The following is a 115,343-nucleotide window of genomic DNA, read 5'->3' as shown; positions in this document are numbered from 1 at the left end:
ACCGCTCAGCCGGTATTCGCATCCCGATCACCGGCGCCAACCCGAAGGCTAAGCGCCTGGAGTTCCGTGCGCCTGACCCCTCGTGCAACCCTTATTTCGCGTTCTCGGCACAGCTGATGGCCGGTCTTGACGGTATCCGCAACCGTATCGAGCCGCCAGCGCCGATCGATAAGGACCTGTACGAGCTTCCCGCCGAAGAGGCCAAGGACATTAAGAAGGCTCCCGCTAACCTTGAGGAGGCGCTGGCTGCACTTGAGGCAGACCACGACTTCCTGCTCGAAGGCGGCGTGTTCACTGAGGACCTGATTCAGGCATGGATTGATTACAAACGCACGAACGAGCTTGAACCGCTCTCGCTAATTCCTCACCCGCTGGAGTACCAGCTGTACTACGGCGTCTAATCGGTAAGAACCCAAACTTAGTGTGCCCCGTTCCTCCAAACACCAGGTAAAGGAACGGGGCATCTTTTGTTTTAAAATCTCAAACAGCACGGGTATCTGCTGAACCCGAAGTTTATAAAAACAGGATAAGCTAGAGTGAGCTTATAGTCGCTATAGACGTTTCAAAAAATGGTAGTTTAACGTTCCTTCCAAGGAACAGCTGTATATTCTGTGTTCTCTCATAGTGCCTAAGGAAATATTTCCATGAATATCCTTATCGGTCTTATACCCGCGCTATTCTGGGGCATTCTGCCGCTGTGCGTCTCTAAGATTGGCGGCAAACCGACTCAGCAAATTATGGGCACCACGATGGGTGTGCTTCTCACGGGTATTGTGGCTTCTCTGCTTTTCTTCCCGATGCGCCTTGACGCTTGGGCGTTCTTCTTATGTTTCCTCTCCGGGGCAAGCTGGGCGTTCGGGCAAATAAACCAGTACCGCGCGTTTACCCAGATCGGTGTTTCTCAAACCATGCCTTTATCAACTGGGATGCAGCTGGTAGGCACCTCGTTAATGGGTGTGGTGGCATTCGGCGACTGGGGTACCGTGCAGGCTAAAGTGATCGGTGCCGTGGCTCTGACGCTTATTATTATCGGTATTTGGATGACCACGAAACAGGAACATCCCGAGCCGCACTCGGGCGGAAATATGCGGGCCGGTGTTATCACACTCTTAATTTCTACCATCGGATATGTCGGATATTCATTCTTCCCCAATTATGTGAGTGTAGACGGGTGGTATAAATTCATGCCGCAGTCAGTAGGTATGGTGGTAGCGGCTATCACGATGTCTATGCTGACCCGCGATGGCACCCGCCCTTGGGATAAGAAGTCTTTGCAGAACATGATCTGCGGCGTGATTTTCTCGGGTGCTGCGTTAGCCTACCTGGTGTCTATTGAACCGCATCGCAATGGCGTTGCCAGTGGGTTTACGCTCTCACAGATGAACGTTATTATCTCGACTTTAGGCAGTATCCTGCTATTGGGCGAGAAGAAAACAAGGCTGGAACTGCTGTACGTCTTAGGCGGGCTTGCTCTTGTAGTTATTGGCGGCGTTCTCATTGGTACGCTTTAGCCGTACACTCCGCCACGTTCTTGCCGCGTGTTCTCTATATTTCGTGCGATACGCACACATCACGTTAGAATAGTGGAACTGTCTTTTTCACCGATATACCTAAGACCAGGAGAGCCCGTGTCCGAATTCATCGCCAAGCATTTTGACGAGCTGACCGCTCACGAGTTGCAACAAATCCACATTATCCGTTCACTGGTGTTTACGGTGGGTCAGCAATCGACTGATCAAGAGCCTGACGATGCTGATTTCGAGTGCATCCATATGGTGAATGAAGACGAATCGGGAAAGGTTCTAGCGTATCTGCGTCTATTCGATCTTGAGAAAGTTCAGGATGCACGCCACCGCTATATTCCGGGCGCATGGACGTTCGGCCGTGTGGCAGTTCACCCAGATGCTCGCGGCACCGGCCTGGGACGTAAACTTTTGCACGCCGCCCTGGAGTGGATTCGGGACAACACAGACGCGAAGGAAATCGTGATCGCCGCGCAGGCATACCTAAAAGACACCTACTACAGCCCCGAAGGGTTTGTGGAACGCGGTGAGCATTATATGGAGTCCGGGATTGAGCATGTTGAGATGGTGCTCAAACTCTGATCAAAAGAAGAAGCTCCCTCACCCGGTACGGTGAGGGAGTCACCTTCTTAGTATTTAGCCGCCGTACAGCAGCACCATGTCGCTGATAATACGGTCAAGCCTTCTAATATCAGCGCCGCGCGAGAGCTTAATTTTAATACGGCCCACCTTCGTCCACAGCTCGAGCTCAGAGTTTATGTCGATGGTGCCAGCGTTTTCGGAAGACCACATGAGGATATGCTTGTACGGCAGCGAGTAAATCTCGACCTTTTTACCGGTAATGCCCTGGGCGTCCCTGACGATGAGGCGTTTATTAGTGAAGATAGCGCTGTCACGGAAGGTTTTGTAGGCAAGGAACGGCTGTTCCCCTTGCACCATAAGGTCGGCAGCGTCCGGTGGGATGGGGCATTCGCTGACGAAGGTCCATGATAGTGCGGCGATTCCGTTCACGTTGTTGTCTCCTTTGTTACTGCCGTCGTTTGCCATGTTGCCTGCTTTGGCGAGCATACCTAAAACGTCGAGATCCATTTTTCTCCTCAGTGAGAGCACAGTCGCTTCTTTAGAGTAGCTGTGGTTTCTGCCAGTTACCCTTAAGTACCCTGGGAGGTTGCTGGGGACGGGCGTAGAATGGTGGTGGAGTCAAAACATAGGCGATGGAAGGTGAAAAGGATGGCATACCAGCCGACTCGGCTTAACGGTGAAACTGTGTTCCGTAACGAGGTGTTCCAGACCGGTCTGATGTCACAGCTGCTGGATGGCGTGTACGACGGCGAGATGACCATTGGTGAACTTCTCAGTCACGGTAATTTTGGGGTGGGCACGTTCAACGGGCTAGATGGTGAGATGGTAGTGCTGGACGGGGCGTGTTACCAGGTGCGTCACGATGGTTCGGTGTCAGTCCCGGATTTGACCGATCAGACCCCGTACGCTGTGGTTACGAATTTTGTCCCCATGATTAAACGGGAACTGCCGCAGAATATGCTCCGTAAGTCCACGGCTCAGGTGCTTGATAATTTCACGGTGTCAAAGAACTACATGTACGCCATTAAAATTTATGGCGAGTTCGAGTGGGTGCGTACCCGCACCGTGGTGAAGCAGGAGAAACCCTACCCTAAGATGGTGGCGGCTACCGAGAACGAGGACATTGTTCAATTCGATAACCTCTCAGGCACGATTGTTGGGTTCCGCACCCCCATCTACGAGCAGGGTATTTCAGTTCCCGGTTGCCACGCCCACTTCATTGACGACGACCGCACGCACGGCGGGCATGTGGTGGACTTTAAACTGAAATCGGCACAGGTAGAAATCTGCCCCGGCACCGGTTTACAGCTGCATTTGCCCCTTACGGCGGAGTTCTCATCAGCGAACCTCTCCCCCGAGGATTTGGCGGACCAGATCTCGAAGGCAGAGAAACATTAGCGTCTCTTTGGCGCCACAGCATATTGTCGGCCCCCGCACAGTACCTCAGTTAGGTGCCGTACGGGGGCCGAACCAGTATGCGCTGATGGTTTTAGGCTTCGGGCACGAACTCGTCGTGCCCCAGAGAACGCAGGGCAGCACGTACCGTTGCGGCGTCCGCATCAAGCTCTTCGGTACTCAGATTCTTTAACGCGTTCGCCGGGTCATACTCAGCCATGCTATCGGCTGGGAACAGGTGAATGTGCGTGTGCGGTACATCAAACCCTGCAATCATTAACGCCACGCGGTCCTTATCGAAGGCCTGATCCAGAGCCTGAGAAATCTTATGCGCCACAGCAAACAGGTGGGCTGCCAGCTCCGGCGGAAGATCTGGCCACCGGTCAATCTCCTCGCGAGGCACCACCAGCAGGTGCCCGTGCGAGGCAGGCATAATGTCCATAAACGCCACGCACTTCTCATCTTTCCACACAAACCGCCCGGGAATCTCCCCCGCAATGATCTTGCTAAAAATGCTGCTCATCATATGCTCCTGTTACCTTCAGAAAATCTCAAATACCCACAACCGGTGAGGGCTACAGCTCGACCGTATCACCGGGGTTTAGGTGCGTGAACTCGGTGCCGTATTTACCGCCAAGGGTAGTAATCAGCCCCTCAATAATCCCCGTGCCGTTCTCATTAATCATGCCATTATGGATTGGGTAGGCCCGCCGGGCCCCCACCGCAATCACAAAATCGATAACCTCCTGGACCTTTCCCCACGGGGCATGCACCGGCACCAGTACATTGGGAGCTTTAACCCTGTGCGGCACCACCAGAGAATCACCAGGATGGTACACAGTACCGTTCACCAAATACCCAATATTGGCGATGACCGGGATTAACGGGTGGATCAGTGCGTGCTGCCCGCCAAAAGTCTGTACCTGAAAACCGGGAACCGTAAACTCGCTGTCAGCGGTTACGGCATTCACTTTCGCGTCCGGCACTGTTTCAAGAATCGTCTCCGTAACGGCCTGCGGCGCCCAGATACGTAGCTCGGGGTGCTCAGAAAGTAGCGGCAACAGACGGGCAGTATCGAAATGGTCGGGGTGGGCGTGTGTTATCACCAGATAATCGGCGCCATCCAGCAGCCGGGCGTGCTCTCCCTCAGGTGCAAAATTACCGGGGTCAAAAACCAGTGCATGCCCCTCATTCTCAAGGCGCACGCTCGAATGAGTGTACTTCGTCAGCTTCATACCATCCAGTCTACTGTCTTCAGCCCTAGCAGGCGACGCCTATCACACATTTTCTAAGCTATCCACTGCAGCGCACACCATTTCAAAGAGCTCACAACAATCTCCTAGGATTTACTTTCTTTCATCGCCACCAGCTGAGAAAACCATAAAATACGCACCAGCAGGGCAAGAATTAGTGTAAAGTCGTTGAGAAAGGAATCCACTCTCAAATTATCCGAGGTGCTCCATCACACCGGAAGGCAATACATTGGATACCCACATCCCCGTTCGTAAAATCGTCAAACACGCCGAAGCCCGCAACACCCGGCAGCGCCGCGTTATCAAAGCAACCATGGCTGAGTTGGGAGATTTTATCTCAGCTCAAGATCTTCACCTCATCCTCGCTAACCGCAAGGAACAAGTTTCTTTAGCTACCACCTACAGGGTGCTGCAGTCCCTCGCCAACACAGGCGAGCTCGACGTCATTAAAGGAGTCGAAGGCGAATCCCTATACCGGCATTGTCAAGCAGACACCCACCACCACCACCTGCTGTGCCGCAGGTGTGGGAAAGCCGTTGAGCTAGAAGCACCAGCCATTGAAGAATGGGCGCTTTCTATGGGTAAAAAATACGGGTTCTCAGAGCTTGAGCACGTGGTTGAAGTAACCGGCTACTGCCCCGACTGCACGATTGAACGCCGCAAAAATGAGTCCCTGGTAACCATCGAAATACAGTAACCGAAAAGAAAAGCTTTTAAAAATGTGGGCCTCACCCCGGTACGGGGTGAGGCCCACATCTTTTCTTTCTTTTATAGGTGCGCGGGATGGTGGTGCGCATCCGTGTCTTCGGCAACCGACCGGCCTGATGCGCTGTGCCTGCGCATAATAGCGCCAATCACACGGCACACAATATAGATGAAGAACGAAACACTGGTAACGTACGGGCTAATCGGCAAAGAACCAGCCAGCGCCAGCAGAATACCGCCCACGATCGCGGCCTCAGCAAACAGCACTGACAGAAGCAGTGTGCGCAGCGGAGAAGCCGTCACCTGCATTGCCGCCGCTGCCGGAGTAATCAGAAGCGCCAGCACCAAAAGAGAACCAACCACCTGCACCGACAGCGCCACTGCAATCCCCAGCACCACCATAAACACCAGCGACAGGGCGCGCATCGGCACCCCTTTCGCGTGGGCGACCTCTGGGTCTAAAGAAGCGAAGCTCAACGGCCGCCATACCAGCACCAGAATAGTAATAATAACGATGGCGCCGCCAATCATGTTACCCAGCTGGTCAGCGTCTACCGAAACGATCTGCCCCGTCAAAAGCGAGAATTTATTTGCGCTGCGCCCCTGGTAAAGAGACAGAAACAGAATGCCCAGCCCCAAACCGAACGGCATAAGCGCACCAATCACCGAGTTTGAGTCATGTTTTTTCACGCCCAATATGCCGATAAGAAGCGCCGAAACAATGGAGCCCACCATTGAGCCAGTCACCACATCATAACCGAGCAGTAACGCTAAAGCAGCCCCGGCAAACGACATCTCAGAGATACCGTGCACCGCAAAAGCGTGGTCGCGCATCATCACAAATACGCCCACAAATCCGCCAATGATGCCCAGAACAGCACCAGCCAGAATAGAATTTTGCAATAGCTGAACCAGCTCGCCGTAGCGTTCAAACACAAAAATGCGGGAGAGCAAATCCCCCTGCTGGGTGGAGGATGCGGCCGCCAGTACGTGCATCATGCCTGACCTCCCGGATGGATACTCTTGGTGTTTATTGTTTGGTTGCTGCTATGGGCTGGGTTGGTGGGAGCGTTGGTAGTCTCCCCCTCATGCGTATCCCGTGCAGTTAGGCCCGCGGTTTCTTCCTCGACAAGGTGGGTTCCGCCGCTATGTCCCTGCCCTACTATGACGTACCGTCCATTAGATTTAAGGACGTTTACCGGAGTCCCGTACAGCTCGCTGAGGGTCTGTGTCTGCATTACCTCGTCAACGGCTCCCACCGTAAACCTGCCATTTGCCAGGTACAGCACTCGATCCACGTGCTCAATAATCGGGTTAATCTCATGAGTGACAAACACTACCGAGAGTCCGTGGTCCCGGTTGAAACGGTGAATCAGCTCCGCAACGGCATACTGGTGGTTCAGGTCAAGAGACAGTAACGCCTCATCAGCTAACAGGATTTTAGGGTCATTCGCCAGAGCCTGCGCGACCCGCAGCCGCTGCTGCTCACCACCGGAGAGCAGCCCCACAGGAACATTAGCGTACTCGGTGGCGCCCACAGCTTCCAGCAGCTCATCAACCTTCGCACGGTATTTACGGCCTGAGATCCGAATACCCCAACGATGCCCGTCCACGCCCAAGCCCACAAGGTCACGGGCACGCATGGGGGTGGAAGTAGCGATCGCTTTCTGCTGCGGAATATACCCTACACCGGGGTTACCCGCGCGGGCGGGACGGCCCAGGACCGAGACCTCACCAGCCGACATACGCATGAGGCCCAGTACCACTTTTAGGAAAGTGGATTTACCCGAACCATTCGGGCCGAGTACCGCAAAATATTCACCCCGGCCAATATCAAGGGTGAGATTGTCCCAGAGGGAACGGGTGCCAAACGATAGGCTACCCCCGCGAATTGAAATCGCGGGGGTGCCGGAGGTAGGTGAATTATTCACTTAGGAGAGTGCCTTTTCAAGGTTGCTGACGTTGCTCTTCATCCAGTCCACATATTTCGTGTTTTCAGGCAGAGTCTCAGTAAACGATACGTTAGCCACGCCCGAATCCTTTGCAGACTGGAGTACCTCCTTAGTCTGCGAGGTTTCGGTCTGCGAGTTATAGGCAACCAGGTTTACCTTCTTTTCGGTCACCAGGTCTTTGGTCTCCTGCAGAGTAATCGCGGGGACGTCCTTCCCCTCTTCAACGGCTTCAGCGAACTCTGCGGGGGTGGAGTTCTCAGCACCGGTTGAAGAAATCAGATAATCGGGCACAGGCTCAGTGGCGATGTATTTCTTGCCCTTGCCGCTAATCTTCTTAGCAGATTCTTCAAGGGAGTCAATTTCGCCGGTGAGTTTCTTCGCGTTCTCACGGTACTGGTCGGCGTGGGAACTGTCGATCTCGGCAAGATCATCAGCGATCTTATTGGTCACCTTCTTCACCGTGTCGAAGTCGTACCACAGGTGCTCGTTAAACTCGTGGGCGTGCTCGTGACCGCCACCCTCCTCAGCCTCACTGCCGTGGTTATGGCCGTGGCCTTCTCCCCCGCTGTGATGCTCAATCAGGTGATCATAGTCGGCGTCGGAGAGCTTACCGCTGGTCTTTACGGCGTTCACAACCTTCTGGTTGTTCTGCCCCGCGTCTTTTTCCAGGAAGTAGTCGTAGCCGCCGCCGTTTACAACTGCCAGCTTAGCGTCCTTAATCTGGAGCTTATCGGAGGCGGATGCCTCGTAGGAGTGGGGGTCGGTAGCGGTAGAGCTCACGAATGCATGGACATCCACGTTATCGCCACCTACCTGCTTAACAAGGTCAGCGTACACGTCAGTGGAAGTGACAACCTTAACCTTCGCGGTGTTACTGCCGCCACCTGAACCACCCGACGAGTTATTGGAGGTAGCGCACCCGGTCAGTAGCGCGGAGGTCATCAAAAGCGCGGATGCCGCACCAAGGATCTTCTTCATATTTAGACTCTTTCATGTATGTGGCTGGTTCGGGTATACACCAGGCTACAGTTAGTGATAACTGTTTTCAATTATGGCGCGCCGAGAAAGGATTTTTAACAACACTAAAGCACGCCATTACCCGTATAAACAACTCTTTATTTGTCGTTTGATGCGCGGCTTGCTGCCTGCAGCCTCCGCACCCTATCCTGCGTGGTGTCCTTGATTTCACCCACCAGTTCCTCAAGCACATCCTCCATAAAGACCACGCCCAGCGACCGGCCATTGCTCCCCACCACATGCGCCAAATGCGAATTATTACCCTGCATTATAGCGAGCGCATCATCAATATCGGTTTCGGGAGCAACCACCGACATAGAACGCACCAGCCGCCACCCGAACGGAATATGTTCACGCGCAGGCGGCACCGCAAGAGCATCCTTCAGATGCAGGTACCCCATATATGAGCCCTCGGGGTCGGTCACAATAAACCGGGAGTACCCGGTGCGGGCCACGGCGTGCTCCAGCTCAGCCGGGGTGCACCCGAGGGTGAGGGTCTGCACCTGCTCACGCGGGACCATAATCTCGGACACGCTCTTCTCGGTAAATTCCAGGGCCCCGCCGATCACGCCCGCATCGTCTTCAACGGTTCCTTCAGCCGTGGATTGAGCCACAATAGACTGCAGCTCACCCAAGGTAAAGGTTGAGGCAACTTCGTCTTTGGGTTCTACACGCACCCATGCAAGCACCCGGTTTGACATGCCGTTCAGCAGAGCTACCACGGGTGCAAAAATGCGGGCTACTCGCATAAGAGAGGGCACAATCCACAGGGCAATACCACGTGCCGCCAAGGTGACAGCAGCGTTTTTGGGAACCATTTCCCCAAAGATAACGTGCAGGTAGGTGACCAGTATGAGGGTGAGAGAGAAAGCCGCCACATCCACAGCCACAGGTGGGATGCCTGTGGCAGCTAGGGGGTGCTCCAACAGGTGGTGCAGGGCTGGTTCTGAGACGTTCAAAATGAGCAAGGAGCAGATAGTGATACCCAGCTGGCAGGTGGCCAGCATGAGGGAAACGTTCTCAAGGGCGTACAGTACTTTTTTGGCTCGCAGGCTACCATTCTCGGCAAGGGGTTCGATCTGGGCCCGGCGGGTAGACATAATGGCGAATTCCGCAGCCACGAAAAAAGCGTTTCCCGCGAGAAGGAAAATGAGCAGGCCAATAGCTATCCAGTCGTTCATGTGCGCTTCTCCCCTGCTGCTGTACGGTTCCTGCGGGCGGGTACTGTTCGCAGGTACATTGTTTGGGCGGTGTCGGGAATAAAACGGATGCGGTCAACTCGGCGCCCGTCAATAGCGTCTACCCGTAACGTACCGCCAGGTACCGGCACGGTGTCTCCTTCATCGGGGATACGTCCTAGGCGCTCCATCATGAACCCTCCCACCGTCTCATACTCGGGGTTCTCTTCAACCGTTAGTTCGGGTATATAGTTGTTGATTTCGCCGGGTCTGCGCAGCCCGGAGAAAACCCAGTCACCGTTCCCGTATTGCAGAGGCCGGTCGGTACTGTCACCTACGTCATGCTCGTCAGATACTTCTCCAACAATCTCTTCAACAAGGTCTTCGAGGGTGGTAATCCCGGCGGTGCCCCCGTATTCGTCGAGTACCACCGCAAGCTGCAGGGCGCCTTCTCGCAGCTGCGTCAGGAGGGCATCCACATGCAGGGTCTCAGGCACCTGAAGCACGTCTTCAGCGAGGGTTCCAGCTTCAAGGGTTTCTCGCACCTCAGCGGGCACACCCACAGCTTTTTTGACATGTACTACGCCCACAATATTGTCCCGGTCTTCCCGGTACAGAGGAAAGCGGGAATGCCCGGTGGAACGTGCCAGCTCAATAACCTCAGCCACGGGGGCGGTATCTTCTAACATGGTGACTTTCCCGCGCGGGGTCATGACTTCCGAGGCAGTCAGCTCCGAAAAGCTCAGTGTGCGATCCACAAACCGGGCGGCGGATGAATCAAGAGTGCCGCGTTCGGCGGAACGGCGCACCATAGCGGAGAGTTCTTCGGGGCTGCGGGCGGCAGACAACTCCTCCTGGGCTTCCATCCCAAAGAGGTTCAGAATTTTATTAGCTGAACCGTTCATAAAAAGCACCACGGGTTTCATGAGGCTGGTAAATGCCAGCTGCACCGGTGCTATGCGGCGTGCTACCTGGTATGGCTGGGCAATGGCGAGCCCTTTAGGCACGAGCTCCCCCAAAAGCATTGATAACAGGGTGGCGATACCCATCGCAAGAATAAGGGTGAGCGCATGCGCCACGACCTCGGGCAGCCCCAAGGAGGTAATGGCCCCGGAGGCGAGGGAGTTAATAGAAGCATCCAGCGTGTAACCGGTGAGTAGGGTGGTGATGGTAATCCCCACCTGGCAGCTTGAGAGCTGGGTTGAGAGGGTTTTTAGGCATTTAAGAACCGCATCTGCCTTACGGTCACCGGCGGCACGGGCCGCCTGTACTGCGGAGCTTTCCAACGCCACCAGAGAAAACTCGACAGCAACAAAAAAACCGGTCCCGAGTATGAGCACTAGACCGATAATAAGTAGCACGATGTTCACGCGCGCACCACCCGCACGAGAGCACCGCTGGCTGAGGTAATGATTATCACAGGGTAACTAGAAGGGTCATCCATAGGCTATATTCTAGCGAAGTTTTCTCCCTCATCCGAGGGTAAGGGAGGATTTAGCTCTCAGTGTTCGGCCGGGCTGCTGGGGCTTTTACAGATTTCTGATGGAGATTCTTGAGGGCACCTTCTCATGAGATGACGTCCTGCCTATGCACCCGGTGCATATTTCTCAAATTTCTTTACAGAGTTAGTCGCGTCCAGGTGGAAAGTTAGGCACCCTTCTCTCTACACTATTAAGCAGAAACACCGGCGTGCCGCCGGTGGCAAAGATGCCGTGACAACGGCACCCTTAGTCTCAGCGGCGCGCGGGCTGTAGCGTGATGATTCGCCCCTCAATGATGCGGGTCTTCAGTGCCGGGGACTCCCCCGGACGCGACGGATAAATTCACAGTAAGGAAGAGGCGTCAAAGTGCCAAATCTGCCAGATCACCTGGTACCTGAGGAATTTGCCGGTAACGAATGGTTCGTAGAAGAGCAGTATGAGCGTTACCAGCAGAATAAAAATCAAGTGGCTCCCTCCTGGTGGCCTATTTTTGAGTCTATTGATAAGGCTATTTCGGGTGCCCCAGCGGGCGCGAATACTACTGAGGCTGTAGCGAGCGCATCCACCACCGCAACCGTTGAGAAGGATACTCCCAACACGGCACCAGCCGCGGCAGAAGCCCCGAAGAAGAGCGCCGCTGCACCGGCTAAGGACGCACCCCTGACCGCCCCCAAGGCAGACACCCCCTCACCAAAGGCGAAAAACGTGGAAGAAGTAGAAGATAAGATCGTTCCCCTCCGTGGTCCTGCAAAAGCTGTGGCTACCAATATGGAGGATTCCCTTACCGTCCCCACCGCGACTACTGTGCGCGCAGTCCCGGCAAAGTTGCTGATTGAGAACCGTGCTGCGATCAATAAGTATTTGGCGCGTACCCGTGGCGGCAAGATTTCCTTCACGCATATTATTGGTTACGCCGTAATTCGTGCGCTGGCTGCTATGCCGTCTATGAACGTCACGTACGGGCATGATGAAAAGGGCAAGCCGATTGCTATTCACAACGGGCATGTGAACTTTGGTTTGGCGATTGATCTGCCCCGCCCTGACGGTACCCGCAGCCTGGTGGTGCCGAACGTTAAGGGTGCCGAGACTTTGAGTTTCTTGGAGTTCTGGGAGGCGTACGACGATATTGTGAAGCGCGGGCGTGCCGGGCAGCTGGGTCTTGAAGATTTTACGGGCACCACCGTTTCGCTCACCAACCCCGGTGGTATTGGTACGGTTCATTCGGTACCGCGCCTCTCTAAAGGGCAGGCCGCGATTATTGGTGTGGGTGCTTTGGAGTACCCGGCAGAGTTCCGCGGAGTTTCTGACAAGATCATCTCTCAAAACGCTATTTCGAAAGTAATTACCCTCACCAGCACCTATGATCACCGTGTGATTCAGGGTGCCGGTTCGGGCGAGTTCCTGAAGATCGTAGAAAGCTACCTGCTGGGTGCTGAAGGCTTCTACGACGAGATTTTTGAGGCTATCCGTATTCCCTTTAAACCGCTGCATTGGTCGCGCGATAACCAGGTTGACCCCGACATTGAGGTGTCAAAGGTTGCCCGTATCCAGCAGCTCATCCACGCTTACCGGGTGCACGGGCACCTTGTGGCGCAGACCAACCCGCTCGGCTACCATGTGCTTTCCCACCCCGATCTGGAGCTTGAGAAGTACGGGTTGAGCCTGTGGGATTTGGACCGCGTGTGGCCCACCGGCGGGTTCGGGGACAAAGACGCGCTGCCGCTACGCACCATTTTGGAACGCCTGAACGAGGCGTACGCGGGCACCCTAGCCGTGGAATACATGTACAACGAAAGCCCCGAGGTGCGCCAGTGGTTCCAGGACCAGCTGGAGCACGGTTATACCAAGCCCTGCCGTGAAGAGCTGCTGCGTGTGCTGAATAAGCTGGTTGAGGCTGAGGCGTTTGAGAACTTCCTGCAGACCAAGTACCTGGGCCAGAAACGTTTCTCCCTTGAGGGCGGTGAGTCGCTCATCCCGCTGCTTGATGCGATTATTGACAAGGCCGCCAGCAAAGACATGAACGGTGTGGCTATTGGTATGGCGCACCGTGGCCGCCTTAACGTGCTGACTAATATCGCTGGGAAGTCGTACGCACAGATTTTCCGTGAATTCAGCGGCACCGCAGAGCCTGCGCATGGGAACAGCTCTGGTGATGTCAAGTACCATCTGGGCACAGAAGGTACGTACACCTCTGACTCTGGCAAGCAGACCCAGGTGTACTTGGCGGCTAACCCCTCCCACCTTGAGGCGGTCAACACTGTGCTTGAGGGTATCGTGCGGGCCAAGCAGGACGTGCTCAATGAGCAGGGTGTTGAAGGCCGCCCGATTCTGCCGATCCTTATCCACGGTGATGCAGCATTCGCCGGGCAGGGCATCGTTATGGAGACCTTGCAGATGGCGAACCTGCGTGGCTACACTACCGGCGGCACCGTGCACATTGTGGTCAACAACCAGATCGGTTTCACCACCACCCCCGAGGACGGACGCACCGCAACCCACGCCACCGACATTGCGCGTATGACCAAGGCTCCGGTGTTCCACGTGAACGCCGACGACCCCGAGGCTGTGGTGCGCGCCGGGCGTATGGCATTCGAGTACCGTGAGCGCTTTGGCCAGGACGTGGTCATTAACCTGTTGTGCTACCGCCGTCGCGGCCATAACGAGGCGGATGACCCGTCAATGACTCAGCCGAAGATGTACCAGATCATTAATGAGATGCCCTCAACCCGCACCCTGTACGCTAGGGCCCTTGTTGGCCGTGGCGATGTCACCCAGGAAGAAGCGGATGAGGCTCTGAACGCCTACCATTCGAAGCTGGATGCTATTTTCGCGGAGACTCAGACGGCTGTTCCGCTGGTTCACAGTGCGAATGTTGAAGGTATTGAGCTGCCCTCGTCGCAGCAGGGTACCGAGGTGGTTCACGGCGGTGTCACCGCGATTTCGCGTGATACTTTCGAGCTTATCGCCAACTCATTTGGTAACGTACCCGAAGGCTTTACTGTGCACAAGAAGCTGCAGAAGCTTCTGCAGCAGCGTGTCGAAATGGGTAAGAGCGGTAAGGTGAACTGGGGTATGGGTGAGCTGCTTGCGCTTGGTTCTGTCCTGCTGGAAGGCACCAATGTGCGCATGAGCGGGCAGGATGTGCAGCGCGGCACCTTCGTGCAGCGTCACGCGGTTCTGCATGATCACCTCACTGATCAGGAGTGGTCGCCGCTGCAGAACCTCGCAGCCGAACAGGGCACGCTGCGTATCTATAACTCACTGCTGTCGGAGTACGGTGTGATGGGCTTTGAGTACGGGTACTCTGTTGAACGCCCGGATTCGCTCGTGGTGTGGGAGGCACAGTTCGGCGACTTCGCGAACGGTGCACAGACCATTATTGACGAATTTGTTTCCTCTTCGGAGCAGAAGTGGGGGCAGCGTTCCTCGCTTGTGCTGCTGCTGCCGCACGGCTATGAGGGGCAGGGCCCGGATCACTCTTCGGCCCGTATTGAGCGGTACCTGCAGTTGTGCGCGGAGAACAATATGACCGTCGCGGTTCCCTCTACCCCGGCCTCGTATTTCCACCTGCTGCGCCGCCACAGCCAGCACCGTCCGTACAAGCCGCTGGTGGTTATTAGCCCCAAGCAGCTGCTGCGGCTCAAGAGCGCAACCTCATCAATTGAGGACTTCACCGAGGGCTCGTTCCAGCCGGTAATTGGTGACCGTTCGGGTGTGAACCCGGCCGAGGTTGAGCGCCTGGTGCTCGTCTCAGGCCGCCTGTACTACGATCTTGAGGCTGAGCGTGCTAAGCGCGGCGACACTAAGACCGCGATTGTCACGGTTGAGCAGCTGTATCCGCTGCCCGAGGCCGAAATTAAGGCGCAGCTGGCCCTGTACTCAAACGCCCAGGATGTGGTGTGGGCCCAAGACGAACCCGCGAACCAGGGCCAGTGGCCTTTCATGGCCATGAATCTGCTGCCGGTTATAGACCGCCCGGTACGTCTGGCTGCCCGCCCCGCCTCGGCCTCTCCCGCTGCGGGCACCGGCAAACGCCACACCGCCGAACATGAGGTTCTGCTGCAGCAGATTTTTGAAGGCTAAACCGGTTCAATAGGTAGTGAGTCTCATGTGAGGGCCCTGTCTTCTTCATTTGTCAAGAAGGCGGGGCCTTTGCCCTTACATTGGACGCGTCTGAGGATACGTGCTGTGCCCTGCACTGGCGCGGATGCGCGCCCCGGTTATCTAAAACATGCCACAAAGTTAGATAAACAGCCCGTGTACCGCTTATGCTTGTAGTTAGAGAATTTTGCACATAAGGGTGAAGCGCCGGGCGCTACCACCGATAAAAGAAGAAAGATTCCCGTGGAGCAACGCAATATTCGACTCGTAGCCGTCGGCGACGACCTGCTCGCGGGTGTGGGTGACCCCCGCACCTTAGGCTGGTTCGGTCGTGTCATGGCCCGCACCCCCCACAATAATGCATCTATCACGGCCTATAACCTGGCCGCCCCCAACGAAGGCAGTGATCTGCTCAATGAACGCTGGTTTGAAGAGGCACGCCGCCGCTTCGCACCCGGTGCCGATAACCGTCTCGTGATAGCCCCCTCCACGTTCGACATTGATCTAGGGCTCACGAGCGCCCGTTCACGTCTTAACCTGGCGAACATGGTGGATATGGCCTCGCAGAATAACATCAGGGTGCTGGTGGTAGGCCCGCCTCCCACGCTCGACGCTGAGCGGAACAGGCGCATTGCCGACTTGTCGGCTGCCTACGCAGATGTGGTAACCCGCCGTAACCAGGTGTATGTTGATACCTTTAACCCGCTGCTGCACCATGAGCAGTGGCGTAACGATTTGGCGACCAATAACGGGCTGCCTGGGCAGTCCGGGTATGGCCTGATCGCTTGGCTGGTGCTGCACCGCGGCTGGTACTCTTGGCTGAGTATCCCGGAGCAGCCCTAGACCTTTTCTGCGACGCGGATTCTGCGTGTTTTTTCGCTCACTGGCGGCGGATAAGATGCATTCGCGTCATTTTTATGAAAAAATAAACGGCGTTGCCCTAGTGCTCAGCCCCGTGTCCTGTACCCGGAGCGTGTACCTGAACAGGGCGGTCAGCGGGGTGTGCCTCTTCAGTAGTGGCGCACCCACCCAAGAATGAAGGAGGCTCGCATGAGCAAGCGCGGTCGCAAGCGTAAGGATCGTCGTAAGAGCGGCGCAAACCACGGTAAGCGCCCCAACTCTTAAGGTCGCTTTGCATACGTTATGAACCCCGGTGTTTCTCAGCGCCGGGGTTTTGCTTTACCAGCAAGCTCACGGGGAATAAAACCCACCGCAGTTTTGTTGGAGCCAGCAGGAACACCCGGTGCAGGTATGCTGGAGGAAGACCCTGAACGCAGATGTGCCGTCCTGGTGGCGGCAGGAAAGAGAGCAGATGAGCGAGATTAACGCCGCTGAGGCGACGAAGACTCTCGACAGCCGTGAGCTCCGCACCCGTTTCACCACAGATGCGATGCAGTACGTGGATCAGCTGTACGCTGCTGCACTGCGGATGAGCCGCAACCCCGCCGACGCTGAAGACCTCGTGCAGGAAACCTACACGAAGGCGTTCGCCTCATTCCACCAATTCAAGCAGGGCACGAACCTGAAGGCCTGGCTGTACCGCATCCTCACGAACACTTACATTAACCTGTACCGCAAACGCCAGCGTGAACCGCAGACCGCTAACGCTGAGGCCGTCAATGATTGGCAGCTGGCCCGGGCTGGTGAACATGACGCTGTGGGGTTACGTTCAGCTGAGGCCGATGCGCTTGCCGCTTTACCGGATACCGAGGTGCGTGAGGCGTTCTCGGCCTTAGCGGAGGATTTTCGGATGGTTGTTTACTATTCCGATGTTGAGGGGTTCAGCTATAAGGAGATCGCCGAGATTATGGATATCCCGCTGGGGACGGTCATGTCTCGGCTGCACCGCGGCAGGCGTATTCTGCGTGAAAAACTGGTTGATTATGCCCGTGAGAACGGTGTGCGCCCCTCAACGATTGAGAAGGCGCTGAGCAAAAAGTAGTTTTTATTCCAACTGTTAGTGATAAGGAAATCCCGTGGAAAAAACAGAGGATTGCGGGGGAAACCCCTGCTCTGAACAGCTCAAAAGCATCTACGAGTATTTGGATGGTGCCTTAAGCGCCGAGGAGATAGCTCAGTTACAGGAACATCTTGATAATTGTGCGCACTGTGCGGAGGCCAAGAATCTTGAGGAGCTGGTGCGTGCCAAGATTAAAAGCTCGTGTGCACAGCAGGCTCCGGAGGCGTTGAAGACTAAACTGATGGGGTATATTGACGAGTTTTGTGCTACTGCGTAGTACCGTGTCGTACTGTTTCACGGTGGGACCCACAGGCGGGTGCCCGGTAGAATAGTAGGCGGGGTGGCTGTTGCCCACCCGTTATGGCTGATGCCGCGCCGCCTATTAATAAGATTGTGGGGATACATATGAGTGATACGGCACCCGTTCACCCCGGGGCGACACCGGGTGACTGGCCGGCCCCCCTATTCACTGGTGAACCTGGCGCACGGGCGACGGTACGTATCCCCGGGTCTAAATCACTCACTAACAGGTATCTTCTGCTGGCGGCCATGGCGGACTCCCCATCTGTTGTGCACGCCCCGTTACATTCGCGTGACTCTCTGCTGATGATAAAGGCGTTGGAGGCCCTTGGGGCACGTTTTGAGTCTTTAGAGACAGACTCACCTTTTGGCCCTGACCTGCGGGTCATCCCCATTGATTTCTCTTCCGCCATCCCGCGTTACAGCACTATTGATTGCGGGCTGGCGGGAACCGTTATGCGTTTTGTGCCTGCTCTGGCGGCGTTATTACCTGGCGAGTTCGGCTTCGATGGGGACGCGCACGCTCGCAAGCGCCCTATGGCTCCCCTGCTAGATGGCTTGCGCCAGCTGGGGGTGGATGTGCCCTGTGAGGGCGATCAGGCCGATGCGTTACCTTTTACGGTGCAGTCTTCGGGTTTGGCGCAGCACCCTGTTGAGGGCTCCGCAATCCCAGAGGTGCGTATTGATGCCAGCGCGTCTTCCCAGTTCGTTTCGGCTTTTCTGTTGGTGGCCCCGCGTCTGCCGCAGGGGCTGGTGATTCGGCACGTTGGGGAAGCGGTACCCTCAGTGCCGCATATTGAGATGACTGTTGAGACTCTGCGTGAGTTGGGCGTTCGGGTGGAGAGCTCTCCTGAGCAGTACACATGGGTGGTGCGCCCCGGAGCTATCCGCGGGTTTGAGAAGACGATCGAGCCGGACCTATCAAACGCTGGCCCGTTTCTTGCGGCGGCAACGGTGACAGGTACCTCTGTGACGATTCCCGACTGGCCCGCCCCGGCGGGTGACGGTCAGCCTGGCACCACTCAGGGGGGCGATATGTGGCGCGAGCTGCTGCCAGCAGTTGGTGCGACAGTCTCTTACAGTGATAAGGGGCTGACGGTCACGGGTTCCCCCGCAGTGGGGGGCGAGAGAGAGTACGTTTTTGACTTGGCACGATGCGGGGAGCTGGCACCCACGCTAGCCGCCATTTGCGCTTTACTTCCGGCACGTACCGAGCTGCGTGGTATCGCGCATCTGCGTGGGCATGAGACAGACAGGCTGAAGGCCCTAAGGGCCGAGATTAACCGGTTGGGCGGCTCTGCCCATGAGCTTGATGACGGGCTTGTTATTGATGCTCCTGTTCAGCGGGCAGCCACCAATGCGGCGGTGACGGTTCGCACCTACGAGGACCACCGTATGGCCACATTCGCGGCGGTATTGGGGCTGCGTGTGCCCGGTGTGGTGGTTGAGAATATTGCTACCACCGCCAAAACCCTCCCCGATTTTGTCGGCCTGTGGAATAACATGTTGGGCCAGCTGGAAGGGAGCCGCTAGTGGGTTCGTCGCGGCTGAATTCCCGTGATGTGCTGGACTGGGACGAGTCAGATGTGCGGGTGCGCCCCAATAAGCGCGGGTCACGGCCGCGTACGAAAGACCGCCCCGCCCACAAGAGCGCGATTCGTGGCCGTGTCATTACGGTGGATCGGGGACGCTGGTCCGTTGTTGTCGCCGAAGGCACCGTTAATGAGCGCACCCTAGTCGCAACCCGGGCCCGTGAGCTCCGCCGTACCGCAATTGTCACCGGCGATTTCGTGGATGTGGTGGGTGATACCTCCGGCAAGAAAGATACTCTCGCCCGCATCGTGAGGCTAGGTGAGCGCTCCTGCGTGCTGCGGCGTAGCGCGGATGATACTGACCCGACCGAGCGTGTGGTGGTGGCGAACGCAAACCAGCTGGTGATTGTGGTGGCTGCAGCAAACCCTCAGCCCCGCACCGGTTTTATTGACCGTGCCGTTGTAGCTGCGTACGATGCGGGAATTGAGCCCATCCTGTGCGTCACCAAAACCGATATACGCCACCCTCAGGATCTGCTGGACTACTATCAGCGCTCGGGATTACGGATTGTGCTCTCCGCGGCATCTGATGGGCGTGCCCCGAGCGAGGAGGGCGCTGAGGGCCTCACTACCGGCCCTGTGCGTGAGCTGCTGGGCGATCTGCTGGGGAACGTGTCGGTTCTGTTGGGCCATTCGGGAGTGGGAAAATCCACTCTTGTTAATGCCCTCACGGGTGCTGATCGCGCTACCGGGCACGTGAATTCAGTGACTGGGCGGGGGCGGCACACGTCTTCGTCAGCGTTAGCGCTTCAGCCCGCCTCGGATGCAGGTGTTGAGGTTCCGCCAGGCACCTGGATTATCGACACTCCGGGCATCCGCTCTTTCGGGTTAGCCCACGTTTCGATGCAGAAGGTTGTGGAGGCATTTCCTGACCTTGCCCCCGGTGCGGTAGAGTGCCCTAGGGGGTGCACCCACACTGGTGACTCCTCCGGGTGCGGTATAACCGCATATGTTGCTCGCGGTGAGGCTGGGCCCAGTGGCGCCGACCGGTTGGCGTCTATGCGTAAACTGCTGGCGGCCCCAGACCAAGCGGGCGACGATGAGAAGGAGTTAGGCTCACTCACCTAAAGTTTCCTTCATTATGGGCGCTAAGGGCGTACCATAAATACTATGACCACCGATACGAGAACCGAATAAGGACTATGAACACGACCCCTTACACCGATGACGTGCGCCTAGCGCACACCTTAGCTGATAGCGTTGATCGAGTTGCGATGGCGCGTTTTACCGACCACAGCATGAGCGTTCACATGAAGGATGACGGCACCCCCGTCACCGATGCGGACCGTGAGATTGAGCAGCTGATCCGCGCCCAGCTGCAGAGGGCTCGTATCCGTGATGGTGTTGCTGGTGAGGAGTCGGGAACCATGGGTACCACCTCACGGCAGTGGGTTATCGACCCGATTGATGGCACCAGCAACTTTGTGCGTGGTGTGCCGGTGTGGGCTACCCTCATTGCTCTTCTGGATGAGGGCGAGCCGGTGGTTGGTCTAGTGTCTGCACCCGCGTTACAGCGCCGCTGGTGGGCCGCCAAAGGCTCAGGGTCCTATGCTGGTAAATCTTTGGCTCGCGCCACCCGCTTAGAGGTATCAAAAGTCGCTAATATTGCGAATTCTTCACTATCGTACTCAGATTTTGCGGGGTGGGCTGAGAACGGTATGGAACAGCGGTTCTTCTCCTTAGCACAGTCCGTGAAACGTACCCGCGCTTACGGCGATTTCTGGTCGTACTGCTTAGTGGCAGAAGGCGCCGTCGATATCGCGGCTGACCCGCAGCTGAACATGCACAATGTGGCTGCTCTGGTGCCGATTGTGAGGGAAGCTGGCGGTAAAATCACCACATTTAACGGGAATAATGCGACATCAACCACGTACAGCCAGCGCACGAGCGTGCTGGCCACAAATGGTGCACTGCACTCAAAAGCGCAGGGGCTGCTGAGCGATATCGGGATTAGCGAGGACTAGCTCTCTCGCTCTTCTCTGACATATGTATGCAGGGAGGGGACGCACGTTCTGTGCGTCCCCTCCCTGCATCTTATGTTTCCTGTTGTATTAGAAGAAAGCAAGCACATAGAGCACCGCAGATCCTATCAATCCCAGAATGCTCAGGCCTCCCAGAACTATAGCTAGTGAGCCGAAAGTGGTTGTACGGGAGGATGCGGAGGTTTTAGTTTTAGTCTTTCCGCTGACCTTAAACGCGTAGATCCCTAGGATGAATGCCATAAGTGCCGGAAGCAACCCACCCATGAGTACGTTAGTGACTTGCACGATCTCGTAGGGCCGGTACAGTGACGCAGCGCGCGCGAGAGTAGTGAGACTCTGAACCCCAGAGTATACAAGCGAGAAAAGGGCTAGAGCAAAACCACCCACTGCGTAGAAATAACCGGGTCCGCGGATATCGCCGGGCGCTCGCCCGTAGGGGCGCCGGTACTCGTCGGGCACCTCGTACTCGGCAGGCATACGGTTGTAGCTGAAATCGTAGTCTAGAGCGCTTATACCAGCTACCGTGGGCGCGGCTTGGGGGTGCACTGTTTGGGGGCTCAGCTGGGCAAGCGGCGGCACAGGTTGCATGGGTGAGGAAGGCTGGGCGTAGGGGTGCTGTGTATTAGGTGTGGGCTCCATATGCCGTCTCCTGCAAAAAATCTTTACTGGTATCACCCCGCATATGTTCGCCTTCCTGCCGGTGGGGCGGTTTTTAGCGGGCGTGCTCTCTTTACGATACTACGGCATCCTGGGGAACGATGCACGGCATAAGCGGTCTATTAAAATAGTAAGCCGCCTGGCATCTCCACTAGTGTGGAGGCGGCCAGGCGGTACTGTAGCAGGTTCGTCCCGTGGAGCGGAACCCTGGGGATTTCTGTGGAGATGCGGGGAATCGAACCCCGGTCCGTTGTGGCTTCGACGGGGCTTCTCCGTGCGCAGTTTGTGAAAACGCTACTTTTCGGCTCCGGTGCTTGCACAAACACTTACACCGACGAACCTATTCGTATAAAAAGTTCCGCTAGCCCCTACGACAAGGGCCAGCAGCAGTGGCCTTTTAAAACGATGCCGGTCCCTGAGCCAAAGGCATGCTCAGGCCGACAGACTGCAACTCGCGCTTAGGCAGCGAGTGCGAAGTCAGTGCGCTTAGATTCTGCACTTATTTGTTTGCAGAGGGCGTTAACGAGATAACCCTGCGTCCTCGGCACGCTTCACCCATCTCGACTCACATCGTCGAAACCGATCATCCCCCTATGCTTTTATCAAAAAGCGCCGTCCTGAACGTTTTCCGTATCCATACCTAGACGGCACGGCACCGCTCAGTAACGGTTAGAGAATCAGTATAGCCGTAGCGCTCATGTATTGCAAACCTTGTGTGGGGTTACCGTGACGCTTCTGCTGGGAGAGACAGTAAAAGGGTGATGTCTTCTACTCAGAAGCATCCCCTTTGAAGGACGGTACCTATTTGGCGGGAACAGTCATGGAGCTTCCATCGTCAAGTTCACATGTGACGTGCCCGTTGCCGTCGGGAGTGCCAGCTTCACGACAGTCATTCTCCAGCTGTATATGCAAGAAAACAGTGATTGTAATGGTAACTGCTGCTACCAGAAGGGCCAGTCCCCCTGTGACCATACCACCTATAGCGAATCCTTTACCGGTGGCAGTTTTCTTACCGATCTTATTAAGCGCAACAATCCCTACAACTATGGCAAAGATACCTAACGGTATTCCCACATAGTAGAAGATCCCCAGAAACAAACTCAATAGGCCAACAATGAGCGAGGTAATCGCAAGAACCGCATTGGGGACGGTATCCTGCCCAGGGTAGGCACCATAGTTGTCGTAAAGGTCATAGTAATCGTAGTCATATCCTGGTGCGTTTATACCCTCGTACCCAGGATGTTGTTGATACTGCCCTGGGTGGGTACCGTAGCCGGGTGCCTGCTGCCCAGCATAGTACCCCTGCTGCTGCGGGTAGCCCGGTGCCGGGGCTGGGTAGGAGGCCGGGTAGTCCCCCTGTCCTTGCGGCGGAGTACCAGGGTAACCGGGGTATTGCTGGTACGGATTATGTGACATCTATACCCTTCCTTGGGGCTCGGCGATTACCGCACGATTTTAAAACATGCGTGAGTCCATTTTACGCGAATCAGATGTAAACGCACGGTACCCTGCGGTTAGCCGCGTCTAACCGCGCAAAAGAAGGCTAAAACGCGCCATCAGCAGAGATGTGCGCCCTCCCCAGTGAGCCGCCCCAAGCTTACAGAATCTCGTGAACTACTATTCCACCCCTAGTGTTTACAGAGAAGTTCTGCCCGTCAATATGACAGATCACCGTACCGTTGGAGTCCTTCTCACTGGTATCAACGCAGTGCTGTATTTTGCCGTACCAGGTAATCAGGACAATACTAGCTTGTTTTACCTCAGAGCCTGCTTTGCTCCCGCGCTGTGTCTCCGATATAAATACCACTAACTAGGGTGCCCCAACCACAGCGGCTGAGACACCCTAGTTTCCCATATTCTATGTACATATAATTCGTTAATACATATTTTTAAAAAATGGTGGTATTAATAATCCTGTACTTATTGTGACTGGTGGAGTGTACAAGTTTTACGGGCCGCCCATATCATCTACATATTAGCGACGATACGTGGTGGTAGTTTTTGAGTACCCAGTGAATTTCATCCCCATAACTTCACAGGTATATTCACAATTAGAATTGTGTTGGGCTTTCTTTGCGCACTCCTGCATCTGCACAAAAACCATAATGTTGAAAATCAGCACACCAACAGCCAGGATGATAGACAGGGTACCCAGAATGGTACTGGTAATAGCCATCCCTTTACCACTTGCGTTACCCTTCTTAATTTTTGCAAGAGCAACTATAGCGGGGATCAGGCCGACCATGCCCAGCAGGCCACCGACCATGAAAATAGCGGTTAGCAGGCCGAGGATGGTCAATACAAGGGCAGTAATCGCCAGTGCAGAGCTTGGCTTCGGTTGGTAGCCCTGCATGGGCGGTGGTACCGGCACACCTTGCGGAGGCAAAGCCGAAGCAGCTTTTGGCGTCTCACCGGGCCCATTCCCAGGGTCAAAGTTGTCAGATCCTTTGTCGGTTGATAGCCTCACAAAGTTACGAGGCTACACACCATTATACGGAAACACCTATCTATTCCTCAGGCTTTCTGCGGTGACGTCCCATATCAGATTAGGTTTTTGAATAATTCGCTAGCCGTTTCTCGCGCTGACAAATGGAATATTGGTTAAACAAAGTGTGGGACATGCCGTCTCCGGGAACGTCCCACACTCTACACTTTAAAAGTAGCTACTTTTAGTGAGCACCTGCTGCATAGGCAATAAGGCCAAAAATGAACCATCCGCATGCGGCAACAAACCCTATAGAGCCCAGCACGATACCAGTAATTGCCATACCTTTACCGCTAGCCAGTTGCTTTTTAATCTTCGACAAGCCAATCGCACCGCAAACAACGGCACCGATACCAAGCAACCACCCAAGGATTGGGATAAAGCTAATCAGGAACGCAAGAATACCGAGAACCAAAGCTGTAATAGCCAGAGCAGCGCTAGGATTCGGCTGGTAGCCCTGCATGGGCGGCGGTACTGGCGCACCCTGCGGAGGCGGAGCCGGGGTAAACTTAGGCGCATCAGCAGACCCATTGTTAGAGCTAAAATTTTCAGACATGCAGTCAGTCTCCTTTGGTTGATTGTTCTCTCCACTTATGGGGTGAAGGTACCCTCCATTATACGGTACAACGCATCTTTCGCACTGGTATCCTCTGAGCTATACCGTGGACCCTTTATAGCTTCGCTCTCCCTTTACCAACGAGTTAGCCACCAAGGTTGCGGTAGCGCATGGCGCGCGCCGCTTCCAACGTATCTTGCCTCTCCCGAAGGGCCTGGCGTTTATCATACTCGCGTTTACCGGTGGCAAGGGCAATCTCAACTTTTGCCCGACCATTACTGAAATACAGTTTAAGCGGAACCACAGTATAGCCGGTCTCCTTCAGCTTCTGTCCCAACCGGTTAATCTCGGTACGATGCAGCAGCAGTTTACGGCGGCGGCGAGCAGCATGATTCGTCCATGTACCATACCCGTATTCGGCAATGTGAATACCTTCAAGCCACATTTCATTACCGTTCACTTGGCAGAAGCCATCAGTAATGGAGGCGCCACCGTCACGCAACGACTTCACCTCAGTGCCCATTAGCACAAGGCCTGCCTCATATGTCTCAACAATATTGTAGTTATGCCGTGCTTTTTTATTCTGGGCAATAATTGAATTATTTGGGTCTTTAACGCCCTTCTTTTTCTTCTGAGCCATCATATCCTCTAGCTGTATGTTCCTCATGCGACGCGCCTGAGCGCCGCTACTATTCCTTACCCGCAGAACGGGATGATGCACGCCACCGGATACCCGCATCAATAAACGCGTTCAGCCCACCATCGAGCACGTTCGCAGTATTTCCCTCTTCATAACCGGTACGCAAGTCCTTCACCATCTGGTACGGATGCAGTACATAAGAACGCATCTGATCCCCCCAACTCGCTTTAATATCCCCAGCGAGTTCCTTCTTTTTCGCGTCCTCTTCTTCCTTACGCAATAGAAGCAGTCGTGACTGCAGCACACGTAGAGCGGCAGCGCGGTTCTGCAGCTGCGATTTCTCGTTCTGCATCGACACCACGATACCCGTAGGGAGGTGAGTCATGCGAACCGCAGAATCGGTGGTATTCACCGACTGCCCGCCAGGGCCAGACGAGCGGAACACATCCACCTTAATCTCTGCCTCAGGAATCTCAATAGCGTCAGTCTGCTCAATGAGTGGCACCACCTCCACCGCCGCGAAGGAAGTCTGGCGTCGCCCTTGATTATCGAACGGGGAGATACGAACCAGCCGGTGCGTCCCAGCTTCAACCGATAGGCGTCCAAAAGCGAACGGGGCATTCACCTCAAACGTCGCCGACTTCAGCCCGGCTTCCTCAGCGTAAGAGGTGTCAAGCAATTTCGTCGGGTAACCGTTCTTTTCGGCCCAGCGCAGGTACATACGCAGAAGCATCTCAGCAAAATCAGCAGCATCTACCCCGCCAGCCCCCGAGCGGATCGTTACCACAGCCTCACGCTGATCGTATTCGCCTGATAGCAGCACGAGTACCTCTAGCTCTTCAAGCTTGCGGCGGATGCTCACACATTCAGTACGCGCCTCGCTCAGAAGCTCCTGCGCACTTTGCGGGTCCTCCGCTTCGGCGAGCTCAACCATGACTTCAACATCGTCAATACGCGATCCCAACGATGTTAGGCGGTTCAGCTCAGCTTGCTTATGCGACAGGGCGCTTGTTACCTGTTGCGCAACCTGCGGATCGTCCCATAGCTGCGGGTCGGCGGCACGTTCCGATAATTCCGCAATGGCACGTTCAATACCCTCAAGGTCGCTCACAGTGGCGATTGAGGCGTAAACAGCGCGCAGTTCCCTAATTTCAGCAGAAAAATCGAAAGATGCCATAGCCCTTAACAGTAGCGCGAAAATCCCTGAAAGTCTCACCAGAACAGTATTATCACTGCGAAACGCACAACGCGTATTGCTAGGCAAAACAATAAGATAACGCTCCCCTAGCCTCACTCTGAATAATTCGTGGGCCGTATTCCTCAAAAACTAAGGACTCATATGTACAATCTAGTTTTTGGGCGTGTTACATCCACTGAGCTTTGATTTGTTGAGTCTCAGCCCGTAGTCTAAGGGTACGTATTCACATTGAACCAATAAGATTGAGGCGCTTCCGGGCCTGACCATGTGGGTGTATTTTCTGCCGCCTGTTGTGCACGGGGCCTTCTGATGCTAATGAAGGGGAGAACTCTCGTGATGGTAGAACTGAACGCTGACCGTATTGTTCCGCGTCGTCGTGCGCTGCTGCTCGCTGGTGTGGGGTTAGGGTCACTGGGCCTTGCGGCCTGTGGTGGTGGGAATAAGGCGGCTGAGCAGGAATCCAGCAGCTCCAGTTCTGCTTCAGAGACACCTCAGGACAGTGGTAGTGCTAGTCCCTCTGTCTCCGGTGAGGCTTCTAATACCCCTGACCCTAGTTTTTCGAAGGGGTATTCCGGTGGTGAGAAAGCCCCTGAGGGGAAGTATGTGATGGCGGATTATCGGGGTCCTGCGCAGAATGTTCGTGTGCCTGCCCGTCCTGATGAGAGTTATAAGGTGAATTCTTTGGAGGGCTTGAAGAAGTCAGTCTTTGCTTGGGTTGAGTGGAGTAACTATGGGATTCAGACTGGGGATTTTGATGTTGCTCGTCAGTTTGTGTCGAATGAATTCACCGAAGAAATAGAACGCTATGATTACTATACTAAGCTCTATCAAGAAGGGGGCTGGATTATAGATGGTATAGATGTTTTTGAGTTTCATGGGGATGATCCCGTAATGAAAGATGATGGTACATACCTGTGGGAATTTTACCTGAAGTGGATTAAACAGATTGAAGTTCAAGGCAACGGACAATGGGATGTTCAGGAGAATGATCGTCATGATGATGATACCTTCTATCTGCATATTCGCCATACAGACACTGGGTGGAAAATTCTCGGGCTGTCCCCATTAACCGGGCAGAAGGATACGAGCCAAGAGAAAGAGTAATAGGGAAGAGCCTGTTTCTCTAGCACTCTTTAGACTGGGTTTATATTAACCCGAGAAAGACAGATAATCATGAACTATATGCCCATGCCTGATCCGAGTATGTTCACTCGCCGTCGTGCACTGTTGCTCGCTGGTACGGGGCTAGGAGCTGTGGCTTTTACCGCCTGTGGTGGTGCTGGTAATACTGAAGGGCAGGCGGGTTCTTCGTCTGAGGCTGGTTCGTCGACACCGCAGACTTCGTCGCCTGAAGCTTCTGCCTCTGGCGGCAGTGATACATCAGCAACCCCTACCCCTGTAGGGGAAACATTTAGTAAAGGGTTCTCAGGTGGTTCGCAGGCACCGGAGGGTGAGTACCGTCCTGCTGATGATAAGGGCCCGGCACAGAATGTTCCCAAGCCTCAAGAGCCTGAGGGTATGAACCTTGAAACCCCGGAAGCGTTTTTTAAGTTTATTGAGTATTGGAATGAGCAGCGTAATTATGCTCTTCAAACAGGGGACGTGAAGGGGTACGCGCATATTACCTCGGGTGCTTATACCAAGGAACTTCAAGCTATCGCTTATATGAAATCTGTGTATGAGAAAGGAGGGTGGATAATCGGAGGTATTCGAAAAATCTTTTATGAGAAAGATAGTTTTGAAAAAGTGTCGGGGAAAGATTATGAATATTCTCTCCTGGGTCGTACTGTTATTCCTCCTACACTAATATTTGATAATGAGAGGCGCACTATTCGCACGGAGGATTTCACTGAACAAAATAAATATAGTGTGGAGTTTAAGATTGTCTACACTGGAACCGATTGGTTGATGCGCGAGGTGCAAAGTATTGTCAAATTCGATAAATAAAAGTGTTAAATTGAGGGTTACTCATTAGGTGTTACTGTATTCAGAAACCTCAAATGAATGAATAACCTTCTCGCTATACTGACACTACCAGATTTCGTTCCCTCAGATTGAGTATGTCCAATCTAGAGTCACACCTACTGCGCGCCCCAAATGCCCTGCCTCAGCTGCTGCTGGCCGATACAAAAGCGTTATATCGGTTCTAGCCAGCAGAGGCACTACGCTTTTAGCTCCCCCAGCTCATCGAATACGAGCTCACCGGGACCACCCCATTACCGATAGGGACCAAAGGAAGCCGCGCATTAACGGATACATCAACCCGGATCGTATCGTTCGACCCACACGAAGAGCTGCATGATAACGCCACCGAAATATCCGACGCAGCCACCCCATAATCCTGAGCCACCAGGGTCGCCAGCTCATTCGCCTGGGCCTGCGAGAGGCTCTGCTCCTTAGGCAGCTCCCGAACATACTGCGCCACCTGGGCGCTTGCCGAATGGGCAGCCATCACCGAGGCCTGCAGGCTAAAAACCGTCAAAACCCCATACATAATGGGGATAAGCAAGGTAATGCCCAACCCCAGGAACTCCACGATTGCGCTTCCCTCATCGGGGCTTTGAGAAGAAGCCGCCCTCTTGCGGCGTCCCCAGCGGGTACGCGCACACACTGCCTTAAGGGAGAGGATCTTCACGGCACCACGCACTCGCGCACTACTCTTCTGTTTGGACTGGGTATACCGCATGAGCCTTCACCGATAATGAATTAGGTAACCCGAAAGGGCCGAGCACCGGAAGCGGCGCCGAAACGTTCACCTCAAGCACTCGAGCCCCCGCAGAGTTAAAACTTTCGCTGTACGAAACATTCTGTGCATAGTTACCGGGGAGCGAACCGCGAATAATCTCAGAGGTACGGTCAACACTCTCAGAAGGGTTACGGTCGTGCAGAGTGCCGTACCGTGCCCCAGCACTGGCCGCATCCAGGAGCAGGTTACGCACATAAAAAGCATACGAAACCTGCAAAATAGCCACAGTAATCAGTGCTAACAGGGCCGAGACCATCACAAAATCGGTGCTCGCATCCCCACGGTCTGCATCTGCTCCGGTGCCCTCTTTGCCCCTTCTACAGGTCACACACTTGCCACAGGCACGCATGACCAGTTAGCGACCGACCTTTGCGATAGCGTCATTAAACATAGTGGTCAGAGCAGGCTGAGCGACTGCCAAGATAGCAGCAACCAGAACGGCGCTCATCATGGTGATCATCACCCAGCCGGGGACGTCGCCCCGCTCAGGATCATCAGAGCCTGAACGGGAACCGAAAACACGACCCGCCACCAGAGCGGTCATCGCTAGTGCAGTCAGCAAAGCCAACGAAGTACGAATACGGCGGAACATTGTCCTCTCCTTTACTGCTAGAGAACCCCGTGCGGGGCCAAATGGTACAGGTTATTGCCTCTAAATAGTTAGATGCAACAGCGATAGTCCGGGGAATATCGCAAAAACTACGGTCAACGGAAGGATGAAAAACACCACGGGTGCGAGCATCGCGATCTCTTTCTTACCGGCGGTTTCCATCAGTTCACGTTTAGCGTTATCGCGGGCATCCTGGGCCTGTGCGCGAAGCACATCAGCCAGCGGGGTACCGCGTTCAATAGCCACTGCCACGCCGTCCACAAAACGGTTCAGTGCAGGCACCTGGGTGCGCCTCGCAAAATCATAGAGGGCAGGCAGTAACCCCGACCCGGTGCGGGTCTGCGCCAGAATATCCGAGAATTCACGGGACAGCTCTCCGTTAGAGGTGCGGCAGATACGTTCCAAAGCGCCCAAAGCCGACTCACCAGCTGTCACCGACAAAGCCATAAGCTCAGCCAGCGCGGGGAACTCGGTAATCAGCATCTTCTCGCGCTTTTTGATCCTCTCCCCCAGCCACCAGTCACGGGCCATAAACCCACTCACACCGCACACTGCGATGAGAACAATACCAGCGGGTACAGAAATACGCTCTTGAATGACGCCGATAACAGTCAACGCACTCATCATTCCCACGCCAGCAAGAGCCCACAGAAGCTGCTCCGCCCTGAATTTACTCACGTTCTCGTCCTCGCCCGCACGGCGCAAACGCTCCCGCAATGACTCATCGGTCATCGACGAATTCCGCATCCGCGAGGTAATGCGGTCAAGCATCGGGCCAAAGAAAACCAGCAGAACCGCCCCCAAAGAGGTGGGGGTTTCCTCGGTCTCCCGCGAGAGGCTTTCGCGCACAGTCACTGACCGCATCTGCGGGGCAATACGCTCAGCAAACCCTGAGCGCCGTGACCGCACGAACGTGCTAATCACAAGCCACAGGCCCGACCCGAGAAGTAACCCCAGGAGGATGTACAGGCTTCTCATACAAACACCCTCTTTTCACTCGGCAAAGTACCGATACGAAGCATCAGGCGATAAGCAATCCACGAAAGCACAACGCCGGAAAGCATAAGAATAAAGCCAGCCCACGAATTATAGACGGTACGCACAGCAGGCTGAGTGGCCATCAGCATGAGCACCACCCACGGTGCAACACACGCGAGCTTCGCGCCGTTCACCGTCCACGACTGCCGCGCCTGAAGCTCCGCCCGGGTACGGGAGCTCTCACGCAAAAAATCACTAAGAGTGCCCAGCAGACGTCCCAAATCGCTACCGCCCACTTCACGAGCAATCTTCAACGACTCAATAATGGTGTCTGCAACAGGATCCGCTAAGTACTCTTTCAAACGGTTCAGCGACGGGATAAACTCGCCACTTGCCCGATAGTCTGAACCAAACCGCGCAAATGCATCACGCAGCTCCTCAGGGCCACGGTACGACAGCTGCACCAGCGCTTCAGGAAGAGACAGGCCCGCACGGATAGCCGAACGCAAGTGATCCACCGCATCAGGCCACTGCTCCCACACCTTAGCTTCACGCGCCTGCGCGCGGCGAGACACAACAATGCGAGGAAGATAGAAACCAGCCACCGAACTTAATAACGCCAAATTCAGCAGGGAGGTGACCGCAAAAATCACGAGTGCCGTAATAGCTGCAGAACCAACACTAAGCCACATAAACGTCCGAAGACTCAGTGAATGCATACCAGCTTTACGCAGCATGATTACCATCTTTGGTTCACGATTCGGGCGTTCCTCACCGGCAGGAACAGGCCAACACGACCACCACAGCAGAAACGCGCCAGCCCCCAACAGCAACCCTAAAAGGACGTTCACAACTACCCCGCCTTCGCCATAGCCAGTATCCGTTCCGGAGCATGCCCGGCACGAGCCCACCGCTCAGGGTGAGGCAGTTCAAGGGCGGTGCACACCATACGGCCTTCCTGGCGCACAAACAGCGGTGACATCTCAATCACACCGTTCTCAACGCGACCGCCAAGCATGTAAATCTCCTCGACCCGGCGGTACCCGCGTGCATCACGTTCACAGTGCACAATCAAATCGAAGCAGCTGGCAACCGTGGGAACCACGAATGCCGAGGAAATATTCTCCCCCGCCAGCAAAGGCAGGGTACAGATCTTCGTCACGGCGTCCCGTGCCGAGTTTGCGTGGATAGTGCACATCCCCGGAAGACCAGCGTTAAGAGCGATGAGCATATCTAAAGACTCCGCCTCACGAACCTCACCAATGATGATGCGGTCTGGGCGCATACGAAGTGCTTCTTTCACCAGCCGACGCAGCGAAATAGAGCCGGTTCCTTCAAGGTTGGCTTGACGGCACTGCATACCCACAACATCGCGCAGGGGAACCTGTAATTCAAAAATTTCTTCGCAGGTAATAACCCGCTCACGCGGCGGGATCGATGCGGACAGGCAGTTCAACATGGTAGTTTTACCAGCCTGAGTAGCGCCAGAGACTAAAATATTCATGCCGCTTTCAACAGCCGCATGTAACAAACCCGCAGCACCAGCACTCATAGATCCAAGCTTCACGAGGTCGGGCAGCCTGCGGGCACGCACAATAAATTTACGGATGTTAATACTGGGGTGGCTACGGGTCACGTCAGGAATAACAGCATGCAAACGTGACCCATCAGGTAAGGATGCATCCACGAACGGAGACGAAAGGTCTAAGCGTCGACCGGAAGGTTTCAGCATGCGCTCCAGCAGATGGTTAATATTGTCAATATCTAGACGTAGACCCGTCAGCTCACTCTCCCCCGACCGAGCCACAAAAATCTCATCAGGGGCGTTAATCCAGATTTCCTCAATACTGTCATCATCCAGGAAACGCTGCAGCGGGCCAAAACCACAAATATCATCCGTTAAATAGCGGATAGCATCTGCAGCATCATGAAGTACCGGTAAGGATGCGCGCAGCATCCGGCGATCATAGTCTGCAACTGACGCCTCAATAATCGACACAACTTCATCGCGCGACGTGTACGGGTCTAGTTCACGCGCGCGAATCTGCTCACGCACATGCTGCGCGATCAGTAAGTAGCTCTCGTATGATGTGCCGGAAGCTGAGCGGTTATCATACGGAAGAGTAGCTCTGGAGCTCTCCATGGTTGGTCTCCCGCTTACGATGAGGTTGATGTACGGTGATGTGATTACTGTACATAGACTACCCCTAACGGCGAAGATTTATCAAACCAAAACCATTCATTAGCTCACAAATTTAGGGAACTGAAATATCTGAGGACATACGTAAAGGCCCGCTCCCCCATAGGAAGCAGGCCTCTACATATGGCATGAGACACGGCGTAGAGCTATCCGCGGATGATCTTCACAGCCTTATCAATAGTTCCATCGAAACGCAGGTTACCCTGCTCCAGTACCACACCGCGTTCGCAGATTTTCGATACCAGGTCCAAGTCGTGGCTCACTACAACGAGGGTCTTACCGTCAAGGCACAGTTCTTTGATCTTCTGGATGCATTTCTTCTGGAACGGTTCATCACCGACCGCCAGAATCTCATCCACCAGGAAAATATCCGGGTTCGTGTGAATAGCGACTGAGAAAGCTAGACGCAGATACATACCTGACGAATAGAATTTCACCTCGGTGTCGATAAACTCGCCGATCTCGGAGAATGCGACAATATCATCGAATGCCGCATCAATCTTGGATTTCGACATGCCCAGAATGGCACCGTTGAGGTACACATTATCGCGCCCCGTGAGGTCCGGGTGAAAACCGGCGCCAACCTCAATCAACCCAGCGATATCACCACGGGTCATTACCTTACCTTTGTCGGGCTGCATCACACCCGAGATGAGCTTTAGCAGAGTGGACTTGCCCGAACCGTTAAGCCCCAGCAAGGCTACACGTTCGCCCTGCTGGATATCGATAGTCACGCCGTTGAGCGCGTTGAATTTCTCCGACAGGTCGCCTTTACGGCCTTTCATCAGCCACACGAAGGCTTCCTTCATGGACCGAGTGTGCCTGAGCACGAAGCTTTTGACGAGGTTATCCACCCTAATGACCACTGGTGCGTTAGGGTCAATAGGGGGCAGCTGCATCTTCTTAATCTTCATGCGCTTATCAGAGCTCCTGGGCGAAGTTACCCTCAAACTTACGGAAGAGGAAATCGCCAATCAGAACGGTCAGAAGAGACACACCAATAGCTACCGGAGTCCAGAAGCTAAACAGGTGCGGAACAACCTGTGAGGTGGGGGCAAGCTTGTCATGATCCGTGAGGGTAGGGTGCCAGAACGCATAGTGGAAAAGTTCCACCGCCACAGTGAGCGGGTTCATCATAAACAGATTAAAGACCCACGGATACAGGGTGTCGCGCACCAGCGCCCAGGAATACAGCACCGGAGACAGCCAGGTGGCCACCATCAGGAACATATCCACCAGGTTTTCCGAATCACGGAAAAACACATTAGCGACGCCAAAGATAAGCCCCAACCCGTAAGAAAGCAGCATGACGATGAGCATCCCGGCGACAACGGACGCAATGTTCAGCACACCGGGTTTCCAGCCGCTGAATATACAGGCGATGAGCATCACCACGATTTGAGGCAAGAAATGAATGAGAGCAACCCACACCGTCGAGAGCGAGAAAAGCTCACGCGGCAGGTAGATCTTACGAATCAGTGCGCTATTGACCACCATGGCCCGCGCGCCGTTACCAAACCCTTCCGAGAAGAAGTTAATAACGATCATGCCCGCGAACAGATAAATAGCGTAGTTGTGCATACCCCGCTCAAGGCCCAGGAAAAGGCCCATCGCAATATAGAACACTCCGAATTGGATACCCGGCTTAATATAAGACCATAGGATACCCAGCACGGAACCGCGGTAACGCACCTGGATTTCCTTATCAACCAGCAGCCTTAACAGGTACCGGTTTCGGATAGCGTCCAGAATACCCCTACCGCGCCCGGGGGCTTTAAAGGGTTTGGTGCTCAGATCATTCATCATCGCTTCAGTTCAGACTCCGTATGTTTAGCGAACGTCTCAGCCCACGCCTCATAGGAGGCTACGCTGGCCGATGCGTTCCGGTAGCGTTCACGTAGCGTTGGCCACTCCTTCAAGAGCCTAGCATGTAGCTTAGTTGCATCAATCAGTTTAGAGCGCACCTGCTTAGGGTCGCGGCGGTACCAGAAAAGCCCGGTTCCCTCCGCGTTAGTGGCCAAAGCCGAATCAAACCTCGACAAGGTCCACCAGTTACTCTCACCATAATTGAGCTGAATCTGTGGATGCGATTTCAACTCGCCCGTCATAGGTTTAGTCAGCTGACGGCGCAACGTGTTCATGGTCCACGGAACCAGCTTCTTATACCCGGGCGATTTGAAGTTACGACGGCCCCGGAACGGCGGTTTCTTGTTCTTAATGGTGGGGAAACTATCGACGTCAGTCTTCACCTGCGATTCGGGGTACTCAGCCGCCATCGCACGAATCTGCGGCAGGCGGGCAGAGAGCGACTCGTGTAGGTGCTCCGGCCCGGACAGCAGATCCTCAAGAGCCATCAAGCGGCCGGCCTCAGTATAGTACTGCATTGACAGGGTGTGCTTCACATCCAAAAAGAGGGAATCCAGCATCACACGGCCGCCCTTATCAAACGGAGAATGCAGAAGTGCCGTAATCAGGCGGTTACGTTCATGATAGTAGGCCTGCCAGCCGACAGAATCGTCCTTATCAGTCCAGGACACATGCCACACACCAGCACCGGGGAATGAGACTGTGGGGAACCCGGCCTCTTTCGCGCGCAAACCATACTCTGCATCATCCCACTTCAAGAACAGCGGAAGCGACAGACCGATCTCATGAATCACGGCGGTGGGAATAAGGCACATCCACCAGCCGTTATAGTCAACATCAACGCGGCGGTGCAGCCAGTGCGTGCTACGCAGGTTGCTGCGGCCCAGATCGTGACCCATGACCATATCATCGTAAGGCTTGTCGTAGAAGTTACGCCACGGATTAACAACCTCGCCGTAGGCATGCAGCACCGACCGGTCGAACATATCAAACATATGTGCGCCCACAATGGTGGGGTTTTTGCAGTAGTTTGCAAACGTCACCATGCGCAGGATGGACTCAGGCTCAACAATCACGTCATCATCCAGCAGCAGCACATAGTCGCTGCCGTTATTCACGGCCTCAAACATGCCACGGGAGAAACCGCCCGAACCGCCCAAGTTACCCTGATTAATAATGCGGAATTTACCGGCGAGCGGCTTAACAACTTCCTCAAAATCGGGGTGGTTCTGCACCTTTTTATTTCCTTGATCAACGATCAGGAACTCGTGCACAGAATCAAAAATCTCGGGGCTTTCACCCAGTGTGCGAATATTGTTAATACAGTACTCAACCTTGTTCATGGTAGTGATCTGCACGGTTGCCTGGCCAGCGTTTACATCAGCGCGCGGCTCAATATCACCCAGCCAGTTAGCCTCAATCAGCTCAAGGTCGGTGGTGCCCGAAAGATCGAACCAGTACCATCCACCGTCGCCAAATGGGGCTAACGGAAGCTGGAAAGTCGTTTCTGCTGATCCGGACAGCAGCTTAGCGTCCACACGCTGAATAACGCCGCGGCCGTTAGATTTATACACCACGACCATACCTTCACCACTGGTACGTACGCTCAAAACCACCTGTTTCAGGTCGGTCCACCGGCGCCAGTATGAGGCAGGAAAAGCGTTAAAATACGTCCCGAAGGAGAGGTGTTTACCGTCGCCCACCGTAATAGAGCGGCGCCCCGTCAGGTTACGGGCGGCGTTAGCAGATGCAGCGAGCGCGGGCGCGTTAAGGGTCTGTGCGTCGGTAGCCTCTTTAAGGCTTGTGGCCGCATCACTATCGAAACGGGTAGGAAGCTGCACACCGGTGGCGGCGCCAGCATCCACATACAGGGGTACCACATCGGTTTCCACCGCACTGGGGAAGATCACGCGCTGTAAGGTTTTTAAAGTTTTTTCCTCAGTCGTCATTATGCGTCCACACCGCCGGATTCGATCGTGGCGCCCTCAGCAAAATGCGGGCGGATCTTATTGTCGAACATCGACAGCGCGGATCCGATAGCCATGTGCATATCGAGGTACTTGTAGGTGCCCAGGCGTCCGCCGAACAGCACGTCCTTCTCGCCCTTAGCAAGATCGCGGTACTTCAGCAGCTTCTCACGGTCCACGGAGGTGTTCACCGGGTAATAAGGCTCGTCTCCCTTATTGGCGAAACGTGAGTACTCGCGCATGATCACGGTCGCGTCCTTGGTGTAGTCGCGTTCAGGATGGAAGTGTCGGAACTCATGGATACGAGTGAAGGGAACGTCAGCATCCGGGTAGTTCATGACTGAGCATCCTTGGAAGTCCTCAATAGGCAAGACTTCTTCTTCCAAATCAATGGTGCGCCATGACAAGTCACCTTCGGTGTAGTCAAAGTAGCGGTCCACCGGGCCGGTGTAAACCACAGGAACCTGGCCCAGCACTTTCTCACGCGAGTATTCGTGATCTCCCGAGAAGAAATCGGTATTCAGCCGCACCTCAATATTCGGGTGCGCTGCCATACGCTCCAGCCAAGCAGTGTAACCGCCCACCGGCAGCCCCTCATACTTGTCGTTAAAGTAGCGGTTGTCATAGGTGTAACGCACCGGCAGTCGGGAAATAATGGAGGCAGGCAGCTCCTCCGGCGGGGTCTGCCACTGCTTAGCGGTGTAGTGCTTAATGAATGCCTCATACAGAGGGCGCCCAATCAGCGAAATGCCCTTATCGTTGAGGTTCTGCGGATCAGTACCGGCCAACTCCCCGGCTTGTTCAGCAATGAGTGCTTTCGCTTCAGCCGGTGAATATGCAGCGTTAAAGAACTGGTTAATAGTACCCAGGTTAATGGGCATCGGGTACACCACACCATCGTGGCGGGTGTATACGCGGTGCACGTAATTCGTGAAATCGGTGAAACGGTTCACATACTCCCAGACACGTTCGTTGGAGGTGTGAAACAGGTGCGCGCCATAGCGGTGCACCTCAATGCCGGTCTGCTCTTCGTTCTCGCTGTATGCGTTACCACCGATATGAGAACGGCGGTCCAACAGTGCCACCTTTAAACCAAGCTCAGTTGCGGCCTGTTCGGCAATGGTCAGGCCAAAAAGGCCCGAGCCGACAACTACGAGATCAGCAGTCAATTTCTTCTCCTGTAAGTCATGGGAAACCCGCACGCAAACTACGAATTTACCAGTTTAACGGCGCCTAGAGCCAGGCGTAACCACGGCCTTCAGCGGCGCAGCAGCACCTTCTAAAGACGGATTTAATCATATCTAAAGTTACCTGATATCCGCACCCATTGCATATTTGCATCGTATTTTTTCGGCCTCCAAAAAAGAATCCGGGACGGGCATAGTCTGCACCGCCTCCGTATTCACAGTTTGTAATATTTACGGCATTTAGACAGCATCGAATCGCAAAATATGTGGATAACTATGCTTAATGGTCACAATAGGTATTTTTATCCACAATATACGATTACATCTCTTGATTTATACTTTGACATGTTTTGAGATTATTACATGAAGTATTCGTTGTTTCTTGCCGATGCACCCCGCGCCCTGGGGAAACCCGATTACCCTTCCTACCCGCAGCTGCTCTCCGTTGAGTGCGCTGCGGGTTCTCAGGCACGCCAGCTTGCCCAAGCGCTGCCTCATTCGGCCCTGACCGTGGCCGGTCGTCCGCTCGAAACCCTCACCGTTGGAGCGACTCCGCTGACTCCCGGAGCATGCCTCGAGCCCGGCCGCACACAACTGACCCAACCAGCGGCAGTCAGCACGCTCTATGTGCTCCGAGGCCCTGATGCGGGGCATGCCTACCCCATACCGCGCGGGCACACACACATCGGACGCTCACAGAAAAACAACCAGGCGGTTGCCCTCAACGACCCCTATCTAGCACCCAATCACGGAACCCTGGTGGTGGATGGCTCAGGGGCACGTCTCATCCTTTCTCACCCACCCCGCAGTAAAAACTTGGCTGCCTTACCCCTGCCCCACGGGGTACTGCCCGGCGCGAGCAACAATAAAGAACAAGAAATACGGTGGAATGAGCCTTTCATAGTGGGTTCATCTACCTGTCTTCTCACCGCTCCCGGGCAGAGCCCGGCTTTACCCCAGAGTACCGGCTCCCCCTTTGAACCAGTCACTTCTCACACCCAAGCCGCACGTAAACTCGGCACGCTCATTATCATGGTGTGCCTACCGCTAATTATTGGTGTGGCAGTGGCAACGCTCACCGGGATGTGGATGTTCCTGCTCATGTCATTAGCCTCATCAGCCTTAATGCTGTTACATATGCTCAGCGGTCGAGGCGAAAACAAACGCGCCCAGCGAGAGGTTCACAACTCCGGCGAGCGTGAGAAATTACGCGCCGAAGGGCTCACCCCGGCTGGAGCCCGCCCATTTATTCCTGCCGCCGACCAGTCTGCTGCTGCGGCGATCGTGCTCGGGGTAGGCCCGCGCCTGCCATTTGTGAGCGGACGTAATCTGAATGTCTCTTCCCTTCAACCTCATAAGCGGGCCCCTCATTACGTTCCGGTTCCCACGGCCGCGTTACCGCACGAGTTGCATCTAAAGCCTGAGCATCTGCACGCCTATCTGGTGCAGCTGGTGGCGGTCTACCCTGGGGAGATTATCGTATTAGCCCCCGCATCCGCAGCAACAGTTGTGCGTGATGCGTTGGTATGCCTTGGAGTTCACGAACGGGTGCGCCTGTGCGTTAGTCCTGAGCAGATCGCTGAAGCACTGGCAGTAACAGTTCCTGAGCCTCAGGAATCTTTCTTGCCAAGCTCACAGCCTGCAGCCATTCCCCCGCTGTTTATTTCAGCGGGCGTGCCGCGCGGTGGTACAGGTGTTTTCCCCACAAGGGCTGCTTTGTGTATTGTGCATCCTCACGATACAGCTCATGTTCCGGTGCTAAATGGTGCGGCACTGTCTTTGCAGACCGTTGGAGAGTACCAGCAAAGTATCTCGTATGTGCGCTCGGGGCCTGCCCCGGCCGAGCTGACCTCTGCCGAGAGCGTGGGGCAAGTACATCCGTTAGAGCTGAATGATTCTTGCGCTACAGCGGATGGGTTAAGTATTGCCCAGTATGTTCGTGCGTTGGGTGCATTAGCGGGTAGCGGGGAGTCTGATACTGTCGCTGAGGCCACGGATGCAGCTTCGGTTCATAGCAGGTCGTTGCGGCTTTCTGAGCTGGATTCTCTCAATGGGGAAAATGCTCACGCAAACGGTATTGACCCGATGGGGCTACTCTGTGAGGAAGCAGCAGCCCGCTGGGCTATGAACCGCTACTCCCCTGACCTGTACTGTCTGCTGGGTTCGGCACCGGGCGGGTACCTTGATATGGGGCTGTCTGAGCATGGTCCCCACTGGATTGTGGGCGGCACCACCGGTGCGGGTAAGTCGCAGTTGCTGCGTTCTTTGATTCTGACCGTGGCGCTGCGTTACGGCCCGGAGAGGCTGGGGCTGATCTTGGTGGATTTTAAGGGATCTGCTGGCTTGGGTCCGCTCGCACAGCTGCCGCAGACTTTGAGTATGCTGAGCAACTTTGATGTGTCTGCAGTGCACCGTGCTCTTGAGTTTTTGCGGGCCGATGTGCGCCGCCGCGAACGTGATTTGCTGAGCTTGGGGGTGAACTCGTACCGTGATTATTTGCGTTTGTGCGCAGCCTCAGGTGAGATTCCTGCGTACCCGGAATTGGTGATTGTGGTTGATGAGTTCCGCATGTTGGTTGAGTCGATGCCGGATGCTATGAACGAGCTGATGAGAATTGCGACGATTGGCCGTTCATTGGGTCTGCACCTGATTCTGGCAACTCAGCGGCCGCAAGGCAGTATTTCACAGGATATTCGAGCAAATATTGCCAGTAATATTTGTTTGCGTGTCTCTTCGGGGCAGGATTCATTTAATCTGGTGGGTCATGAGGGCGCGGCGAGTATCCCTGCCTCTTGCCCGGGCGCAGGGTATGTGCGTCTGCCGGATGGCCAGAACCTGCCGTTTAGGGCTCCGCTGGTTGATGCTCTCCCCAGTAATACGGTTCAGGCCCCGTTCGCGGCGCAGCTGTTACAGGATGGCGCATGGGTTCCGCTCATTAGCCCGGTAGCACAGCAGGACGCGTCCGACGATTCTCAAGGTGAGGATGCTCAATTAAACCGTGCCGTGCAGCTCATTCGTGAGGCATTTGAGTCCTACGCTGTCTCTGCGGGGGATTATCAGCCGATCCCACAAGAGCTGGCGGCCCATACGGAGCTGACCGTTTCTTCCCGTGAGTTTGAGTACACACTGGGCGAGCTGGAGATCGCGCGTTATGGTGTGCGCCAGCCGCGTACGTGGGGGATCTCCTGTGGTGCATCTGCAGCTAGTGGGGCTGAGCAGGAGGAGGCTGCGGGTGCGCTGGCTGTGTTAGGGGCGGTAGGTGAGCGTTCAAACCTTTTGAACGCGCTGCTGGCCCAGGCTGCTCAACGCGGGGAGCGCATCATTGTGTTGACTGCCGATTCTGGGTTGCACCGGCGTTTGGCGTGCGCTTACGCGGAGGGATGTGAGGTGTTTGATGCCCTGGTTGGCCCTCATGAACTGTCACATTTACAGTACTGTTTGCAGCAGTTGCGTAGCGGCTACACGGTGCCAGGCCGTGAGGGGCAGCAGGATGGTGCGCTGGTGGTTGTTGACGGGCTGGATTCGTGGCTTGAGCTTCTCATGCGCCTGCCGCAGGTTGAGGGCCAGCTGTATGATCTGCTGGCGCAGGGGCATCGTTACGGGTACCGTGTGGTGTTTACCAGTGCACTTTCACTTCGTGGACGTTTCGCGTCGGTGGCGCATTCGACGTTGTTGTCTCGACGGTTTGTTGAGAATGACCTGATGCGCAAGACAGTGAAGAACTACCCAGTTCCGGCGCAGGGCCATTTTGCGGTGGAGGGAACGTTAAATACCGATTTAATTGGGGATGAGCCGCTGGAGGCTTCGGTATTGAGCCCGGTAACTTTGAGTTCCTCGGAGCTTACCAAGTTATTGCAGGATACAAGCGGCAGATCGCATCGGGTGCGGCCTCTGGTGCAGTTCCCTGAGGGAATCTCACTTCCTGCTCAGGATGCGGTGCTGGACGTTCACCGGAAGAGTCCTGGAGCTCTATTGTGCGGGTATCAGCGTGATGGGTCAGCGGCTCTGATTCATGCGCCGCAGGGAACGTTTGTTCCGGTGCCTGGTGCGCGTTCTTCTGGTAAGAGTACGTTTTTGCAGAACCTTGGTTCACTGAACCCGCAGTATGGTGTGCTTCATATTGCGGGGGCTAATAATCCGGATGCGCAGCAGCTTCGTGAGACCTTTGAGAATGTTCCTCACCCGGAGCGGGTGATCCTGGCAGTTGATGATGTGCCGTATATTTCTGCGGCTACCCAGCAGGTGTTACTAGAGTTTGGGCGTAAGTTCCGGGCCGGGTTTATTGCTTACACCCCGTACACACGGTGGCTTTCGTCGCCGGTGTTGGCGTCTTTGTCAGGGTGTTCACGAGCGGTTGTTATTAATCCGCGGACTGCTGCCGATGGGGAGATTTGTACGCTTTCAGAGCTTCCGCTTGATCTGTACACGGAGGGTACTCTACCACCGGGTCGGGCGGTTGCGGTAGATGCTGGGCGGGCTACCGCCTGCCAGTTACCGAGTGCCGTTTAAGGTCTGCTTCGTCTGCTTCGGTTGTTTCGTGCAGGTACTGGCTGGTTGCCGGGAGGAATACGGCAACCAGTGCAGTACCGGAGAGGAGTAATAGCACTGTGGGAATGATGATAAAGGAGAAAGGTGCATGGTCTGCCCCAACCACACTGCGGTAGGAGAAGTAGCTGTATATATTTGAGGCATTAATGAAGCTGGCACAGGCGTGAATCAGGGCCATGGGGGTGCGGGCTGTTCGTTTTCCCCGATAAAACCTGAGGGCAAAGAATAAGATTATGAGGCCAAAGAAAGCCTGGATAATACCGCCGACGAGGCGTTCTTGAACGGCTCGGGCCGCATCACCAAAGAGCGGGTCTGCGACCCCCCGGAAAAGCAGATACACAGCTTCTACGGTTGAAAGCCCCGCCACGAACAGAACGCTCAGGGGCGCTTTGGGGTTCACAGTCGTCTTCGGGGTGGCCATAGTCATCCTTTGGTCGGTGCGTTGAGCGGGGTAAGGGTGCATAGATCTGCAGCCCGCGTCCCTCTATTTTAGCGACCCCTGCAGCTCTTCGGCGTAGTGCTGGGAAACACTCTATGAGTTTATGTCATAAATACCCGTTACTTCCTTTTGAGCGAGGTTACCCTATGTGATACATACCTCTAATATTTCAAAAAGTTTTTTTGGAAAACCTCTTGTCAGCATGCCCGGACCGTGGGAAAGTTGATACGTCAAGTTCCCCCTCCGTTCGGGGGATGCTTTATGTCACACACCAAAAGTCAAACGCACGAAGTGCCCCGGTGCCAGTGCACTACTAAAAGATTGAAGGAGGTCCAGCTGTGGATTGGCGTAGCCGTGCTGCTTGCTTGGATAAGGATCCCGAACTGTTTTTCCCCGTTGGAAACACCGGACCTGCCCTTTTGCAGATTGAAGAAGCAAAAACAGTGTGCCGTTCCTGTGAGGTAGTTGATGTCTGCCTGAAGTGGGCTATCGATACCGGTCAGGATTCCGGTGTTTGGGGTGGCACCAGTGAGGATGAGCGCCGCGCTATGAAGCGTCGTGCTGCTCGCGCCCGCCGCGCGTCCTAATCATACGCGCTACTACACACATACAGCTGAACGCGGCTCCCGAAGGGAAGCCGCGTTTTGTTACCCCAGCATAACTACGATAAAACTACTCTAGCCATATAGCTTGTAGTCTTAGGTGTTCTTAATTAAGCCGGGCACTAATAATCACCCGGGTACCAGCAGGCTCATGCGGCTCCCACCGAATAGAACCGTTGAGCTCACTAGCCACAAGGGTGCGCACAATCTGCATCCCCAGCCCCTCATTACCTGTGCTGGGCCGGTATGCTTCAGCCCCGGACTCCTCAATGGGCTCTCCCCCCATCCCTTGACCATCGTCAGTGATAATGACGGTGAGAGTGTCCTCACCCACCTCATTCATGGAACGAATTCCTTCTAGGGTGACCGTTCCAGCACCCCCATTAAGGCCGTGCTCCACGGCGTTGGCCACAACCTCATTAATAACAAGCGCCAAAGGGGTGGCAAACTGGCTCGGCAGATAACCGAACGACCCAAGAAGCCGGGTGTTAATCTCTTGTCCTGGGGAGGCGAGCTCTGCCGCTAAGTGAAACTGCCTCTCAACGAGTTCATCAAAGTTTACGTTCTGCGCGAGACCCTGCGAGAGTGCCTCATGGACGGTGGCGATCGTCGAAACGCGGCGCATCGCCTGCTCCAGTCCCTGTTTCGCCTCTCGGGTACTCATGCGACGGGCTTGTAGTCGCAGCAGTGCGGAGACCGTTTGCAGATTGTTTTTGACGCGGTGGTGAATTTCTCTAATAGTCGCGTCTTTTGTCATCAGCTCCAGTTCGCGGCGACGCAGCTCCGTCACATCCCGGCACAGCAGCAGCGCCCCGTGCCTTTCCACCCCCAATGGGGTGATTCGCTCCAGCGGGATGGCACGTAAAGTGATGCGAACTTTCCCAATGTGCAGTTCAGCACGGGCATCTTCACGGCCAGCCAGCACAAGCTGCAGAGTTTCATCAGCTTCCTCCCCCGCCGGGAGCATATCACGGGTAACGTTCGCTAAGTTCAGATCTTCTAGGTACCCTTCTAAGCCCATGCGGGCATACATTGAATTTGCATTGGGTGAGGCGAAGGTGACGTCTCCTGCGTCATTAATCAGAATGATACCGTCAGTAACTCGCGGGTTACCGCGTGTATTGTTCTCATGCGCCAACGAATCAGGCCAAATGCCTGCATGCACCATTTCGAGCATATTATTTGCGACTTTGTAATAAATATTCTCAGTGCGAGCTGGCTTACGACTCACCAAAGGAACAGTATGAACACTTAACAGGGCGATTGTGCGGCTATTACGCACTATAGGAACAACTTTAATCATCACCTCGGCTAGGCCTTCACTCGGCTCATCGTCCGCGAACGAGATAATGTTCTGTTCAGTCCAGGAGTGCAACGCTGCTAGACGCATCGTCTCTCCCATCGTCGTGCCAATCGGGTCGTGATGGAAAAGCGTATGCACGTTTGAAGGCCTCACGTGCGCGATAGCAGAGAAATTACTGGTGATCGACGGGCCCGACACACTATCGGGTACGCTACCGTCAGCCACCACATAGTCTGTAGGGAACCATAGCACCAAATCACTATGAGCCACATCGGCAATAATCTGCCACTCACCGATGATCAGGTGTATCCATTCGGTGTCTCCAGGGCCGAAATCGCCAGCGTTAAGAATGCTCTCTGTGAAAGACATAGCTATGCTCCTTAGGCTTAGGCGGGTTCTCCTATTCTACGGCGTCCAGCGTGTACAAACGTACAAGGCAGCACCGTACAGAGCCTAGTTTTTCTTCTTGCGGCCCCCGAAAAGACGGCTCAGAGTTCCCCCACTTTTCTCCGGCTGAAGAGGCTGGCTAGCAGCATCCTGCTCAGGCTGTGCCGGTGCCCCATGATATACAGGCATAGGATTCTGCTGCTGATTTGTGTCAACAACCGGCGGGCGAATAGGAGCAGGGGCAGGCTCATGTGCAGACGGTGAGGCAGGCACAGCTACTTGAGGTTGTTTGTATCCAGAAGCGATATCTAGCTTACGATACAAGTCATTGATCCCTCGCGTCAGTGGGCTTTTAGGTGCACACTCCTGTAGGGTTTGGCCGCGCATCCACGCCTTATCGAGTGATTTACGATCATACGGCAAGAAGCCGGTTAGCCCCACGCTCGGTCCGAACCTCTCCCAGGCGCGGCGCAGCTCACCAACTGTCCCGTGTCCGCTCGCGTCGGAACGCACCTTGCACAGCCACAGATCGATACGGGTCAGCGGAGAAATATCATACGGCCCGTCTCGCAGCTGCTCATACGCCTGTATCAGTCGGGGTACACCAATGACATCAGCATTACCAAGCATCACAATACGATCGGCCTTCTCAAGAGCGGTGATAGCTGCCCCGTTTCGCAGGGGAACCGGGCCGTCATAACTGAGCTCTTCGTCAGCCTCAATACACGATGCGACGTCAATTATGAGCACATCGTACCGTGTGGCGAGCCAGTCAATGCTTGCTGCTAATGACTTAGCCCGTAACTCGGGCCAGCGGTTAGCCCGGGTAATACCGCTCAAAAAGTCAATACTGTACTTCCCTAACGCCACCGAGCACAGTGCCTCACGGGCATTCTGCTCGGTCAGAGAAGCCCGATCCGCAAAATGGCACATCTGCGATATGCCGGAGTATTCGTCCAAAAGCCCCAGCAGAGGACTCAACGAAGGATTGTAAGTATCGGCATCAATAAGACAAACTTTCAGCCCATCAGCAGCGGCTGTGGATGCCAGGTTCAGGGCCAATGTACTACGCCCAGGAGCCCCAGCTGTGCCCCAAACAGTAAGAACAGTCCCACGGCGGGGCTGTATGGTGTTGGCAGAGGAGATCCCCGGCTGCTGCGCATTCTGCTGGTTATACATACTGTTCTGGCTGTAGCTGGGCGGCTGATAGCCTTGGCCTTCATTCCCAAGGGCGGGCATCTGCTCAGCAGGAACCGTATGCCATTCGGCAGAAGGCTGAGGCGGCATCGCATAGCCGGTTGCATCAACGGGAGCCGTATACCCAAAGCTATCCTGGGGCGCCTGTCCCGAGTATGGAGCAAACCCCTGGGAGGTTTCCTGCCCGAACTGGCCGGTATCTGAGGCAGACTCGTACCCCCACGGTTCAGGCTGATCCTGATACTCCTGCGGCTCGTAGGGAGATGGTACACCTGGCTGTTCCTGTTCCTCCCATTGACCAAGGTAACCCGTTTGTTCGTCGATATTCGCCTCATATGGAGGCTTAGGGTATTGCTGCTGTTGCTCGGCAGATTCTGCTTTTTCCGACTGGGTGGTATCCGCCTTTTGGCGGGCAGAGTCTATTTCGGCGCAGCTTGTATCAGGCTGGGTGGGGTCAAAACCGTTCAGGATGGCGGCTGCCTCATTAAGTACTGCCTCTTCAGGGTTGAGTTCCGCCGCCTGCTGTTGTGGTGTGAGCGTGTGTTTTTCCTCAGTATTAGTGGCTTCTGCACCACTATTATCAGCATCGTTTGTTAATAGTTCAGACGAGTCATCCGATGCAATCACTTCCGTGACCTCACGGGCTGCTTTTTCGGCTTGAGGGTCGTATCGGTAAGCGCGGTAGGTTACATATATCTGAGGGTTCTGTGGAGCGCTCTCAGGCTCCGTGTTCCCTATAACCGTGGTGGGCTCTTCAATGGGCTCGACTGTGTAGTTGTGGGGCTGAGGCGCCTCAGGGGCTTCTACAGGAGCCTGCTGTGTTTGCGGAATGCTATATCCGTAGGCAGCGTCATACCCGTACCCATCAGGTGAGGCCGCAAGCTGTGGACGTGGCTGTTCCCCCACAGCAAGTATGGTGCCTAGAGAGGCCTGTTCTAGAGTATTGAGAACGTCAGCCAATTCAGCATTAGAATCCACCCAGTATGTCCCAAACGGCAGTTTATCTCGCGGGTCAGCGATTATAACAACCCGTACTTCGGCCTCAGCTAGGGTCGCGACCATAGAGGCAGTAAGGTCCGTGACGGGCACCGCGCATAGTAATACCCGTGCGATTCCGGTCTGTGCGAACCCCAGAGCCTCTGCTAGGTCATCAGTGGTGCGCGCAACGCTCACGGCGCCACGCTGTGATTCTATACCGTGCAGCAGAGTTCCATCGTCCCCATAGAGAATGACGGGTATGTTCATTTAATTTCCCCTTCCGAGGGCAACGGGGACAAGAGTGATCTTTGCTTCACTACCGTTCGCTTCAACAATACTGGATACGGCGTTAGGATTCACCCACAGTTGCACTGTCGCTTTGCCGTTCGCCCCAAGAACGCTTTCTTCCTTTGAGATACTGGATATTTCGGCACCGCTAACAATGGGAGAAGAGCCGTTGCTCCCCTGGCTTTCAGAGGAAGGACTTGCCGAGGCAGAGGGATTATCCCGCGAATCGCTACTCGCTGAAGCAGATGGCTGAGGAGACGGTTGCGGCGCGGTGGCAACAACGGTGTCACGCTGCACAGCCCATACGTCTACCTGCTCTCCCGCTTTAAGCGCGGAGGCCGAGCCACGGTCAATGGTCACGGTAACTAGTCGGCGATTTTCTCGCACGTTAGTACCTGTAGAGTCTTTCCCTATAATCTCACCGCTGGCAATATACCGGGTTGCCATCAAATCGCCTTTATTGATCTCTTCAGAAGTGATGTATCGCTCTGAGGATGAGCCTAAATTGGCGTCGACCGGAGTCAGCATGTCGGAAGTAATCTTATCGCCTACATGGATATCACTTTTAGCAGCATAATACTGTGTGGTGTGGTTATTGAGCTGTATAACTGCGATAACACCGACTATGGAAACCAGAATAAGCAGGATACCCATCAGGAGCTTAGGATCTTTAATACCGGGACGCTGCAGACGAGCTGAGGGCTCGCGCTGTTCGGAAGTGTTACTAACCGGAAGATCTCTGTGCATTGGTAAGTTTATGCCTTTCAGGGGATTCCCAGGCGTGACTCTGGGAATATAAAGGTGGTTTTTTGCAGTTGGTGAGTCTGCGTAGACTTCTATCTCAGCATAAAGTGGTATCATAAAGCAAGTAATGGCCTATAAGGAGTGTAATATATATTCATTCACCTCTCAGACCTCGGAGGTGATGAAGGATTGCCTGCATACATAAAGCCTCTAAGAACAGGATTTTGGTGTAATACCCCGTAAAATGCTGGTGTTAGAGAATCCTTTAGCCTATACTTGAAATTGAACAGCAGAATTTTCTCTTGAAAATAATGCCCACCCCTAGAGAAGTAGGACTTACCACAGAAAGGATGCCTACGATGACTGCCCCTCGTTTTCTCACTTTGAGCGATGTTGCAGATGAATTACAGGTTTCTCTTAGCCAGGTGCGCGCGCTCGTTCGTAGTGGAGAACTACCCGCCATTCAGATTGGTGGCCGTAATCAGTGGCGCATTGAACGCACTCGTTTTGAAGAATATATTGACGAGCGCCACTCACAGACTGTGGAAGCTATCGCTTCCGGCAAGATGTCCGCAACCCGCGTTAAGGTTGATTAGTCTTCTAGCTGCGGGCAACCACAGCACCTATAAGGGGCGTAGGGATAATCCTTACGCCCTTTTGTGCACCCCGCCAAGAGTCTGAACGCGGGTATTCCCCACCGGTCAGCACCTTCAACTCCACAAAATCGGCACCAACACGTTCAATAACACCCTCACACACAACCCCACCATGCGCCATGTAGATCTTTACGAGTTCACGCGAAGTCGCCAAAGCACGTAAAGCCAAGGGCAGAGTCAAACGGTACACCTTCTGGCGCACATCCGCACGCAATGCAAGCTCAGAACCTTCCCACCACAGCACGCCCTGCAGCGGCAATATAACGCTCTCCCCCATAGCATTGACCTGCACCCAACCATCCCCCACAGACTCCAAAAGTCCTTCCCGAACTCTAGTGTCGGCACCACAAATGCGTATAGACCCGCCCAAATGAGCCGAAAGTCGTTCAACCATGGTGACGGATGAGTAGGCGCTTCGCGCAGTTTGGCGGGCATCCAGCTCCAAATCGCGGACCCGCTCCGCCGCCAAACGTACCTCAAGATCCCGGAAGACTTTTTCAAATCGCATAGTACTGAGCCTAGGACACAGGAGGTCAAAGCGCAATCTAGCAACAACGGAACCCCTTCAAGGGCATTCCGAAGGTAGCAAACAAAAATAAACTATAAAAAATTACCTATTAGCTTTACAAACACCCTCTTTATAGTGGATAGTAGTTATAGAATCAAAAAGCATCAAACAACATGATTGGAGGATAATTGTGATACAAAGGGACACAAAGGTTGATGCAGAGGTTATTCTTAGCGTGTCCATCCCTGTACTTGCCGTATGCACCGGAGCGTCCTCTCTCTTCACCAGCACACTTTTTACCACCCAAAATATTGCCAGTGCTGCCCTGTACTGCACATTTATTGCGGCACTTGCCGTACTTGGATGGTGGCTCCTCAGCTGCGCATTCGCTATACGCTACCTGTACCGCATTCGTTCGGGCCTTACCCAGATAGTTAATCGTGATGAACGCGGAACACTACTACTCCCCCGTTTTATGCGCAATGCAGTGCTTACCCTGGGCGGTATTTCCCTTGGGCTAGGAGCCGTACTTTCCCCAGCCCAGGCCGCCCAACAAACGGAGACGGCAAGCCTATCTCCCCAATCTGCACCAGTCAGCGTATCCGCCCCAGCCCTTGTCGGAACGCCAGCCACCACCACAGCCACAGTAAACACTGCGGCGGTGGAGAGAACGGAGCCCACCCCCTTCTACCCGCCCACCAAGCAGCAAACCGGCCCAACACTCAGCCCATTCTTTGGTGGCGGAACAGGAACACCACATGTACAGCCAGCATCAGCTCAGCAAGGCAGTGAATACGTGGTGGTTCGCGGGGATTGCTTGTGGAATATTGCGCAACGCATTCTAGGCCCTAATGCATCAAACGCAACCATACTAGAGTACACAGTACGTATACACCAAAATAATCGCAGCACCATCGGGGATAACCCAGACTTAGTTCTTCCAGGACAGCGAATTCTATTGCCCTCATAAAACTGACAACAGACCGCATGTTTTGCACCGATAAGGAGACAACCAATGAGCACTCTCTACGCTAACTTCCACCACGACCGTCATCGGCAGACCGCTGGGCAACACATCCAGCCCGAGAAAAAACCACGTGCGGTACAGATGCACGCTGCCAAAAAGATCGATGCAGAACACAACCCGCTCATCCCAGCAGACCACCATGCAACGGCCAGCACGCACACAAACCTGCGTTATGCTCCCAGTGGCTTTACCCTGTTGCCTATCACCGACTATGCCCAAGAAATTATGGGTACCCCAGATGCCAACCGGCCAGCACGGGTTAAAATCCGCAAACCCCGGCGAACTGGGCGCCCACTCAAACGTTCAGATTCCGCAGCCCGCTCGGTGGAGATACTCTGTTCGGGCCTGTGCCTGGGGATTGTTGAAATGCTCGCAGGGCACCGCACCCTTGAACAATTCCGTAAATGGTTTTCCCCCAGCTGCTGCGCAGAGCTGCAGGCCCTCGGGCAGACAATACGCTCTCAGAGGTCACAGACTCGACGAACCGCAACCCCCCGTGTGCTGCGCTCCCGCGCACAGAAAGTTGATAATGCCAAAGGCGGCTACGAAGTCACCCTTGTAGTGCACGACGGGGTGAAAGTGCGTGCCATGGCAATGCGCGTTATCGAACGCTATTCAACCTGGCATATCACCACTGTCGAATACCGCTAGAAAACCTCCAAAGGGCTCCCAGAAAGATATACCTTTCCGGGAGCCCTTTGGAGGTTGCGGTGCACTCAGCTTACGACTTTTTATTCACCACGCGAACGCTCGTGCCGCCATCCTCGCTAGGTGCTGAATACTGCAAGAACTTCGGGCGGCTTGGGGTCTGCAGCTGCACGGCAGAAGCCTGAGTGCGCTGCTTGGACAAGTCTAGATTGAACAAATAAGTGACGGTCTCCTCACGGATGGCCCCCAGCATATCCTCATACATACCGTACCCTTCACGCTGGTATTCAACCAGCGGGTCACGCTGGGCCATTGCGCGCAGCCCGATACCTTCCTTCAGGTAATCCATCTCGTACAGATGCTCGGGCCAACGTTCGCCGATCACCGAAAGCATCACGCGGCGCTCAATTTCACGCATCGCTTCTGCCCCAACGCTCTCCTCACGCTCCGAATAGGTCACGTGAGCATCGGATAGGATTTCTTCCACCAGCAGGTCACGGGTGATCTGGGTGCGGTCCCCCGCTTCCTCAGCGATATCATCCACAGTCAGGCTAATGGGATAAATGGTCTTCAGTGCATCCCACAGATCCTCAAAGTCCCAGTCTTCCGCGTGCCCCTCGGCAACACGGGCATCAATGGCACTGGTAATTACCTCATCAATGAACCCGGAAATCTGATCCTTCAAATCATCCCCGTGCAGAATCTGCGCGCGGTCTTTATAAATAGCCTCACGCTGGCGGTTAAGCACATCATCATACTTGAGCACGTTCTTACGCTGCTCAGCGTTACGGCCCTCAACATTCGCCTGCGCATTAGCAATAGCGCGAGAAACCATCTTTGAATCGATTGACGAATCGTCGGGTGCCATAGACATAAGGCGCGTAGCCGCAGTCGTATTAAACAGACGCATCAGATCATCCGCCAAAGACAGGTAGAAACGGGACTCGCCCGGATCTCCCTGACGGCCCGAACGGCCGCGTAGCTGGTTGTCGATACGACGGGATTCATGCCGCTCAGTACCCAGCACATACAAGCCGCCGAGCTTCTTCACCTCATCATGTTCTTTCTTAGCCGCCCGCTCGCACTCTTCAAGCACCTGCGGCCAGCGGGCCTCATAAGCCTCAGAGTTTGTGTTCGGATCCAGCCCAAGCTGACTCATCTTCTCAACGGCCTCGAACTCGGGGTTGCCGCCAAGCATAATATCGGTACCACGCCCGGCCATATTAGTTGCCACAGTCACCGCGCCCTTACGGCCCGCCTGTGCCACGATATGCGCCTCGCGCTCATTATTTTTCGCGTTCAGCACCTCATGACGCACGCCTTCTTTCGACAGCTGGCGTGAGAGGTACTCCGACTTCTCAACACTGGTGGTACCCACCAGTACTGGCTGGCCCTTCTTATGACGCTCTTTAATGTCCCGCACCACGGCGTTGAACTTGGCGACCTCATCCTTGTACACCTTATCCGGGTTATCGATACGGTGCACACCCTTATTAGTGGGGATAGCAACCACGCCCAGTTCGTAGGTGCTCATGAACTCGGCGGCCTCAGTCTCTGCGGTACCGGTCATGCCTGCGAGCTTATCGTACATGCGGAAGTAGTTCTGCAGGGTCACCGTGGCCATTGTCTGGTTCTCGGGCTTAATCTCGACGCCCTCTTTGGCCTCAATCGCCTGGTGGATGCCGTCGTTATAACGGCGGCCCGGCAGGATACGGCCGGTGTGCTCATCCACGATCAGCACCTCACCGTCCACCACCACATAGTCCTTATCGTTGGTGAACAGCTCTTTTGCCTTAATTGAGTTATTCAAGAAACCAATCAGCGGGGTATTTTTCGACTCGTACAGGTTCTTCACGCCTAGGTGATCCTCAACCTTATCAATACCCGATTCAAGGATGCCGACGGTGCGTTTCTTCTCGTCCACCTCATAGTCTTCACCCTTCTTCAGGGTAGTCTTAGCGATGCGGGCAAACTCGGCGTACCAGCGGTTCGCTTCCCCCGCAGCCGGACCGGAGATAATAAGTGGGGTACGCGCCTCATCAATCAGGATCGAATCGACCTCATCAACAATCGCGAAGTTATGCCCACGCTGCACCTGCTCCTCAGCCGTCCAGGCCATATTATCGCGCAGATAGTCGAACCCGAACTCGTTGTTCGTGCCGTAGGTGATATCAGCCTCGTACTGTTTACGACGCTCCTCAGAATCCATTGAAGAAAGAATAACCCCGGACTCCATGCCCAAGAAGCGGTATACGCGGCCCATCAGGTTTGCCTGGTACTCCGCAAGATAGTCGTTCACCGTCACCACGTGCACGCCCTTACCCGAAAGAGCGTTCAGATATGCGGGAAGAGTCGCCACAAGAGTCTTCCCCTCACCGGTCTTCATCTCGGCAATATTCCCCAGGTGCAGGGCGGCGCCACCCATAATCTGAACATCGTAGTGGCGTTTACCAAGGGTACGTTTGGATGCTTCACGCACCACAGCGAAAGCCTCCGGCAGCAGAATGTCGAGAGACTCACCGTCTTCCAGGCGCTCTCGGAAATTATCGGTTTCGGCGCGTAGCTCGGCATCAGTAAGTGAAGCGAAGCTATCTTCAAGCGAGTTCACCGCCTTGGTGTACTCCTCCAATTGCTTCAGAATCTTCTTGTCGCCGGTGCGGAGGATTTTCTCCAGGAAAGATGCCACTGCCCATTGCTCCTTGTAATCATCACGTACTCCCCAACGGGCACGCCAAAGCGAACCCCGGTTGAGGCTTTCCTAACTATTGTAGGGCAGAGCCACCTAAATGACGGATTCTACGTCAATATTATTCGTAGAGCGCACGAAATCCCACACCGGATGTTACCCGCACCATAGAAAAAGGCTCGGGGTGGGAAAACCCGCCCCGAGCGCAACGAACTCTAAAACCCCTGCTTACTCATCGGTCAGGGTAATAATGCCGTAGCTCCAACCCTTACGGCGGTATGCCGCTGCCGGGGCTCCGGTCTCCTTGTCAATGTAAAGGTAGAAGTCGTGACCCACCAATTCCATATGATCCACAGCCTCCGCCGGGCTCAGACGCTCACCCGGGAAGCTCTTATGACGGATCTCAAGGGGTGAAGCTGCCTCATCACTGAGCGTCACCTCGGTTGTGTCGAAAGCCGCCTCTTCAACAGGAACATCCGGAAGCAGGATCTCAGTAATAGCGGTCTTACCCACCACCGGTATCGAGCCAGTAGCATCCGCAACGGATACAGGATGCTTGCCGCCGTGCTTACGAAGCTTACGACGATCCCGTGCACGACGCAGACGCTCCAAAAGCTTGCCGTAGGTTTCATCGAAGACCGCGAACTTATCGGGACCTTGAGACTCAGCGCGAAGCACCGGACCGCGCCCAATCACAGTAATTTCAACACGAATAACATTGCCGCCGAGATGGCCATCCTTGGTGAACTTTACGTCAATATCGCTGACATTATCACCGAGCTTTTCGAACTTTTGCACCTTGTCTTCGACATAATCGTGCAGACGTTCCGAAACTTTGATGTTGCGTCCGTAGATGTTGACTTCCACGATACTTTCCCTCCGGTTTGGGGGCTTTGTACCGCACCCGGTTGGGTTCGGCACCGGGAACCCGTCTTTGAGGTTCCTTGCCCCCATTTTAGTACAGATTTATGGTGCATGTCACCGGACACCACCGAATATTTTAGAGAAAGAAAAAACTCACACGTACCGCTCAGGTTAGACTATGCGACTAGCTCATCACCCTGTGTTTTCAAGGGTACAGAGGCAAGCGTAGCCACCCCCAACGGGAGTATACCCGCCTGGCGTAACGCGCGTACCGCCTCGACAGCAGTGGCCCCAGTAGTCAGCACATCATCACACACCAAACACAGCATTCCTGCAGGGGCCGCACCCGAGACACGCATCATTCCCCGCATTCGACGAGCACGCTCTGAAGCGCTCAGCCCCTTCTGCCCGCCCGAAGAACCAGCACCAGCGAAAGAAGCCCATGAAGCGCGCACCCGCAGCACCGGGGCAACCGACACCCGAACCCCCAAACGACGCGCCAGAGGCCGATCCCGGACCCGGCGAGCCGCCTCATCCGCTAACTCCCGCGCCGGAGAATAACCGCGGCGACGCACGCTCGCAGGCGACGACGGGGCAGGAACCAAGTGCAGTGTATCCCCTGGAGCTATCAGCCCGGTACGATAAGCAGCCCAAAGGTGCGCCTCCACTACTGCCGCCAACGGTTCGCCCAACTCTGCAAGAGTATCAAGCCGACCAGCGTTCTTAAACGCCAAGATAGTGCGCGTCACCTCAGCCTCATAACTACCTGCCGTCAGGACAGGTGGGAGCCGATACTGCACCAACGGCTGATACGGCTGCGCAAGCCGCTCCTGCACACGAGACGAACAGTCAGTACACAGCCCGCTGCGCTGCGGCACAACCCCCGCTTTCTGCGGCTGCTTCAAAGCATCGCCTCTCCGCAGAAGAGCTGTGCCCCCAACACCGCAACAGGCGCAGGTCGCGGGAAAAAACAGCTCCCACAGGGCGTAGGCACTGTTCAACGCTCCCGTTGCCGCATTCGCCCTTTTACGTTGGGGCGTCCCGCTGCCGCCCACACTCTGGCTCACGGTTTACCCCGCGAATGACATCTCACGCGTAGACGTATTCAGACGGTTCCAGCCGCGCTCCTCCAGCACATAGCATGACCCGTCAGAGCGATGCGCCAGCATATTGCTGGTATTCCCAGCAGCCGAGACCGATTTCACCCCGTCGAGGCGATCAAATTTTGTCTCTTCACCGCTGAGAGTCGTCACCTCAGACTCCCCAGTTTTATCGTTGACCACCACAAGATTCTGCTCACCGGCCCACACGGCTGTACGCGGAGTAATTGATGAGGTCACCCGCACCGGCTCCGTAAAGCCTTTCGGGGTTCCCGAACTGTCACGGACAACACCCGACATCACCACAGCCGCCGTACCATCACGAGTACCAACCACCACCACGCGGGCACCATCGTGCGAGATCCGCAGGCTGCTAAAGGTCATCCCGCTCCGCCATGATACCGGAATCTCAATGCCCTTAGATCGCTCCTTCTCATTCGTTGATGCCGCGTTATAAGCCCGTACAGCCCCGTCACTTTCAGCCACCCACAACCAGCCAAACGAATCAAAACTGGGGGCAGTCATCTTCTTATTTTTCACCAGGTACTGCCCCTTACCGCCCGAGAAGAAATACAGGCTGCGGCCTGTATCCCCCAGACAAGCGAGCGCCGTACCATCATAGTTAATCGCAGGGTCCGAGGCATCAGTCACCGACTCAGTACCAGTTGTCTCTGGCTGCTGGCTCAGATAATCCTCACGGATTACCAGCTTCCCGTCTTCAAGACCCACAACACGCTTACTGATCTCAGGGCTCATGGGGGCCTCCTGAAAACCAGTTGGGGCGTCCTCGCTCACCACCGATCCGTTATAGGTTAGCTCAAACTTATTAACAGACGAGAAATTGCTCAGTACATACCCCACCTGCTGGCGCAGCCGGGCACGGGTAACAGCATTGAGCACCGGGCCGTTAATGTGTATTTTTGCGTCCCGGTCAGAAACTTCAGCACGCTCCAAACTCATGCCCTCCACGAGGGTGGAAGCCGTTACTTCCTTCAAATACGATGCGGGCCCACCCATTACCGTCTGCAGCAGAATCCCCAACTGCCCATCACGGTGCGCGAACCAGCGGATATCGGGCACCGCATGAGTGTACATTGAATTATAAAAATACAGGCGGTAGGGGCTGAACACCCGGTCAAACTCAACGCTATCAAGCCATAACCCGTCGGGGCAGGCTTCAATACGCCACTGCCCCTCAATCTGACGGAGCTTAAAATCAAAAGTTTCTAGTGTCTCAGCAAAACTACTGGTCAGGCCCTGTTCACTCACCAAAGTAGTCTGCTGAAAACGTGCTCGATACACCCCTGAAGACGACTCATCGGCGCTCACCTGGGCGGTATTACGGTACACCCTGGTCGTTGTAGTCGGGTTCCACTTGCCTTTAAAGTCTGAGGTCAGAAACTGCCGCGCAACCGCATAGTTATCGGCACTATCCACCCCGGCGTGAATAAACCCTTCAATAATGGCCTCCGGGGGTGCGTCTTCCTGCGGTCCGACCGCATGAATCGCTTGGTTCTTATTTTCCCGCACCTCCAGCTTATCGCTGTACCGGTGCACATTTTTAGAGGTTGGGATACCCGCGCAGGCGCCCAGAAGCACGGTAGCCGCCGCAGCAGCACCCACTCCCAAGAAACGACGACGGCTAGCTGAGCTGGAGACAATGCCGGTGACGGCAGAAATGTTCTGTTGATTCATTCAGGGCACTCCATCACTCACTGAACAGGCGGGTTAAAAGGTTGTTCGGATTCCTCCGCAGCAGGGCGAGAAGCAGCAGGTAACGTATTTCCTGCCATCGCGCCCTTAACAGGCATGTACTCGGGCTCACCGGTCAGAAGCACCGGGGAGGGCCCCATCTGCTGCCCGTGCACCAGCGGCAGGGTCAGCCGGAAACTCGCACCACGGCCCTTAATACCCCACGCCTCAATGGTGCCGCTGTGCAGGCGCACATCTTCGGCAGTGATCGACAGGCCCAAGCCCGTACCGCCCAGGGTACGTTTCCGGGAAGTATCGGCACGCCAGAAACGGTTAAATACCTGCGTCGCCTCTTCATCGCTCAAACCAATACCATGGTCACGGACGGTGACGCCCAACGCCGTCTCGCTGGTGGCAATATATACGTCAATGGGCTTCGACTCGCCGTGCTCAATAGCGTTAAACAGCAGGTTGCGGAGCACACGCTCAATACGCACCCGGTCCACATCCACCATAATCTGCTGCTGACTAGTGTGAATATTAAGTTTAGTGCCCGTGCGTTCAAGGTGTGGCAGGGCCTCCTCAAGCACATCCACCAGAATACGCATAAAGTCATGCGTATCGATATTCGGCAGGGCGCTACCGGCATCAAACCGGGAAATTTCGAGCAGGTCAGCCAACAAATCCTGGAACCGTCCCACCTGATTATGCAGCAGCTCCACACTTCGGCTCTGCACGGGTGTGAAATTCTCCCGCCCATCATACAGCAGCTCGGTACTTAGCTTCACGGTAGACAGCGGGGTGCGCAGCTCATGAGAAACGTCTGACACAAACCGCTGCTGCAAAGTCGATAGCCGCTCAAGCTGCACAATCTGCTGCTGCAAACTATCGGCCATCTTATTAAACGAAATACCTAATCGAGCCGCCTGGTGTTTACCATCAACACTCACCCGCTGGTCAAGATCCCCAGCGGCAAGTTTCTCCGAGGTAATCGCGGTCTGGGTAATGGGGCGCACCACCATGCGGGTCACAACCCACACAATGCTCAGCACCACCAGCAACAACGCAATAAAGCCAATGCTCAATACGAAATTAATGTGGGTAATCGTGTTCGCCGAATCCCGCAGATCATACACGGCAAACAACCCATAATTAGGGTTCTGCGGAATGGTAATACTGGTTCCCACAATCAGTGCCGGGTAGGTCTGGTCCCCCACCGTCACATTCTCAGTCTGCCAGTAAATACCCTGATTATCCCGCACCGTGTCCCGCAGCGAGGCCGGAATTGCCGAGGAAGTCAACGCGCTATCGCTACTTTGTTCCGGCACGAAACCACGTTTCGTCTGGCCATTGAGCGGCAGCAGAATCCACTGACGTTTATCGTCGCCGCCAGCATCCATCAGGGGCAGGTAGCGGCGCACATCGCGGTTAATCTCGCTATCGCTGCGGGCCTCTGAAGAATCCAGCACACTCTGCACATTCACAAAACCCTTATTGGACTCCTCAAGAGCCTGGGTTTTCTTATTTTCAAAAAGAGAAGTTGCGATCTGGTTCGACAGGGAGGAACCCACCAGAATAAACGCCATAATCATGAGGATGCCCGCACTGCTGAGGCTGCGAAACTGCAGGGACCGTTCCCACAGGTTACGCATGGCCCGTATCGGTGAGACTCGCCGCCGTTTCTTTTTCTTCTTCTCACCGGTATGCTGCTGCTCGTAAGGTAACGACACAGCCTCGCCGGTGTTCCCCTGCGGTTGATGCGGGGGCGCTTCGGCGTTCGTGGTGTAGACGCTCATCTCTACTGGTTACTTCCAGCCTGGGGCGACCCCGCCGCCGGTACAGTCGGCAAAGATGAGGTGGTTGAAACCGACCCGACGCTATCGAGAGGAACTTTATATCCCACCCCGCGCACGGTCTGAATCACCTGCTGCGCTCCCAGTTCAGAGAACTTAGCGCGCAGACGCTGCACATGCACGTTCACCAAAGAGTCGCTCACGTCGCTGTAGCCCCACACGATCTCCAGCAGCTCCTGGCGGGACAGCGCTTGACCGGGGCGGCGCACCAGCGCAGCCAACAGATCGAACTCAAGCGGCGTCATGGGGATCTCAGTGCCATTGTAGGTGACGGTACGTCCGTCCATGTCCATCACCGTGTCTCCGATACGAACCACCAGCTGGCGGCTCTCACGCGGACGCAAACGGGTACGGATACGCGCCAGCAGCTCAATATGTTTGAAGGGCTTGGCGATATAGTCGTCGGCGCCAGCTTCAAGTCCCTTCACCACGTCCTCGGTATCGCTCTTGGCAGTGAGCATAATAATCGGCACATTAGATGAGGCACGAATCTGTTCACACACCTCAATACCGTTCTTACCGGGGAGCATTAAATCAAGAAGCACCAAGTCGGGGCTGTACCGCATAAACACTTCGAAGGCGCGGGCCCCGTTTTCGCAGAACTGGGCGTTATACCCTTCCTGGGCTAGTACGATGCCGATCATCTCGGCAAGCGCATCATCATCATCAACAACCAGGATGGTGGGTGTTGAAACAGTCACGGCTTCCTCCTGCGAATGTGCTTGGTGTACCAATCTATCGTAGCTTGATTGGGGGGCCTCTTCGCAATATAGGCGATTTTTACCCCCTCGCACAACTATTTTCAGCCAGAAAGCTCGGCAAGAGCCTGAGCGGCTTCGGCGGTGCGGGCCATGGCGGCGGTTGCCTCTGCCACGTCCCGTGAAAGGTTGCCCGCTGTTTCAGCCCGTTGGGTGAGAACCACATGCGCAAGCTGGGATCCGCCTAAGCCCAGCTCGCCCCAGACACGCCAGAATGCACGCACCTGATGCGGCACCGGGGTGTCGCCAATAGCAGGCAGCCACACGCGGGCGCCAGCATCAATGAGGGCAGCGACTATTTCAAAACGGCGCGGGTCGCTCAGCGGCGGCACCAGCATGGTGGTGTCAGAGACAGCATCCGGATCAATCATAAGCGCGGCAGGGGTATCTTCACCGCCGATAGTTTGCGCCAGCTCCAGCAGGTTGAGGCCCTTCTGCCCTGCCGCGGCCGGGATATGTGAACCATTAAGGGTGTTCCCCAGCAGATTAAGCACCGGTGATGCCCCACAGTCCGTGATCGCCTCGGCGCAGGCCCGCAGCCCCTCTATAACCGTCGGGGCGGGTATGGAGCGGATACGCCGGAAACCGCTCACGGTGGGGATAGACCCGGCAATAATGCGGTGCAGGTCAGGCTCGTTAAGCTGCACCGCGATACGTCCATCCGGGGTATCGAGTGCCTGCCGCAGGGTTTCCAGTCGGTCGCGCAAACCGGCGAGCAGGCTTTCGCGTATGTCCCGGGTAGCTCCGGGGTCGCTAATGGCGCGTTCACCGCTGGGGAGATAAATACTTGCGGCAAGGGTATAAACGCCGGTGAGCTGAATCTTAAATATGGGTTCCCCGCCGCTGGCGTTACCGTTTGAGCGCCCGCCACGGCTGTTTTCTTGGCCCACCACATCGGCGAGCGCATTAATATCCGACTCGTAGGTGGCGTAAGCGAGCGCAGATTCACGACTTGCTGTGCCGGTGTGCGTCAGTCTCCACCCGTAGGATGCCCCTTCCGCGTGGAGCCCATCGAATGTTGCGATAGTTCGCGCCAGGGTGGTGGCACGCCAGCCGCGATGCGGCAGCTCGGGCAGGAACGGCAGGTGGGGATCTCCCAGTTCACCACGTACCCGGTGCAGGGCATCCACCATATCCGCTGTTGGGAAAGGCCCCAGGCCGCTGGCCTGTACGAAGGTGTGTTGGCCGCTGTTGGCAACGTCCCAGGCGTTTTCTTGTGTGGATTCTGGGGCGCGGTACTCCCCGGGCAGCAGTAACCGTGCGGGCGGTTCAGCTCGTTGCGGGGTACGGCGGGTGGGGCCCGGTGTCGACACTACTCTCCGCCTCCGCTGGGCAGGTCTTTGTCGTTGTGTTCGATGGCGATGCGCTCATGGTGGCGGATCACCTCGGAGATGATAAAGTTCAAGAATTTTTCGGCAAATTCGGGGTCAAGGCTGGATTCCTTGGCCATGGCACGCAGACGCCCGATCTGGGCTTCTTCCCGCCCGGCGTCTCCGGCGGGCAAGTTATGTTTAGCCTTGAGGACGCCCACCCGCTGGGTGGCGCGGAACCGTTCAGCGAGAATATGCACAAGGGCAGCATCGAAGTTGTCGATGGAGCGGCGCATGGCAAATAGTTCTTCGTATACCTCTGGCGCCACTTCCTCCCCCATGGAGGTGGCGTTCGGGTCGAATTCTGCGGTGCTCATGGTCGCTCCTAACGGTGCAGCCGCGTTTTATGCGGCGGTCTGGCGGATATCTTCACGGGCTAGGGAGTAGGCGCGGGCGATGGTGGACTGCCCAAGCACGCGGGTGCCTTGGTAGAGCACCATCGTCTGCCCGGGGGCCACCCCGCTCAGCCCATCTTTAAGGCGCACCACAGTTTCTAGGCGTAGCTGGCCTTCGGCGTTCTCATCGGTATTTTCCACCCACTGCAGGTGGGCGGTACCCCGCACAGGGTCGGCGTGGGCGCGTACCTGTGCGGTCACCTCAAATGTGGCGCTGCAGGCCCCAAGCTTGGGGTCTTGCCGCATAAAATCGGCTGCTTCTGCTACGGGTACGCCCGCCCAGGTGGCTCGGATACCGCGAATCTCGTCCACCGCCAGAAGCTCCCGGGAGCCGACGATTACCTCGTTCGTTTTGGGGCGGATTTCGAGGACGAAACGGGGTTTGCCGTCGGGGGCGGGTGTGCCAAGGGCGAGACCTTTGCGCTGCCCTACCGTGTATGCCTGCGCGCCGGGGTGCTCCCCCAGCACAGTGCCGGAGGTGTCTTTAATGAGGCCGGGGCGCATCTGGATGTGCTCACCCAGCCAGGCGCGGGTGTCGCCTTCGGGGATGAAGCAGATGTCATAGGAGTCAGGTTTCTTGGCGACGGAGAAACCACGGCGAGCCGCTTCTTCACGCACCTCGGCCTTAGAGGGGGTGGTAGCGAGGGGGAACCAGGCGTGCTTGAGCTGCTCGTGGGTCAGCACCCCCAAAACGTAGGACTGGTCTTTTGCCCAGTCGGCGGCGCGGTGCAGTTCACGGTTGCCGTCGTCGTTGGTGATAACTCGGGCGTAGTGCCCGGTAACGACGGCGTCGAACCCTAGCGAAACTGCTTTTTCAAGGAGGGCAGCAAATTTTATTTTTTCGTTGCACCGCATGCACGGGTTGGGGGTGCGTCCAGCCTCATATTCAGCGATGAAGTCATCAACCACGTCTTCTTTGAAGCGTTCTGAGAAGTCCCACACGAAGAAGGGGATGCCCAGCTGCGCGCACACGCGACGGGCATCCATGGAATCTTCAAGGGTGCAGCACCCACGGGAGCCGGTGCGGAGCGTTCCAGGCATGCGGGAAAGCGCCAGGTGAACGCCGACCACCTCGTGGCCTGCATCGACGGCGCGCGCAGCGGCTACGGCTGAGTCTACGCCGCCGCTCATAGCTGCCAAAATCTTCATGTTCAATCCTTTACGCGTTTCTGCTGGTGGTATTCGGGGTAACCGGGCTGTGGTTTGGGTGTCTTAGGTGTTATGGGGTGTACCGTGCTACGGTTGCGGCTGGCGCGTAAACTCTGATTCTACACTGGGTACCGGCCTTGGGCTCTACCAAGGGGCGCCTACCCGTACCATCGGGAGGCATCAGGCAGTTGGGAGGAGAGCCCCGCTTTAGCCGCCTGCGTGTAAGCATCGGGTAGGGCCGCCAGTAGTCGGGCGAGGTCTTCGCCAGTACTGGTGTGACCCAGGGTGAAACGTTGTGCGCCTCGGGCGGTGTCTTCGTCCATGCCCATAGCTAATAGTACGTGGGAGGGGCGGGTGACTCCCGCATTGCAGGCAGACCCGGTGGAGGCAGCAATACCCTGCATATCGAGAAGAAATAGTATGGTGTCCCCTTCGGCACCTTCGAAGGTGAAATGTGCGTTTCCGGGGAGTCGTTTCTGCCCGGGGGATGTTTCTGTCAGCGGGTCTATCCCGCTCAAATGTGCTTGCGGGATGAGCGCTCGGACGCTCTGTACCAGTTCGTTGCGTAGGGTTGCGATACGTTGGGTCTCTTCCGCCAGGTTCTCTGTGACGTGCGCGGCTGCCTCGGCAAAACCTGCAATGGCGGGGGCGTCGATGGTGCCTGAACGCACCGAACGTTCCTGACCTCCGCCGTGCAGGACGGGCGTCATATCTGCGGAGCGGGTGGCGATGAGGGCTCCCACCCCCATAGGCCCACCGATTTTATGCCCCGAAATGGCTAGGGTTGTCACCTGTGACTCTCGGAAGTTCACGGGTACCGCACCGAATGCCTGCACCGCATCAGAGTGCATGGGAATGCCGTATTCGGCGGCAAGCTGGGCAATCTCAGCAATAGGCTGGATGGTACCCACCTCATTGTTCGCCCACATGACGGTCACGAGTGCAACATCCGCGGGGTTTTTGGCGATGAGTTCACGTACAGTGTCGGGGTGCACGAGCCCTTGCGCATCAACGGGTATCCATTCAATAACCGCGCCCTGGTGTGTCTCTAACCATTCGCAGGTTTCTTCAACGGCGTGGTGCTCAATACTGGAGACGAGGATACGACGGCGCGCGGAATCGGCGCTGTGACGTTTCCAGTACATGCCTTTGACAGCGAGGTTATCAGCTTCGGTGCCGCCGGAGGTGAAGATCACTTCAGCCGCGTCGCAGCCGATGGCTTGGGCGATGCGTTCACGCGCGTATTCGACAGCGGCCCGAGCCTCACGCCCGATGGCATGCAGGGATGAGGGGTTGCCGCCGGTGCGCATCTGCTGCACCATCGCATCAATGGCGGCGGGCAGTATATCGGTGGTGGCAGCGTGGTCGAGGTACACGCGGTTAGCGGTCATGATGCTCCTGTGGGTTGTGTACTTCCCTATTCTAGCCGCCGTTGCATTATTGGGCGTGGGGTACGGGGCTGGTTTGCCGTGGGCTGAGCAGCCAGGGTGCACGCGCTACACTAGGGGCGTGTTTAAGATTCTGTTTTATACGCCGGAAATCCCGGGCAATACGGGCAATGCTATACGTTTAGCTGCTATTACGGGGGCTCAGCTGCACTTGGTGGAACCGCTAGGTTTCACCTTTGAGGACGCGCATCTGCGCCGTGCGGGACTGGATTATCACGATTTGGCGGTGGTAACGGTTCATAAAACCCTTGAGGATGCGTGGGATGCACTGGCACCGGCGAGGGTTTTCGCGTTTACGACCACGGCGGCTACCTCATATGCGGATATTACGTACCGCCCCGGTGACGTGTTCATGTTCGGTCCCGAGTCGGTGGGTCTGCCCGAGAAAGTACAGCAGGATGAGCACATTACGGAACGTGTAAAAATCCCCATGGTTCCGGGGCGCCGCTCCCTTAACTTGGCGAATTCCGCCTCCATTGCGGTGTTTGAGGCATGGCGCCAGCACGGTTTTGCAGGCGGAAAAATTTAGCCCGTTCCGTTGTTAGCGGGCGGGGCTGACGCACACCAGCTCCACCCGCTTACGCCGGGCTCACGCGCGTTATTTCTGTTTCCGTTTGTGGATTTCCTGCACCGCCTGCGGGATGACAGTGAAAAGATCCCCGACGACACCGAAGTCGGCAATCTCGAATATGGGCGCGTCCGCGTCCTTATTAATGGCGACAATGGTCTTTGACGTATCCATGCCGACCTTCTGCTGGAGAGCCCCCGAAATACCCACGGAAACATATAGTTCGGGAGAAACGCTCTTGCCGGTTTGCCCAATCTGAGTAGAGTGATCCAGCCAGCCTGCGTCTGTGACGGCGCGGGTCGAGCCGATCGCGGCGCCGAGCGCATCCGCCAGATCCTCAATGGGGGCTAAATTTCCGCCGATACCGCGGCCAGCAGCTACAACAATAGCTGCTTCTTCAAGGTTGGGGCGGGCAGATGCAGGCTTCTCGGTCACCTCGGTGATGCGCACCGTATCGTATCCGGGCAGAGTATAGGTGGTGAGTACACCCTCCCCTACCGCAGCGGGCGCCTCCGCCGTATCTACCGAATTAGGGCGTAGGGTTACCAGCGGCAGGCCCTCAACCCGCACGGTGCTGTCGTACTCGCCCGCCAAAACGTTCTTACGAATATTGAGCGCATCATCCATGTCATGAGCGCCCGTCACAACGCCTACGGGACGAGATCCCGCCTCGGAATTCCCGAGGCGCACGGCCACGCGCCCCAGAAGCTCAATCGAGTCAATATCATGCGGGGCAAGAACCACATCGGGACCAAACTCAGTAATAGCCTGTACGGCGAGTTCCACGCGGGCAGCAGGCAAAGTATCTGTCATGGATTGCGCTGGGGCAAAGACACGTGCCGCGCCCTGTTTAGCGTAAAACTGCGCAATATCAGCGGAGCCTTGGGCGAATGTCAATACTCCCAGCTGTGTTCCGCCCTGTCCAACACCGGCGCGCAGTCGTGCCAACGCTAAAAGTTCTCGGTCCACACTACTAGGTTCGGTCGCAAAATTCGTTGTGCCGCCTATAACCAGCACACGGTATGCAGTCGTCATCATTATCTCCTGTACTGGTTAAATAAGGTTTCGGGATGCCAAGAATTCGACCAGCTGTATGCCGCCGTCGCCTTCATCCACGATGGTTTCACCTGCGGTGCGTTCTTCCCGCGCCTGCGCTTCGGTCACGGTAACGGCCGATGCGCTGCCGCCGAACTTAGCAAGCTCATCCGCAATATCCGCTGCGTTCACGGTCGTAATAGGCTTCTTTTTTGCTGCCATCAGCGCCTTAAAGTTGGGGTATCGCGGAGTGTTCACCTGGTCGGTCACCGAAATCAAAGCGGGCAATTCAGTTTCACAATGCTGCGAGCGAGCATCCAGATCCCGGCGTGCCCTAACAGTTCGGCCCGCAACGGTCAGCGATGCCACCTGAGAGATTCCGGTGCGCCCCAAAAGTTCGCTCACCTGAACGGGCACCAACGAAGTCTCACCTTCGGTTGATGCCATACCCGTCAGAATCAGGTCGAAGGTGCCGTGTTCCTGCTCATAGGTGGAGAGTGCAGCGGCTATGATGCGTGAGGTCGCCAGAGCATCAGCCCCTGCGAAAGCATCGTCGAGAATGTGTACGCCTTCGTGTGCACCCAGCTGCAGCGCACGGCGCAGCCCCTTAGAGGCATCTGCTGCGCCTAACGTAAAGGCGATAACTGCAGAATTCGCTGCATCGGTATCTTCCGCTTCGACAATCTGCATGGCGGCTTCCACAGCGTATTCGTCAAGCTCACTCATCACTGATTCGCTGCGGTCTACCCGCAAGGTATCGTCAAGTTTTTGTTCAAATTGGGTGTCTGGCACGTACTTGGTAAGTACGGCGATGCGATATGCGTTTTCGCTCACGCTCATCCTCCTGCGCCTCATGTGTGTGCGGCGCGTTTGTGGGGTTTAGTTAGGTTTGGCTATATTCTACCGTTTAGCGGGAACGATGGCACCTCTTCCGTACGGTAACCCGACACAACCAGTGGCGCATGTTCTTGGCGGGAGCGTACCAGAACGGGGTGGGATATCCGCAATTGTCGCGGATATCCCACCCCGTTCCGGTACATTAGTTAGGGCTTAATGCTATTTTGAGTCTGAGTCACCCAGGGTCACCTGAATTTCTTTGACTTCTGAGCCTCGTTGCACCTTAAAGGTAGCTTTTGTATTCGGGGCCATGGAACGCACAGTACCGTTGAGCTCTTCGTCAGCTTCAATACGGTGCCCGTCTACTTCAACTACCACATCCCCCTTCTTCAGCCCGGCCTTATCAGCGGGGCTTCCGCTAGAGATATCGGTGAGTTCCACACCGCCTTCGAACAGCTTTGACTTGCCGTTGTCGGTGGTGGCGCCGGTGGTTTTCACACTCGCCCCTAGGTACCCGTGGGACGCTTTTCCTTTGGCAATAATCTCGTCAGAGATACGTTTTGCATAGTTCGAGGTGACGGAGAACGACATACCGGCTGCCGCACCACCATCGGTGCTGCGGTACCCCTGTGTGTTAATACCGACCAGCTCCCCGCGGGTGTTCACAAGGGGGCCACCCGAGTTGCCGTGGTTAATCTCGGCGTCGCTTTGGATCATGGGGATATACGCGGTTTTCTTATTATCTGCGGGCGTCACGCGGGAGGCACTGGCGACCACCCCAACCGTCACACTGTCACGGTAGTCATAGGGGGAACCGAGCGCGACCACCTGGTCACCGGGAACAAGTTTGGATGAGTCGCCGAAGGTAATGGGGGTTAACTCAAGCCCCTTGGGGTCAATCTTAACGACCGCAAGGTCAGATGCCGGGTCGGTTCCCACAATCTTCGCCGTGCGAACTGTACCGTCGTGCAGCCGCACCTCCACCTGATCAGCTTTTGTGGAGTCATCAGTAACCACGTGATTGTTAGTGAGGATATGCCCGTTAGTATCTAGAATTTCGCCGCTACCGGTGCCTGAGCCACTGCCGACTTTTACGCCCACAGTCACAGTTGAGGGAAGCACCTTTTTGGCGGTTTCAGTGATTACCGTCGGGTCTGTGGAGTTCAGGTTACTGCTGCTTGTAGTGCCGGAACTTTTGGACGCGCTGGAGCTGACGGCGCCAGATCCGCCACTGTTTGAGGCAGCAATACCTCCCCCAACCCCCGCGCCTACGCCAGCGCCTACAAGAGATGCCAATAGAGCCGCTGTAAGGACCACACCAGTACTGTGTTTTTTGGGTTCACTCGGCTCAGAACCGGGGCGCTCATTCTTGGGGTACTCGTTCGCGTTATTACCCGAACCCGGTTGGTTTTGCGCGTAAGCATACTGCTGCTGGTTTTGAGAATAGCCACGGCTCTGCCCGTACTGTTGGTTGCTGTATTGAGGCGGGTACTGCGCACCGTTATAGCCGCTTTGCTGGCTGCCATAGCTCTGGTTCCAACCGGGCTGGGTCATGGGTGTTTCCTCTTTCGTCACGTAAGGTTTCTATCATTTATGTTTCGAGCGTGAAGCCGTTGCGGGGGTTGCCTCGCGGTAGCGTCGTTGTTCGCGAGCGCTTGTCCTTCTCAAGAGTAATGGGCCGTTCTGCACGAAAACGGAAGAATTACTATAAAGCCGCCCGGAGTTTGCTGGGAACTACCTGTGAACCATAGGGTGTTTACCTTTCATTTCTTACACCCTTGATGCACAGGTGTCATTAAGGGCATATGCCGGAAGCGCCTACCACGTTATATTTTACGTTTTTTCGCCGCGTGCCGCAGCAGATTTTCCAGCGTTCCCACATATCATATAAATACCGATAGATACTAAATAATCTTATATTGGAGCATCGTATGAGAAATCTTGCCCATAAAACTCTAGCCGCCGTAGTAGTGGCAATAACACTATGTACCGGGCTTTTCGTGTCTGGTTTTGGCGTTTCTACGGCGCAGGCACAACCGGTGTTCAACGCATCTCTTGATCCGAAACGTCCCGTAATAGATAAAAGCGGGGCGCTTGATAACCTTGCGTCAGGGCTTAAAAACGAACTCACACAACAACTGGCCAGGGCTAATAACCTACACGCAAAAGGTGCCTCCAGCGGTAAGGAATACAGCATCTTTATGGTGGTTGTTAACGGCACTGATTCTCTTACTCCGCAGCAGTGGGGCAAAGAATTCCTCTCGCATAACCATGCCCCAACGCCCTCTGTTGTGCTTGTGATTGATTCTTCTCAGCAACGCGGTGGTATTGCCAGTAATGACCAAGCATTCCTCACAGACAAAGGCGCAGACTTACTATATGTGCAAAACAACACCGATATCCGTAACAGCCCTAACCCTGAACTCGCTATACGGTTCCATGTAGGCGAAGGCTACTACGGTAGCGCAGGACGTCAATTCGCAAGTTTGCTATGGAACTTTCAGGGGCTGCAACGCGATAACGAAATCCCTGATTCGGTAACTGCAGAAGCCAATGATTTTACCAACGGCAACAATACGGTTCAGGTACTTATTATCGTACTTATAGTGATTGCGGCTGTAGTGATGATCGCCGTTGTTATTACGGTTATCTTCCTTCTCAGGCGACAGAAAAAACACGACCTTCTCCTATCACAAACCCATGCCGAGAAGATGCCCCACGGCATTCCACCGGCTTCAGCTTCCGACCCGCATCAAAACAGTGAAACATAGAAGTCACCCGGTACGAACCGTTCATATCCTCACTACCCACATACAGGCGGTTAAGGGTCTTGTGAGGATATCTAACCCCTTTCCTATATGTTGGGGCACGCCGCTACGGATAAACGGTTAAACCGTAGCTGGGAGTTCCCTCAGAGCCGTCTTGGTGAACACCCGCAGGCAGTGACTATTTGTATTAGGCCGGTAAGATGGGAAGAAGGCGCGCACAGTGCGTGCCGTTGTTCTCGCGCTATGTTTGAACGGGAGCGTAAGGTACCAGGAAGGGGCCCTCCTTTGACGATACTGTCTGAGCAGAATACGAGTACTCGACCGGCTGCTTTCTCACCCCGTGTGTGCCTCCGCCGCGTCCTATGTGTAGGCGCCTTAGCCTTTGGTGCAACCGTGCTGCCGGTGGCTGCCCCTCTTGGCGGGTCCTCGTTCGTTCTCCCATCTGCTTGGGCGCAGGAGCCTATGAGCATCACCGGTACAACGGTGCTTGATAACACTTCGGTGCTGGGTGATACTGCCAATTTGAAGAAAAAAATCTCTGACCTTTCAAAAAACCATAAGGTCGATCTGCACGTTGTCACTATTAATAAGTTTGAGAACCCTTCATCTTCTAGTGAATGGGCAAAGGCGCTCGCGAAGAAGAATAATTGGGGATCGGCTGATGCGGTGCTGGTAATAGCTACAGAATCGCGGCAGGCGTACTTTATTGCCGGCAGTGAGAAGACTCTTTCTTCTGAGCAGCAGTCGAAGGTGTATCAGGACTATGTGAAACCCAAGCTGCAAAGTGGTGATTACAAGGGTGCAGCCGCAGCGGCTGTTGAGGGTATTGATGCACAGAAGTCCGGTGGCTCTGGTGTGGTGGTTGGCGCCGTTGCAGTCGGTACGGCAAGTGTTGCGGCTGTTGGCGGAACATACCTGTACCGCCGCCGCAAAAAGTCTGCTGAGGCCAAAAAAAGCGGGGTCAATAAATACGGGTACCCCACGGTACCGCAAGCCACGATTGAAGAGTTGCAAACCCGAGCGGGTGCTTCCCTTGTGCAGGCCGATAATACGCTGGTGCGTTCACGCCAGGAAGTTGAGTTCGCACGCGCCCAGTACGGGGATGCGCAGGTCGCCGAGTTTGAGAAGGAAATTGTACGCGCCGATGAACTCATGAAAGCGTCATTCCACCGGCAGAAGCTTCTGGAGGATGATGTTCCTGATACCCCGGCGGAGCAGCGGGCATGGCTGGGAGAGATCATTGAGAATTCCCGCCAGGTCACTGAGATGATGCAAGCTCAGGAAGAGAAACTGTCTTCGCTTCGCAACCTTGAGCATGATGCCCCCGCTGCTATTGAAAAACTTCAGCTGGGCCTTCCTGAACTGGATCAGCGAATTGAGGCGGTACAGCGCACCTACTCGCAGCTGCAGGAGCGTTACCTGCCGAGTGCTCTCGAACCGGTGAAGGAAAACGTGGCGCTCATAGAAGCCAACCGTACCCTGCTGCAGCAGGAGCTTGACCAGGCTAATACACTGTTGGGTACTTCCCGTTCTGAGGCTGTGGTGCATCTACGTTCCGGTGAGGAGGCTGCCCAGCAGGTGGCTAAGCTTGCGGAGGCCGTGCAGAACCGCGCTGGCGAGTTGGAGACAGCCCAGAATAATCTGTCTACTGACCTGTTGAGCGTGCAGCGTGATATTGCGGAGGCCAAGAGCCTGGCCGCTTCGCAGAATAAGGATGATCTTCAGGCGGTTGCTGCGGGGATGGAAGCGGTACTGGGAGAGGTACGTCAACAGTCAGAGGCACGCCCGAATGACCCGCTGGCCCTTAACGAGCAGCTGCGGCAGCTCACGAGTGAGCTGGATAAATCAATGACCTCTCTCAGGGCTGATCGGGAGCGTCAGCACGCAGCAGAGCAGAGTTTAGAGCGTGCTCTGCGTTCGGCGCGGGTGCAGGTTGATAGTGCCCGTGATTTTATTGGAAACCGTCGCGGTGGGGTGGGGTCGCAGGCCCGCACCTACCTCTCAGAAGCGGAATCGCATTTGTCTGAGGCGCACCGGTTACGCACCACGAACCCGGCTTCCGCCCTTGATAGCGCAAACCGCGCTATTGCGCTTGCTACAGACGCGCAGAACGCCGCGAACCGAGATATGAACAGCTACTATGATGATCGTGGCGGTCGCGGAGGGTTCGATATAGGCGATAGCTCCCTAGCGAAAGGGATGCTTCTGGGTACCATTTTGGGGTCACTGAGTTCCGGCTCCGCACACGGGCACTCTGGTGGTGATTCCGGTGGATTCTTTGGCGGCGGTGGCTTTGACTTCGGTGGTGGCGGCTTCGATTTCGGCGGCGGCGACTGGGGCGGTGGCGGAGGAGACGGCGGATCGTTCTAGACCTCTAGTGTTTTAGGGTTTGCTCGCTCCCGCAGTGCTTCTTATATGGAGCGCTCACGCAGGTGTTTCCCAGCGATTTTTCAGATAGGTACTCGATAATAATGTGTGTGCGCGCACGGTAAGTGAGGAGGGAAGCCCTCCCCCGGTGTGGCCGCAGGATAAGGAATACAAATGGTAAAGCAGTCCATTTTCGGTCGTATTGCTCAGCTGGCAAAAGCTAACATTAATGCGCTTCTAGATGCGGCCGAAGACCCGCAGAAGATGCTCGATCAGATGGTGCGAGACTACACGAACAACATTGCTGAAGCTGAAGCAGCTGTGGCACAGACCATCGGTAACCTGCGTATGCTTGAGCAGGATCATGCTGAGGATGTGCGTGACGCCGCTGAGTGGGGTTCAAAGGCTCTAGCGGCTTCCAATAAAGCCGATGAGTTCCGTGCCGCTGGAGATGCCGCCAACGCTGACAAATTCGATAACTTGGCGAAGATCGCTTTGGGCAAGCAGATGCAGGCCGAGAAGGAAGCTAAGACCGCCGAACCTCAGATTGCGGCTCAGACTGAGGTGGTTGAGAAGCTCAAGGACGGCCTGACGAAGATGCGCGCCAAGCTGGATGAGCTGAAGGCAAAGCGTGATGAGCTGAATGCACGTCAGAAGACCGCCGCCGCTCAGACCCAGGTGAACGATGCTCTGAAGGCATTTGACGTCATGGATCCGACCAGCGAAGTATCCCGTTTTGAGGAGAAGGTGCGCCGTGAAGAGGCGCGTGTGATCGGCCAGCAGGAGCTTGCAGCTTCCTCGCTGGATGCCCAGTTCAACGACCTTGAAGAGCTCGGCCGTCAGACTGAACTTGAAGCCCGCCTTGCGGCGCTCAAGAACAAGGGTAACGGCGGCGCTATCGACGCGTAAGTTACCTTTTTGACCCGATGGTAACGGGTGGGGTGGGGTTACACGTAACTGTTCGTGGGCCCCACCCCTTATATGTGCCCGCATGATGCAGGCACCTGAGCTCCCAGCCGTAGTAGAACTGGCTTGGGTTACCTAAACCCGTTGAATCGTACTAGCTCAGGTTTGCGTAGCGGTATAGGAACGCCGCCATCGCGTTACGTTCGGTCGGTGCACCGGGACGGAATGTGCGATCGGGCCATCCGGTGGTGATCCCCTTAGCCGCCAGCCACTGGATTTCCTTGTAGAACGGGTTGGAGGTGTTCACATCAGCAAATCGCTGCGAGCCGGGGTTGAATGCGGGTGAGCTGTTAAACCGGTAGAAAAACGCGGCCATTGCCTCCCTGCTGACTGTTTCGTGGGGACGGAATGTGCCGTCGGCCCAGCCGGTGGTAATACCCTGCTGGTACATCCACACGATTTCCTTATACGCGGGGTGCTGCACCGGTACGTCACGGAACGGTGAAATGGCGGGCAGGTTCACTTGCGGGGATCCAGCCAGACGGTACAGGTAGGCGGCCATGGAGGCACGGTTCACCTTCGCGTGCGGGCGGAAAGTACGGTCAGCATACCCAACCATTAGACGCTTATCGGAGTTCCAGCTGATTTCATTGTAGAAAGCGGCCCCCTCAGAAATGTCATTGTATCCGGCGCTCATGCGGTACCCGCCCATATCAAGGGACTGCGCCAGGATATGCGGCAGGTCGTAGTCGTGGTGCGAAAGGTCGGGAATGTACCGCAGCCGGGTGTTAAACCCTTCTTGGGTGTAACGGTTATAACCGGTTTCCACGGCGGTACGGGCGCTCCAGGTGGGCGGGTTTGTAGAACCAGAGGTGTCTTTCTCACCCACCCACCAGTACATGGGCTGAGATTTAATGTGCTGCGGGGCTTGGGTCTGCATGCCCGTGTTTGAGCCCCCAGCGACCATAATGGACCCGCCACCGGTTCGCCAGCTCCCCTGCCGGTCTGCATTCAGCTCGTATGTGATGAACTCGGCCCCGCCGGAGTAGCCCATCGTCCACACCCGAGAAGGGTCAATACCGGAATCTGCAATGAACTTCTGTGCGAAGCTGCGGAAGTAATCGCCATTAGCGTCTTGGTTTTCCCACCAGGTGATCCCATCGCCTGAGGCGTTCTTATCTGGTGAGATAACGGGCACAAACACCATATTACGGGCGTTAGCGATACGTCCCATTGCGGTAAGCATACCGTTATTAGGGCTGTGCACCTTGGAGTCTTTCGCTTCCCAGTAGTCACCATCGACGTAGAAGACCACACCTACCGGCTGCGACCAGTCAATACCGTTAGCGTAGACATGATACTGGGAGCTCACCCCGTTCGGGGCGGTGTAGCTGCGGTAGGTGCCCGAGGCGACAGCCGCCTGCGCGGGAACAGTCAGGGTGCTACCGATAATAGCGGGAATGGTAATGGCAGCAAGAGCCCCAGCCCGCACCTTGTTTTTAAGGTTCACGTTATTCCTTGGGTTCGTAGATATTAAGTTGTGATATGAACTTGTGTATGAGCTAACTAAAAAGTGAAATGTTCAGGTTCCGGTTCCGCCTCAAAAAGCGTCAGGCCCGGACTGCAAAGATAGGACCCAAAGGGAAACCGCACATTTCTAGTAGATAAAAGTACCAGTAGAACGCGAGTCTGCAAACAACGCTGAAAGCAGCCTCATCGAAGCAGATCTGCGCCTTCGCTAGATAGTTACCTGCATGTATTCTTATCCATAAAATACAGCTTGAGGGTTTGGTAAACCTTCTGCTGTTTTAAAGTTTTGATACCTCGATAGATTTTCTTTAAACCTCAACTGCAGAAAGATTAAGGCCTGGTAAGGAGCCGTTGGAAGAGGAACGCAGCATGTGTGAGAAACAACACCGCGCGTTGCATATTTATTACCGATGGAAGAGAAGCTTCCAAAGGCATAAAACAGCAGGTCAGGGCCGCTACTGCTGTTCCAGTGACCGCCGTAGAAGGCCCGGTAAATCATAATCAAGATGCCCCTGCCCAGGCAGGCAATCACCATCTTTCTGGGCATCAAATCCTGCGTCAGTGTACCGCTTATACCCCTGGTTGGCAGCGTCAGCAGCACTCCATTTGGGCGGATCAGTTTTATAATCAGTATCGCTGCAATTCACCCACCAGAACATAGGTATGGGCTTAATGCTGTCGGGGGCCTCAATCCTTTTTCTCAGCCCCGCCGCCACCAACCATAATGGACCCGCCACCGGTACGCCAGCTATTGCGGCGACTGGCGTTCAACTCATTGGTAATGAACTCGGCCCCGCCGGAGTAGCCCATCGTCCACACTTGAGAAGAATCAATACCGGAATCCGCAATGAACTCCTGCGCGAAGCTACGGAAAAAATCGCCGTTCTCCCCGATATTCTGCCACCAGGTAATACCATCGCCCGAAGAGTCCTTATCCGGCGAAATAACGGGCACAAAAACCATGTTTTTCTCATTGGCGATCTGCGCCATCTGCTGCATCGTGTTGCTGTCAGGGTTGTACACATTGGACTTATTGGAGTTCCAATAATCACCATCGAAATAGAAGACCACACCCACCGGCTGCGCCCAGTCAATCCCATCAGCGTACACATGATATTGCGAGCTCATTGACCCGTTAGGGGCGGAATAGTTCAAAAACCTCCCCGAATCTACCTCCGCCTGTGCGGGAGCGGAGAGGGAGCCGCCCACAAGGGCAGTTACGGTCACAGCGGTTAAGGCTGCAGCACGGATCTTTGGTAAAAACGCATCTGTCCTCCTGAGACCTTGAAGGGGTACTACCTGAGGTGCTTCACATATAACATGGGCCCAGCGCAAAGACGGTCTTAAAGGGGTAGCCGGTACCCAGAGCTAAAAATATGATAATGATTCCTAGCAACAGATTTTCTATAGGTTAACGCTATCAAGAGAAACCGCTTCTGTGAACAGCCACCTGGGTTATTACATTCCAGATAACAGGCGCTAACCCAAAACCCGCGCACCAAAAAGCTCCCGAAGTCATATGACTTCGGGAGCTTACACGTTGCGGGGGCAGGATTTGAACCTGCGACCTCCGGGTTATGAGCCCGGCGAGCTACCGAACTGCTCCACCCCGCGGCGACTTATAAGACTATACACGGCACGCCGCGTATCCTCAAATCGAAACAGCCACATGAGAGAAAGAGCACACAATCAGCTGGGCACAGGCCCGTGCTAAGGCATAAGAAAAGGCCCCGGCCAGTAAACCAGCCGGGACCATACCCATTGCGAGCCTCTTAAGAACGCCCGCCGCTACTGCCGTGAAGCCGAAGCACTGGCACTTGCCGAAGGGCGAGCCGCCGAAGCAGAAGCCGCTGGGGTAGCAGAAGGTGACGATGAAGCACCAGAACCACCCTGTGAAGACTGCTTCCCTTCAATCTCCACAGCCTTCTGCAGAGCATCGTTCAGGCGCTTCTGGGCCTCCCCATAGGCCGCCCAGTCACCCTTCTTCATCGCCGCATCCGAATCCTGCATAGCCTTCGCCGCATCCGATAGGGCCTGCTTCAACGAACCGCTAGTGGCATCAGCACCCTTAGACTCCCCCGTCCCGGATGAAGAATCCGCAGGCTGGGAGGCATTCGAACCGGTCGGCTTATCAATCTTCGCCCCCGACGAGCCACCAAACACCTGGTTCAATGCCTCCTCAAGCGAAGGCGCGAAACCCACCTTATCGCCGAAACTCACCAGCACACGCTGCAGACGCGGATACTTCGCATCCCCGCTAGACTGCACGTACACCGGCTGCACATACAAAATACCGCCAGCAACCGGCAAGGTCAGCATATTGCCGTTAATCACCTCGGACGAGCCGCGCCGCAGCAGGTTCAGCTGGTTCGACACCTCAGCATCAGAGTTGAAAATATTCTGTGCCTGACCCGGGCCGGGAACCACCGACGAACGTGGCAGCTCCAGCAGCCGCAGCTTACCGTAGTCCGGGCTACGCTCCCCATCCTTACCGGTGCCAGCATCGCCATTAGCAGCCAAGAACCCGTACATGACGTTCCGTGAGTTCGAATCGCTCTGCTGCGGAATAAACGAAGAGGTCAACGAGAAATGAGCCTGCTTATCACCGGGCATCTGAAGCGACAGATAGTACGGCGGGATCGGCCTGCCGCTATCGTTTGTAGGATCATTCGGAATCGACCACACATCATCACCCGCGTACAGGCTGTGGGCGCTCGTCACGTGGTACTTATTCAACATGCTGCGCTGAACACTGAACATGTCATTCGGGTACCGCACATGGCTTATCAGCTCAGCACTCATGTCCTTATAGCTTTTCACCGTGCCCGGGAACACGCCACGCCACGCCTTCAGAATCGGGTCATCCTCATCCCAAGCGTACAGGTTGACCGACCCGTCATAGGCATCAACGGTAGCCTTCACCGAGTTACGGATATAGTTCATCGAATTCCCCCGGCCCTGCGAACCCGAAGAATCCTGCGTATTACCCTGCGAATAGGGGAACTGGTTAGTGGTCGTATAACCATCCACAATCCACACCACACGATTATTCACAATCGCCGGGTACGCCTTCGAATCAACCTGCAAATACGGGGCAGCCTTACGCACACGATCCATCGGATTACGCTCATACAGGATCTGCGAGCCATCACGCACCGCATCCGACAGCAGAATATCGGACGACTGGAATTTAATAGCGTACGAGAGACGGTTCAGCCACGAATCCACGCGCGGCCCGCCGCTACCCGTAAACGTGTACTTCGCGTCTGCACTGTTTGCCTCATCAGCAGACTGCGGGCGGTCAAGCTCAAGCTGATCCCCGTTGCCGCCCACAATCGAATACTGCGGTGAGCTCATCCCGAAATAAATACGCGGCTCATAGTTCTCAGAAATCACGCCGGTTGCTTTAATCCCAGACTGCATAAACTTAGGATTGCCGTTAGCCGGATCCACCTGGTTACCGTACGCGGCAATCACACCATACCCGTGCGTATACACCACATGGCGGTTATACCAGGACTCCCCCGAAGTCTGCGACGGGTTCAGCTCACGGGCGGCAATCACCGTATCCTGGGTTTTCTTATCAATCGAATACCGGTCCACCGCAAGATTCGTATCAAACCGGTAATACGGGCGGAACTGCTGCATCTGAGCAAACGCCGACGACACCACATTCGGGTCCAATAGGCGAATATTCTCAATTGTTGGGCTCGACCCGGAAAGACCACCCGCGGCAGTATTAATCGTGGCATCATACGGGGTGGTCTCAACCTTATCCAGCCCATACGCGTAGCGGGTCGCATCAATATTTCGTTGAATAAACTCAGACTGCGCCGCCTGCTCATTCGGAACCACCTGGAACCGCTGCACAATCCACGGGTACACCCCGCCAGCCACCAGCGCCACAATCACCAGCATGGCCGTACCAATCAGCGGCAAACGCCACCGGTGCGTCGAAGCAGCCATGAGGAAAAACACCGCCACCAGCACCGCCGAAATAGCCAGAATAGCCTTCACCGGAATAATCGAGTTCGTATCGGTGTACATCGCTCCAGCCCAACGCCCAGACTGCTGCTGCACCGTAGTGTACCGGTCAAGCCAGAACCCCCCAGCGCGCACCAGCAAGAACAGGAACAACAACACCGCAATATGGCGGCGAAAAGCAGATGAAGTACCCATACCGCCGGGCTGCACACGAATACCGCCGTAAAAATAGTGCATCATGATACCGCCCAAACCAGCGAGCACCAGCACCACCGAGAACAGCTTCACCAAAAGCTGCAGAAACGGCAAGGTAAAAACAAAAAAACCAATGTCCAGGCCAAACTCGGGGTCCTTCACCCCGAACTCTTGGTAGTTAAAGAAAAGCGCAACAGTATCCCACTGGGTGATGAACGTGGTCGCCACCAGCACCCCCAGCACAGCAGGCAACACCAGCAGCAGGGCCTTACGGATACGCTCCACGCTCCGGCGGTACTTGACCATGCTGTCCTCAAACGAGTGCTGCCCGAACATGTCCCGCAGCAGCTCCTCAGCCTCCGCCTGCAGCTCCCCCCGAGCAGACTGGGGTTTCTCAGAGGTTTTCTCCTCAGAATCCGAACCCTGCTGCTTGGCTTTTTGCGGGCTCTCAGCCGCGGGGGCAGGCTCCTCAGCATGTTTCACCGCATACGACATAGAAGCCCACAAAGGCACCGCCACCAAAAGGGCAGTCACCACGAACACCCCAGCCTTCAGAAGCGTCTCGGTCACAAAAACGCCGCCGAACCCCAGCTGACTAAACCACAACCAGTCGGTATACACCTGAGTGGCAAACACAAAAGCAGCAATGAGCGCCGCCACAATCACCAAAGTCCAGCCCAGCGGACCGAACCGGCGTTTGCGCCCGGCGCGATTCGGGTGCGCAGAAGCAGAAGCCGTCACAATACCCTCACAATACGGTTTAAAGATTCATTGAGGCTATTATCTCAAATCACCGGTGAGGTCGCACCGTTGCCGCTACGGCGCACAACGCCCTTACCCGCAGGTGGGCAGGCCATCCGTGTGGATGCCCTTATCCCGAATACGCTCCAGCGACTGCACCGCCTGATCCAGGTTCTCAACAGCCACAATCTGCATCTGCTGCCTCTGGCCATTAGAGTCCCTATACTTCAGCAGCTCCGGGTTGCTCTTGCGCATCTCGTTCACATCAGAGCAGTTCTCCTTGGGCACCAAGAAAACCGCCACACCCTTATCCCCGGCCGCAATAATCTTATACTTCGCACCCCCAATAGGCCCCACCTTGCCCTCAGCGTTAATAGTGCCCGTACCCGCAACATAATTCGACTCACTCAACGGGCCGGACGCCAGCAGGCTTTTCTCCCCCACCTTCTCAATAGTCCCCAAAGCAAGCATTAACCCGGCACTGGGGCCGCCCACCCCCTCGGTGTGGTATTTAATCTTTGCGGGCATCTCATAGTCCTGCTTCAAAGCCACACCCACACGCCACCGACCAGACTCCTCATCCTTAACCGGGGTTAACGTGTGCTCCTGCTGCGCGCCATCACGCTCAACCGTCAGCTTAATAGGTTTACCCTCTGAGGCCTGGGTGGCATCAACCATGCTCTTATACCCCTTCAGCGGCTCGTCATTCACCTTCAGAATACGATCCCCGCCCTTAAGCACACCCTCAGCCGGGCTCTTCTCAACAGTCTGCAGCACCGTAACAGTCTCCGTCACCGGAATCTTCAGATAGTGAGCCGCCGCCACCTGCGCCTGAGTCTGCGAATCAGCCATCTGGGACGTACTCGCGGAATTCGCCTGATCATTCGAAACCCGCGGGTACAGAATCTCGGTAGGCACCACCAAATACTGTTTACCGTCCAGCGACGCCCACCCATTAATCGCCTCAATACCGCTCAGCGGCGTGTACGGTCCACCCGAAACAGACACCGTCGTCATGTTCAGCTGCCCTTTAGTTGCGCGCTCGCTGCCGCCTTCAATCGAGATAATGTCCTGCCCCTCATGCTGCCCCAGCACATTAAACATGGGGCCTGGGCCTTCCATAACATAGCGGCTAGGCATCACAAACGCCCCAAGAATCAGGCAGAACGTTGCCGCGCCGCTGAGGGTGCGCACAGACCCTCCTCGCCTACGAAACGGCTTCTTAGCCCCATCTTTGGCACCTTTGCCACTTGTTTTGCTCGTAGATTTATTAGATGCTTTCGAAAAAAATGTGCGCTTACTCATGAAACTATAGGGTACCCGATTCTACAGCAGCCTGTCGCGGAAAAATATCACACCGGCACATTGGCTCGACCTCAAAGAACTCATCAACCGGCCCTTTAACGCTCGTACAGGCACAAGCCGACAGCAGGTGTGCTGTGGGCTTATTTCTGCTGCCTACTGAGGAAATTCACAGCTTCAAACGGTACCCTTGTGTGCGTGGGGTTTCTCTATGCCCGCGCACTGTACGATGGTACGAAGGGATACACAATGACTAATTCTCCAAACAATAACAACCCCGGCAACGGTGACTCGGGCGACGGCCGCGACCCCCTCGAAGACTTCCTCAAGAAAATGCAGGAATCAGGTTTCGACCCCAGCGATAACAACAACCCGCTGGGGGCATCATCATTGAACCCTGAAGACCTGAAAAACATGGGTCTACCCTTTGACCCTTCCATGATGCAAGGCATCCTGGAACAGATGAACACCATGTTCTCGATTAACGCCACCCCCGGCAGCACCCCGGAACAGGGCGTGAACTGGACAGGGGTCAAAGACCAAGCCCGCCGCATGATCGCCGCCGACTCAGACCCCTCAATCGCCGAAAACCTGAAACAGGCCACCGCCGACGCCGCACACCTAGCCGACTTGTGGCTCGACTCAGTAACAGTTTTTGAACGGCACAACATTCCGGTGGAGGCGTGGTCAAAAGCCGAATGGCTGGATGCCTCCTTCAACTCGTGGCGTGAAATGGTTGAGCCAGTCGCCGCAGAGGTCACCCAGGCCATGGTGCTGCCCGGGACCAATAACGTACCCGAAGAGCTCACCCAGCTGCTGGGCAACAGCGGCTTTTTGAACAACCTCGGTTCAACGTTCTTCGGTATTCAGATGGCCCAAGCCCTCGCCTCCCTCGCCAACGAGGTGTACTCCTCAACCGATATTGGGTTCCCGCTGGCCCCCGGGCGTACCGCCCTGCTGCCGAACGGGTTTAAAACCCTCGGCGACGAGATTGAGGTTCCCGCACAGGAAGTTCTGCTGTACCTGGCCGTGCGCGAATCCGCACTGATTCGCCTGCACCGCACCAACCCGTGGCTGCGTGAAGACATTATGGCGCTGGTGAGCCGCTACGCCCGCGGCATCCGCGTGGACATGAACCGGATCCAGGATGCCGCCTCCCAGGTGAACATGCACGACCCCGAAGCCGTGCAGGAGGCCTTCGAAGGCGGCATGTTCAACCCGCAGCGCACCGAAGACCAGGAGCTTGCGGTTGAACGTCTGGAAGCTTTGCTGGCCCTCATTGAAGGGTGGGTCTCATTCGTTGCAGATCAGGCCACCCAGAACCTGCCCAAGGCGCCGCAAATCGCCGAGACTTTCGCGCGCCGCCGCGTTGAGGGCGGCCCCAGCGAGCAGGTATTTGAAACCCTCGTGGGGCTTGAAATTCGCCCCCGTATGGTGCGGGAAGCCACCGCATTCTGGCGTGACTACGACGAGAAGCACGGGTTTGAGGCGCGCGACAACCTGTGGCTGGCGCCCGAAACCCTCCCCACCGCCAAAGAACTGGAAAACTTCAAAAAGTATGAAGACCGTGTCTCTGAACAGCTCTCGTTCGACGACGTCGATTTCGACTCGGAGCTCAAGAAACTGCTCGACGGCGGTTACGACGACAATAAATAAGTAAAACCTTTTCATCATCCGCACGAGGCAGCGTTCCACACGTGAGAATCATATCTGCCGACACGGACGCCGCCTCGTGCAGATCCTTAACCCAATATTGCAACCCAATATTGCGCACCGATACAAAGCACCGTTGAGACGCCCAGCGGTCAGATACCCGCATCATCCAACCGTTCAGCACCCTATGGCTGGTCTTCGGGTCGGCGCTCATGAGCCTCCTGCGTGCGGGCAAACTCGATACCAGCCAAAAACGCCTGCGCTTGCGTGAGGCGTGGGAGACGATCCTGCAGCCTGTGAAACTGCGCATTATGGTGCAGCACCACAAAATGGCACAGCTCGTGGTACAGCACAGCATCAACCACATACTCCGGGGCGCCGGTGAGCGCATCAGAAATACGGATGCGACCCGCACCCGGGGTGGCAGAACCCCAGCGGGTACGCTGGTTCGACACCCACCGGATCGACTCAGGCACCTTACCGGAAAGCTCCGGCAGATACTGCTCCACCAAGTACTGGGCCCGCGAAAGAAGGTACTCATCCGAAGCGAAATGACGGCGTTTACCCTGCGCGCGCCGGCGGGTACGCTGCACCCGCGGCAGCAGATCCGCCAGATAGCCCCGAATCTGCTCATCCGTGCTGATATCAGGCACCAGCAGCCGAATACTGCCGTCATCGGCAGGTTGAGCCGTCACCGTGCGCCGCCGCCGGGCAGAACGCACCACCTCAACACGCGGGTGTTCCTCCGTAGCCGGAATAACCTCAGAAACAGGATGACGGGGCGTCATGGCTCCTCCCACACAACTCAGCCGCAGCAAGCGGTCACTAAGGCAAATACGGCGCCCGACGAGGACGACGTTTAGGGTCAATATCGTCCAGGAACCGGGACCGTTTACGGTTTCCCCGCCCACCCGCGGTACGCGAAAGAGACCAGCTCAAACACAGGTGCTTACGCGCACGGGTAATACCCACATACAGCAGGCGGCGCTCCTCATCCACCTCATCGCTAGTCTGCGCATAAGAAATCGGCATAAGCCCCTCATTCAGCCCGCACAGGAACACCGCATCCCATTCCAGGCCCTTAGCAGAATGCAAAGACGCAAGAGTCACCCCATCCATAACGGGAGCATCCTGCGTGGCGATACGGTGCGCGAGCGCCTCCACTACCTCACGCATACTCAGTGGAGATATCCCCTGCTCAGCGGGTGCCTGCGCAGCAATCTGCTCTTGGCGCTCGGCGTGTAAAGCATCAACCATAGACACCAGCGCCGCCAACGACTCCCACTTCTGCCGCACCGCACCCCCGGAGGTCGGGGCCTTCTCGGAATACCCCAGGGAAGAGAGCACATCCCGCACTAGGGACGGCGCATGCTCGCTGCCGTCCGTGCCCTTAGCGGAGCCGCGCAACGCCAATACGGCCTGCTTCACCTCGGGGCGTTCAAAAAACTGTTCCGCACCGCGCAGCTGATACGGGACACCCGCCGCGCTCAGGGCTGACTCGATCACCGCCGACTGTGCGTTCGTGCGGAACAGCACCGCGATCTCGCTGGCGGGCACACCGTCCTTGTTCATTAAATCCAGGATGTCCTCGGCGATCCCCTGCGCTTGAGCCTCATCGTCGGCGTACTCAAACCACTCGCATTCCACCCCAGCCCCACGCTGAGACACCAGCCGCAGCGGCGGCGCCCACGAAAACTCCGTAGAGTCCTTACCCGGGCGGCGGGCCTCCAGAAGCCGGTTCGCCAGCTCCACCACCTGCGTATGCGAACGGTAATCCCGTACCAGGTTCACCGTCTGCGCCCCCCGGTAGCGGCGCGGGAACTCCAGCAGGTGGCGGCTCGTGGCGCCCGTGAACGAATAAATGGTCTGGGAGGCATCCCCCACCACACAAATATCGGTGCGTTCGCCCAGCCACGCATCCAGCAGGCGCTGCTGAAGCGGTGAAACGTCCTGATACTCATCCACCACAAAGTGACGGTACTGTTGGCGGATAGTCGCCGCCAGCGCCTCATCCTCCTCAATGATGCCCACGGTCAGCAGCAGAATATCCTCAAAGTCGATCACGTTCCGTTCGTCTTTGAGCTCTTCGTAGGCGCGAAATAGCCGCACCATATTCTGTGCCATGAGTTCAGCTGGCAGGGCCCGCTCCCCCAGTCGCGCCGCAAGCGTATCGGGGGTGAGCATCGAAACTTTCGCCCACTCAATTTCGGCGGCAATATCGCGCAGCAGCGCCCGGTCAGTGGTGATACGCAACCGGTTTGCCGCCTCGGTCAGCAGCGGGGCCTTATGACCCACAATCTGTGGGAAGGTTCCCCCCACCGCCTGCGGCCAGAAATACCGCAGCTGCCGCAAAGCCGCCGAATGGAAAGTGCGGGTCTGCACACCCGCCGCCCCCAAAGACCGCAAACGCAGACGCATCTCTTCAGCGGCGCGCGTGGTAAACGTCAAAGCCATCACCCGCTGCGGCACGTACCGGCCAATAGCGATACCGTAGGCGATACGGTGCGTGATGGCGCGGGTCTTGCCCGTACCGGCGCCCGCCAGCACGCGCATCGGGCCGTCAAGCTCCGTCACCACACGCCGCTGATCCGCGTCCAAACCGGTAAGAATATCCTCGGCTGAGAGCATAGCGGGAGCTGAAGGGGACCCCTGCTCGGCCGGGGCGGGGCGGGGCGCCTCACCCGCTGCAGCGCCAGCACCCCGAACGGGGCCGGGCACCCCAGCGGTACGGCGAGAGGGTGACGGCACATCAAACATGGAGGGGGTTTGCGCACCACCTGATGACGAGCCGCGTGAGCCCCCTCTGCTTTTTCCCCCGCCCATACAGGTGCCCCTTCTCCTTTATCGCCCACACCGGGTGCGCCAGCACGAAAGTAGTTACGGTGCGTGCCCCGCAGCCGAAATACCCGCCGCGCGGACACGAAACATCCACGGTTCCCCATTGTATCCCGCGCACAGTACGACCGGTTAGAAACCCGCTGCCGACTCGCTCGCGGCGAAGCGCAAACCCCAAGAACACGGGGCGCGCCCCACGCAGATACCGTATTCGTCCCGATATTAGGTAACCTTAAAGAGTGACTTTATCTCCTCTTCAGTTAGCGGCCATCGTTTCGGCGGGCGTGCCGGGTATTTACCCTGTCGCCACCGCGGCTGCCCCCGAAGAATCCGCAGAATACGACACGGCGATCATCACAGACTCCGCCGACCGCAACTGGCGTGTGCGCGCACCCCGCAACCACGACGCCAGTATGCGCCTAGAAGCAGAGCATCAGGTGCTCCGTTCCTTCACCCACGGGCTGCGCGCCCGCCTGCCGTTTACCGTACCCACCATCGCCGGAACCGTACCGTACAACGGTATGAGCGTATTCGTGTACACCTACGTTCCCGGCACCCACCGCGACCTTGAAGAACTAGCTCGTATTAACCGTGCCAACAACAGCACCCTCGCCACCGACCTGGGCAGGCTCATCGCCACACTGCACGTGATGCCTGAAGATATCATGATCGAATCAGACCTGCCCGTCTACTCCTCCCAGAACCTGCGCAGGCGTAAACTCTCCGAACTGGACAGGGCAGCCTCCACCCGCAAAGTACCGGCCGAACTGGTGGCGCACTGGCGTGCTTTCCTAGAGCCCGGGCCTATTTGGGACTTCCGTACCCGCGTGGTGCACGGTAAGCTCGGCACCGAAACCATCAGCATCCACAACGGTACGGTGGCCGAAGTGAGCGGCTGGTCAGAAGTGCATGTGGGCGACCCCGCCCAAGACCTCTCCTGGCTTTTTGCCTGCTCCGACACCGCCTTCACAGATGAAGTGGTGCGGGTCTACTCCTCACAGATGCCGCAGATGCCCGACCAGCACCTGGTAGAACGCGCCGAATTCTACGCCGAGTTCGCTCTAGCCCAGTGGCTCACCCACGCTGTGGAATACGGGGACGCGCAAATGATCGCCCACGGTGAGCAGATGCTGCAGGCGGTCTGCGAGAACCTGCGTGACTCCGGGGAAATGCTCGGGCAGAACCAGCCGCTGCCGGAGCGGGCCGAAGGGCTGGAATAGCCCCGGCGTCTCGCGCGGGCGCTGAGTCGGCTAAGGCTCCCAATCCCAGCGGGTAATGATGCGCTCCAGCTGCGCCTCAGACTGCAGCCCGCCCGCAATATCGGAATCCCACACCGTCTGGTCAGACCCAACATAGTAGAACGCCGCCCGCACATCCGCAGGGTCAACGCCCTGAATCTTGGCAAACGCCAGCCGGTACAGCGCCAGCTGGATGCGCTTATACCGCATCTGCTTGGCGGTGGGTTTACGGCCGGTCTTCCAATCCACCAGCTCCCAGCGTTCCCGCTGCCCCTGCTCGGTGCGCTCAACCGTGCGGAACACCGCATCAATACGTCCGCGCACACTCACCCCGGCCACATGCGTCTCAACCGGGTATTCGGCCCGCCAGATGGTGCGGTTCGCCCACTCACTCGCCAGGAACGTCTTACGCAGCGCATCAAGGCTGAGGGTGGTGTCAGTCTCGTCGTCGGTGTAGAGTTCGTCGTCAAGGTCCAGCATGGGGTCGGCTCCGAAATGGTTCTCAACCCACTCGTGGAAGAACGTTCCGGCGCGCGCCGCCGCTGAAGGCTGAACCGGCACCGGGCGCACCATCCGCGCCCGCGCCTGCTGCGGGTTCTCGGCCAGTGACATCAGCTCGGAGGCCGACAGGTGCTCCGGTTTCGACGGGGCGGCGGGAGTGACCGCGCGCCGTGCCAACGCCAGCAGCAGCTCAACCTCCTGCTCCCAATATTGAATTTCCTGCCGGGTGTGAGCATCGGCCTGTGGGGCGTTAGCACCCGGGGCAAGCTCAATACCGCCGCGGGCCACGTTCAGGGCGGCACGCTCCACCCGAGCACGGCGGTCACCGGGGACGCTCACCTGCTGGGGGCGGTTCACGGCAGGGCCTTGCTGCTGTTCCGAAGGCTCCGCAGGGTGCGCATCGTCCGACTGCGCCCCGTAGCGCAGCTGTGCGCGCATCCCCTCGGTGAGAGCCTCATCAGATTCCCAGCGCCACACGGCGGGCCCATCCAGAGGATCGAAAGGCCACAAGGCCGTCAGCACGCTCCCCTGCTGGGGGTTCTGATCCGCCCAAGCGGCCGGGGTGAGCAGGCGCTGCACAATCTGCGGGCGCACCCCCGAACGCGCCGGACGCTGATGCGCCGAAATTTTCATCAGCTCCTCACGGGCGAACACGAACTCGGCATCGGCGGTTGTACTCTTTGACCGTGCCGGTGCCCCGCCCTCACCGCCGCCCGGGATATCACGGTCAAGCGCCGCGAACTCGGCGGTGACATCAGCATCGGGGTGCGCCGCACGGTACACCCGGTGCACCGGCGGCAGCCGCAGAATACGCGCATTCTCAATGGGATCCGCCCCATCCGCTGAGAGGGCACGGGCAACGTTCACGCAGGTGCTGGCCGTGGCCGCATCCCGCGCGGGGCCATCCTGCGGGTCAGCAACGGGGGCGACAGAAGGCACCGGGGTGCCGTTGAGCAGCACCGCCCCCTGCGGAACCGTGTACCCCCAATCCCTGATTTCACGCCCGAACACCGCATCAATACTGGGGTCCGTCTCGCGGGCAGCCGACGGGACATAGTACCCCGTCCCCAAGTACCCGGGGTACAGCCACGGCGCATGCTGAATCCCCTCATAGGGGGGCTGCGCGTCCCCCTGGGAGAACTGCACCAGCTCATTCCAGTAGGTGCTTGTTTTCACCGGCTTAACATGGGCCCCCGTCCACCGGCAGGTGGTAATGTACAGCAGGGACCGGGCGCGAGTCATGGCAACATAAATCAGGCGGCGCGCCTCAGCACCCGCATAATCATGCACCATGTCTTCGCCCTCTTCGACCGCCAGGTTCAGCTCACTAAAGGTTTCCAAGGCCGTGATTTCTTCGGGGCGCTCCAACGCCGGCGGCAGATAATCCTTATCGCCACGCAGCGGCCACGGCAAAACACCCGGTTCAAGACGCTGCCACATGCGGTGACGCTCGGCGCGCGCATCGCTCAGGCGCGGCAGGTACACCTGATCCCACTCCAGCCCCTTTGAGGCGTGCATCGTAAGAATCTGAACCGCATCCTGCCGCGGCTCTTCCACGGCCGGGGCCAGGCCGTTCTCGTGCTCAGCCGCCTCCTCAAGCCACGCCAAGAACCCCGTAAGATAGCTGATGCCGCTGGCAGATAACACAAACCGGCGGGCGGTGGGGGCGTCCTCCTCGGCGGCGGTACCATCCGCCCCGGCATAGATCATGGCGTTAATACGCGGGGAAGTCGCCGCGTAGTTGGCGGCCACATCGTGAAAAGCATCAAGATGCACCCGGGATGTATAACTATCCGAGCCTTCGTGGGATGCCAGCTCAATGTCGAGCAGCATGACCCGCTCAATCTCGTACAGCAGAGTCCCCAAATCCTCAGTGGTGAACTGCCGCAAATACTCCAGCTCAGCCGCAAACGCCCGCAGACGCGCCAGCCCCTCAGCACTCAGACGGCGGCGGTGCGGTGAATAATCCGGCGGGTAGATCGGGTGCCCCTGCTCGTTAGCCTCCGGCAGGTGCTCTATCGCCTCAATCAACGACCCGTACTCGCTGAGGTCTTCCACAGCGAACTTACGGGCCTGCTCAAAGCTCTGCTGCGCCCGGCGCAGCTGCTCATCAGAAGTGCCGGAGACCTCCTGCCCCGGCTGCTGGGCATCGGCCCCGCTCACGTACCCGCGCTCCCGGACACGGGTGAGCTCATTCGACCACTCCCCCAACGCTAACAAGTCTGCGGTACCCAGCCGCCACCGTGCCCCGGCCAGCAGACGCACCAGCGCATCCGACCGGTTAGGGTCAGCCAGCACGCGAAGCATCGCCACCATATCAATCACCTCGGGGCGTTCCAGAAGCCCGCCCAAGCCAACCACCTGTGCGGGCACCCCCAGTGCCTCACACGCCTGCCGGATCGGTTCCATCTGGCTGCGGGTGCGGGTCAGCACCGCCATGGTGGGCATGCCTGTGGGGTTATCCCGGAACCGGGCACGTTCAGCGGCTATTTTTTCGGCAATACCGCGCGCCTCATCAGCGTCGGTGGCGTACCGGGCCAGCTGCACCGAACCGCGCATCGCCGCCTCACCAGACTCATCGGGGCGGGTAATGACCGAACGCGGCCGCAAATCCGGTACCTTAGGCGGCTGAGACGCCCGCACCCACCCCGGCATAGTTTTAAGGGGCTCAGCGATGAGGTTCGCGGCATCCAGAATCGCCGTATCGTTACGCCACGCAACGGTCAAATACAGGGGCGTCTCATCGGCGGTGGGGAAATACCGGTAAAAACTGAACAGCTGGCCGTCAGATGCGCCGCGGAACCCATAAATTGACTGTTTAGGGTCGCCCACCGCCATCACCGGATGCTCCCCATACCCTGGGTGTTCCCCCTCAGCAGCACGTGTGCCGAATAAATCTGAGAAAAGCTGTAGCTGGGCGTGGGAGGTATCCTGAAACTCGTCCAGAAGCACCACCTTATACCGTTCCCTCTCCAGCTGCACCGCTTGGGGAACGTCCCGGGCGATACGGGCCGCTAAAGCAATCAGATCCCCGTAATCAAGCACCTGCATGCGTGCCTTCACCCGCGCGTACCGCTGCACCATGCGCGCCAAAATAATCTTTGTCTGCAACTGGCGCAGAGTGTCGTTCGCGGCTTTTCGCGGCCCGGGGGTGCTCAACGACTCGTATGCGGCAATCTGGGCGGTGCAGAACTCGATCACTGTCTGCGGGGCCACCAGATGCTCAGCGCACTCGCCAGCTAATTTCAGCACCTGCTTCACCAGATAAGTCTTTGACGCCGCCTCGCCTTTACCCCCCTGCGGAAGCTCGCCGTCCCAATACTGCACTATCTGCGCTACCAGCTGCCACGCCTGCGCGTCCCCCAACATCTGCGCATCCTGCTCAATACCCAGGCGCAGCCCGTAGTCTTTCACCAGCGTATTCGCGTACGAATGGTAGGTGGATACCGTGGGTTCTGATGCTCCCTCCAGCAGCTCCTGCTCGGTGAGGTCTATGAGCTTTCGCTCACGCAGAATGTTCAGGCGAGTCCGCATACGCTCACGCAGCTCACCTGCGGCCTTGCGGGTGAAGGTCACCCCCAGCACTTCATCGGCGCGCACAAACCCGTTGGCCACCAGCCACACCACCCGGTCCACCATGGTGGCGGTCTTACCGGATCCCGCGCCGGCAATCACCAGACGCGCCTGCAGTGGGGATTCAATAATGCGGATCTGCTCATCGGTGGGCGGGTTTAGCCCCAGTTCCCGCGCGATCTCACGGGCGCTGAGGATGCGCCTGCCCCCGTGGGAAGGCTCCCCGGCGGTACCCTGCCCGACCCCCGGCAGGTGCTCATCACCCTGCAGCGTATCTGCGGGCGTGTGGGTTTCGGTGTGGTTATTGTTCATGCTCTGTTCTCTCACTTGGTACGCGCCCTACCTATCCCTGCGTGACCTGCCTGCCCTGCGGGCACAGCGGGCAGATTTCGGGTAGCCTGCATTTCTCGCCCGGGCGGTGCCGCGCCTGTATGAGGGCCCCGGCAATCAGCTCGGCGGCGCACCGGATCAGCTCAACAGCCCACTCGTCGGAGTCAGGGTCAAGTGGGGGCTGTTCTTGCGGGCGGTTCTTGGCGGTTGGGGCGGTGCCGTCGCCCAGCTGTACGAGTGCTGCCCCAGCCGAACGGTGCCCCATGGCACGGTACACGTTATCGTCGCTGCCACCGGGTGCACCGCCGGGGTGTGCGGCCGGTTCCGTTCCCAGTTCGCGGCTCATCGTGTCCCCTGCCCCGGCCTCAACCGCAACCTGGTAGGCGGCCAGCTGGGCGTGCTGGGCAATATCGGCTTTTGCGGGTTTGGTGCGCCCGGTTTTTAGGTCAACGATCATGTACCGCCCGTCCTCGGTGACCTCCAGCCGGTCTACCCGCCCCGAAATTTGGGCGTCGAGCTTCTCCCCGGGAACACGCACTTTAAAAGCGCCCTCAACCCCCACCAGGGTGCGCCCGTCTCCGGGCATAATTTCCTTAAAATACACGGCCAGTTTCTGAATCATTTTCTCGGCGCGGCGGCGGGTTTCCTCCCCCTCCCACGTCTCGGGCAGCGCCAGGGTGGTCAGGCGCTCCTGAAGGACGGCACTGAGTGTCGCATAGTCAGCGGCGGGGTACTCCTCGGCGATAGCGTGGATGAGCGTGCCCAGCGACCGTGATGTGTCTGTTTGCGCCTCGGCCCGGGCGGCCGCCACGAACCAGTCAAGCGGCGACTTGTGGATCGTCTCAAGACGTGATGGTGAGATGGGAACCGTCAGCTTCTCGGGTTCTTGCCCTTGCCGCCGTCGCGGCGTGAACGCTGGCTCCTGAGTTGACAGCGGCAGCAGCCCCCACCACTGGCGCGGGTGGGCGCCGCGCACCTGCGCGTCGGCGAGGCGGTGCAGCTGGGCGGCGGCCGCGTGCGCAAGCGCCGGGTTGTGCTCTTCAACGGTGGCGTTGCGGCGCAGCTGAGCCACGAGCGCGCGCAGGGTCATGGGGCGCCGCACCCGGGTCACCTCCCCGGCACGCACTTCGGGTACCAGGATGTCGAAGAATTCGCTGGGCGCCTCATCGGTGGATGAGACGGCGGTCAGCACGAGGCGCTTACGGGCGCGGCTAATGGCCGTGGCGAACATGCGCAGCTCGTCGTGGCGCACAGCCCGGATGCGATCCGCCATCCGCACTTTCTGCGCCGCCTCAACCCCCATTTCGCAGATGTCGCTTAGCTCGCCGGTGTTCAGGAGCGAGCCGCGCACTTTCGTATTAGGCCAGGTTCCTTCTTGGATACCGCACACGTACACGGTGTCCCACTGCCGCCCGGCGGCGAGGGCCGGGGTGAGGATTTCCACGGCGTCGTAGCGTTTCCCGCGGGCAGCGAGGGTGTCCATGGGGAGGTCTTGGGCGTCAATGTAGTCAAGGAACTGTTCTGCGGATGAGCCGGGCATCTGGTCCACGAACCGGGTGGCGGCCTCGAAAAGCCCGATCATGGCGTCAAGGTTGCGGTGCGCCCGCTCGGCTTCGGGCCCGGTTGCGGCGCTGCTGTTCACCCAGGTTTTTTCTAGCCCGCTGGCCTGCCACAGGGCCCACAGCACGGTCTCGGCGTTAGCGCCCGGGGCGTTGAGCGCCTGCTGGCCCGCCGTGAGCACCCGGGAGACGCGGCGGATAGCGGTGCCCACCCCGTAGTCCGGCAGAGCTTCGGGGTTCAGCAGCGCCCCTAAGAGCAGGTCGTCGCTGGAGCGGCGCCCACCGGCACGCAGTTCGGCGGCGCGCAGCTGCTGGCGCAGGCGGCGCACATCCATGCTGGAGGCGCCCCCCAGCCGGGAGGTGAGCAGGGTGATAGCGTTGTGCGCACCGGAGGCGGGGTTCGTGCGGTTTTCTTCGGCCAGCACATCTTCAAGGCTTCGCCGGGCGAGTTTGGCCTCGTCCTCTTCTGCCGTGGTGTGGGAGGCGTTGGCAATTGTCTCTGCGGTGAGCGGTTCGTCCCCGTCCGGTAAGGTTTCCGCCCCGGAGGGTGACGCATAATTATCCGGCAAATGCAGTTGTTCGGCGCCGCGTTCACGGGCGTACATGAGCAGGGAAAGCGCATCCAGAAACGGCCGTACCGCCGGTTCGTCACGCACCGGTGTGAGCGCCGCACCGGTGACGGTGGGAATACCCGAGGCCGCTAGTACCCGGCGGATATTGGCCACCCGGGAGCCATCACGCACCACAATCGCTGACCGCGCGTAGGCGGCACCCCGGTACAGGTAGTCCTCAAGCAGCAGCTGCGCCACCTGGTTCACCTCATCCTGCGGGGAGAGGAGCATGTACCCGAAGACCCCTTCAGGTGGTGTGCTGTAGCGGCGCGGGTCGAGCAGGTCACCTTCGTCGCTGAGCTGCAATAGCGCCTGTTCTTGTGCCTCGGCGGCGGGGGCACGCAGCTCACGCACGGTTTTAGCCCCGGTGATAACGGGCAGGCGGCGGGCCAGCTCACCCCACGCGGCGGCAATACCGGGACCCATCCGGTACGAGGTGTTTAAGTATTCCGTCTCTAACGCGGGGAATGACTCTCCAAGTGTCCTTGCTAAATCCGGCCGTGCCCCGCGGAAACCCTGCACCACGGTCTCGGTGCAGCAGGTCATCAATATGCGCCGCGTGAGGTTCTGCCCGGTTCCTGCGGTGAGCGCAGCAGCCACTTCCTCACGCGCCTGCCCCCGGTACGAGTTCAGGGCCGCCTGCGGGTTCTGGGCGCACAGAATATTCAGCAGCCGGTAGGTGGCGGGGCTGAGCTCCTGCACATCATCAATAAGGATCAGGTCGAACCGTTCCCGTTCGGCACTTAGCCAGTCGGGGTTTGCGAACAGAAAGTTGCAGGCTTCGTGGATGAGCGCCGCCGGGTCGTAGGCGTGCGGGGCGCGCAGACGGCGGATCTGCCGGTATTCGGTGTGCAGGGCTGCAACCGACTGCCAGGCGGGCCTGTTCAGCTGTTCGGCGAGCTCCTGAACCCTCTCAACGCTCACATCGTACTCGGCCATACGGTCAAAAAAGTCGCGTATTTCGTGCCTGAAACCGCGTGTACCTAGGGCCTCTTGCAGGTCTGCGGGCCAGCGCACCCCCGCACCCGCGCCTTCACGGTGACCGCCCAGGATCTCGCCAATCATCACATCCTGCTCGGGCCCCGACAGCAGTTTGGGGCTGTACTGCACCCCGGGCAGACTCCCCAGGGTGTGGGCACGGCGGAGCAGGTCGAAGGCGTAGGCCGCCCACGCACGGGTGGGGGCGGTAGACATGCTCGTGGTGATACGGCGCGCCAACCCGTCACGGATGCGGGTTGCGCCGGTACGGGTGGGGGCAAGCACCAGTAGCCGCGCCGGGTCTCCCCCATTGGCAATGAATTCGGCGGCGGCTGCGATAATACGCTCGGTCTTGCCGGTTCCGGGTGCCCCGGTGATGAGTTTTGCGGTCATGGTTCAAGTCTATCTGCCAGCTGGGGCGGCTGTTGCGTTATATGTCAGAGGGTGACGGTCCGGGCCGCGGCGGTGCAAAAACTCACGTATAGTCGAATTTATGAGCTGGATACACGGCCCCCGAGCCACTTTCGACCTTGAGACCACGGGCGTGGATGTTGAGACCGCGCGCATTGTGACCGCATCGTTACTGTTATTGAACCCTGACGGCTCGGTGCGCCGTGCCGGGGAGTGGCTGGCTGACCCGGGGGTTGAAATCCCTGAGGCTGCTGCGGCGGTGCACGGGGTCACTACGGAGTATGCGCGGGCGCACGGGCAGCCAGCGCAGCAGGTGGTGTGGGAGCTGGCGGGGGCTATCGGCTCGTTATTCCTTGACGGGGTTCCGGTGATCGCGTTTAATGCCGCCTACGATTTCTCGGTTCTGCACCATGAGATGAAACGGTACAGTATCGCCAACGGGGAGCTGCCCGGCGGGTGCATCCTTGACCCGTACATTATTCATAAGCACGTTATTCCGCGGAAACGAGGCAACCGTAAGCTGGAGACGCTGGCCGTGGAGCACAAGGTGCAGCTGGATAATGCGCACACTTCCAAGGACGATGCCTTAGCCGCCGAACGGCTGCTGGTGAAACTCGCTGAGAGGTTCCCTGCGGTGCTTGATGTGGATGCCGCTGCCCTGCACGAGCAGCAGGTGCAGTGGGCGGCGCAGCAGGCCGCCGATTTTCAGGCGTGGCTGCGCACAAAACCGGGTAAGGAGAACGAGGTGATTGACGACCGGTGGCCGGTGCGCCGGTAGCCCTGGCTGCTGCGGGGCCGCCCGGTAAGTCAACGTAAGGCGTATTACGTGCGGCGGCGGGGTGTATCGCTACCTGCCGCAGCCTCTTTGACCTATGCTAAAGAGGCCGGGTTTTATACCCGTACCCCACCCCGCAGATTCACTGGTTGAAGGCTTCAGATGGAACAGCACAACAATAAGGCGTATACCGATACCAACACGTACAGCATCTATTTAGGGTCGTCCAGGGAACAGCATAAGTTCATTGTGGCGCAGTCGCAGGTGGTGCTGCGGCTGGGTCGTATCCTCATGAAGTCGGGGGCGAGTGCCTACCGTATTAAGGCGTCAATGGCGCGCTTGGCGAAGGCGGTGGGCCTGGATGAGCACCACGCCCAGGTGACGTTCACTGAGATCGCCACCACCGCCTACGGGAACGGGAATTTTCGCACCGAGGTGGCCGAGCAGCGCACGATGGGCATTAACTCGCACAAGATTGATTTGCTGGGCAATTTCATTTCTGAACTGCCGGAGCGGATCACCCCACAGGAAGCGAATGCCGAACTGGAACGCATTGATTCGATGCCGCACCTGTATAAACGGTGGATGCTTGCCCTGGCTTCGGCGGTGGCGTGCGCGGGGTTCGCGTTTTTGAACCGTGGCGGGCTGATTGAGTGTTCGGCGGTTTTTATTGCCGCCGGGTTGGGGCAGTTTTTGCGTTCCACCCTCATGAAGCGCGGGGTGAGCCATATGGCGATCTGGATGGCGTGCGGGTTCCTGTCGGCGGGCGCCTATATTGGGCTGATTAATCTGCTGACGGGGCTGCAGCTGATCGGTTCTGAACACATGGTGGGGTTCATTTCGTCGATCCTGTTCCTGGTGCCGGGGTTCCCGATGGTCACGGGTATGCTGGATATTTCGCGTATGGACCTTCTGGCGGGTATGTCTCGGCTTATGTATGTGACGGTGCTTCTGGTGAGCGCATCGTTTGCCGTGTGGGTGCTGGCTTCCCTGTTTCATCTGCCGTTGGCGCAGAACGCCCGGCCAGACATCCCGGCTGGTTTGTACCTGCTGTTGCAGGTGGTTTCTTCGGGGGTTGCTGCGGCGGGGTTCGCGATGCTGTTCGCGGCGTCCCCGGTGGCGTGCGTGTGGGGCGGGGTGATCGCAGCAGTGGCGAACCCTGCGCGTATTTGGCTGGTTGAGGCGGGCTGGACCTCCCATATGGCGGCCACCTTGGCGGTGTTCGCGGTGGGTATTATGGCGGAGCTTGTGGCGCCGCTGCACGGGCGGCAGTATTCTCGGATTTCGCTGTCGGTGCCTGCGGTGGTGACGATGGTTCCGGGTGTGCCGTTCTACCTGGCAATGTCGCATATGTCTTCCGGTGACTTGTATGCGGCGATGGGTGGTTTTGCCCAGTCGTTTCTGACGTTTTTGGCCTTGGGGCTGGGGCTGGCGTTTGTGCGGCTGCTGTTTGATAAGAACTGGCTAATTGACCACGACACACAGGTGCTGAAGAAGCTAAATATGAACCAGCACATGCGGTAGGAGGCAAAACATCTCCCAGCTCTCATAGGCGCAAGGTCGGTGGGGGCGATGATGAGTAAATTAGCTGTATTTTACAATGCTAATTGTAACTACAATAAATGTACTACAGGCAACCCAAGAATGTCTTTTACGGTTAGCTTACTAATATCTTTTTCAACAAGAGACAATTTCCTGTTTTTCAATGACTTACTATCTTGAAAATAATACTCATATATTGCTGTATTTGTTTTATCATAAATGTACCCATAATATTCATCTTCTCCATTTTCGTCTTCGACAAAATTCATAAAGAATATTTTGTCGCTGTGAGGCAAAGATTCTTTTACAGATTTGAATAAATTAGGAATTTCCTGTGACACAAAATGAGTACATTCCAAAATACTTTCTAATAGAACTTCATTAGTTAATTCTTGAGGATCCATATCTAGCTCCAATTTAACGTAGCAATTATTCTTCTACTAAAACCATGCGTTTAAAGCAGTCATACAAATTTTCCCCGATTAAATACATGTTTTGCATTTTTACTTCTTCGGGCATGGTTTCCCCAAAATCGTCACAGTAATCTTCTTCATCCCATTCGTTTCCATGGTACCAGTAATAAATTTTCCCTATTCTTTCGCCTTCTACGCACAGGCATATCCTATCTCCGTAGTTATTTTCAGCGATAGGTAAAAAATTCACAGGAATCCTATTTTCCATTCTTTTTATAGCATTGCTCAATGAATAACCAGTTTGACATGAAGATCCTTCTCCGTAAAAACAACCAAATTCTCCATTTTTTATTACAACATTTTCTACTGGTGATTCACTGGGATAACAATAAATTGGCAGCCCATCGTTATACATAGTTAACTTGTAGAATACTTCATTCAGATATGTTTCTCCTCCGAAACATGTCAAATAGTCTAAATAATCAGAAAACTCTTTCTTATCGACATCTAGATATTTTGACATTATTTCTCGTGACAAAGGGGCAAAGGGTTTTTCTTCAACCCTTACGACTCCTCCCATGTTTTCTATTAAATTTTGCATTCTAGTACTCATAGTGTTTGCTCCAGTCAAAAGGCTCTTTATAGAGGGGGCGCACTTCACCCTGCACACGCACTATAAAGCAACAGCCCCTTACTCTGCAAGCGAGTGGGATCGCGTGTCTACTAGTGAGGGCGTAGGGTGTTCTGAGTGTTTCGGGTCAAAATACTGTTGAGCGATATTAGTAAGGCGGTGAATTGTGTGGTGATGGGCCTGGTGGTACAGTGGTAAAGATATTTCAGGCCGTAATGGCATGTTGGGTTACAATGGTGTAATGATGTGTCTTGTTTTTTGGGATAAAAAAATTATTGATGGCGTGTATAGAAAACTTTCTTCAAGAAATATTTTATATACACAACTCTATTTACCAGACCAAATCTGGTCTATAGTGTTGGAGTTCAGTACTCCACCAATAGAGCAAGGATACGAGTGTATCGCTGATGAAGTTTATTTTTTAGCTGATACTGCACCGCATTATTTACTGGCAGATGGTTTTAAATTTGACTTTTTGGATGGCCCAAGAAAAATAGGGGAATGTATTGTTGCTACGTAGCGGGGTGCACCAGTGCCCACCCATACGTCTCCCCCACTATTCGGAACATCCCGGAGGACACTATGGAAGCTTTTGAGAATATTTTAGAGTGCTACACCCGCGACAGCACCCTGGTGCTCAAGGGTTTCAGTGCAGAGTCTTCCGCATGGTTGGAGTATTTTTTCTGGGAACCACGGGTCCGTGTTTTTACCGGGTAGTGTGGCTGTGCTACCTGCTGCTGAGAGCTCGTTCCGCCTCTATTATGCGTTCCACATATGTTTCCAGCGGGAAGTGAGAAAGAACCTGCGCCGGATGATTGTAAGGCTCGCACAGGGCTGTGAATGTGGTGCCGTCACGGAAGACAAGCAGAGTATCGCCGTCGAATATGTTGGTTCCTCTTGGCAACAGGTCGTGAACTGTGCCGGTGTACTCCTCCAGGGGGTGTTTCTTCGCCTGCTCCCAGCGCAGTGTGGCGTGGGGGTCGCGGATGAGGCCGCGAATATTATGGGTGACCGTCTGCAACCCCGCTGTTACCGTACCGCATAGGTCTTCAGCGTTCTTATCGCCAAGAGTCATTCCCGCCAGATGAACGGTGAGGCTCGCAAAAACGTAACCTGCGCGCTGCTCTGTCGTGCTTTTAACCGCAATATTCATGGCCTGCCGTTTCGTTTACTTTTTATGACTATTCTCCCCTCTTCTCTCCCTCTGCGGATGCTTTCATTCGGGGCGGCCATACCTTTAGGCAGGGTGCTTTCAGGGTTCTCCCAGTGAATCCTTCAGGTTCAGGAATACACTAAACCCATGAATTTATATTTTATTCGCGCTTTCTTACACCCCATACTGGTTCGGCATGCCGCGCAGGCACCCACTACCCCGGACGGTACGGTGCGGGTGCGCATGTACTGGATACATTCGCTGCTGGGGTTCGCCGGTATTTTTCTGGGGCTGCTGCTTATGGCGTTCGCTGTCCCTGCTTATCTTTCGTCCATCGGTCAACTGATTATAGCCGCCCTGTTCGCGCTGTTGTTCTTTATTATGGGCGGCATTATCCTGCTGGCCTGGAAAAACGTGTACATTCAAACCGGTGTCGACTATGTTGAGCAGCGCCTGTGGGTGGGGGTACCCGTGCGCATCCACTTTAATGAGATCGATTCCTTCTCGTACAATCCCGGGAACACCCAGCTGACAATGAGCAGGGGGAAGCTTGGTGGGTGGCTCTCCCTCAAAACCACCGATAATAGGCGTATCGCGTTCCAGCCGAACTACTACCGGGGTGAGCGCACCATCGCAGCGATAGCGTTCCGGCTATATTATGGGCGCTGGCCCAGCCCCACTAACCCGCATGACCAGCAGATTCTCGTGAATACGATAGCTGACGGATCCAGCAAACAGTACCTGATCGAGAACTCTAAAGGAAGTGATCTGACCCTCTAAAAGCCACCGTTCAGACTGAACCTATACATATGTGCCGCACCCCCTCAGGTGGGGGGCGCGGCACATATATTTTATGGATTGATTGTGTGGGGGGCTACAGGTCGGTGCGCCACCGGTGGGCGTGCAGATACCCGGCGACCCTATCCTTCGTGTAATCACTCAGCAGCCGCTCATCGTCATCGGCACCCGGCTGCGGCCACCGGCCCTGCACCCCTGAAACATAATGCACTGCCCGGCATAGTGCGGCAGCGGTGTCCCCGCCACCCGGGTTGCAAACGCCACGTTGCCTTCCTTATCCATAACCTGCAGCTTATCCCGGTGTACAACACTGTAGCTGTGCCACCGCCTCATGTGCAGATTCCTTCGGTCTTCCTCTACGCTTACCACATCACGGTACATGGGGTCGTAAATATAGCCGCCGATCTGCTCAAAAGCGATGATACGGGTACCGCCCAAAAAACCGCGAGCCGCCAAAGCATCGGGGAGCATCTCAACGTATGTGACCGTGATACCCCAAACCCCCAAAGCGTACGCCAGAAGAACCAGGCAGGTGCCGCCGCCCCACAGAATCAGCATCATTATCTGGCGTGAGCCCGCAGAAGACGATATAAGCACCGCCCCGGTAACAGCCACAGCGCAGCAGATAACCCCGCCGACCACGTCGAAGGCCACGAAAACCCACATCGGATACCGGCCCCGCCGTGGTGTCTGCGTCTTCTCTTGGGCAGCCCGCCGACGCACATAGCTCAGGTGCAGCGCCACAAAAATGGGTATTACACCCACTACCGCATAACTCAATAGAACACTCATGCTCCCTATCCCCTTCTCGTTTAACGCATGTGCACCGGCGAATCAGAACGCACCCGTTCCTGTGCGTGCCGCCTTAAAAATCGCCACGGTAGCTGTTTTCCAGCAGGTATTCGAGGGTTCCTCGGCGCGTCATATGCTTCATCAGCTGCCGGTCCATGGGGTTCTTCACGTCAAGCCAGCGCCCTTCCTCAGCACGCACCATCATCAGGGGACCCAAGTAATTCTTGGTTGGGGAACGGTAGATGCGTACCCTCATAAACCTCTTACCTTCTTTGGTCTGTATCTCAAGGTAATCCTCAAGGCGATAGCGGGTGGTGCCATTATCTGAGTGGCTGCTACGCAGAGTACGGGTGTATAGGTACCCGCCGATCTCGGAAAGTTCAAGTGATCGTTTGAACCCAAAGAAATTACGCACCACCACCGCGTTAGAGGTTATTTCGTGGTAAGGGATGGTCAGCGCCCATAGCACAATCAGTGTAACTAAAGCCACAAAGCCTATGGGGATAAAACCTATCATGGTTACCCCGGTGCCGATCCTCTTAGTGGGGTCCATTATCATCAGGCCCACCCCCACAATGAAGCTGCCGAAGACCAAAAGTACCACTTCGATAATGGCGCACAGCCACAAGGGTGTGCGTGCCCGCCACGGTGCTGTAGTCTTCTCACGCTGGTTACGGATTAGAAGGTACACAAAGTGCAGCACGATAATGGCTGTAAGAATACCTGTACCCAAATAGTTATAGTGTCCTAATGCTTCCAGCAAAGTTCTTCCCGCCCTCTCTGAAGAAAGTTGTATAACTGTCTGTTGCCTTCACACGGTCATAGCTTCGGGGCTATGCACCCTTAAGTGTTAGAAAATCGTCACGCACCATGTGCTGCATCAGATATTTAACTGTTTCTCGGTGCGTCAGTTGAGCGAGAATCTGCTGATCACGCGGGTCATCCTCACGGGCCCAGCGCCCATGCTGAGCACGAAACACGATGCGGGCGCCCAGAATGTTAGGAGCGTTTTGACGCAAAACGGAAATCTTATAGAATACACTGCCCTTAGCATCATATATTTCCAGGTAGTCGCTGCCGCCGCCGTCTCTATTAGCGCGGTACGGGTAATACTGGTATCCGCTAATCTGTGACAGCTCAAGTGAGCGAACACCCGATCCTGTGGTGCGCACAATAAGAGCGGAAGGGGTGAACTCATAGTAAGGGACGGTCATACGCCATATAGACACGGCAAAAGCGCTAAAAAACATCACAAGAAACACGTACGGCAGAACCGTCCAGAGAGGATCTGACTTCTTTAAGGAGCTTGAGATCGCTATGAAACCACTAGATACACCAGCTACAACAACGCCAATGAGTACCTCGAACAGCGCAACCGTACCCCAAGAGTAAAACCGTACTCTCAACGGAGCGTTTTTCTTTTCGTTCGCCCCGCGTACCAGCAGGTACGTCAAGTGCGTTACGACGATACCGCCTACGCCACCGGCAATCACAAGTATCCACAAGAATACGTCGAGCATAAGGCTCGAACCTCCTGTCTTCAAGCTACACTTCAACGTTAGCACCATTATGAGGGTATACACCGGATTTCTACTCTGTAGCTTTAGCGCCAAATACCGCAGACCATATTCAGCATGTTGGCAGTGCGCAGGATACGGGGTGTCTACTTTATTCCCTCAATGCAGGCGGTGAGCAAATCCCAGAGCTCTTGACGCTGCGTATCACTAAGCCCTCCCACCATCTGCTGCTCAATCTCGCGGATGCGCCCGGTTGCTTGAGCGAGCATCTGCTCCCCCTGCGGGGTGAGCATGGTAGGTAAGGCTCGGCCTTTAGTGGCGTGAGTAGCGCGTTCAATCAAACCGCGTTCTTGAAGTCCTCGCAAAAGCGTATTCATCGTTTGGCGAGTGACGAAAGCCTGCCGCGCCAGCTCGGCATTAGAAGCACCCGGGGTAGATTTTAGAATTTCCAGGCACACGTATTGCGCAACGGTAATCCCAAGCGGGCGCAAGGTCTCTTCCATGCGCGAGCGCAGCAGTGATTGCACTTCTTTGAGTCGATATCCAATAAGTTGATTAAATTCCTCTTGCCTCATGTCAATATTCTGACATATGCTGTTAATGTCAGTATCCTGACATACAAAATATGGTCTATTTGAGGAGGACTATCATGACGGTGACCGGCCCCAGCTTCATCGCATTGCAGGTGCGCGATCTTGAGCGTTCCGCGCAGTTCTACGAAACCTATCTCGGCTTGCGCCGCGCCCCGCAAGCGCCGCCGAATGCTGTGGTCTTTGCAACCGATCCCATCCCCTTCGCCGTGCGCGAGCCGCTGCCCGGGGTAAACCTTGACGAGATTTCGCGCCCCGGTTTGGGTGTGGCCCTGTGGATGCACGGTAGCGATGTGCGGAGCCTTCTTACGAAGCTCAAGGAAGCTGGCGTGCGCATTCTGCAAGAGCCAACGCCCGGGCCTTTTGGTGAGAGCATTATTTTTGCTGACCCGGACGGGTACGCGATGACGGTACACGATCGGGTCTGAAGATCCGCATCAGGACGTAACCTTGGATCCGGGGTTTATCAATACCGTGAGAGCCCCGGACTCTTGGTACTCTTCACAGTTTTAGGAGGTTCTTATGCGCTACTGGGTTGGAGTAGCCTCACGCGATCATGTTTTACTCGGTGTTGCGGGCGGATTCTGCCAGGTTTGCCACGGCAAACAGGCACCGCTGGCACGCATGAAACGGGGAGATTGGATTCTGTATTACAGCCCTAAAACCGGCATGAATTCTGGTGAGAAAGTTCAGGCTTTTACCGCTGTGGGGCAGATTATGGACGACCGAGTCTACCAGTTCCGCATGGCCGAAAATTTTGAGCCGTTCAGGCGTGATGTTGTGTTTCAGGATGCGCCGCATCCGTGCCCGATTGAGGTGGCACGCGAGCACCCCGAATGGCGGAGTTATGCTAAGCAGCTGCGGTACGGGCATTATGAGGTCTCACACGATTTCTTTGAGCATATTTACCGCTATATGATGAGGTAAAACCGCCCGCAGCGAAGCAGCACAGTGCGGGCATGCACCAGAGGATACGGCGTGGACATAGAATCACATATACAGCAGGTGGAAGACCTCCTTAAACCCCTAGATTGTGACGCGCGGCGCCGGTTCGCCTCCTGGTGCTGCTACGCCCTGGTGGCAGAACCCGCGATCCAGAAGCACCTGACCCTGCTCACCGGCTCGGCCGAAAACTACCGGGTGTGCGAGAAGATCGTTGCGCAATGCTGGTACGGCTCACCGCCCATTAACGCAAAAACCGCCCAAGAAACCCTGCACCGGATCGACTGGGATGATGAAGACACCCCGCTCACTGACGAACCGGCGATGCAGGGCTGTCTTGAGATGCTCACGGCAATCAGCAGCATGTTGGGTGGGCTGCGCGCTGGCGGGAAAGATTCCGCCTACTTCGCCAACTGTGCTGAGAACGTTATTAACTGGAAAGACACCCTGGCGTGTTTCCCCGCCAGCGCCGACGGTACACCCGAGCAGCAAGACCTGCTGCAGGAGTACGAACGCCAACGCCTCTTTCTCCGTGAGCTCGGCGAGGGCCGCATTGGCGCTGAAGACATCCATAAGTTCAGGTAGCCCAACTCTTCGATTCCCTAGCTATAGGCGCGCAGCAGCTGATGCCTGGTGACCGATAACCGCCTATTATGGGATAAGAGACTTTCAGGCGCCCACACACGAAAGGTTACCCATGAGCGTATCAGCCGAACATCACCTGGCACACCAGCACAGCGAAGAGCTTTTTGAACGCTCCCGTTCCGTCATTCCCGGCGGGGTGAACTCCCCCGTGCGCGCTTTCAACTCCGTGGGCGGCACACCCGCTTTTGTGACCCGCGCATCCGGCCCCTACATTTATGATGCTGACGGCAACGAATACGTAGACCTCGTCTGCTCGTGGGGTCCGGCGATTCTTGGGCACGCGCATCCGCAGGTTGTTGCGGCGGTTCAAGAGGCTGCCTCACGCGGACTGTCGTTCGGCGCTGCATCCGCGCCCGAGGCAGAGCTCGCAGAGCTTGTGGTTGATCGCATTAACACCGCACTCCCCGGCGCAATCGAACAGGTACGCATGGTATCTACCGGCACCGAAGCCACCATGACTGCTATTCGCTTGGCACGCGGCATCACCGGGCGCGATAAAATCATCAAATTCTCGGGCTGCTATCACGGGCATGTGGATGCGCTGCTCTCTGAAGCAGGCTCCGGCGTGGCGACTCTCGCCCTACCCGGCTCGGCGGGCGTGACCGCGGCAACCGCATCCGAAACTATCGTGCTCCCCTACAACGATCTTGACGCCGTGCGCGAGGCTTTCGCCGCGCATCCGGGAGAAATTGCCGCCGTTATTACCGAAGCCGCCCCCTGCAATATGGGTGTGGTGGCTCCCGAACTGGGCTTTAACCGTGGCCTGCGTGAAATGACGCAGAGCAATAATGCCCTGCTGATTTTTGATGAGGTGCTGACCGGTTTCCGCGTCTCATCCGCCGGGTACTGGGGTAAGTTCGCCCCCGAAGATAACGGCTGGGTTCCCGATATTTTCACTTTCGGTAAAGTGATCGGCGGCGGTATGCCGATCGCCGCACTCGCCGGTAAACGTGAGGTGATGGAACATCTGGCACCGACCGGCCCCGTCTACCAGGCGGGCACGCTCTCGGGTAATCCGCTCTCGGTGGCATCCGGCATTACGACCCTCAAACTCGCCGATGATGCCCTCTACCGCACGCTGGATACACGTTCGGAACAGTTGCAGGCTGCGCTGACGCAGGCACTGACCGATGCCGGGGTTGATCATTCGATTCAGAAGGTGGGCAATCTGTTCTCGGTTGCCTTTGGTACCGGCGAGCACGGCGTGCACAACTACGCTGATATTAAGGGTTCTGCTACCGCCAAATACACGGCGTTTTTCCACGCCATGCTTGATGCCGGTGTATATCTTCCCCCGAGTGCTTTTGAGGCGTGGTTCCTCTCCGGGGCGCACGACGATACCGCGATGGAACGCATTATTGAGGCGCTGCCGGGCGCGGCACGTGCGGCGGCTAAAGCCTAACGCGCCCTCACCACCGAGGAAGGGAAATCTGTAGCCCACCCCCATAATTCCTTAATGTATACCCTTGGCTGAGCAGGAAAATCCCATAAAATGGGTATATGGATGTGAGAGATATTTGGCTGATCGCTGCGATAGTTTACCTGGGGATGTGTCTGCTCAACGAGGTGGCCTATCCCATGTACATCAGCAAAAAGAAAACAAAAAAATCAGCGTACAGCGGGTTCTGGAGTGGAACTATTCACATGCTCTGGTATGTGATCGCCTGGTTTGCTCTCGCCCAAACATTCCACCTGTTCTGGGACATCTACTACTACAGTTACGGTCTTGGCGGCGGCGCATTCATACTCCCCTTCGCACTGATCTACTTAGGGGCTTACTTTGGGCGGCGGCGCTACCGTATAGCACGCGGGCTAAATATTTGGGACCGCGACTACGGTATGCCGCCCATCTACCGGGCAACTCTGGGTAAGCTCGGCAACCTCTTCCGCGGCTCCGAGCAGATGCAGTCAGCCGGTATTATCTACGGCGTATCAGTCTTCGCCTGGGTCACCTGGGGGCTTTACCTGCTGGCGGCTTTCGGTTTCCTCGCATCGCTCTTCGATGCGGGCCCCCTCTACGTGGGCGACATGGCGGTGCTGCTCACCCTGGCCACAGTACTCGGCGCTATTGGGGTGTTCTGGCATTACCGCCACTACACCGTGTTCCTGCCGGATCAGATCCTCATCAGCAGGGTCTTCGGTTCGGCGAAAATTCTCTACTACCAGCAGCTTGAGTTCTTCCGAGTCATCCCCACCAACCCCGACGCCATTCACCCCGATATGCAAGATCCTTCCAAATGGCGGATTGAGGTCAAAATACCCGGCAAAAACGCCCCTTTCTCCACGTCACTGTCTGACCCGGGAGTCCGCTACCTTATCCGGCAGATCGCGTTCCGTATCGAGCAGGAACGCTGGGCTGATATGAACTCCCCAGCCGACCGCGAGCAGCTGCTGCAGTACCACAACGATGGCCGTATTATCTGCACCACCAAAGGCCATAAACCCGCAGGTGAATTCGCGCAGGAGGCAGCATACCGCGCATCCTTCAAGCAGACACATTAGGATTTCTTCGCTCTGCGGCGCAGGCGCAAAGATGGGTTCCCTATTTGTCGTGACGCCATCGCAGAAATGCTGGTTTCACGTTTTATGGAGAACCCATCTTTGAATATTCTTCTGCGGGTGTGATCGGTGGTTGATGGTATCTTTAACACCGCAGGAACCGTTATTTTCCATGAGTGGGCTGTATTCCCTAATGAATAACCCTCACTGTAGGTTGATGAGATAAAGAGGAATTTGTTGCATATATCCAGATTGTCGCGCCAGGGCAGCTTAGCAGACGGTATTACCTGGAGTTCTGAGCTGCTTATAGAAAAATTCCACAGGTACCGCTATAGAATCGACAACACTCATGGAACCGGTAAACCCGTTATTTTCATTGGGCTAAACCCAAGTTTAGCCGGAAGCCTTCGGGTCTCCGATCCTACGGTGCAAGCTCTAACTCAGGCTATGCTGGGAACCTGTCACTTCCTCGACCCCGCGCATTCTGCACCATTACTGCACGCCCGCACAGTGCTAATTATTAATCTATTTACCTTCGTAGAACCAAATTCGCGCAATATAGATTATTCCCTAGACCGGCACGCGGTTGCCGAATTAGAGACGGTACTTGCCGAGTTCCCATATGCGCCGATTGTTTGCGGCTGGGGCAAAGAGAATAATTCACCTGAGAGCCGGGAAGTGTGGCACCAGCAGATAAACGAGTTTACCCGGCGGCTCGCGGATCGCTCCTGCTACCGTCTTGAGCTACCGCGCTCCCCTAAATCTGATGGTTCATTGGATGCGCGTTCCTGGTCACCGCGAGGTATCAACAGCGCCCTCAGGAACCTGCCGCCTAGTACCCGCATGGTTCTTGCCCGGTTTACTCCCCAATAAAGCAACCTTAGGGTTAGTCTTCACGCAGCCAGCGGGCGGCTTCGGTCGCATAGTAGGTGAGAATCATGTCCGCGCCCGCGCGGTGAATCGAACGCAGCGCCTCCAACGCCACGGCGCGGCGGTCAATCCAGCTGTTTGCCGCGGCGGCCTCAATCATGGCGTACTCCCCCGACACCTGGTACGCCGCCACCGGCACAGGTGAAAACTCGGCGACTTCACGCACAATATCGAGATAGCTTCCGGCAGGCTTGACCATCACCATATCGGCGCCCTCGTCAATATCGGCCTGCACCTCCAGGAGAGATTCGCGGCGGTTCGCCGGATCCTGCTGATACGTTTTGCGGTTTCCGGTAAAGCTAGACTCCACCGCATCGCGGAACGGGCCAAAGAATGCGGAGGCATACTTCGCCGAATACGCCATAATAGAGACGTTCTGGAACCCGGCCGTATCCAGTGCGGCGCGCATGGCGGCAATCTGCCCGTCCATCATGCCCGACGGGGACACCGTGTGCGCCCCGGCGCGTGCCTGAGACACTGCCATCTTGCAGTACAGTTCCACGGTTGCGTCGTTATCGACAATCATGGTGCCGTAATCATCATCGACAAGCACGCCGCAGTGCCCGTGAGAGGTGAACTCGTCCAGGCAGGTATCGGCCATAATAACGATCTCGTCGCCAAACTCTGCACGGCAGGCGGCAATAGAGCGATTCAAAATACCGTTCTCATCCCAGGCCGCCGAGCCTATCTCGTCCTTATCATCATCCAGCGGAACCCCGAAGAGATCGATGCATTTAATGCCCGCCTCCGCAGCCTGGCGCACGGCAGGAATTAGTGACTCTAGCGTGTGCTGGTACTGCCCGGGCATGGACGAAATCGGCTGTGGTTCGCTAATGCCATCGCGCACGAAAAACACCTGAATCAGCTGCTCGGGACGCAGCGCGGTCTCGGCGGTGAGGGCGCGCATCGCGGCGGTGGTGCGCAGTCGGCGGGGTCGTCGGGTCAGGTTCATGAGGTGTGTCCTTTCAGTAACTGATTCGGTGGCGGGTACGGCTGGGCTTACTCGGGTGGGGCGAACGGATAATCCTCAAACAGGCCATCCCGTATAGCATTCACGGAGCGTACAAAATCTTGCCTCTGCACATCGGTGAGCGCCCCGCGCCGATCCAGGTAATCTTCAAGCTCTCTGTACTGAAAATGCAGTTCCACAAACTCCGTAAAGCTAATGCGCATATCCTCCACATGCTGCGCATCGTACTGGCCCGCATCATGGTCGTAGTACAGGATGGTGTTACTGTCGCGGGCGAAAAACCACTCATCGCCATTACCGGCGCTCCCCACAGGCCACACCGTGCGGCTGAACTTGGGGTGCTCCCGCTCCAGGTAACGGTGATGCTCCAGGGCCTGTTCATACCCGTAAAGACAGCAGTCGGCGGTTATCTCCCCACCACTGTACTGCGCTAAAAACCGCAGGTACGCACCGTCCAGCCCGGCAGGTAGTTTGCCGGTCAGCGTTATTTTATCCGTGCGGCGCTGACAACACTGCGCCAGCTGCTCATCCCGCCCGTTAAGCACCCGCGCTCACCACCGAAAACGCGGCGGACGCCAAATCCTGCGCAGACGGGGAATCCGCCACCACATACGGCACCCCCAAAGAACGCGCAGCAGATGCGGTGCTCTGCCCAATAGCCACCACCGGCGGGAACCTGTCGGCTGGCACCCCCTCGGCGAGCGCCTGAAGCAGCGACGGGGCGGTAGCGACCACGGCATCCGTTATCGGCTGGCCAGCAGATGCCTCACGGCTGAGGGCTTCCCGAGCTGCGTCACGCCCAAGCTCACCGGGGGCGAGGTCAGCCTCGGCCGCAGGCTCCATACGGTACACCACGGTGCGCATCACCCGAAAGCCCAACGCCCCCAGCCCCTCACGCAGGGTAGGCCGGGCGTTCTGGCCCTCAACCACCCACACGGTGTCAGGCTCGTCCTGCTGACGATCGCCGGTGGGGAAACCGGCAAGCATCCCCATGGCGCTCTGGGTGTGCGGTATATAGTCCGGCTCTATCCCGCACCGTTCCAGTTCCGCTGCGGTCGCCTTACCCACGCAGGCCAGGCGCGCATCGGCGGCATTAAGCACATGCGCGAAATGCTCCCCCCACAGCTCGGTGCAGGCACGCACCGCATTGGCGCTTGTGAACGTCACCCACGCCACCTGATCGGCGGCGGTCGCTTGAAGGGCCGCGCTCAGCTCGGGGGTGTACGCCACGGTGCGCGGCACATGCACCGGCGCATACAGCACGTTCGGGGCGGGCTCACCCCGCTGCCGGGCAAGCTCACTCAGCGCCCGCGCGAACCCGGCGCCTTTAGCTGCTGTGCGGGTGAGCAGAACGCGCGCGGCACCCACTAGGACACCTCAAGCCCGGCAAGTGCGGCTGCACCCATCTGCAGCATATCTTCAGCCACGTGCACCCCCAGCCTTTCGGCACCGGGTATGTCCAGCTCCACGGTCGCAGCAGAGTGGCGGATGCACTTGGTGCCCCTGGGGTCTGCGACTATGGCGGTGAGTACCAAATCGCCCTCTATTACGTGCGCATAGGCGCCGATGGGGGCGGCGCATCCGGCTTCTAGGCGGCGCAGCAGAGCACGCTCCGCGGTGACCGCCAGCCGGGTCTCAAAATGGTCGGCGGCAATCAGTGCGGCCCCCAAAGAACGCACCGGCCGGGAAATTTCGGTCTCCGTCAGGGAGGCAATATCCGGGTTGGCGAATTCGCTCTCACGCACCTCAAGGGCGAGCGCGCCCTGCCCTGGGGCTGGGAGCATGCGGGTAGGGTCAAGGTACTCGGTAATTACGTCCTCTTTGTTCAGGCGTTTGAGGCCCGACACAGCCAGCACCACGGCGTCACAGTCACCGGCGGTTTCGGCCCCCACCCCGGTGTGCGCCTGCCGGTCGGTTTCAGCCGAACCCTGCACCATCACCTGCCGGGCACCGTGCTCTTCGAGCCCTTTCACACGGGCGATGCGGGTGCCCACATTACCGCGGATATCAACGATTTCAAGGTCGGGGCGCAGCAGCCGCAGCTGCGCTGCACGGCGCGGCGACCCGGTGCCGACGCGGGCACCGGTGGGGAGGGTGTCAAGAGTCAACTGGTCACGTGCAACGAGCGCATCGCGCGGGTCTTCACGTTTAAGGGTTGCCGCGACCACCAGCCCGGGGCATGGGGCAGAGGGCAGGTCTTTCAGGGAGTGCACCGCCATATCGACGCCTTCCCCGTTATTGCCCGCCAGCAGGCGCTGGCGCAGGGCCGCAGCGAACACGCCGGTGCCGCCCAGGGTTGCGAGCGGACCGGCGAGCGTATCCCCCTCAGTTTTGACGGTGACCAGCTCAAATTCCACACCGGTGGTGCCCTCATGAGCGTGGGAGGCGGCGGTGACGTGTTCGGCGGCGAGGGTGCTCTGGGTGAGGGCTAACGCCGACCCGCGTGTGCCCAGCAGATAGGTCTCGCTCATGGTTCTCCTTGAGGGTATTAGTGGTGGGGTCACGGCGTGGGGTTTCGGGGTATGCCGGCGGTGCCGGTTCTACGGTTCCTATCTCCTGGGCGGCACCCACCTGAAGCATCAGCTACGGGTTCGTGCCGCCGGAGTATTCGGCGATGACCGGTTTCGCGGCGCCGCGTGCGGGTTTGCAGCAGTCGGGGTCGCATTCGTCGAACCAGCCGCGTTCGCCGGTCACTGATTCCTCGCACACGCTCTCCCGGGTGCGGGCCGCCTCATTATCCAGCCCGGTGTGTGGGTTGGTGGCGACGCGTTCGGCAATCAGGCGGCGTAACGATTCAACGTACGCCGGGTGCGTGCCGGGGGTGGGGGTGCGCACCGCCGCGATCCCGTGCTCGGCGCAGGTATCCAGTGCCTCAGTGTCAAGGTCCCATTTGACTTCCATATGGTCAGAGACGAAACCCAGCGGCACCAGAACAATACCGTCTATATCACCGGCGGCTTTCTCAATCGCGTCGTTCACATCGGGTTCAAGCCACGGCATGGACGGCGGGCCGGACCGTGACTGGTACACCAGCTCCCAGTCGGTATTATCCAGCAGGCTCTCATGATGCTCCTGCACCCGCGCCAGGACGGCACGGGCCACCTGAAGGTGCTTCTCAACATACGCGGATCCGCCCTCATAGTCGATACCGCGCGGGCCTGCCTCATTCGCGGCGGAGGTCGGCACCGAGTGGGTGCAGAACATAATGCGGATGCGCCCATTCCCCGCAGCAGCGGTACCGTCAGCATGCCGTGCAGCCACCTGCTCCTGCACCTGTTTCAGCCCGTCCTGCAGGCCGTCGGCGAAGGCCTGCACAAACCCGGGGGTGTCGAAGAATTGGCGGATCTTATCGACGCGCATCTGACCGTGAAGCCCCAGTTTTTGAAGCGCCACCCCGTAGTCTTCACGGTATTGGCGGCAGCTGGAGTAGCCGGGGTAGGCGCTGGTGGCGAGCACCAGAATATTGCGGTGCCCTTCCTCATACGCCTGCTGCAGCACGTCACTGACGTAGGGGTCCCAGTTGCGGTTCGCCCACACGATGGGGACGCGCGGGCCGCGTTCGGCCAGGGCCTGTTTCAGGGCGGCCAGCAAAGCACGGTTCTGCTCGTTAATGGGAGAGACACCGCCGTTAGCGCGGTAGTGGGTGGCAACCTCTTCAAGACGCTCATCGGGAATCCCGCGGCCCGCCGTGACATTACGCAGGAAGGGAATCACATCGTCCTGCCCCTCGGGGCCGCCGAACGATGAGAGAATCACCAGATCATACGGGGCGGGGGCAGCCGCGCGGGAACGGGTGATGCCGCACTCGCCGCGGTAGCTGCCAATAGTGTCCTCGTTCAGTACCGCGGGGCCGTTGGAGGCGGTATTGTGCGGGTCGGTCACGTTCGGGCGGATATTATTGGGCACCGAGCCGCAGCAGCCGCTGCACACACTGCTGCCGCCAGCACCCGGGCGGGCTGCATGGTTCGTTACTGGTTGATTCACGCGAGCACCTCAGCAACGTCGGCAGCTGGGATACGGCGCCCGGTGTAGAAGGGAATTTCCTCACGCACATACAGACGCGCCTCGGTGTTGCGGAAGTGGCGCATCATATCCACCAGGTCCACCAGTTCGGGGGCTTCAAGGGCGAGCACCCACTCGTAGTCGTTCAAGCCGAAGGTGGCCACAGTGTTGGCGAGCACCTGCGGGAAATCGACGGCTTTCATCCCGTGGTTTTTGAGCATTTCGGCGCGGCGCTGCGGGTTCATGTAGTACCAGTCGTACGAGCGCACGAACGGGTACACGCATACCCACGCCTCGGGTGCTTTACCCCGCGAGTAGGCGGGGGCGTGGTTGCGGGTGAACTCGGCGTCGCGGTGCACACCCATGGTGGACCACACGATGGTGGTGGCCCCGAACAGGGCGGTGCGGCGGATCTTACGCACAGCTTCCTGCAGTTTTTCGGGGGCTGAGCCGTGGGTCCAGACCATCACGTCGGCGTTGTTGCGCATGGCGGATACGTCGTAGAGGCCACGCACGGTCACCCCGTCGTTGGTGAGTTCCTGGGTGAGTTCCTCGAACTCTGCGATGGCGGCGGGGCTGGAGGCCCCTTCCGGGCGCACCCCGTCACGGGCAAACACAGTGTAGAGCGTGTAGAAGAGCTTCTCGCCGTTCTCGCGGCCGCGTTTATTTTCTTCTGCGGGCGAGTGCTGCTGGCTGCCGTACCCGTGTGCAGGCCGGTCACCGTACGCCACGTGAGGCCCGTGCCCGCCGTGGGCGTGGGAGCCGCCAGCGGGCGCGCCGTGCGAATGTGCGTCGTGGTGGGATTCCTGTGACATTATTCTTCCTTTCGTGCGGCGGTTTCCCGCCCTACCTGCGTTCTTGATCGTGCGGCGTTCCCCATCCTCGCCGGGGCGCCTATGCTGTTATTGTTTGGTGGGCGGGCACGGGGCCGCCTGGGGTGCTACCCGGATGTTTCTTCGCCGCGTTTAGCGCCGTCGGCCTGCGGGGTGTTTCGTTTGAGGAACTGTTCCACCTGCTCGCGGGTGTCACGCACCGTTGAGACCAGCCCGGACCCGGCAGCCCAGGTTCCCACCACGCACACCGTCTCTAGCTGAGCCGTGAGCTCCCGGAACGTTTTCACCTTATCCCGGTGGCCCGGGGCGGTGCGCGGTAACACGTTGCTCCAGCGCACCACGTCCGCATCCAGCAGCTCATGGGCGGTGATGGGAACGTCCAGCAGTTTCGCGGCGTCGTGAAGCGCCAGGGTGATGAGCTGCTCGTCGGCAAGCGCCACATCGCTAATGCTCGCGTTCTCTCCGCCGCGACCGTACGAAAGACGCACCACGTGCTTGTCTTTCCCGACGGCCTCGGCGACCCACGGCCATTTCGCGCTCACATGGGTAAGTGCCTTAGCGCGCACATTTGTGACCTCCTCAGAGACCAGCATGCCGGTGCCGCGCGGGTGCGCGTTCAAGGCGGGCTGCTCCACCACAAGGGTCACGAGCGCAACCTCGGGTCCGGGTTTCAGGGTGGGCAGCGAGGTTTTAATATGTGACCCCAGCAGGCGCGCAGTGGTGGGCCCGTCGGTGGCGAGCACCAAATAGTCGGCGCGCAGGGTAGCCTGAATCTCCCCGTCGGCGGTGTGCCGCTGAATCACGAACCACTCCCCCGTGACGCTGTCACGGTCAATGGCGATCACGTCGAACCCCGCAATAATACGCGCACATTTGGTGTACAGGTCTTCCACCAGCTTCTCAGAGAGCTGGTTCAGGCCCCCGGATAGGCTAGCCACCTGGGAACCGGCCGGGGCCTGCGACCTCAGCGCTGCGGAGGCGGCGGCAAGGGACTTATGTTTTTTCAGCCCTTCGCGTAGCCCGGGGATGGTGGCGTCCGCATCCAGCTGGTCGGGGTGCGCCGAATACACACCCGAAACCACCGGGGCCACTAGGTTCTTCAGCACCTTATTGCCCATACGGGCGCGCACCAGCTCACCAAGAGTTTTTGCTTTAGCACCAACAGAGGCCGGTAGGGTCTTATCAAGTTTGGCGCGGCGCAGCCCCGCCCGGCCGAGCACACCGAGCAGGGTTTTATCGTCCAGGTTGCCCGGAATACCCATAATCCCGGTGTTCGGGGTTTTACGCGCCCCGAAAGGTAGGTACAGCCACGAGCCGTGCGGGTTGGGGGTAACAATATGCTCCCCAAGGCCCAGCTCTTTAACAAGCTCCGAAACGATGGGTGATCGGGTGGCGTAGGATTCCGCACCGGAGTCCAGCAGCAGCCCCCCAACTTCGTGCGCACCGACGGCACCACCTAGATGGTCTTTTTGTTCGAGGAGGGTCACGCGCACCCCGGCTGCGGCGAGCTCCCGGGCAGCTAACAGTCCGGAGACACCGCCGCCCACCACGATCGCGGTGGGTGCGTTTTTTCCTATGTGCGGGTGTGCTGCCCTGTGTAGACCCATATCGTACTGTTCCTCGTTATTATTGCGGTGC

The 115,343-nt window shown here is 56.7% G+C and carries 101 protein-coding genes, 1 tRNA gene and 1 other RNA gene (1 of these 103 running past the window's edge); 36 read left to right on the top strand and 67 right to left on the bottom strand.

The genetic code is table 11. The features are described 5' to 3' along the window. From glnA to D8M23_RS01345, 3 genes are all read left to right on the top strand, one after another. Positions 1 to 401, top strand: the 3' end of a protein-coding gene (glnA, locus tag D8M23_RS01355; RefSeq protein ID WP_126853240.1) for a type I glutamate--ammonia ligase. 1,024 nt of this gene lie to the left of the window's left edge; the window shows 401 of its 1,425 coding nt (coding positions 1,025-1,425); the start codon falls outside the window, past its left edge; it ends in the stop codon at positions 399 to 401. A 243-nt stretch (positions 402 to 644) separates the two neighbouring features. Continuing rightward, on the top strand, positions 645 to 1,511 hold the full coding sequence (locus tag D8M23_RS01350; RefSeq protein ID WP_126853238.1) for a GRP family sugar transporter: 867 nt from the start codon (positions 645 to 647) through the stop codon (positions 1,509 to 1,511). A 117-nt stretch (positions 1,512 to 1,628) separates the two neighbouring features. Further along, positions 1,629 to 2,105, top strand: coding sequence for a GNAT family N-acetyltransferase (locus D8M23_RS01345; RefSeq protein WP_006887394.1), 477 nt, complete (start codon positions 1,629 to 1,631; stop codon positions 2,103 to 2,105). Positions 2,106 to 2,159: 54 nt separating this feature from the next. Here the strand turns inward: D8M23_RS01345 and D8M23_RS01340 are convergent, their stop codons facing one another. After that, a complete protein-coding gene (locus tag D8M23_RS01340) occupies positions 2,160 to 2,612 on the bottom strand; it encodes a PH domain-containing protein (RefSeq protein ID WP_006887364.1) in 453 nt (150 codons plus the stop codon). A 141-nt stretch (positions 2,613 to 2,753) separates the two neighbouring features. On the opposite strand from D8M23_RS01340, the gene budA reads away from it, so the two are divergent. Further along, positions 2,754 to 3,503: an acetolactate decarboxylase gene (budA, locus tag D8M23_RS01335; protein WP_006887379.1), complete on the top strand. Its 750-nt coding sequence runs from the start codon at positions 2,754 to 2,756 to the stop codon at positions 3,501 to 3,503. 91 nt (positions 3,504 to 3,594) lie between these two features. Here the strand turns inward: budA and D8M23_RS01330 are convergent, their stop codons facing one another. Then, entirely contained in the window at positions 3,595 to 4,023 is a 429-nt protein-coding gene (locus tag D8M23_RS01330; RefSeq protein WP_126853236.1) for an HIT family protein, read from the bottom strand. 52 nt (positions 4,024 to 4,075) lie between these two features. Beyond that, a complete protein-coding gene (locus D8M23_RS01325; protein ID WP_126853234.1) occupies positions 4,076 to 4,735 on the bottom strand; it encodes an MBL fold metallo-hydrolase in 660 nt (219 codons plus the stop codon). Between the two features lie 247 nt (positions 4,736 to 4,982). Here D8M23_RS01325 and D8M23_RS01320 point away from each other — a divergent pair, with 247 nt between their 5' ends. Next, the gene (locus tag D8M23_RS01320) at positions 4,983 to 5,450 is read left to right on the top strand and encodes a Fur family transcriptional regulator (RefSeq protein ID WP_126500245.1); all 468 of its coding nucleotides are present in this window, start codon (positions 4,983 to 4,985) and stop codon (positions 5,448 to 5,450) included. A gap of 71 nt (positions 5,451 to 5,521) precedes the next feature. Here the strand turns inward: D8M23_RS01320 and D8M23_RS01315 are convergent, their stop codons facing one another. The 5 genes from D8M23_RS01315 to D8M23_RS01295 form a co-directional block, all read right to left on the bottom strand. Then, the gene (locus D8M23_RS01315; protein ID WP_094757725.1) at positions 5,522 to 6,457 is read right to left on the bottom strand and encodes a metal ABC transporter permease; all 936 of its coding nucleotides are present in this window, start codon (positions 6,455 to 6,457) and stop codon (positions 5,522 to 5,524) included. Then, entirely contained in the window at positions 6,454 to 7,389 is a 936-nt protein-coding gene (locus D8M23_RS01310) for a metal ABC transporter ATP-binding protein (protein ID WP_126853232.1), read from the bottom strand. The genes D8M23_RS01315 and D8M23_RS01310 overlap by 4 nt, the downstream gene beginning before the upstream one ends. Next, positions 7,390 to 8,388, bottom strand: coding sequence for a metal ABC transporter substrate-binding protein (locus tag D8M23_RS01305; protein WP_023134012.1), 999 nt, complete (start codon positions 8,386 to 8,388; stop codon positions 7,390 to 7,392). A 137-nt stretch (positions 8,389 to 8,525) separates the two neighbouring features. Next, positions 8,526 to 9,608, bottom strand: coding sequence for a hemolysin family protein (locus D8M23_RS01300; RefSeq protein WP_126853230.1), 1,083 nt, complete (start codon positions 9,606 to 9,608; stop codon positions 8,526 to 8,528). After that, entirely contained in the window at positions 9,605 to 10,975 is a 1,371-nt protein-coding gene (locus D8M23_RS01295; RefSeq protein ID WP_126853228.1) for a hemolysin family protein, read from the bottom strand. The genes D8M23_RS01300 and D8M23_RS01295 overlap by 4 nt, the downstream gene beginning before the upstream one ends. A 477-nt stretch (positions 10,976 to 11,452) precedes the next feature. On the opposite strand from D8M23_RS01295, the gene D8M23_RS01290 reads away from it, so the two are divergent. The 8 genes from D8M23_RS01290 (at position 11,453) to D8M23_RS01260 (ending at position 21,003) form a co-directional block, all read left to right on the top strand. Then, positions 11,453 to 15,169: a multifunctional oxoglutarate decarboxylase/oxoglutarate dehydrogenase thiamine pyrophosphate-binding subunit/dihydrolipoyllysine-residue succinyltransferase subunit gene (locus D8M23_RS01290; protein WP_126853226.1), complete on the top strand. Its 3,717-nt coding sequence runs from the start codon at positions 11,453 to 11,455 to the stop codon at positions 15,167 to 15,169. A 261-nt stretch (positions 15,170 to 15,430) separates the two neighbouring features. Beyond that, on the top strand, positions 15,431 to 16,030 hold the full coding sequence (locus D8M23_RS01285) for a GDSL-type esterase/lipase family protein (RefSeq protein ID WP_006887587.1): 600 nt from the start codon (positions 15,431 to 15,433) through the stop codon (positions 16,028 to 16,030). 207 nt (positions 16,031 to 16,237) lie between these two features. Further along, on the top strand, positions 16,238 to 16,312 hold the full coding sequence (locus tag D8M23_RS12340) for a 50S ribosomal protein bL37 (RefSeq protein ID WP_371518435.1): 75 nt from the start codon (positions 16,238 to 16,240) through the stop codon (positions 16,310 to 16,312). A gap of 187 nt (positions 16,313 to 16,499) precedes the next feature. Continuing rightward, complete coding sequence (locus tag D8M23_RS01280) at positions 16,500 to 17,129, top strand: sigma-70 family RNA polymerase sigma factor (protein WP_051344421.1); 630 nt, start codon at positions 16,500 to 16,502, stop codon at positions 17,127 to 17,129. 34 nt (positions 17,130 to 17,163) lie between these two features. Beyond that, on the top strand, positions 17,164 to 17,424 hold the full coding sequence (gene rsrA / locus D8M23_RS01275) for a mycothiol system anti-sigma-R factor (protein WP_006887573.1): 261 nt from the start codon (positions 17,164 to 17,166) through the stop codon (positions 17,422 to 17,424). Between the two features lie 83 nt (positions 17,425 to 17,507). After that, on the top strand, positions 17,508 to 18,980 hold the full coding sequence (aroA, locus tag D8M23_RS01270; RefSeq protein ID WP_126853224.1) for a 3-phosphoshikimate 1-carboxyvinyltransferase: 1,473 nt from the start codon (positions 17,508 to 17,510) through the stop codon (positions 18,978 to 18,980). After that, positions 18,980 to 20,107 (top strand): ribosome small subunit-dependent GTPase A, encoded by a 1,128-nt coding sequence (gene rsgA / locus D8M23_RS01265; RefSeq protein ID WP_126853222.1) that lies wholly within the window; start codon positions 18,980 to 18,982, stop codon positions 20,105 to 20,107. Before aroA ends, rsgA begins: the two co-directional genes overlap by 1 nt. Positions 20,108 to 20,181: 74 nt before the next feature. Then, the gene (locus D8M23_RS01260) at positions 20,182 to 21,003 is read left to right on the top strand and encodes an inositol monophosphatase family protein (RefSeq protein ID WP_023134019.1); all 822 of its coding nucleotides are present in this window, start codon (positions 20,182 to 20,184) and stop codon (positions 21,001 to 21,003) included. 87 nt (positions 21,004 to 21,090) lie between these two features. Here the strand turns inward: D8M23_RS01260 and D8M23_RS01255 are convergent, their stop codons facing one another. The 7 genes from D8M23_RS01255 to prfB form a co-directional block, all read right to left on the bottom strand. Continuing rightward, on the bottom strand, positions 21,091 to 21,660 hold the full coding sequence (locus tag D8M23_RS01255; protein WP_126853220.1) for a hypothetical protein: 570 nt from the start codon (positions 21,658 to 21,660) through the stop codon (positions 21,091 to 21,093). Positions 21,661 to 21,895: 235 nt separating this feature from the next. Further along, positions 21,896 to 22,269: a transfer-messenger RNA gene (gene ssrA, locus D8M23_RS01250) on the bottom strand. A gap of 210 nt (positions 22,270 to 22,479) precedes the next feature. Continuing rightward, entirely contained in the window at positions 22,480 to 23,094 is a 615-nt protein-coding gene (locus D8M23_RS01245) for a DUF4190 domain-containing protein (protein ID WP_126853219.1), read from the bottom strand. Positions 23,095 to 23,653: 559 nt separating this feature from the next. Then, positions 23,654 to 24,145, bottom strand: a complete 492-nt coding sequence (locus D8M23_RS01240; RefSeq protein WP_238693721.1) for a DUF4190 domain-containing protein — start codon at positions 24,143 to 24,145, stop codon at positions 23,654 to 23,656. 202 nt (positions 24,146 to 24,347) lie between these two features. Beyond that, a complete protein-coding gene (locus tag D8M23_RS01235; protein ID WP_126853217.1) occupies positions 24,348 to 24,719 on the bottom strand; it encodes a DUF4190 domain-containing protein in 372 nt (123 codons plus the stop codon). 145 nt (positions 24,720 to 24,864) lie between these two features. Next, on the bottom strand, positions 24,865 to 25,359 hold the full coding sequence (gene smpB / locus D8M23_RS01230) for an SsrA-binding protein SmpB (RefSeq protein ID WP_037235281.1): 495 nt from the start codon (positions 25,357 to 25,359) through the stop codon (positions 24,865 to 24,867). 49 nt (positions 25,360 to 25,408) lie between these two features. Beyond that, positions 25,409 to 26,536: a peptide chain release factor 2 gene (prfB, locus tag D8M23_RS01225; RefSeq protein ID WP_126853215.1), complete on the bottom strand. Its 1,128-nt coding sequence runs from the start codon at positions 26,534 to 26,536 to the stop codon at positions 25,409 to 25,411. Positions 26,537 to 26,893: 357 nt separating this feature from the next. Between prfB and D8M23_RS01220 the strand changes: the two genes are divergently transcribed. Then, on the top strand, positions 26,894 to 27,661 hold the full coding sequence (locus tag D8M23_RS01220; RefSeq protein ID WP_238693764.1) for a DUF6318 family protein: 768 nt from the start codon (positions 26,894 to 26,896) through the stop codon (positions 27,659 to 27,661). Positions 27,662 to 27,730: 69 nt separating this feature from the next. Next, positions 27,731 to 28,504 (top strand): DUF6318 family protein, encoded by a 774-nt coding sequence (locus D8M23_RS01215; RefSeq protein ID WP_126853211.1) that lies wholly within the window; start codon positions 27,731 to 27,733, stop codon positions 28,502 to 28,504. Between the two features lie 223 nt (positions 28,505 to 28,727). Here the strand turns inward: D8M23_RS01215 and D8M23_RS01210 are convergent, their stop codons facing one another. The 10 genes from D8M23_RS01210 to glf form a co-directional block, all read right to left on the bottom strand. Beyond that, positions 28,728 to 29,243 carry a pilus assembly protein TadE gene (locus D8M23_RS01210; RefSeq protein ID WP_238693720.1) on the bottom strand — a complete coding sequence of 172 codons (516 nt, stop codon included), beginning with the start codon at positions 29,241 to 29,243 and terminating at the stop codon, positions 28,728 to 28,730. Beyond that, complete coding sequence (locus tag D8M23_RS01205) at positions 29,212 to 29,631, bottom strand: TadE/TadG family type IV pilus assembly protein (RefSeq protein WP_094757710.1); 420 nt, start codon at positions 29,629 to 29,631, stop codon at positions 29,212 to 29,214. Before D8M23_RS01205 ends, D8M23_RS01210 begins: the two co-directional genes overlap by 32 nt. Before the next feature lie 27 nt (positions 29,632 to 29,658). Next, a complete protein-coding gene (locus D8M23_RS01200) occupies positions 29,659 to 29,895 on the bottom strand; it encodes a hypothetical protein (RefSeq protein WP_006889161.1) in 237 nt (78 codons plus the stop codon). Positions 29,896 to 29,955: 60 nt separating this feature from the next. Further along, positions 29,956 to 30,891: a type II secretion system F family protein gene (locus D8M23_RS01195; RefSeq protein WP_126853209.1), complete on the bottom strand. Its 936-nt coding sequence runs from the start codon at positions 30,889 to 30,891 to the stop codon at positions 29,956 to 29,958. Beyond that, complete coding sequence (locus D8M23_RS01190; RefSeq protein ID WP_126853208.1) at positions 30,888 to 31,742, bottom strand: type II secretion system F family protein; 855 nt, start codon at positions 31,740 to 31,742, stop codon at positions 30,888 to 30,890. Before D8M23_RS01190 ends, D8M23_RS01195 begins: the two co-directional genes overlap by 4 nt. 2 nt (positions 31,743 to 31,744) lie before the next feature. Continuing rightward, positions 31,745 to 33,034, bottom strand: coding sequence for a CpaF family protein (locus D8M23_RS01185; RefSeq protein ID WP_006889225.1), 1,290 nt, complete (start codon positions 33,032 to 33,034; stop codon positions 31,745 to 31,747). A 203-nt stretch (positions 33,035 to 33,237) separates the two neighbouring features. Beyond that, on the bottom strand, positions 33,238 to 34,005 hold the full coding sequence (locus D8M23_RS01180) for an ABC transporter ATP-binding protein (protein WP_126853206.1): 768 nt from the start codon (positions 34,003 to 34,005) through the stop codon (positions 33,238 to 33,240). 7 nt (positions 34,006 to 34,012) lie between these two features. Further along, complete coding sequence (locus D8M23_RS01175) at positions 34,013 to 34,894, bottom strand: ABC transporter permease (RefSeq protein ID WP_037235268.1); 882 nt, start codon at positions 34,892 to 34,894, stop codon at positions 34,013 to 34,015. Next, a complete protein-coding gene (locus D8M23_RS01170; RefSeq protein WP_126853204.1) occupies positions 34,894 to 36,906 on the bottom strand; it encodes a glycosyltransferase in 2,013 nt (670 codons plus the stop codon). Before D8M23_RS01170 ends, D8M23_RS01175 begins: the two co-directional genes overlap by 1 nt. Beyond that, positions 36,906 to 38,093 carry a UDP-galactopyranose mutase gene (glf, locus tag D8M23_RS01165; RefSeq protein ID WP_006889160.1) on the bottom strand — a complete coding sequence of 396 codons (1,188 nt, stop codon included), beginning with the start codon at positions 38,091 to 38,093 and terminating at the stop codon, positions 36,906 to 36,908. The genes D8M23_RS01170 and glf overlap by 1 nt, the downstream gene beginning before the upstream one ends. Before the next feature lie 381 nt (positions 38,094 to 38,474). Between glf and D8M23_RS01160 the strand changes: the two genes are divergently transcribed. Beyond that, positions 38,475 to 42,620: an FtsK/SpoIIIE domain-containing protein gene (locus D8M23_RS01160; RefSeq protein WP_126853202.1), complete on the top strand. Its 4,146-nt coding sequence runs from the start codon at positions 38,475 to 38,477 to the stop codon at positions 42,618 to 42,620. Here the strand turns inward: D8M23_RS01160 and D8M23_RS01155 are convergent. Next, entirely contained in the window at positions 42,589 to 43,080 is a 492-nt protein-coding gene (locus D8M23_RS01155; RefSeq protein WP_006889163.1) for a hypothetical protein, read from the bottom strand. The genes D8M23_RS01160 and D8M23_RS01155 overlap by 32 nt on opposite strands. Before the next feature lie 356 nt (positions 43,081 to 43,436). Here D8M23_RS01155 and D8M23_RS01150 point away from each other — a divergent pair, with 356 nt between their 5' ends. Continuing rightward, on the top strand, positions 43,437 to 43,685 hold the full coding sequence (locus D8M23_RS01150; RefSeq protein ID WP_006889167.1) for a WhiB family transcriptional regulator: 249 nt from the start codon (positions 43,437 to 43,439) through the stop codon (positions 43,683 to 43,685). A 121-nt stretch (positions 43,686 to 43,806) separates the two neighbouring features. Here the strand turns inward: D8M23_RS01150 and D8M23_RS01145 are convergent, their stop codons facing one another. The 3 genes from D8M23_RS01145 to D8M23_RS01135 all read right to left on the bottom strand — a co-directional run bounded on the left by D8M23_RS01145 (position 43,807) and on the right by D8M23_RS01135 (position 48,600). Beyond that, entirely contained in the window at positions 43,807 to 45,372 is a 1,566-nt protein-coding gene (locus D8M23_RS01145; RefSeq protein WP_006889139.1) for a sensor histidine kinase, read from the bottom strand. Positions 45,373 to 45,456: 84 nt separating this feature from the next. Further along, positions 45,457 to 47,832, bottom strand: coding sequence for a hypothetical protein (locus D8M23_RS01140; protein WP_126853200.1), 2,376 nt, complete (start codon positions 47,830 to 47,832; stop codon positions 45,457 to 45,459). Next, positions 47,833 to 48,600 carry an SAF domain-containing protein gene (locus D8M23_RS01135; protein ID WP_006889172.1) on the bottom strand — a complete coding sequence of 256 codons (768 nt, stop codon included), beginning with the start codon at positions 48,598 to 48,600 and terminating at the stop codon, positions 47,833 to 47,835. Between the two features lie 356 nt (positions 48,601 to 48,956). Between D8M23_RS01135 and D8M23_RS01130 the strand changes: the two genes are divergently transcribed. Further along, positions 48,957 to 49,193: a helix-turn-helix domain-containing protein gene (locus tag D8M23_RS01130; RefSeq protein WP_006889133.1), complete on the top strand. Its 237-nt coding sequence runs from the start codon at positions 48,957 to 48,959 to the stop codon at positions 49,191 to 49,193. A 4-nt stretch (positions 49,194 to 49,197) separates the two neighbouring features. On the opposite strand, the gene D8M23_RS01125 is transcribed toward D8M23_RS01130, so the two are convergent. After that, complete coding sequence (locus D8M23_RS01125; RefSeq protein WP_006889176.1) at positions 49,198 to 49,761, bottom strand: hypothetical protein; 564 nt, start codon at positions 49,759 to 49,761, stop codon at positions 49,198 to 49,200. 1,015 nt (positions 49,762 to 50,776) lie between these two features. Here D8M23_RS01125 and D8M23_RS01120 point away from each other — a divergent pair. Further along, positions 50,777 to 51,439 carry an Rv3235 family protein gene (locus D8M23_RS01120; RefSeq protein WP_126853199.1) on the top strand — a complete coding sequence of 221 codons (663 nt, stop codon included), beginning with the start codon at positions 50,777 to 50,779 and terminating at the stop codon, positions 51,437 to 51,439. Positions 51,440 to 51,509: 70 nt separating this feature from the next. On the opposite strand, the gene secA is transcribed toward D8M23_RS01120, so the two are convergent. From secA to D8M23_RS01070, 10 genes are all read right to left on the bottom strand, one after another. Continuing rightward, on the bottom strand, positions 51,510 to 54,122 hold the full coding sequence (gene secA / locus D8M23_RS01115; protein WP_126853198.1) for a preprotein translocase subunit SecA: 2,613 nt from the start codon (positions 54,120 to 54,122) through the stop codon (positions 51,510 to 51,512). Positions 54,123 to 54,350: 228 nt separating this feature from the next. Beyond that, positions 54,351 to 54,989 (bottom strand): ribosome hibernation-promoting factor, HPF/YfiA family, encoded by a 639-nt coding sequence (gene hpf, locus D8M23_RS01110; RefSeq protein ID WP_006889156.1) that lies wholly within the window; start codon positions 54,987 to 54,989, stop codon positions 54,351 to 54,353. A 173-nt stretch (positions 54,990 to 55,162) separates the two neighbouring features. Continuing rightward, positions 55,163 to 55,891 carry a ComF family protein gene (locus tag D8M23_RS01105; protein WP_161971636.1) on the bottom strand — a complete coding sequence of 243 codons (729 nt, stop codon included), beginning with the start codon at positions 55,889 to 55,891 and terminating at the stop codon, positions 55,163 to 55,165. 165 nt (positions 55,892 to 56,056) lie between these two features. Then, positions 56,057 to 57,781, bottom strand: coding sequence for an LpqB family beta-propeller domain-containing protein (locus D8M23_RS01100; protein WP_126853194.1), 1,725 nt, complete (start codon positions 57,779 to 57,781; stop codon positions 56,057 to 56,059). A gap of 17 nt (positions 57,782 to 57,798) precedes the next feature. Next, positions 57,799 to 59,574: an MtrAB system histidine kinase MtrB gene (mtrB, locus tag D8M23_RS01095; RefSeq protein ID WP_023134049.1), complete on the bottom strand. Its 1,776-nt coding sequence runs from the start codon at positions 59,572 to 59,574 to the stop codon at positions 57,799 to 57,801. Positions 59,575 to 59,576: 2 nt separating this feature from the next. Next, positions 59,577 to 60,332, bottom strand: coding sequence for an MtrAB system response regulator MtrA (gene mtrA, locus D8M23_RS01090; protein ID WP_006889219.1), 756 nt, complete (start codon positions 60,330 to 60,332; stop codon positions 59,577 to 59,579). Positions 60,333 to 60,433: 101 nt separating this feature from the next. Beyond that, positions 60,434 to 61,702, bottom strand: a complete 1,269-nt coding sequence (locus D8M23_RS01085) for a methionine synthase (RefSeq protein ID WP_126853193.1) — start codon at positions 61,700 to 61,702, stop codon at positions 60,434 to 60,436. Continuing rightward, the gene (locus tag D8M23_RS01080; RefSeq protein ID WP_006889175.1) at positions 61,702 to 62,076 is read right to left on the bottom strand and encodes a chorismate mutase; all 375 of its coding nucleotides are present in this window, start codon (positions 62,074 to 62,076) and stop codon (positions 61,702 to 61,704) included. The genes D8M23_RS01085 and D8M23_RS01080 overlap by 1 nt, the downstream gene beginning before the upstream one ends. 27 nt (positions 62,077 to 62,103) lie before the next feature. Beyond that, on the bottom strand, positions 62,104 to 63,303 hold the full coding sequence (mnmA, locus tag D8M23_RS01075) for a tRNA 2-thiouridine(34) synthase MnmA (RefSeq protein WP_126853191.1): 1,200 nt from the start codon (positions 63,301 to 63,303) through the stop codon (positions 62,104 to 62,106). Positions 63,304 to 63,461: 158 nt separating this feature from the next. Next, entirely contained in the window at positions 63,462 to 64,694 is a 1,233-nt protein-coding gene (locus D8M23_RS01070; protein WP_126853189.1) for a cysteine desulfurase family protein, read from the bottom strand. A gap of 118 nt (positions 64,695 to 64,812) precedes the next feature. Here D8M23_RS01070 and D8M23_RS01065 point away from each other — a divergent pair, with 118 nt between their 5' ends. Then, entirely contained in the window at positions 64,813 to 65,280 is a 468-nt protein-coding gene (locus D8M23_RS01065; protein WP_037235252.1) for a tRNA (cytidine(34)-2'-O)-methyltransferase, read from the top strand. Positions 65,281 to 65,349: 69 nt separating this feature from the next. On the opposite strand, the gene D8M23_RS01060 is transcribed toward D8M23_RS01065, so the two are convergent. From D8M23_RS01060 to D8M23_RS01050, 3 genes are all read right to left on the bottom strand, one after another. Beyond that, the gene (locus tag D8M23_RS01060; RefSeq protein ID WP_126853187.1) at positions 65,350 to 66,357 is read right to left on the bottom strand and encodes an electron transfer flavoprotein subunit alpha/FixB family protein; all 1,008 of its coding nucleotides are present in this window, start codon (positions 66,355 to 66,357) and stop codon (positions 65,350 to 65,352) included. A 15-nt stretch (positions 66,358 to 66,372) separates the two neighbouring features. Then, entirely contained in the window at positions 66,373 to 67,194 is an 822-nt protein-coding gene (locus D8M23_RS01055; protein ID WP_126853185.1) for an electron transfer flavoprotein subunit beta/FixA family protein, read from the bottom strand. Between the two features lie 216 nt (positions 67,195 to 67,410). After that, positions 67,411 to 68,766, bottom strand: a complete 1,356-nt coding sequence (locus tag D8M23_RS01050) for a S1C family serine protease (RefSeq protein WP_236588862.1) — start codon at positions 68,764 to 68,766, stop codon at positions 67,411 to 67,413. 356 nt (positions 68,767 to 69,122) lie between these two features. On the opposite strand from D8M23_RS01050, the gene D8M23_RS01045 reads away from it, so the two are divergent. The 3 genes from D8M23_RS01045 (at position 69,123) to D8M23_RS01035 (ending at position 73,235) form a co-directional block, all read left to right on the top strand. After that, entirely contained in the window at positions 69,123 to 69,962 is an 840-nt protein-coding gene (locus D8M23_RS01045) for a hypothetical protein (protein ID WP_126853183.1), read from the top strand. Between the two features lie 282 nt (positions 69,963 to 70,244). Then, on the top strand, positions 70,245 to 72,329 hold the full coding sequence (locus D8M23_RS01040; RefSeq protein ID WP_238693718.1) for a TPM domain-containing protein: 2,085 nt from the start codon (positions 70,245 to 70,247) through the stop codon (positions 72,327 to 72,329). Positions 72,330 to 72,500: 171 nt separating this feature from the next. Continuing rightward, positions 72,501 to 73,235, top strand: coding sequence for a PspA/IM30 family protein (locus D8M23_RS01035; RefSeq protein ID WP_023134061.1), 735 nt, complete (start codon positions 72,501 to 72,503; stop codon positions 73,233 to 73,235). A gap of 151 nt (positions 73,236 to 73,386) precedes the next feature. On the opposite strand, the gene D8M23_RS01030 is transcribed toward D8M23_RS01035, so the two are convergent. From D8M23_RS01030 to D8M23_RS01010, 6 genes are all read right to left on the bottom strand, one after another. Beyond that, positions 73,387 to 74,742 (bottom strand): S-layer homology domain-containing protein, encoded by a 1,356-nt coding sequence (locus D8M23_RS01030; protein ID WP_126853181.1) that lies wholly within the window; start codon positions 74,740 to 74,742, stop codon positions 73,387 to 73,389. Positions 74,743 to 74,994: 252 nt separating this feature from the next. Beyond that, positions 74,995 to 75,309 (bottom strand): hypothetical protein, encoded by a 315-nt coding sequence (locus D8M23_RS11785; RefSeq protein WP_174234591.1) that lies wholly within the window; start codon positions 75,307 to 75,309, stop codon positions 74,995 to 74,997. A 140-nt stretch (positions 75,310 to 75,449) separates the two neighbouring features. Next, complete coding sequence (locus D8M23_RS01025) at positions 75,450 to 75,989, bottom strand: hypothetical protein (protein ID WP_238693717.1); 540 nt, start codon at positions 75,987 to 75,989, stop codon at positions 75,450 to 75,452. A 313-nt stretch (positions 75,990 to 76,302) separates the two neighbouring features. Then, positions 76,303 to 76,376: transfer RNA gene (locus tag D8M23_RS01020), tRNA-Met, on the bottom strand. Positions 76,377 to 76,550: 174 nt separating this feature from the next. Further along, on the bottom strand, positions 76,551 to 79,682 hold the full coding sequence (locus tag D8M23_RS01015; RefSeq protein WP_126853179.1) for a UPF0182 family membrane protein: 3,132 nt from the start codon (positions 79,680 to 79,682) through the stop codon (positions 76,551 to 76,553). Between the two features lie 93 nt (positions 79,683 to 79,775). Then, complete coding sequence (locus D8M23_RS01010; RefSeq protein WP_174234596.1) at positions 79,776 to 80,876, bottom strand: YlbL family protein; 1,101 nt, start codon at positions 80,874 to 80,876, stop codon at positions 79,776 to 79,778. Positions 80,877 to 81,233: 357 nt separating this feature from the next. On the opposite strand from D8M23_RS01010, the gene D8M23_RS01005 reads away from it, so the two are divergent. Continuing rightward, on the top strand, positions 81,234 to 82,640 hold the full coding sequence (locus D8M23_RS01005; protein WP_126853177.1) for a zinc-dependent metalloprotease: 1,407 nt from the start codon (positions 81,234 to 81,236) through the stop codon (positions 82,638 to 82,640). 182 nt (positions 82,641 to 82,822) lie between these two features. Here D8M23_RS01005 and D8M23_RS01000 read toward each other — a convergent pair whose 3' ends face one another. Together D8M23_RS01000 and D8M23_RS00995 are read right to left on the bottom strand one after the other, a co-directional pair. Continuing rightward, positions 82,823 to 83,425 (bottom strand): M48 metallopeptidase family protein, encoded by a 603-nt coding sequence (locus D8M23_RS01000; protein WP_126853175.1) that lies wholly within the window; start codon positions 83,423 to 83,425, stop codon positions 82,823 to 82,825. A 37-nt stretch (positions 83,426 to 83,462) separates the two neighbouring features. Beyond that, complete coding sequence (locus D8M23_RS00995) at positions 83,463 to 85,265, bottom strand: ATP-dependent helicase (RefSeq protein WP_174234610.1); 1,803 nt, start codon at positions 85,263 to 85,265, stop codon at positions 83,463 to 83,465. A gap of 446 nt (positions 85,266 to 85,711) precedes the next feature. Between D8M23_RS00995 and D8M23_RS00990 the strand changes: the two genes are divergently transcribed. Beyond that, positions 85,712 to 86,692: a phosphotransferase gene (locus tag D8M23_RS00990; RefSeq protein WP_126853171.1), complete on the top strand. Its 981-nt coding sequence runs from the start codon at positions 85,712 to 85,714 to the stop codon at positions 86,690 to 86,692. A gap of 30 nt (positions 86,693 to 86,722) precedes the next feature. Here the strand turns inward: D8M23_RS00990 and D8M23_RS00985 are convergent, their stop codons facing one another. Together D8M23_RS00985 and D8M23_RS00980 are read right to left on the bottom strand one after the other, a co-directional pair. Then, positions 86,723 to 91,096: an ATP-dependent helicase gene (locus D8M23_RS00985; protein ID WP_126853169.1), complete on the bottom strand. Its 4,374-nt coding sequence runs from the start codon at positions 91,094 to 91,096 to the stop codon at positions 86,723 to 86,725. 31 nt (positions 91,097 to 91,127) lie between these two features. Beyond that, positions 91,128 to 94,655 carry a UrvD/REP family ATP-dependent DNA helicase gene (locus D8M23_RS00980; protein WP_126853167.1) on the bottom strand — a complete coding sequence of 1,176 codons (3,528 nt, stop codon included), beginning with the start codon at positions 94,653 to 94,655 and terminating at the stop codon, positions 91,128 to 91,130. Between the two features lie 100 nt (positions 94,656 to 94,755). Between D8M23_RS00980 and D8M23_RS00975 the strand changes: the two genes are divergently transcribed. Both D8M23_RS00975 and D8M23_RS00970 read left to right on the top strand, forming a co-directional pair. Beyond that, entirely contained in the window at positions 94,756 to 95,451 is a 696-nt protein-coding gene (locus tag D8M23_RS00975) for an exonuclease domain-containing protein (RefSeq protein WP_126853165.1), read from the top strand. Between the two features lie 159 nt (positions 95,452 to 95,610). Beyond that, positions 95,611 to 96,972, top strand: a complete 1,362-nt coding sequence (locus tag D8M23_RS00970; protein ID WP_126853162.1) for a threonine/serine ThrE exporter family protein — start codon at positions 95,611 to 95,613, stop codon at positions 96,970 to 96,972. Positions 96,973 to 97,061: 89 nt separating this feature from the next. Here D8M23_RS00970 and D8M23_RS00965 read toward each other — a convergent pair whose 3' ends face one another. Both D8M23_RS00965 and D8M23_RS00960 read right to left on the bottom strand, forming a co-directional pair. Next, complete coding sequence (locus D8M23_RS00965; RefSeq protein ID WP_126853160.1) at positions 97,062 to 97,394, bottom strand: hypothetical protein; 333 nt, start codon at positions 97,392 to 97,394, stop codon at positions 97,062 to 97,064. Between the two features lie 25 nt (positions 97,395 to 97,419). Continuing rightward, a complete protein-coding gene (locus tag D8M23_RS00960) occupies positions 97,420 to 98,034 on the bottom strand; it encodes an SMI1/KNR4 family protein (RefSeq protein WP_238693716.1) in 615 nt (204 codons plus the stop codon). 241 nt (positions 98,035 to 98,275) lie between these two features. Here D8M23_RS00960 and D8M23_RS00955 point away from each other — a divergent pair, with 241 nt between their 5' ends. Together D8M23_RS00955 and D8M23_RS12250 are read left to right on the top strand one after the other, a co-directional pair. Beyond that, positions 98,276 to 98,554, top strand: a complete 279-nt coding sequence (locus tag D8M23_RS00955; protein WP_126853158.1) for a hypothetical protein — start codon at positions 98,276 to 98,278, stop codon at positions 98,552 to 98,554. 62 nt (positions 98,555 to 98,616) lie between these two features. Next, positions 98,617 to 98,751, top strand: coding sequence for a hypothetical protein (locus D8M23_RS12250; RefSeq protein ID WP_274543016.1), 135 nt, complete (start codon positions 98,617 to 98,619; stop codon positions 98,749 to 98,751). A 10-nt stretch (positions 98,752 to 98,761) separates the two neighbouring features. Here D8M23_RS12250 and D8M23_RS00950 read toward each other — a convergent pair whose 3' ends face one another. Then, positions 98,762 to 99,187 carry a hypothetical protein gene (locus D8M23_RS00950; RefSeq protein ID WP_126853156.1) on the bottom strand — a complete coding sequence of 142 codons (426 nt, stop codon included), beginning with the start codon at positions 99,185 to 99,187 and terminating at the stop codon, positions 98,762 to 98,764. 147 nt (positions 99,188 to 99,334) lie between these two features. On the opposite strand from D8M23_RS00950, the gene D8M23_RS00945 reads away from it, so the two are divergent. After that, complete coding sequence (locus D8M23_RS00945; protein ID WP_126853154.1) at positions 99,335 to 99,967, top strand: hypothetical protein; 633 nt, start codon at positions 99,335 to 99,337, stop codon at positions 99,965 to 99,967. Positions 99,968 to 100,126: 159 nt separating this feature from the next. Here the strand turns inward: D8M23_RS00945 and D8M23_RS00940 are convergent, their stop codons facing one another. The 4 genes from D8M23_RS00940 to D8M23_RS00925 all read right to left on the bottom strand — a co-directional run bounded on the left by D8M23_RS00940 (position 100,127) and on the right by D8M23_RS00925 (position 102,869). Continuing rightward, the gene (locus D8M23_RS00940; RefSeq protein ID WP_126853152.1) at positions 100,127 to 100,777 is read right to left on the bottom strand and encodes a hypothetical protein; all 651 of its coding nucleotides are present in this window, start codon (positions 100,775 to 100,777) and stop codon (positions 100,127 to 100,129) included. 73 nt (positions 100,778 to 100,850) lie between these two features. Further along, positions 100,851 to 101,540 carry a hypothetical protein gene (locus tag D8M23_RS00935; RefSeq protein WP_006889143.1) on the bottom strand — a complete coding sequence of 230 codons (690 nt, stop codon included), beginning with the start codon at positions 101,538 to 101,540 and terminating at the stop codon, positions 100,851 to 100,853. A 70-nt stretch (positions 101,541 to 101,610) separates the two neighbouring features. Next, positions 101,611 to 102,297, bottom strand: coding sequence for a hypothetical protein (locus tag D8M23_RS00930; protein ID WP_126853150.1), 687 nt, complete (start codon positions 102,295 to 102,297; stop codon positions 101,611 to 101,613). Between the two features lie 143 nt (positions 102,298 to 102,440). Continuing rightward, positions 102,441 to 102,869 (bottom strand): MarR family winged helix-turn-helix transcriptional regulator, encoded by a 429-nt coding sequence (locus D8M23_RS00925; protein ID WP_126853148.1) that lies wholly within the window; start codon positions 102,867 to 102,869, stop codon positions 102,441 to 102,443. A 74-nt stretch (positions 102,870 to 102,943) separates the two neighbouring features. Here D8M23_RS00925 and D8M23_RS00920 point away from each other — a divergent pair, with 74 nt between their 5' ends. The 6 genes from D8M23_RS00920 (at position 102,944) to D8M23_RS12335 (ending at position 107,843) form a co-directional block, all read left to right on the top strand. Then, the gene (locus tag D8M23_RS00920; protein ID WP_126853146.1) at positions 102,944 to 103,312 is read left to right on the top strand and encodes a VOC family protein; all 369 of its coding nucleotides are present in this window, start codon (positions 102,944 to 102,946) and stop codon (positions 103,310 to 103,312) included. 94 nt (positions 103,313 to 103,406) lie between these two features. Further along, entirely contained in the window at positions 103,407 to 103,811 is a 405-nt protein-coding gene (locus D8M23_RS00915) for an EVE domain-containing protein (protein ID WP_126853144.1), read from the top strand. 51 nt (positions 103,812 to 103,862) lie between these two features. Then, the gene (locus D8M23_RS00910) at positions 103,863 to 104,411 is read left to right on the top strand and encodes a cation:proton antiporter (protein ID WP_126853142.1); all 549 of its coding nucleotides are present in this window, start codon (positions 103,863 to 103,865) and stop codon (positions 104,409 to 104,411) included. A 112-nt stretch (positions 104,412 to 104,523) separates the two neighbouring features. Next, entirely contained in the window at positions 104,524 to 105,873 is a 1,350-nt protein-coding gene (gene hemL, locus D8M23_RS00905; RefSeq protein ID WP_126853140.1) for a glutamate-1-semialdehyde 2,1-aminomutase, read from the top strand. Positions 105,874 to 105,971: 98 nt separating this feature from the next. Next, a complete protein-coding gene (locus D8M23_RS00900) occupies positions 105,972 to 106,973 on the top strand; it encodes a hypothetical protein (RefSeq protein WP_126853138.1) in 1,002 nt (333 codons plus the stop codon). Positions 106,974 to 107,480: 507 nt separating this feature from the next. Then, positions 107,481 to 107,843: a hypothetical protein gene (locus tag D8M23_RS12335; protein ID WP_390896158.1), complete on the top strand. Its 363-nt coding sequence runs from the start codon at positions 107,481 to 107,483 to the stop codon at positions 107,841 to 107,843. Positions 107,844 to 107,856: 13 nt separating this feature from the next. On the opposite strand, the gene hemB is transcribed toward D8M23_RS12335, so the two are convergent. The 7 genes from hemB to hemG form a co-directional block, all read right to left on the bottom strand. Further along, positions 107,857 to 108,852, bottom strand: coding sequence for a porphobilinogen synthase (gene hemB / locus D8M23_RS00890; protein ID WP_126853134.1), 996 nt, complete (start codon positions 108,850 to 108,852; stop codon positions 107,857 to 107,859). Positions 108,853 to 108,899: 47 nt separating this feature from the next. Further along, positions 108,900 to 109,415 carry an SMI1/KNR4 family protein gene (locus D8M23_RS00885; protein ID WP_126853133.1) on the bottom strand — a complete coding sequence of 172 codons (516 nt, stop codon included), beginning with the start codon at positions 109,413 to 109,415 and terminating at the stop codon, positions 108,900 to 108,902. Further along, positions 109,408 to 110,238, bottom strand: coding sequence for a uroporphyrinogen-III synthase (locus D8M23_RS00880; RefSeq protein WP_023134084.1), 831 nt, complete (start codon positions 110,236 to 110,238; stop codon positions 109,408 to 109,410). Before D8M23_RS00880 ends, D8M23_RS00885 begins: the two co-directional genes overlap by 8 nt. Next, positions 110,238 to 111,341 carry a hydroxymethylbilane synthase gene (locus tag D8M23_RS00875; protein ID WP_023134085.1) on the bottom strand — a complete coding sequence of 368 codons (1,104 nt, stop codon included), beginning with the start codon at positions 111,339 to 111,341 and terminating at the stop codon, positions 110,238 to 110,240. Before D8M23_RS00875 ends, D8M23_RS00880 begins: the two co-directional genes overlap by 1 nt. A gap of 112 nt (positions 111,342 to 111,453) precedes the next feature. Further along, positions 111,454 to 112,854, bottom strand: a complete 1,401-nt coding sequence (locus D8M23_RS00870; protein ID WP_238693715.1) for a ferrochelatase — start codon at positions 112,852 to 112,854, stop codon at positions 111,454 to 111,456. Further along, complete coding sequence (hemQ, locus tag D8M23_RS00865; RefSeq protein WP_126853131.1) at positions 112,851 to 113,687, bottom strand: hydrogen peroxide-dependent heme synthase; 837 nt, start codon at positions 113,685 to 113,687, stop codon at positions 112,851 to 112,853. Before hemQ ends, D8M23_RS00870 begins: the two co-directional genes overlap by 4 nt. A gap of 125 nt (positions 113,688 to 113,812) precedes the next feature. Next, entirely contained in the window at positions 113,813 to 115,312 is a 1,500-nt protein-coding gene (gene hemG / locus D8M23_RS00860; RefSeq protein ID WP_126853129.1) for a protoporphyrinogen oxidase, read from the bottom strand. Between the last annotated feature and the right edge of the window lie 31 nt (positions 115,313 to 115,343).

The organism is Rothia sp. HSID18067 (assembly GCF_003989445.1).
GTDB lineage: Bacteria > Actinomycetota > Actinomycetes > Actinomycetales > Micrococcaceae > Rothia > Rothia aeria.
The sequence above is the reverse complement of the archived record's forward strand: the minus strand, read 5'-3'. Positions and strand labels throughout refer to the sequence as shown.

Bases quoted from the DNA above. Each gene is read 5' to 3' on its own strand.
- mtrB (WP_023134049.1), bottom strand. From the start codon at position 59,574: ATGAGCGTCTACACCACGAACGCCGAAGCGCCCCCGCATCAACCGCAG.
- D8M23_RS00950 (WP_126853156.1), bottom strand. From the start codon at position 99,187: ATGAATATTGCGGTTAAAAGCACGACAGAGCAGCGCGCAGGTTACGTT.
- D8M23_RS01330 (WP_126853236.1), bottom strand. From the start codon at position 4,023: ATGAGCAGCATTTTTAGCAAGATCATTGCGGGGGAGATTCCCGGGCGG.
- D8M23_RS01155 (WP_006889163.1), bottom strand. From the start codon at position 43,080: ATGGCCACCCCGAAGACGACTGTGAACCCCAAAGCGCCCCTGAGCGTT.
- D8M23_RS01055 (WP_126853185.1), bottom strand. From the start codon at position 67,194: ATGAGCGTGAGCGAAAACGCATATCGCATCGCCGTACTTACCAAGTAC.
- D8M23_RS00920 (WP_126853146.1), top strand. From the start codon at position 102,944: ATGACGGTGACCGGCCCCAGCTTCATCGCATTGCAGGTGCGCGATCTT.
- hemB (WP_126853134.1), bottom strand. From the start codon at position 108,852: ATGAACCTGACCCGACGACCCCGCCGACTGCGCACCACCGCCGCGATG.
- D8M23_RS01300 (WP_126853230.1), bottom strand. From the start codon at position 9,608: ATGAACGACTGGATAGCTATTGGCCTGCTCATTTTCCTTCTCGCGGGA.
- D8M23_RS01120 (WP_126853199.1), top strand. From the start codon at position 50,777: ATGAGCACTCTCTACGCTAACTTCCACCACGACCGTCATCGGCAGACC.
- D8M23_RS01305 (WP_023134012.1), bottom strand. From the start codon at position 8,388: ATGAAGAAGATCCTTGGTGCGGCATCCGCGCTTTTGATGACCTCCGCG.
- D8M23_RS01210 (WP_238693720.1), bottom strand. From the start codon at position 29,243: ATGCGGTATACCCAGTCCAAACAGAAGAGTAGTGCGCGAGTGCGTGGT.
- D8M23_RS01280 (WP_051344421.1), top strand. From the start codon at position 16,500: ATGAGCGAGATTAACGCCGCTGAGGCGACGAAGACTCTCGACAGCCGT.
- D8M23_RS00940 (WP_126853152.1), bottom strand. From the start codon at position 100,777: ATGAGTGTTCTATTGAGTTATGCGGTAGTGGGTGTAATACCCATTTTT.
- D8M23_RS00930 (WP_126853150.1), bottom strand. From the start codon at position 102,297: ATGCTCGACGTATTCTTGTGGATACTTGTGATTGCCGGTGGCGTAGGC.
- D8M23_RS01170 (WP_126853204.1), bottom strand. From the start codon at position 36,906: ATGACGACTGAGGAAAAAACTTTAAAAACCTTACAGCGCGTGATCTTC.
- D8M23_RS01340 (WP_006887364.1), bottom strand. From the start codon at position 2,612: ATGGATCTCGACGTTTTAGGTATGCTCGCCAAAGCAGGCAACATGGCA.
- D8M23_RS01080 (WP_006889175.1), bottom strand. From the start codon at position 62,076: ATGAGCACCGCAGAATTCGACCCGAACGCCACCTCCATGGGGGAGGAA.
- D8M23_RS00945 (WP_126853154.1), top strand. From the start codon at position 99,335: ATGAATTTATATTTTATTCGCGCTTTCTTACACCCCATACTGGTTCGG.
- D8M23_RS01260 (WP_023134019.1), top strand. From the start codon at position 20,182: ATGAACACGACCCCTTACACCGATGACGTGCGCCTAGCGCACACCTTA.
- D8M23_RS01180 (WP_126853206.1), bottom strand. From the start codon at position 34,005: ATGAAGATTAAGAAGATGCAGCTGCCCCCTATTGACCCTAACGCACCA.
- D8M23_RS01100 (WP_126853194.1), bottom strand. From the start codon at position 57,781: ATGAATCAACAGAACATTTCTGCCGTCACCGGCATTGTCTCCAGCTCA.
- D8M23_RS00985 (WP_126853169.1), bottom strand. From the start codon at position 91,096: ATGAACAATAACCACACCGAAACCCACACGCCCGCAGATACGCTGCAG.
- prfB (WP_126853215.1), bottom strand. From the start codon at position 26,536: ATGGCATCTTTCGATTTTTCTGCTGAAATTAGGGAACTGCGCGCTGTT.
- D8M23_RS01215 (WP_126853211.1), top strand. From the start codon at position 27,731: ATGAACTATATGCCCATGCCTGATCCGAGTATGTTCACTCGCCGTCGT.
- D8M23_RS01255 (WP_126853220.1), bottom strand. From the start codon at position 21,660: ATGGAGCCCACACCTAATACACAGCACCCCTACGCCCAGCCTTCCTCA.
- D8M23_RS01160 (WP_126853202.1), top strand. From the start codon at position 38,475: ATGAAGTATTCGTTGTTTCTTGCCGATGCACCCCGCGCCCTGGGGAAA.
- D8M23_RS00970 (WP_126853162.1), top strand. From the start codon at position 95,611: ATGGAACAGCACAACAATAAGGCGTATACCGATACCAACACGTACAGC.
- D8M23_RS01125 (WP_006889176.1), bottom strand. From the start codon at position 49,761: ATGCGATTTGAAAAAGTCTTCCGGGATCTTGAGGTACGTTTGGCGGCG.
- D8M23_RS01245 (WP_126853219.1), bottom strand. From the start codon at position 23,094: ATGTCACATAATCCGTACCAGCAATACCCCGGTTACCCTGGTACTCCG.
- D8M23_RS00915 (WP_126853144.1), top strand. From the start codon at position 103,407: ATGCGCTACTGGGTTGGAGTAGCCTCACGCGATCATGTTTTACTCGGT.
- D8M23_RS01200 (WP_006889161.1), bottom strand. From the start codon at position 29,895: ATGTTCCGCCGTATTCGTACTTCGTTGGCTTTGCTGACTGCACTAGCG.
- D8M23_RS01325 (WP_126853234.1), bottom strand. From the start codon at position 4,735: ATGAAGCTGACGAAGTACACTCATTCGAGCGTGCGCCTTGAGAATGAG.
- D8M23_RS00925 (WP_126853148.1), bottom strand. From the start codon at position 102,869: ATGAGGCAAGAGGAATTTAATCAACTTATTGGATATCGACTCAAAGAA.
- D8M23_RS01315 (WP_094757725.1), bottom strand. From the start codon at position 6,457: ATGATGCACGTACTGGCGGCCGCATCCTCCACCCAGCAGGGGGATTTG.
- D8M23_RS00965 (WP_126853160.1), bottom strand. From the start codon at position 97,394: ATGGATCCTCAAGAATTAACTAATGAAGTTCTATTAGAAAGTATTTTG.
- D8M23_RS01235 (WP_126853217.1), bottom strand. From the start codon at position 24,719: ATGTCTGAAAATTTTAGCTCTAACAATGGGTCTGCTGATGCGCCTAAG.
- D8M23_RS01130 (WP_006889133.1), top strand. From the start codon at position 48,957: ATGACTGCCCCTCGTTTTCTCACTTTGAGCGATGTTGCAGATGAATTA.
- D8M23_RS12250 (WP_274543016.1), top strand. From the start codon at position 98,617: ATGGAAGCTTTTGAGAATATTTTAGAGTGCTACACCCGCGACAGCACC.
- D8M23_RS00900 (WP_126853138.1), top strand. From the start codon at position 105,972: ATGGATGTGAGAGATATTTGGCTGATCGCTGCGATAGTTTACCTGGGG.
- D8M23_RS01175 (WP_037235268.1), bottom strand. From the start codon at position 34,894: ATGAATGATCTGAGCACCAAACCCTTTAAAGCCCCCGGGCGCGGTAGG.
- D8M23_RS11785 (WP_174234591.1), bottom strand. From the start codon at position 75,309: ATGCCCAGAAAGATGGTGATTGCCTGCCTGGGCAGGGGCATCTTGATT.
- D8M23_RS00955 (WP_126853158.1), top strand. From the start codon at position 98,276: ATGATGTGTCTTGTTTTTTGGGATAAAAAAATTATTGATGGCGTGTAT.
- D8M23_RS01005 (WP_126853177.1), top strand. From the start codon at position 81,234: ATGACTAATTCTCCAAACAATAACAACCCCGGCAACGGTGACTCGGGC.
- hemQ (WP_126853131.1), bottom strand. From the start codon at position 113,687: ATGTCACAGGAATCCCACCACGACGCACATTCGCACGGCGCGCCCGCT.
- D8M23_RS01135 (WP_006889172.1), bottom strand. From the start codon at position 48,600: ATGCACAGAGATCTTCCGGTTAGTAACACTTCCGAACAGCGCGAGCCC.
- budA (WP_006887379.1), top strand. From the start codon at position 2,754: ATGGCATACCAGCCGACTCGGCTTAACGGTGAAACTGTGTTCCGTAAC.
- D8M23_RS01070 (WP_126853189.1), bottom strand. From the start codon at position 64,694: ATGACCGCTAACCGCGTGTACCTCGACCACGCTGCCACCACCGATATA.
- D8M23_RS01035 (WP_023134061.1), top strand. From the start codon at position 72,501: ATGGTAAAGCAGTCCATTTTCGGTCGTATTGCTCAGCTGGCAAAAGCT.
- D8M23_RS01350 (WP_126853238.1), top strand. From the start codon at position 645: ATGAATATCCTTATCGGTCTTATACCCGCGCTATTCTGGGGCATTCTG.
- D8M23_RS00980 (WP_126853167.1), bottom strand. From the start codon at position 94,655: ATGACCGCAAAACTCATCACCGGGGCACCCGGAACCGGCAAGACCGAG.
- mnmA (WP_126853191.1), bottom strand. From the start codon at position 63,303: ATGAAGATTTTGGCAGCTATGAGCGGCGGCGTAGACTCAGCCGTAGCC.
- D8M23_RS01060 (WP_126853187.1), bottom strand. From the start codon at position 66,357: ATGATGACGACTGCATACCGTGTGCTGGTTATAGGCGGCACAACGAAT.
- hemL (WP_126853140.1), top strand. From the start codon at position 104,524: ATGAGCGTATCAGCCGAACATCACCTGGCACACCAGCACAGCGAAGAG.
- D8M23_RS01220 (WP_238693764.1), top strand. From the start codon at position 26,894: ATGGTAGAACTGAACGCTGACCGTATTGTTCCGCGTCGTCGTGCGCTG.
- D8M23_RS01045 (WP_126853183.1), top strand. From the start codon at position 69,123: ATGAGAAATCTTGCCCATAAAACTCTAGCCGCCGTAGTAGTGGCAATA.
- aroA (WP_126853224.1), top strand. From the start codon at position 17,508: ATGGCTGATGCCGCGCCGCCTATTAATAAGATTGTGGGGATACATATG.
- D8M23_RS01185 (WP_006889225.1), bottom strand. From the start codon at position 33,034: ATGGAGAGCTCCAGAGCTACTCTTCCGTATGATAACCGCTCAGCTTCC.
- D8M23_RS01195 (WP_126853209.1), bottom strand. From the start codon at position 30,891: ATGAGAAGCCTGTACATCCTCCTGGGGTTACTTCTCGGGTCGGGCCTG.
- D8M23_RS00995 (WP_174234610.1), bottom strand. From the start codon at position 85,265: ATGCTCTCAGCCGAGGATATTCTTACCGGTTTGGACGCGGATCAGCGG.
- D8M23_RS01145 (WP_006889139.1), bottom strand. From the start codon at position 45,372: ATGTCTTTCACAGAGAGCATTCTTAACGCTGGCGATTTCGGCCCTGGA.
- smpB (WP_037235281.1), bottom strand. From the start codon at position 25,359: ATGGCTCAGAAGAAAAAGAAGGGCGTTAAAGACCCAAATAATTCAATT.
- D8M23_RS00975 (WP_126853165.1), top strand. From the start codon at position 94,756: ATGAGCTGGATACACGGCCCCCGAGCCACTTTCGACCTTGAGACCACG.
- D8M23_RS00875 (WP_023134085.1), bottom strand. From the start codon at position 111,341: ATGAGCGAGACCTATCTGCTGGGCACACGCGGGTCGGCGTTAGCCCTC.
- D8M23_RS01000 (WP_126853175.1), bottom strand. From the start codon at position 83,425: ATGACGCCCCGTCATCCTGTTTCTGAGGTTATTCCGGCTACGGAGGAA.
- hemG (WP_126853129.1), bottom strand. From the start codon at position 115,312: ATGGGTCTACACAGGGCAGCACACCCGCACATAGGAAAAAACGCACCC.
- D8M23_RS01140 (WP_126853200.1), bottom strand. From the start codon at position 47,832: ATGAACATACCCGTCATTCTCTATGGGGACGATGGAACTCTGCTGCAC.